The following is a 115,343-nucleotide window of genomic DNA, read 5'->3' on the forward strand; positions in this document are numbered from 1 at the left end:
GACTCGAGCTGGTCGAAGGCCGGGGGCTTGCGGTGGATGGGCCAGCGCTCGGTGATCTCGAGCGTCTCGCCCTCCTTGAGGTTCAGCACCTCACCGGTGACGTTGAAGACCTTGCCCTTGGTCACGTCGCCGACGGGCACCGAGATCGGCAGGCCGGTGTCGCGCACCTGCGCGCCACGGACGAGGCCGTCGGTCGGCTTGAGCGCGATCGCGCGCACCAGGGAGTCACCCAGGTGCTGCTCGACCTCGAGCGTCATGGTGAAGCCGCCGGAGGCCTCGCCCTCGCCCTGCGTCGAGAGGTCGATGTCGACCTCGAGGGCGTTGTAGATCTCGGGGATCCGGTCCGGCGGGAACTCGATGTCCACGACGGGCCCGATGACCCGCGCGACCCGGCCGACGCCGGGCGTGCCGGCGTTCGCGGCCGTCGCGTCGACGGTGGTGGCGGTCATGTCTGCCTCGCTTCGCTCGTCCGGGCCGCTCAGGCGCCCGGCAGGGGTCGGTGTCGTGCTGTCGTTCGTGGGTCAGGAAGAGGCGAGAGCGTCGGCACCCGACACGATCTCGCTGATCTCCTGCGTGATCTCGCCCTGACGCGCCTGGTTGGCCAGTCGCGTGTAGGTGCGGATGAGGTCCTCGGCGTTCTCGGTGGCCGTGTGCATGGCCCGCTGCCGTGCCGCGAGCTCGGAAGCCGCGGCCTGCAGGAGGTGGGCGTAGATGCGCGTGCGCACGTAGCGCGGCAGCAGCGCGTCCAGCACCTCCTCGGGGCTGGGTTCGAACTCGTAGAGCGGCAGGGCGTCGTGCTCCCCCGGGGGCTCGACACCCTCGACGACCTCGAGCGGCACCATGCGGATCACGCGCGGACGCTGCGTCACCATGTTGACGAACTGCGTGGACACGACGTGCACCTCGCTGACGCCGCCCTCGTCGGCCGGCGCCGTGAACGCCGACAGCAGCGCGTCCGCGATCTCGTCCGCGATCTCGGGGGTCGGCGCGTCCGAGAAGCCCGTCCAGCTGCCCGCGAGCTCGCGCTGCCGGAACGTGTAGTACGCGACGGCGCGGCGACCCGAGACGTAGAGGGCGACCTGCTTGCCCTCGCCCTCCAGCCGGTGCACGAGACGCTCGGTCTCGCGGATGACGCTCGCCGAGTAGGCGCCCGCCATGCCGCGGTCGGAGGCGATGAGCAGCACCGCGACGCGCTTGGTGTCGTCACGCTCGACCAGGAACGGGTGGGACGTGGTCGAGTGCGTCGCGACGGCGGACACCGCACGGGTGATCGCCCGCGAGTACGGGGTCGCCATGGCCACGCGGTCGCGGGCCTTGCCGATCCGCGACGCCGCGATGAGCTCCTGGGCGCGGAACATCTTCTTGAGCGACTGGGTGCTCTTGATCCGCGCCTTGTAGACGCGCTGCTGACCCGCCATGCTCAGGCCCGCTTCTGGCGGACGATCTGCTCCTGCTCGACCTCGACGTCGCCGTCCTCCTCCTGGCTGCCCACGAGCGGGCTGCCGTCGAACGTGAGGAAGCCCAGCCGGAACTCGTCGATCGCGTCACCGAGGGCCTTCTCCGTCGCGTCCTCGAGCTTGCCCGAGTCGGCGATGGTCGACAGGACGTCGGTGTTGCGGCGCAGGTGGTCCAGCAGCTCGGACTCGAAGCGACGGACGTCCTGGATCGGGACGTCGTCGAGCTTGCCCTTGGTGCCGGCCCAGATCGACGCGACCTGGTCCTCGACCGGGAACGGCGAGTACTGGCCCTGCTTGAGCAGCTCCATGAGGCGAGCACCACGCGTCAGCTGGGCGCGGGACGCCGCGTCGAGGTCGGAGGCGAACATCGCGAACGCCTCGAGCGAGCGGTACTGCGCCAGGTCCAGCTTCAGGGTGCCGGAGACCTGCTTCATCGCCTTGACCTGCGCGGCACCGCCGACGCGGGACACCGAGATACCGACGTCCACGGCGGGACGCTGGTCGGCGTTGAACAGGTCGGACTGGAGGAAGATCTGCCCGTCCGTGATGGAGATGACGTTGGTCGGGATGTACGCCGAGACGTCGTTGGCCTTCGTCTCGATCATCGGCAGACCGGTCATCGAGCCGGCACCCAGCTCGTCCGAGAGCTTGGCGCAGCGCTCGAGCAGACGGGAGTGCAGGTAGAAGACGTCGCCGGGGTACGCCTCGCGGCCCGGGGGCCGGCGGAGGAGCAGCGACACGGCACGGTAGGCCTCGGCCTGCTTCGACAGGTCGTCGAACACGATGAGGACGTGCTTGCCCTGGTACATCCAGTGCTGGCCGATGGCCGAGCCGGTGTACGGCGCGAGGTACTTGAAGCCGGCGCTGTCGGAGGCCGGGGACGCCACGATGGTGGTGTACTCCAGCGCACCGGCGGCCTCGAGCGCGCCACGCACGGAGGCGATGGTCGAGCCCTTCTGGCCGATGGCGACGTAGATGCAGCGGACCTGCTTGGTCGGGTCGCCCGTCTCCCAGTTGGCCTTCTGGTTGATGATCGTGTCGATCGCGATGGCCGTCTTGCCCGTCTGGCGGTCGCCGATGATGAGCTGACGCTGGCCGCGGCCGATCGGGATCATCGAGTCGATGGCCTTGAGGCCGGTCTGCAGCGGCTCGTGGACCGACTTGCGCGCCATGACGCCGGGCGCCTGCAGCTCGAGCGCACGACGACCGTCCGTCTCGACCTCGCCGAGGCCGTCGATCGGCTGGCCCAGCGGGTCCACGACGCGACCGAGGTAGCCGTCGCCCACGGCGACCGAGAGCACCTCGCCGGTCCGGCGGACCTCCTGGCCCTCCTCGATGCCGGTGAACTCACCCAGCACGACGACGCCGATCTCGCGGACGTCGAGGTTCAGCGCCAGACCGAGCGTGCCGTCCTCGAACTTCAGCAGCTCGTTGGCCATCGCACCGGGCAGGCCCTCGACCTGCGCGATGCCGTCGCCCGCGACCGCGACCCGTCCGACCTCCTCGGTCGCCGGGCCCTTGGGCTCGTAGGACTTCACGAAGCTGTCCAGCGCGGAGCGGATGTCCTCCGGCCGGATAGTCAGCTCAGCCATGGCGTTCTCCTCATCTGACGCACGCGCGTCGCGCGTGCGGTGTGTCGTGGGCCGGTGCTCCGGCGTTGTCAGCCGGCCAGCTGCCGGCGTGCATCGGCGAGTCGGGAGAGGACGGTCGAGTCGATGACGTCGGGGCCGGACTGCACGCGCAGCCCTCCCACCACGTCGGGGTCCACCACGACGTTGACCTGGACGGCCCGCCCGAGGGCACGGCCGAGCAGGTCCGCGAGACGATCCGTCTGCGTCGGGGTGAGCGGCGAGGCCGACACGACGGTGGCGACCTCCAGGCTGCGGAGCTCGGCGATCACGTCACCGACGTGCTGCAGCGTCGTGACGTACCGACGCCCGCGGGGCGCGACCGCTGCGCGCCGTGCCACCGCCTGGGTGATGGGGTCGCCCTGCTGGTCGAGCAGACGGTCGACCAGCTCGCCGCGCGCCTGCGCGGGGTACGCGTCGTCCAGGAGGAACCGACGCACCTCGCGCTGACCGGCCAGGGCGCGGGTGATGGCGAACAGCTCGCTCTCCACCTGCGCCAGCGTGCCGGCGCTCTGCGCCGACGACAGCAGCGCCACGAACGCCAGACGCTCGACGGCGTGCGCGAGGTCGGCGTCGGCCGACCACCGCGAACGCACGAGGGCCTGAGCGATCTCGACGGTGCGCGGGTCCGCACCGTCGAGCAGACGTGCGACCAGCCCGCTCTTGGCCTCGGGCTCGAGCGACGGGTCGGCCAGCGTGCGGCGCAGCGAGCCCGACGAGTCGAGCGCGTCGACGAGCGCGAACAGCTCGTCGCCGATCGTGCGTGCCGTGCCGCCGGCTGCGCGGACGACCGGCGCGAACCGGTTCTCCACCGCCTGCAGCGAGGCGCGACTGGTCCCGCGCATCAGTTCCCCTTGCCTGCGCTCGTGGTGGTGCTGGCCTCGAGGTCGTCGAGGAAGCGGTCGACGACGCGCGAGCGTCGCGCCTCGTCCTCGAGCGACTCGCCCACGATCTTCGAGGCGAGCTCCGTCGCGAGCGTGCCCACGTCGGCGCGCAGGGACACGGCCGCGGCCTGGCGCTCCGCGTCGATCTGGCGCTGGGCCGTCTCGGCGATGCGAGCGGCCTCCTCCTGGGCGCGGGCACGCGACTCGGCGAGGATCGCTCCACCCTCGGCCCGCGCGTCCTCACGGATGCGCGCCGCCTCGGCACGGGCGTCGGCGAGCAGCTGCTGGTACTCCTCCAGCTGCGCGGCCGCCTCGGCCTGGGCCGTCTCCGCCAGCGCGAGACCGCCCTCGATCTTCTCCGTGCGCTCGTCCAGCACCGCCTGGAACTTCGGCAGCACGTACTTGTAGAACGCCACCGCGATGACCACGAGCACGATCGTCGACCAGAGCAGGTCGTAGCTGGCCGGGAGGAGCAGCTGGATGCCCTCGACCTCTTCGCCCGCGGCCGTCACGACGGCCGCGGAGACCGCGGCGCCGCTCACGTGAAGAGGAACCCGGTGATGAGGCCGAGGAGGCCCAGGACCTCGACGAACCCGATACCGATGAACATCGTGGTGCGCAGCTGGCCGGCGACCTCGGGCTGGCGTGCGATGCCCTCGACGGTCTTGCCGATGAGGATGCCCAGACCGATACCCGGGCCGAGCACCGCGAGGCCGTAGCCGACGGTCGCGATGTTCCCGGAGACGGCGTCAGCGGCGGCGAGGATCATGCTGGTGTCTGCCACGGTGGCTCGTTCCTTCCGTTGGGTCCCCTGCCGGTCGGCCGGGGGCTCGTGCTCAGGTGCGGGGCCGAAGTCCCGCGGGGTGTGTGGTCAGTGCTCGTCGGAGATCGACTGGCTGATGTAGACGGCCGCGAGGACGACGAAGATGTAGGCCTGCAGGGCTGCGACGAACACCTCGAACAGGGTGATCGCGAACCCACCGAGGAGGCTCGGCACCGCGAAGACGGTCATGCCCGACATCGAGCGGACGAAGAAGTCCGTCGCGGCGAAGCAGAGCACGAGCATCAGGTGCCCGGCGACCATGTTGGCCATGAGTCGCACGGCGAGCGTCACGGGACGCAGGATGAAGACGGTGAGGAACTCGACCGGCGTCAGCAGCACGTAGAGGAACGGCGGCACTCCCGGCGGGAACAGGCTCGCCTTGAGGAAGCCACCCAGCCCGTGCGCGCGCACCCCGGCGCCGAGGTACATGACGTAGACCCACAGCGCGAGCATCACCGGCAGGCCGATGAGCGAGGACCCGGCGATGTTGAGGCCGGGGATGATGCCCGTGATGTTGAACGCGAGGATCGCGAAGAAGATCGTCGTGAGCAGCGCGACGTACTTGTGCGCCTTCTCCTTGCCGATGATGTCCTCGGCGACGTTGACGCGCACGAAGTCGAGCAGCAGCTCCACGACGTTCTGCCCGCGGCTCGGGACCAGCTTCGCCTTGCGGGCGGCGATCACCATGACCACCACGAGGGCGACGGTCGCGATCACCCGGACGAGCTGCATCCGGTTGAACTCGAGGATCGTGCCCTCGAAGAGGAACGGCGCCGGGAAGAAGTCGGCGATCGTGGGCGTGTGGAAGCCGCTGTCGTCCGCGGCGAGCGGCAGGATCGTCGCGATGCTGGACAGTGCGGTCTCCTGTGGTCGTGATGTCCGGTGCCGCCTCGTCGCGGGCACACCGGCAGCACCTAGCCGTCGTGGATGGGGGAAAGCCTAACCCATGGGTGACCTAGGTCCGGCCCACCAGGGCTTTCGATGTGGTGATGCAGATCACCGTCCGGTGGCACCGGGCTCGACGTACGGCACCCGGCCGTTGTTCACCGCCCGGAAGTCGAGCACGGCCGACCCGACGACCCCCAGCGCGAGCACCGCGGCGAGGACGCCTCGGGAGTAGAAGTCGAGGTCACGCAGCAGCGCGAGCACCACGACCACGACCAGGACCTTGGCGAGCCAGGTGCCCATGACGACCGCCGCCATCGTGTGCGGCGGCGAGTGCAGCGTGCGCAGCATCGCGACCACCGTGGTCCCGGAGAACACCAGCGCGAGGCCCACGCCGATGAGCGCGCCCCACACGCCCGGCACGCCGGCGACGAGGGCCCCGAGACCGATACCCAGCACCGCCAGGGCACCGAGGAGGACGGCGGTGTCGCGCAGTGCACGGCGGAACACCGCCGCGGTCGGGTCGGGCTCGGCGGCGCGGGCAGCAGGATCGGGAGCGGGGTCCGTCGTCATGGGGTGGCCTCCACGGGCTTGGGGGGGCGCCCGCGCAGCGGGCCGAGGGTCAGTGCGGTCGCGACGAGCAGGCCCACGCCGGTGGCGATGAGGACCGTCGTGGTGGACAGGACGGCGAGCGCCGCGACGCCGAACGCCAGGACCGCCGTCCACACGTACATGATGAGCACGGCACGGCGGTGGCTGTGACCGAGCGCCAGCAGCCGGTGGTGCAGGTGCAGCCGGTCCGCGTGGAAGGGGCTCTTGCCCGTCAGCAGCCGTCGCACGATCGCCATGCCCATGTCCAGCAGCGGGAGCACCAGGACGGCGACCGGCAGCAGGATCGGCACGTACGCCGGGAACCGCACGCGCTCGACGACGGCCAGGTAGTCGATCTGCCCCGTCACGACGATCGCCGCGGCCGCCATGACGAACCCGAGGAGCATCGAGCCCGAGTCGCCCATGAAGATGCGCGCCGGATAGAGGTTGTGCGGCAGGAACCCCACGCACGTCCCCACCAGCACGCCGACGACGAGGGTGGCCAGGTTGGAGTAGTCGTTGGCGCTCGTGTCGACCGTGAGCAGGTACGCGTACACGAAGAACGCGGCCCCCCCGATCGCGAGGACACCCGCGGCCAGCCCGTCGAGCCCGTCGACGAAGTTCACGGCGTTCATGGCCACGACGACGGACACCACCGTGACGAAGACGGCCGTGCGCGACGAGCCGCTGAGGACGCCGCCGATGGGCAGCTGGTACAGCAGCACGCCCTGCCACGCGAGGAAGCCCGCCGCGAGCACCTGCCCCATGAGCTTGGTGAGCCAGTCGAGGTCCCAGATGTCGTCGGCGACGCCGAGCGCGCACACCAGGGCGGCGCCCCCGACGATGCCGAAGATCGGCCGCGGGTTGGCGTACACCGGTGCGAGGAACGGCAGCTGGGACGCCATCAGGAGCGCCACGAGCAGACCGGCGAACATCGCCATGCCACCGAGGCGGGGCGTCGGGACCGCGTGGACGTCGCGGTCCCGCACCGCCGTGATGGCACCCCAGCGCAGCGCGCACCACCGCGCCAGCGGCGTCGTCAGGTAGGTGACGACCGCTGCGATGACGGCGACGAGAAGGTAGGTCCTCACGACGCAGGAGCCTCCGGCCGACCCTCGTCGGGGCCGGGCGCGGGCGGTGCCATGACCGGTGCCACGGCCGCGAGCGCCGCGAGGTCGATCGCACCCAGCCGCACGACGCGCAGCGCCGGCCCCGTGGCGTCGACGATGGTCGAGGCGACACCCCCGGGTGCCGCACCGGCGTCGAGGAGCACCGCGACGCGGTCGCCGAGCTGGTCGTACGCCTCGGTCGCCGTCGTCGCGGCGGGCCGGCCGGTGAGGTTGGCGCTCGACACCGCGAGGGGCCCGGTGCGCCGCAGCAGCGCGAGGGCGGCAGGGTGGTCCGGCATGCGCAGCGCGACGGTGCCGTGGGTCTCCCCCAGGTCCCACGCGAGCGACGGCTGCGCCCGCAGGATGACCGTCAGACCACCGGGCCAGAAGGCCTCGGCCAGCGCCCGCACGGTGTCGGGCACGTCCGTGGCGAGCCCGTCGAGCGTGCGGACGTCGGGGATGAGGACGGGCGGCGGCATCTGGCGGCCACGCCCCTTGGCGTCGAGGAGGCGCTGCACGGCACGCGGGTCGAACGCGTCGGCACCGATCCCGTACACGGTGTCCGTGGGCAGCACGACCAGCTCGCCGCGACCGACGGCGTTGACCGCCTCGTCGATCGCGGGGCCCCAGGTCGCGGGGTCGGTCGCGTCCTTGATCCGGATGAGGCTCACGCGGGCGAGTCTCCCACGACCGCCGGTGCGACCCGCCGTGCCACGAGGGTGCGGGGGCGGCCCGTCAGGTCCGGCACGGTACGCACGTCGACGAACGCCCCGGTCGCAGCGGCTGCGGCGCGTGCAGTGGCGCCCTGCACCTCCGCGTGCTCCATCACGAGCAGACCGCCGGGGGCGAGCAGGCGCGCGGCGGCGGCGACGACCGCGCGCGGCACGTCGAGGCCGTCGGCCCCGCCGCCGTACAGCGCGACGTCCGGGTCGTGGTCACGGACCTCGGGGTCGAGGGGCACGGCGTCCGGCGGGATGTAGGGCGGGTTCGACACCACGACGTCGACGGTGCCGTCGAGCTCCGCGAGGAGCGCGGGATCGCGGACGTCGCCCTGCACCACCCGCAGGTCGGGGCCGGCGACGGCCGCCGCGTTGGCGCGGGCCAGCCCGACCGCCGCGTCGGACAGGTCGACGGCCACGACGCGACTCGCGGGCACCTCGGTGTCCACGGAGGCCGCGATCGCCCCCGTGCCGGTGCACAGGTCGACGACCAGCGGCCGCCCACCGGAGGCGGCGAGGGCCGCGGCCTCGTCGATCGCCAGCTGCGCGACCGTCTCGGTCTCGGGACGCGGCACGAACACGCCGGGCTCCACGCGCAGGGTGAGGAACCGGAAGACCGTGTGCCCGACGATGTGCTGCAGCGGCTCGCGCCGCCGGCGCCGCTCGACCAGCCCGGCGTACGTGGCCGCGAAGCCCTCGGGCAGCGGCGGCGGCAGGACCAGCTCGACGCGGGCCAGCCCCAGCGCGTGCGCGGCGAGGGCGATCGCGTCGTGCCGCGGGGACGGCACGCCCGCCTCGGCCAGCACCGTCGCGGCCCCCTCGACGTACGCGCGCAGGCCCGGGCCCGCGTCACGCGCGGTCGCGGCGCCGCTCATGCGGGCCCCCCGCCGGCCGCGGCCAGCCGCGCCGCGTCGTCGGCCTCGACGGCGGACGCGATGACCGGCCCGAGGTCCCCGTCGAGCACCTGGTCGAGGTTGTACGCCTTGTACCCGGTGCGGTGGTCGGCGATCCGGTTCTCCGGGAAGTTGTACGTCCGGATCCGCTCGGAACGGTCCACCGTGCGCACCTGCGAGCGGCGTGCCTCGCTCGCGGCGGCGGCAGCCTCCTCCTGGCGGGCGGCGAGCAGCCGGGCCCGCAGCACGCGCATCGCCTGCTCACGGTTCTGCAGCTGCGACTTCTCGTTCTGCATCGACACCACGATGCCGGTCGGCACGTGCGTGATCCGCACCGCCGAGTCCGTCGTGTTGACGGACTGCCCGCCCGGCCCGGACGAGCGGTACACGTCGATGCGCAGGTCGTTCGGGTCGATGTCGACGTCACCGTCGTCGTCCGCCTCGGGGAACACCATGACGCCGGCCGCCGACGTGTGGATCCGGCCCTGCGACTCGGTGACGGGCACCCGCTGCACGCGGTGCACGCCGCCCTCGTACTTCAGGTGCGCCCAGACGCCGTCCTCCGGCGGGCCGGCGGTGCGGGCCTTGACCGCCACCTGCGCGTCCTTGACGCCGCCGAGGTCGGACGGCGTCGCGTCGAGGACCTGCACGCTCCACCCCTGCCGCTCGGCGTAGCGGGTGTACATGCGCAGCAGGTCGCCCGCGAACAGGGCGGACTCCTCGCCGCCCTCCCCCGCCTTGATCTCGAGGATCACGTCGCGGGCGTCGTCCGGGTCGCGCGGGACCAGCACGCGGTGCAGCCGCGCGGCGGCGGTGGCGGCGGCCTCCTGGAGCGCGGGCACCTCGACGGCGAAGGCCTCGTCCTCGGCAGCCAGCTCGGCGGCCGCCTGCGCGTCCTCCGCGGCCGCGCGCCACTGGCGGTAGGCCTGCACGACGCGCCCGAGCTCCGCGTAGCGCCTCCCCAGCCGACGTGCCCGCGCGGGGTCCGCGTGGACGGCCGGGTCGGAGAGGTCACGCTCGATCTCCGCGTGCTCCACGAGCATCGCCTCGACGGCGTCGAGATGCTCCACGTCCTGTCCTCCCACTGGTCAACGACCCGTGCGACCGACGGCCGCACACAGCGACAGCGCCGGTGCGCGGGCGGACACGACCATGGAGGGCCGTCGTCCGCCGGCTGCACCGGCGCTGTGGAGGAGCTAGTTCGCCGTCTTCTTGCCGTAGCGCGCCTCGAAGCGGGCCACACGGCCGCCGGTGTCGAGGATCTTCTGCTTGCCGGTGTAGAACGGGTGGCAGGCGCTGCAGACGTCGGCGTGGATCTTGCCGTCCGCCACCGTCGAGCGGGTGACGAACGTGCTGCCGCAGGTGCACGTGACCTCGGTGACCACGTACTCCGGGTGGATGCCAGACTTCACGGGAGTTCTCCTTGGGTTTCGTCTCCGGGTCCGGACGCGCGTACCGCGCCGGTGAACCGCAGACCGACAGACCATTGTGCCAGAACCGTGGCGGCCCGAAAAACCTTCCCGCCGCACTCAGCGGCCGTCGGACGCGAGGGCCCGCAGCGCCGCCGCCCGCTCCTCGATCGTGGCGCTCGGTCGCCCCCTGTCGGCGAGCCCCGGGGCCTCCCGCTCCAGACGGTCCAGCTCGTCCTTCACCGCCGGGTCGCGGCCGGCCGCGAGCGCCGTCGGGACCCACGCGAGGACGACCTCGAGCAGCGTCCTGAACCCCGCACCGCCCGCACGCAGCAGCGCGACCGCCTCGTCGTAGACCTCTTCCGCCTCGTGCTGGTCGGGCCCCAGGTGCACGCAGCGCGCAGCGCGTGCGAGCGCGAGGCCCGCGTCGACCAGCAGCCCGTCGTCCCGGGCGAGGTCCGCCGCCGAGTAGTACTCCGCCGCGGCACCGTCGAGGTCCCCCGCAGCCACGGCCGCGTCACCGCGCCGCGACGCGAGCACGTGCTCCGGCTCGCCGGCCTCGTCCCCCGCCGCAGCCGGCCGGGGCTCGGGCGCCGGGCCGGCCCAGGCCGGTTGCGACAGGTCGACCCGCCAGGCGACTGGCCTGATCGCGAGGCACCGGGCCAGGAAGCGCCGCTGGCCGTCGGTCCCGTCACGCGCGTCGAACCGGTCACCGAGCTCACGCGCGGCGGCGACGACCCAGTCGTCGAGCTCCGCGACGTCGCCGACCGGTGCGACGTCGAGCCGCACCGGCGTCGCCGGGTCACGCAGGCGCAGGTTCGCCGTGAGCGCCGCCGCGTACTGCAGATGGCCGAGCCGGACGCTGGGCCTGGTCGACACCAGCTGCTCCTGCGTCCGGACCAGCAGCGCCAGCCCGTCGTCGAGGTGGCCCGCGCGGGTGTAGAAGAGCAGGTGCCGGGGCGATCGCAGCTCGGTGCCGGCCGCCCGTGCAGCGGCGCGCGCACGGTGGTGCGCCCTGGCCGCGTCGTCGTACCTGCCCACGTCGAGGTAGGCCAGCTGCAGCGTCGCCAGGAGGTCGTCCGGCTGCCCGCGGCAGGTGAGCCGGTAGCCGACGACGGGCTCCGCCACAGCGATCGACTCGACCGGGCGGCCCGACTCCCACAGGTGCCGAGCACGCCTCCCCGCCTCGTAGCAACCGCAGTCGGCGAGATCGTCACGAGGGCTCGCCAGCCACCGCTCGTACGACTCCTCGGCGCCCGGACGACCCGCGTGCCAGTCCCACAGGTACTCGATCAGCCGCACCGACGTCGCAGGGCGACCCGACTCGGCGCACCGGCGCTCCATGTCACGCAGCACCTGCTCGATCTGCTCGCGCGGGGAGGACGGCAGGTCGATCAGGTCCGCAGCCATCCACTTGTGCATCCAGAGCAGCTCGCGCACGTCCTCGTCACGCAGGAGGTCCGGGTGGTCGTCCGCCCACCGAACAGCCCTCGTGAACTGCACGAACGCGAGCTCGAACGGATCACGCAGGGCGATCGACTCGACCACGCCGGCGTACGCGGACGCGAGGGCCTCGGCGGGGCCCTCCGCCTCGAGGCGGGCGACGACCTCCTCGAGCGCGGCGGTCTGCGCGACGCCGCGCCGCTGCCGGCGCAGCGCCGTGATCTCGGCCAGGGCCTGAGCCGCCCGTTCCGTCACGGCATGCCGCCCTGCGGCTGGGAGCCCGCTGCGAGACCCGCGCGGAGGAGCACCTCGAGCGTCGCCGTCATGAGCTCCGCGTCCCGCGCACGCAGCGGCTCCCCCGCCTGGAGCGTCGCCTGCACGTAGAGCGCCCGCAGCCCGGCGTCCCGCACCGGTCCCGGTGGCGCGTCCGCGAGCGCCCGCACGACGGCGTTGTCACCGTTGAGGACCAGCATCCGATCCGCTGGGGGCGCCACGTCGTCGAGACTCGCGAGGACCTCGGCCCAGACGTCCCGCCGCTCCTCCACGAGCCGGCGTCGCAGCCGCTCGAACCGCGCGTCGGCGCCGTCGAGGAGCAGCGCCGGCAGGGAGGCGGGCCCGAACGTCCGCAGCAGCGGCGCGCACTCCAGGGGCGCGAGCACGCGTTCGGCGTCCCGCTCGACGCCCGACCACCACACCAGCAGCTCGGGTGGCGGGGGCGACAGCACACCCTGCACGTCGTCCCGACCGAGCACCTGCACGTCCCACCCCGGTCGCGCCGCCAGCCGCGCCATGACGTCCGCGTCGTAGACGTACCCCGCGTTGACGACGGCGAGCCCCTCCGCGCGGGCCACGGCGGCGACCCGCCGGTACTCCTGGAGCGTGGGCGCGTACAGCACGCGGCCGTGCTCGGCACGCACCTCCTCGAGCGTGCGCGTGCCGTCCGTCGTCTCGTACGGCAGCACCTGCGCGACCAGCTCGAGCATCTCCTGGTCGCTGGTGGCCAGGGCGCGCAGCGCGAGGTCGTGGGCGGCGACGAAGTCGTCCGTCAGGGGCGACCACGACCGCAGGGTCTGCAGCGTCCAGTCCCGGACCGCCGCACCGAGCGCCTCGCGGGTGGCCATGAGGACCTCGTCCTCGTAGAGCGCCTCCCGCGAGGCCGTGGGCCGCAGCGCACGGGCGTCGACGACGCACCGCACGAAGACCGCCCAGTCGGGCAGCAACCCGTCGACGCGCGAGCCCAGCAGCATCCGCTTGAGGTAGACGCGGTGCCGGACGGAGGTGCCCTGCGCGACCGGCACCGGCATCACGAAGGCCACGCCCTCGACGCCGGCCAACGGCACCCGCAGGTCGATGTGCGCGAGAGGGCGCAGCCCGAAGACGCGTTCGCAGTAGTCCGCGAGCGCCCGGGTGCGGGACGCCTCGTCGCCGGACGTCCGCCACGGCAGGTGCCGCGCGCTCGTGCGCCGCCACGCCGTCGGGCGGTCGGCGGTCGTGCCGTCGGCCGACCGCGACCCCGGAGGTTCGAGCCGCACCTCCACGGCGACGTCGACGGGCAGCAGACCGCCGTACTCCTCGGCGAGCGCGACCACCGAGCCCTCCGTGAACCAGTGGTCCGCGTCCGCGCGGGGGCGCAGCCGCACGGTGGTCCCCGGTGCGACGTCGTCGTGGCACGGCGCGACGGAGAACCGCCCGTCGTCGGACCCGCGCCAGCGGACCGCCGGGGCCTTCGGGTCGACCGCCGACCGGGAGACGACGTCGATCTCCTCGGCCACCATGAAGGCTGCGAGCAGACCGATGCCGAACTGGCCGAGGAACTCGGGGCGCCCGGAGCCGAGGTGCTCGTCGCGCTTCGACGAGCGCCCGATCGTCGCCAGCAGGTCGCGCGCCTCGTCCACGGTGAGCCCGATGCCGGTGTCGACGACCTCGAGGCCGCCGTCCTCGAGCGGGCGCACACGCACCGTGGCGGGCGCTCCCGGGTCAACGGCACGCCGCGCGGTGATCGCGTCGACGGCGTTCTGCAGCAGCTCGCGCAGGTAGAGGTGCGGGCCCGAGTAGAGGTGCCGGGCCAGCAGGTCGACGACGCCGCGCAGGTCCACCTGGAAGGCGCGGTCGACCTCGGTCGCGCTCATGTCGTCGCCTCCGGAGGGCGGTGATGCCGTGCTGGGCACATGGCCGTGCGTCCCCTTCGCCCGAGATGTCCGGTCGGAGCATAGAGGCTCGGGTCCACGGCGGGCAGGGCCTTCCCCCTCCTGCGGGCGGAGGACGACCGGTCAGGGCAGGACGACCGGCTTGACGGTGCGGCCGTGGAGCATGTCGTCGAACGCCCGGTCGAGGTCCCTCAGCGCGTAGCGACGCACGAGCCGGTCGAGGGGCAGCGTGCCGTCCTCGACGAGGGCGACGATCTGCGGCAGCAGGCGACGGGGGTCGGCGTCACCCATCGTCACCCCCCGGAGCACCCTGCCCCCGAGCATCGGCTGGATGTCGACGGGGATCTCCGTGCCGGGCGGCGGGGCGCCGCACACGACCAGCTCGCCGCGCAGCGCCAGCGCGTCGAGCGCCGTGCGCGCGACGTTCGGGTCACCCGTGGTGTCGAACGCCCCGGTCAGGCCGCGCCCGCCGGTGATCTCGGCGAGCCGCTCACGGAGGTCGTCCGCGCCGCCGTGCAGCGCGTGCGTCGCCCCGAGCTCGAGAGCCAGGTCGAGGCGCTCGGGCACCAGGTCGACCGCGACGAGCACGTCCGGCTCGCGCGCCGCCGCCGCGACGACGGCCGACAGCCCGACCGCACCGGCGCCGAGGACCGCCAGCCGCGCACCCGGCTGCGGGTCCAGCACGTTCCACACCGACCCGAAGCCGGTCATCACGCCGCAGCCGAGCGGTGCCAGCAGCGTCAGGTCCACGCCCGGGCCGACGACCACGACATGACGCGCCGCCACGACGACGTGCCCGGCGAACGACGACTGCCCGAAGAAGTGGGCACCGAGCGGCACCCCGTCGGCGTGCAGCGGGCTCGTCCCGTCGGGGCGTGCGCCGCCCAGCACGTTGCGTGTGAGCCACGTCGCGCAGTAGGCGGGGTGGTCCTCGTGGCACGCGTCGCAGTCGCCGCACGACGAGAAGCTGATGAGAACCTGGTCGCCTGCGCTGACGTCGGTCACGCGGCTGCCCACGCTCTCCACGACGCCCGCCCCCTCGTGCCCGATCACCCCGGGGAGCGGGAACGGGACGCCGCCGCCCCACACCGCGACGTCGGTGTGGCAGACACCGGTCGCGACGACCCGCACGAGGATCTCGTCGTCGCGCGGCGCCGCGAGGTCGACCTCCCGGACCTCGAACGCCCCGCGAGGGCTCGTCAGGACCGCCGCGCGCGTGCGGACGGGTGCAGCGGATGCACGTTCCCCCGCCGCGCCGTGATCAGGTGTCGCCGTCGTCGTCATGGCAGTCCTCTCGCCGTGCCGACGGTCGCCGGCGGGCCGGAGCGGCGACGTCGGGGTCGCGCCGCGGACGGGCGTGGGGGTGCCTGCGATCGTAGGGAGGGCGACGCACGGCCGACAAGGGCACGGACGCCGACGGCCCCCCACCCTGGGCGGGTACGGGGCCGTCGAGGCGTCCGGTCGGCTCAGACGACCTTGCCGACACCCTCCTCGAGGGCGGGGCCGTTGTGGCCCGGCGTGGTCTTCTGCACCTGCAGCAGGAACTCCACGTTCGACTTGGTCTCGCGCAGCTTGCCCAGCAGCAGCTCGATGGCCTGCTGCTGGTCGAGCCCGCCGAGCACGCGCCGCAGCTTGTAGACGATCTTCAGCTCGTCGTTGCTCATGAGCACCTCCTCGCGGCGGGTGCCGGACGCGTTGACGTCCACCGCCGGGAAGATGCGCTTGTCCGCGAGCGAGCGCGACAGGCGCAGCTCCATGTTCCCGGTGCCCTTGAACTCCTCGAAGATGACCTCGTCCATCTTCGAGCCCGTCTCGACCAGGGCCGAGGCGAGGATCGTCAGGGAGCCGCCGTTCTCGATGTTGCGCGCGGCGCCGAAGAAGCGCTTGGGCGGGTAGAGCGCCGAGGCGTCCACACCACCGGACAGGATCCGGCCCGAGGCCGGCGCCGCCAGGTTGTAGGCGCGCGACAGCCGGGTCAGCGAGTCGAGCAGCACGACGACGTCCTGGCCGAGCTCGACCAGACGCTTGGCCCGCTCGATCGCGAGCTCCGCGACGATCGTGTGGTCGGACGCGGGACGGTCGAAGGTCGAGGCGATGACCTCGCCCTTCACGGTCCGCTCCATGTCGGTGACCTCTTCGGGCCGCTCGTCGACGAGCACGACCATGAGGTGGACCTCAGGGTTGTTCGTCGTGATCGCGTTGGCGATCTGCTGCATGATGATCGTCTTGCCCGCCTTGGGCGGCGCGACGATGAGGCCGCGCTGGCCCTTGCCGATGGGCGCGACGATGTCGATCACGCGCGGCGTGAGGCGACCGGGCTCGGTCTCGAGGCGCAGCCGGTCCTGCGGGTACAGCGGCGTCAGCTTGGCGAAGTCGGGACGCTCGCGCGCCTCGTCGGGCTGCAGACCGTTGACCGAGTCGAGCCGGACCAGCGCGTTGAACTTGTTGGGCCGGTTGCCGCTGGGCGGCTGCTCGCCCTCGCGGGGCTGGCGGACGGCGCCCGTGATCGCGTCGCCCCGACGCAGGCCGTTCTTCTTGACCTGGTTGAGCGACACGTAGACGTCGTTCGGCCCCGGCAGGTACCCGGTGGTCCGCACGAACGCGTACGAGTCGAGCACGTCGAGGATGCCGGCGACGGGGAGCAGGATGTCGTCCTCGGTCACCTCGACCTCGTCGAGGCCTGCCAGGTCGCCCTGGCCGGTGCGGGTGCGGCCGCGCTTGCGGTCCCGGTCCCGGTCGCGGAAGCGGTCGCGCGAGCGACGGCGACGACCGCCCCGCTCGTCGTCGTCCAGCCGGTCGTTGGCGCCCTGCGCGGGCTGCGCCGCCGGGCCGCCTGCTGCCTGGCCTGCCGGGCGGTGCTCACCCTGCTGACGCTCGCCGCCGCGCTCCGCCTGCTGGCGGTCGCCCTGCTGCCGGTCGCCCTGCTGGCGCCCACCCTGACGCGCGCTCTGCTGGCGGTCGTCGTCCTGACGCTCGCCGGGCTCGTCGACCGGCTGCGCGACCTCGGGCGCCGCGGGCGCCCCGGCACCACGGCCCGCACGGCGCGAGCGGCGCTCGCCCGTGACCGTGCCGACCGCCTCCGCGGCGCGCGCGGCGCGGTCGTCGCGCTGCTCGGGGGGCGCGAGGCGCGCGTCCAGCGCGGCCTCGAGGCCGGCGAGCGCGTCGCGGCCGCCCGAGCGCTGCCGGCTGCGCGCCGGACGCTCCGTCGGGGAGTCCTCGACCGACGCGGTCGTCGCGGGGTGCTCCTCCACCACGGCCTGCGCACGGCGCGTGGTCGCGCGCGCCTCGAGGGCCTGCGGGCGCTCACCGGAGCGCGCGGCGGAGATCGCCTGCACCAGGTCACCCTTGCGCATCTTGCTCGTGCCCTTCACGCCGAGCTGCGAGGCGAGTGCCTGCAGCTCGGGGAGCCGCATCGCGGAGATGCTGCCCGAGCCCGAGCCGCCCGTGGTGGCCGTGGCGGCGTCGATGGTGTCTGTCACGAAGGATCCTTCCCCCTCGTCGGGGCCCACCCGGTCCACCCGGGCGGGGGCCTGCGGCCGCTCGGCATGACCAGGCGGAGTGGTGCCACGCGCGTCGCGTACGACGACGTCTGCATGCGCTGGCGGGGTGTTCCCCTCGTCGTCGACTCGGCTGACCGTCCGGCAGGATCCAGGAGATGGTCGGGGAGCCGGGGACCGTGGTGGGGTCCACCGGCGGATCAACAGCCGGATCCGCAGGGGGCCGGAGGACGAGGTCCGGGGAACGCGGCCCAGCCTAGCATTGCGACATCCGGCGCCGCGGCGTCCTGCGGGGGTTCACCCGTCGGCCGTCGAGGAAGGGTCAGTCGAGCATCGCGGTGACCGACCCGCCCGCGGTGTCCACCTGCAGCGGCAGCACCCGCCAACCGGCCATGACGCCCCCGAACGCCTCGGCGATCGCCTCGTCCGCGTCGCTGCCACCACCGGGAAGCCGGCGCGCCAGCACGAGCACGGTCGGGCCGGCGCCCGAGACGACGGCTGCGACGCCACGGGCGCGCAGCGCCTCGACGAGCGCGAGCGAGGCCGGCATGACCTCGCGGCGGTACCCCTGGTGCAGCCGGTCACCCGTGGCGGCCAGGAGCAGGTCGGGTCGACGGCCGAGCGCCTCGACCAGCAGGGCGGCCCGCCCTGCCTGCCATGCCGCGTCGACGTGCGGCACCTGCTCGGGCAGCACGCCACGGGCTGCGCGCGTCGAGAGGTGACCCGGCGGGACGATCGCGATCGGCTGGACGTCGCCGTGCACGGCGAGCCTCGCGGCGCGCACCGCGCCGGGGTCCGACACTGCCCCCGGGGCGGTGCTCGGGTCCTCGGTCCACGCGACGGTCAGCCCGCCGAGCAGCGCCGGGGCGGCGTTGTCCGGGTGCCCCTCGAGCTGCGTCGCGAGCGCGAGCGCCACGCCGTCGTCGAGCGCCTCGGGCTCGGCGACCAGGCCACGGGCGGCCAGGATCCCCGCGACGACCGCGGCGGCCGACGACCCCAGACCTCGTCCGTGCGGCACCCGGTTGCGGCACACCAGGTGCAGCCCGGTCTGCGGTGCGCCGACGTGGTCGAGCGCGACGCGCAGCGCACGCACGACGAGGTGCGTCTCGTCGTCGGGGACGGTCCCGGCCCCCTCGCCCTCCACCTCGACGCGCACGTCGGCCGTGCCGAGCGCACGCACCTCGAGCTCGTCGTGCAGGCCCAGGGCCAGGCCGAGCGCGTCGAAGCCGGGGCCGAGGTTGGCGGACGTCGCCGGGACGCGGACCCGGACGTGCGCGGTGCGCAGACGCACGTCTCAGCCCAGGCCGAGCGCGTCGGCGATGGACACCACGTCGGTCGACAGGCGCTGCGGCTGCACCTCGCTGCCGTCCGCCGTGCGCAGCGCCCACTGCGGGTCCTTGAGGCCGTGGCCCGTCACCGTCACGACGATGCGTGCACCCGCAGGGACCAGGCCGCGCTCGGCCCGCGCCAGCAGCCCGGCGACGCCCGCGGCCGACGCGGGCTCGACGAAGACCCCGACCTCGGCGGACAGCACGCGGTGCGCGGCGAGGATCTGCTCGTCGGTCACCGACTCGATGACGCCGCCGGAGACGTCCCGCGCCTCCTCCGCCTGCTGCCAGGACGCGGGGTTGCCGATGCGGATGGCGGTCGCGATGGTCTCCGGGGAGTCCACCGGGTGGCCGAGCACGATGGGCGCGGCACCCGCGGCCTGGAAGCCCCACATCACCGGCGTGTGCGTGGCCAGGGCAGGCATGCCCTCGCCGGCGTCGAGTCCCGCGTACTCGCGGTAGCCCTTCCAGTACGCCGTGATGTTGCCCGCGTTGCCGACGGGCAGGCAGTGGATGTCCGGGGCGTCACCCAGCGCGTCGACGATCTCGAACGCCGCCGTCTTCTGACCCTCGATGCGGTCGGGGTTGACCGAGTTCACCAGCTCGACGGGGTACGCCTCGGCGAGCTTGCGCGCAGCGATCAGGCAGTCGTCGAAGTTGCCGTCGACCTGCAGCAGGCGCGCGCCGTGCGCGATCGCCTGGCTGAGCTTGCCCATCGCGATCTTGCCGTCCGGCACGAGCACCGCGCAGACCATGCCGGCGCGGGTGGCGTAGGCCGCCGCCGAGGCGGACGTGTTGCCCGTCGACGCGCACACCACGACCTTGGCGCCGCGCGCGGCGGCCGCGGAGATGGCCGTCGTCATCCCGCGGTCCTTGAAGGAGCCGGTCGGGTTCATGCCCTCGACCTTGACGTGCACGTCGGCGCCCGTGCGCTGCGACAGCACGGGGGCGTGCACGAGCGGCGTGCCGCCCTCCCCCAGCGTGACGACGCGCTCGGTGACGTGGGCGGGCAGACGGTCGGCGTACTCGGCGATGACGCCGCGCCACTGGTGGGCCATGGGGGTGAGGTTCCTCGCGTGGGTGGGGTGGGGTTCAGAGCACCGGCAGCACGGACACGACGCCGCGCACGACGTCGAGCGCGGCGACCGCGTCCACGGTCGCACGCACGGCACGCTCGGGAGCGGTGTGGGTGGTGATGACGAGGGTGGCCGACACGTCGTCGCCCGTGCCCTGCAGCGTCTGGCGCACGGACTCGATCGACACGTCCTGCGCGGCGAGCTCGGCCGCCACGCGTGCGAGCACGCCGGGACGGTCGTCGACCTCGAGGCGCACCTGGTAGCGCGAGCGCGCCTCGCCGCCGTCGAGGACGGGCAGGTCCGCGTGGGACGACTCGACCGGACCCTTGCCGCCCAGCACGCGGTGACGCGCCACCGAGACCAGGTCGCCGAGGACGGCCGACGCCGTCGGCGCCCCGCCCGCGCCGCGCCCGTAGAACATGAGCTCGCCCGCGGCCTCCGCCTCGACGAACACCGCGTTGAAGGCCCCACGCACCCCCGCGAGCGGGTGGTCGGACGGCACGAGCGTGGGCTGGACGCGCACGAGCACGCCCTCGGTGCCGTCGGCGGCGCGAGCGCGCTCCGCGACCGCGAGCAGCTTGAGCACGTGCCCGGTGCGCTCGGCCCACGTGACGTCGGCGGCGGTCAGCCCCGTGATGCCGACCCGGTCGACGTCGGCCAGCGCGACGCGCGTGTGGAACGCGAGCGACGCGAGGATCGCGGCCTTCGCCGCGGCGTCGTAGCCCTCGACGTCGGCCGTGGGGTCCGCCTCGGCGTAGCCGAGGACCTGGGCCTCCTTGACGGCCTGGTCGAGCCCGAGTCCCTCGGTGGTCATCGAGTCCAGCACGTAGTTGGTGGTGCCGTTGACGATGCCGAGCACGCGCTGCACGGTGTCGCCCGCGAGCGACTCGCGGACCGGCCGCACGATGGGGATCGCACCGGCGACGGCGGCCTCGAAGTAGAGGTCGGTGCCGGCGGCGTCGGCCGCGTCGTACAGCGCGGGGCCGTCCTGGGCCAGCAGCGCCTTGTTCGCCGTGACGACGGACGCGCCGTGCTCGATCGCCCGCAGCACCAGCGTGCGGGCGGGCTCGATGCCTCCCATGAGCTCGACGACCACGTCGGCGCGGGCGACGAGCGACTCGGCGTCCGTGGTGAGCAGGGCGCGGTCCACGACCGGGTCACGCTCGGCGTCCAGCGACCGGACGGCCACGCCGACCAGCTCGAGCCGTGCACCGACGCGCGCGGCGAGCTCGTCGCTCTCCGTCACCAGGCGGCGCACGACCTCCGTCCCGACGACGCCGCAGCCGAGGACGGCGACGCGCAGGGGCGGGTGGGTGCCGGGGGTGAGGGCCACGCAGGTGCCTTCCGAGCGGGGCGGTCGACGGGGCCGCCGGGTGGGTCGTCGGTCCGGGACGCCGCACAGGGCCGCGCCTCGGTCGCCGCCCAGGATAGAGGGGGTGACCGCGCGCCGTGGCGGCCGTCCGGGCTACGGGCGCGGACGTCCTGGACGAGCGGCCTTGTTAGGACAGGCTCACCTGATCTACGGTGGGGTCCTGACAGATCGTCAGCAACACTCGCCGCCGTCGCGCGCAGTACCCCGGGAGCCCCACGTCATGACCGCACCGACCCCCGACCTGGTCCTCGACCCGGCTCCCCCGCTGTCGGCCGCGCTGCGCGACGGCACGCGGGCGGACCACGAGGCGGCCGAGCGCTCCGACTTCGTCGAGCACCTCGTCGGCGGCACGCTGCCGCTCGCGGGCTACGTCGACCTCGCCGCGCAGCAGCACGCGGTGTACACCGCCCTCGAGGCCGCCGGTGACCGCCTCGGCGCGGCAGGCGCCGACGGCGGGCTGGTGTTCCCCGAGCTCGTGCGCGTCCCCGCGATCGAGGCGGACCTCGCCCACCTGCTCGGCGACGACTGGCGCACGCAGGTGCGGGTGCTTCCCGCGACCGCGGAGTACGTCGCACGGCTCGAGGCGGTCGGCGACGACCTGCCCCGCTACGCCGCCCACGCGTACACGCGGTACCTCGGCGACCTGTCGGGCGGGCAGATCCTCAAGCGCATGATCGAGCGCCACCACGGCCTGAGCGGCGCGGGCGTGTCGTTCTACGACTTCCCGCAGATCCACAAGCTCAAGCCGTTCAAGGACGTCTACCGCGAGCGCCTCGACGCACTCGACCTCACACCGGCGCAGCGGGACGAGGTGGTCGAGGAGGCGCGCGTCGCGTTCCGGCTCAACCGGGCGGTGTTCGTCGACCTCGCCGCGGCGCACGTCGCCTGACCCCGACGTCCGCAGGACCCCGGCGCGCTCGGTGCGCCGGGGTCCTCGCGTCCGCGGGGGTCGACGGACGGGGCGGCACCGAGCGGCGCCACCCCCGTCCGTCGTGCTGACGTCAGGCGGTGGTGGTCTCCCGGCGCCGTCGCGCGACACCGACCATGAGAGCCCCGAGCAGCACGAACGCCGCCGACGCACCGACGCCCGACAGCGCGTCGGATCCGGTCGTCGCGAGCCCCGTGCTCGCGTCGCACTCCACCTGCCCGCCGAGCGGCAACGTGAACGACACCGGGTCGAGCGCCTCGCCGGCCGTGTAGAAGCCCGCGAAGCCCGTCGCGCCGGCGGCCGTGAGCGTCGCCGGGACGCCGCTGTACGCCACCCGGCCGTCGCCCACGGTCCGCTGCCCCGCGGACAGCGCGAGCGTCGCGAGGGTCACGCGCGACGTGCCGTCACCGTTGGTGACCGTGGCGGTGAGCACGGCCGACGTGGCACTGGTGACCTGCACCCGCGGGTCGGCGATCGTCAGCGCCAGGGCGCCGTCGTGACCCGAGAACGCGACGCGTCCGGACCACGCGGCAGCGCCCGCCGGGCCGTCGGCGTTGAAGCGGCCGGTGCCGCCGGACCACGTCCACGGCCCGTTGCCGGACACGCCGGAGGGCGTGATGGAGCCGCGCGCCACCGGGCCGGCGACGTACGTGCGGAAGCTGTCCCGCACGCCCCACGTCAGGGTGGCCCCCCTGACCGAGCGCGCGACGCACCGGGGCTGCGCGGCCGTGACCGTGATCGACTGCCGCAGCGTCTGGTCCGCACCGACGAGCACGAGCGTGTGACGCCCGGCGGGGGTCGACGCAGGAACCGTGAGCTGGACGGTCACGACGCCGGAGGCGTCGGCGGTCAGGCCGCGCGCGAGCACGACAGGCGTGGAGTGCAGCTCCAGCCGGATGCCCGTCTCGCCCGGGCGGAAGCCGCCGGCCGTGAGGCTCAGCTGACCGCCCGCGGTGACGGCCCCGGACGTCAGCCCCTCGACGGTCAGCGGCGCGGGCGCAGCCGGAGCCGGAGCCGGCGCCGGCGGCGTGGCGGCCAGCTGCGGCACGCCGTCGAACGACAGCGGCGTGCTCGTGTCCAGCGACCGGTCGCCCGAGCCGTGCGCGGCCATCGTGACGACGTGGAACGGAGTGGTGGCGTGGTCGTACGTGACGCCGTCGCTGACGTAGGTCGGGCGGACGCCGGTGAACCGGACCGTGAAGGTGCCGTCCGCGGCGAGCGGTGCCATGTCGCCGACGGCGGTCGTCACGCGCGGGTTCACCCACGTCGCGGCCTGGAACGTCGAGGCGTCGAGGTACCACGCGTCGCCCAGCCGGGGGCCGACCGCGACGTACAGGCCGTTCGCCGCGACGCCCGCGCCGAAGCCCGTGCCGCGCACCGTCAGGTCGAGCGAGCCGTCGGTCCGCAGGACGCGGTCGACCGTCACCGCCGGGCCCACCGGCTGCTCCGGGGTGGGCGTCGGGGTGGGGGTGGGTGTCGGCGTCGGCGTGGGCGCCGGGGTCGGCTCGGGCGTCGGCTCGGGGGTCGGCTCGACGAACGTCAGCGGCGTGAACGTCTCGTACGCCGCCACCGCAGCACCCGAACCCGCGTACGTGTAGATCCCGTACCGCGCACCGGCCACCGGCGACTTCGCGTCCAGCTCCGCCTTGTCGACCCGCAGCGTCGCGGTGAACGACCCGTCCTCCCGCAGCTCGATCGCACCCGCGGACGGACCACCGATCGTGGCCATCGAGTCCGCCGGGACCGCCCAGCTCGTCGCCGCGGCCTTCCGCGCGCCCGACGACGCACCCACCGACGGCTGCCACACCTCGGGGAACGCACCGAACACCACGTACGCACCGGCCGCACGACCCGCCAGCGGCGGACGCGCACCGGTCGCCAGCGACGGCAGGAAGCCCGTGCCCTCGACCGTCACCGTCGTCACGCCCTCGACCGGCAGCTCCGTGCGCGACACCCGCACCGCAGGCGCCGGGGCCGGGGCCGGTGTGGGTTCGGGGGTCGGCGTCGCCGTGGGCGACGGGGTCGGCGTCGGCTCGGGGGTCGGCTCGACGAACGTCAGCGGCGTGAACGTCTCGTACGCCGCCACCGCAGCACCCGAACCCGCGTACGTGTAGATCCCGTACCGCGCACCGGCCACCGGCGACTTCGCGTCCAGCTCCGCCTTGTCGACCCGCAGCGTCGCGGTGAACGACCCGTCCTCCCGCAGCTCGATCGCACCCGCGGACGGACCACCGATCGTGGCCATCGAGTCCGCCGGGACCGCCCAGCTCGTCGCCGCGGCCTTCCGCGCGCCCGACGACGCACCCACCGACGGCTGCCACACCTCGGGGAACGCACCGAACACCACGTACGCACCGGCCGCACGACCCGCCAGCGGCGGACGCGCACCGGTCGCCAGCGACGGCAGGAAGCCCGTGCCCTCGACCGTCACCGTCGTCACGCCCTCGACCGGCAGCTCCGTGCGCGACACCTGCACCGCAGGCGCCGCCGCGGGCGCCGGCTCGGCCGACGCGGGCGCGGCGGCGGCGAGGCCTCCGGCGCCCAGGACGAGCGCGGTGAGCGCTCCGGTGACCGCGCGAGCGGCGCGGACGGTCCTTCGTGGGTACATCGTGTTCCTCTTCCGGGGACGGACGTGCGAGCGGGTGCCGGCGGCGCGAGGCCCGGCCGGCGTCAGGGAGGTCGCGGGGGTCACGCGGCGGAGCCGCGACGTCGCGCACGCCACCACACGGCACCGGCGGCCGCGGCGAGCACCGCGCCCCCGGCAGCGAGCGCCGGCGGCAGGGCGGAGCCGTCGGCGTCCGCGTCCACCACCGCGGCGGCGACCGTCGGTTCGGCGGTCGGGCTCGCCACGGGCTCGGCCGGCTCGGTCGCGGACGGTTCCGTCGTCGGCGTCGCGGGCGCGTCGTCGGTCGCGAAGGTCACGGGGGTGAACGTCTCGTTGGTGGCGTTCTCGACGCCGTGCGCGCCGATCGTCAGGACGCCGCACGTGACCTGCAGGCAGTCGATCTCGGTCGTGCCGCCCGCGGCGTCCAGTGCGGCGAACCGGGCACCCGGCACGGTGACGGTGGCGCTGAACGACCCGTCCTCGCCGAAGGTGCCGCCGTTCGCCTCGACCGCCGTCTGCGACCCGGGGAACGCGACGAAGACCTGGTAACCCGCGTTGTCGCGCGCCGCGTCGTCCACGGCGTAACGCAGGTCCGTGCCCGTCGCACCGCCCTGGCTGGGCCGCCACGTGCCGCCCGCCGGGTCGTCGACCCACCCGAACAGCACGTACAGGCCGCCGAAGCCGCCGGTCACGACCTGGAAGCCGGATCCCGTGACCTGCAGGGGCGTCGGCTCGCCGGCAGGCAGGCCGTCGACGCGGTCGACGGTCACGGACGCCGTCGAGGACGCGGCCGACGCGGGAGGGACCGTCGCGACGAGAGCGGCGGACGCCAGGACGGCGGCGGCCAGGGCCGGCCGACGCAGGACGGGGGTCATGGGGTCTCCTGGGTGAGGGCGGGGGGCGCGGCGTCGCGGTGCGCGCGCACGGGCAGGACGACGATCTCGGCGGGCGCGCCGGGCACGCCCGACGTCCGGTGCCACACGTCGACCGGGTGCTGGTAGACCGCCGAGAGCAGGTCCGACGTCAGGACGTCGGCCGGTGCGCCGTCCGCCCGGACGCGCCCGTCGGCGAGCACGACGACGCGGTCGGCCCACGCCGCGGCGAGCGTGAGGTCGTGCAGCACGACGACGACGGCGGCACCCTCCTGCGCCGCGTGCCGCACGCGCGCGAGCAGCGCCTCCTGGTGACGGACGTCCAGCGCGGCCGTGGGCTCGTCGAGCAGCAGCACGGGCGCCTGCTGGGCGAGGGTGCGGGCGAACGACGTGCGGGCCTTCTCGCCGCCGGACAGCGTGGGGAACGTGCGGGCCGCCAGGTGGACGACGTCCGCGTCCGACATGGCCGCCGCGACCACGGCGTCGTCGCCGTCCTCCTGCGGCGTGCCGCGCCACGGGTGCCGACCCATGTGCACGACCTCCTCGACCCGGAACGGGAAGGACAGCCGCGTCTCCTGCAGCATGACCGCACGCCGCCGGGCCAGCCGCCGCAGGTCCTGCGCCTGCAGCTCGACACCGTCGAGCAGGACGCGCCCCGCGTCGGGACGCGGGTCGCCGCCGAGCACCGACAGGAGCGTCGACTTGCCGGCCCCGTTCGGCCCGACCAGCGCGACGACCTCACCGGCGGCCACCTCGAGGTCGACGCCGTCGAGCACCGTGTGGGCGCCGTACGCGACGCGGACGCCCTCGGCGCGCAGGACGCTCACGCCCACCCCCCGGCCGAGCGGCGGGTCCGGCGGATCAGCCAGAAGAAGAACGGCCCGCCGACGAGCGCCGTCAGCATCCCGATGGGCAGGTCGGCGTAGGGGACGGCGGTGCGCGCGACGAGGTCCGCGCCGACGAGCAGCACCGCTCCCCCGAGGGCCGAGGCCGGCACGAGCACCGCGTGCGACGGCCCCACCAGCATGCGGACGAGGTGCGGGACGACGAGCCCGACGAACCCGATGACGCCGCAGAACGCCACCGCGGCGGCCGTGAGGACCGCGACCACGACCACGGCCCCGACGCGCAGCCGCTCGACGTCGACGCCGAGGTGCCGCGCCGGCCGCTCGCCGAGCGCGAGCAGGTCGAGGCGGTGGCTCATGAGGACGGCGGCGACCAGCCCGACGAGCACGAGGGGCGCGACGACGGCGACGTACACCCAGCGCGTGCCGTTGAGGCTCCCGAGCTGCCAGAAGACGATCTGCTCGCGCGCCTGCGTGTCGCCCAGGAAGGTCAGGAACGCGACCGCGGCACCGCCGACGGCATTGACGGCGACGCCCGTGAGGACGAGCGTGACGACCTCGGTGCGACCTCCGCCGCGCGCGGTCAGGTACACCAGCAGCGTGGCCGCCAGCCCGCCGACGAACGCGAGCAGCGCGATCGTCCACGGCCCGGCGAACGTCCAGCCGGTGACGATGACGAGGCACGCGCCGACGGCGGCACCGGAGGACACCCCGACGATGCCCGGGTCGGCGAGCGGGTTGCCGAAGACGCCCTGCAGCACGGCACCGCCGGTGGCCAGCGCCGCGCCCACCAGCATCGCCATGACGACGCGCGGGAAGCGGATCGTCCACAGCGCCTGCTCGCCGTGCTGGTGCGCGGGCAGGGGCCCGACGTCCAGGCCGAGGCGGTGCAGCACCGAGCCGAGCACCTCGGCCGGCGGCACGCGCAGCTGGCCCGTCCCCGCGGCGACGACCGCGAGGGCCACGAGCGCCACCGCGAGCCCGACGAACAGCGCGCTGCGGCGCCAGGCCGCCCCCCGCTGCGGCGCGGCGACGACGGCGGGCGCACTCACGGCCGGCCCGGCGCGTACAGCGCGACCGCGAGGGCGTCGAGCACGTCGGCCGTGGTCGGACCGAAGCTGAGGACCTGCGAACCCGCCATGTCGACGATCCGTCGACGCTCGCCCGCGGGCGTGCTGGCGATCGCGGGCAGGCGGTCGAGCAGGCCGTCGACGCCGCCGACGGAGGTCAGGCCGTCCGTCATCATGAGGATGACGTCGGGCGACGCCGCGACCAGCCCCTCGTCGTTGACGGGGCGCATGCCGCGCCAGCCGATCTCGTGCGCGACGTCGACGCCACCGAGTGCCTCGATGAGCGCACCGGAGCCCGAGCCCTCGCCGAACATGTAGTAGATCCCGGCCTGACCGCGCACGTAGAGGAAGACGATGCGCAACCGGTCGGCCGGGTCGGCGGGCGCGACCTGCGCGATCTGCGCGACCTTCGCCTCGACCTCGGCCTGCGTGCGCTGCGCGAGCTGCTCGCCCGCGTCGCTGACGCCGAGGCCGGCGGCGACCTGCCGCACGAGGTCGGGCGCACCGTTCACGTCGCGGTGCGAGTCGACGACAACCACCGGGATCCCGGCCTCGCGCACCTGCAGCACGACGTCCCACGGGCCGAGCGTGGTGTCGGTGACGATCACGGTCGGCGCGAGGTCGAGGATCGCCTCGGCCGACAGGTCGTGCCCACCCGCCGTGACGAGCGGGCGGTCGGCGACCTCCGCGAAGCCGGACGACACGTCGCGACCCACGACCCGGTCGCCGAGCCCGAGCTCGAACACGGTGCGGGCGAGGGTGCCGTAGACGTCGAGCGCGAGGATGCGCGAGACGTCGTCGACGGTGACCTCGGTGCCCTGCGCGTCGGTCACCGTCACGGGCAGCTGCGGGTCGGGGTCGTCGGTGACGGGCCGGACGGAGGCGTCGGCCACGACCGCGGTGGCGGGCCCGGTCGCGGTCCGCGGATCGTCGACCGGCGTGACGTCGGCGAGGCGTCGACCGCCGTCCGCCGCGGCGGCGACGGCGTCGCCGGGGCCGGAGCAGGCCGTCGTCAGCGCGACGAGCATCGCCAGCGTCGCGAGCAGGGTCGCACGCGCGCGCACGCCGTTCACCGCCTTCGTCACGGGGGACGCGGCGCGAGCGCGCCGCCAGGTGAACCTAACCTAGGTAAGGCTCACCTACCAAGGCGTACAGGGAGTGGAGTAGGACACATGTCCTGCTGCGTTCGCGCCCCTGACCTGGCCGAATCCCCGCAGACCGGGCGGCTCAGGAGGCGGAGACGTCCAGCGCCAGGAGGTCCTCCACGGTCTCGCGGCGCACGAGCACGCGCGACTCCCCCGCCGTCACGGCCACGACCGGCGGACGCGTCAGGAGGTTGTAGTTCGACGCCATCGAGCGTCCGTAGGCACCCGTGGCGGCCACCGCGAGGAGGTCGCCGGCGCGCACGTCGCCCGGCAGCTGCACCTCGTGGACCACGATGTCGCCGCTCTCGCAGTGCTTGCCGACGACCCGGGCCAGCACCGGCGCGACGTCCGACACGCGCGACACGATCTCGGCGTGGTACTGCGCGCCGTACAGCGCGGGACGGATGTTGTCGCTCATGCCGCCGTCGACCGACACGTAGGTGCGCACGCGGCCGTCGTCGAGCCGCACCGGCTTCACCGTCCCGACCGTGTACAGCGTCAGGCCCGCGGGCCCCACGATCGCGCGCCCCGGCTCGATCGACAGCCGCGGCAGCGGCGTCCCGAGCTCGCGCGCCGCGTCGGCCACGGCCTGCGCGACCTCTTTCGCGATGCGGTCGGGGTCGAGCGGGACCTCGTGCGGCAGGTACGCGATGCCGTAGCCGCCGCCGAGGTCCACCTCGTCGACCAGCACGCCCGTCCGGTCCCGCAGCGCCGCGCGCAGCGCGAGCACACGGTGCGCCGCGACCGCGAACCCCGACGGGTCGAGGATCTGCGAGCCGATGTGCGAGTGGATGCCCAGCAGGTGCAGCTCGGGGTGGTCCAGGACGCGCAGCAGCGCCGTCAGCGCCGGGCTGTCGCCGCCGTCGGGACCCGCGGCGAGCGACAGGCCGAACTTCTGGTCCTCGTGGGCCGTGGAGATGAACTCGTGCCCGCCGGCGTGCACGCCCGTCGTGACGCGCACCATGACCGGCGCCGGGTCCCCGGCGGGCCCGCGGTGCTCGCGGACGAGCGCGGCGAGACGGTCTACCTCGACGAGCGAGTCGACGATGATGCGCCCCACGCCCGCGTCGAGGGCCGCACGCAGCTCGTCGTCGGACTTGTTGTTGCCGTGCAGGCCGAGGTGCGCACCCGGGACGCCCGCCGCCAGTGCGACGGCCAGCTCGCCGCCGCTCGCCGTGTCGACCCGCAGCCCCTCGTCGTGCACCCACCGCGCGACCGCGCGCGTCAGCAGCGCCTTGCCCGCGTAGTAGACGTCCACACCCGTGCCGACCTGCGCGCACGCGGTCTCGAACGCCGTGCGGTAGGCACGCGCACGGGCGCGCAGGTCCGCCTCGTCCACCACGTACGCGGGCGTGCCGTGCGTGGCCGCGAGGTCCCGGACGTCGACGCCGGCGACCCGCACGGCACCGTCGGCGCCACGCACGACGCCGGACGACCACGGCACGCCGAGGGGCCCGGCGGTCACATCCGCTCCGGCGCGCTCACCCCGAGCAGGCCGAGCGCGTTCGCGAGCACCTGGCGGGTCGCGTCGTTGAGCCACAGGCGCGTGCGGTGCGCGTCGGTGATCTCCTCGTCGCCCCACGGCACGACGCGGCGCTTCTGGTCGTACCACTTGTGGTACGCCCCGGCGACCTCCTCGGCGTAGCGCGCGACGCGGTGCGGTTCGCGCAGGTCCGCGGCCTGCGCCACGACCCGCGGGAAGTCGGCCAGCAGCCCGAGGAGCTTGGCCTCGGACTCGTGGTCGAGCAGGGAGGCGTCGAAGCCGTCCTCCCGGCGCACGCCCGCCTCGGCGGCGTTCCGTGCGACGGCCGCCGTGCGGGCGTGCGCGTACTGCACGTAGAACACGGGGTTCTCGTTGGTGGCCTTGGTCAGCAGGTCGAGGTCGAGGTCGATCTGCTGGTCCGACGACGAACGCGACAGCGCGTAGCGCGCGGCGTCCACGCCGACCGCGTCGACGAGGTCGTCGATCGTCAGGACCGTGCCCGCACGCTTCGACATGCGCACGGGGGCGCCGTCCTTGACGAGGTTGACCATCTGCCCGATCAGCAGCTCGAGGTTGACGTGCGGCGTGTCGCCGAACGCCGCGCACACGGCCATCATGCGGCCGACGTACCCGTGGTGGTCGGAGCCCAGCATGATGAACACGCGGTCGAAGCCGCGCTCGCGCTTGTCGAGGTAGTAGGCGATGTCGCCCGCGATGTACGCGGCCTCGCCGTCGGACTTGATGATGACGCGGTCCTTGTCGTCACCGAAGTCGGTCGTGCGCAGCCACGTCGCACCGTCGGCCTCGAACACGTGCCCGGCGTCGCGCAGGCGCGTGATCGCGCGCTCGACCGCACCCGACTCGTGCAGCGAGTCCTCGTGGAAGTACACGTCGAAGTCGACGCCGAACTCGTGCAGCGACTGCTTGATCTCGGCGAACATCAGGTCGACACCGCGCGCGCGGAACGCCTCGCGCGCCTCGTCGTCCGGGAGCGTGCGCGGGTCGGGCTCGCCGGCCGCGAGCGCGTCCGCGACGACCTGGTCGGCGATCTCGGTGATGTACTGGCCGCCGTAGCCGTCCTCGGGCGCCTCGAGGCCCCGCGCACGGGCCACGAGGGAGCGCGCGAACTTGTCGATCTGCACGCCGTGGTCGTTGAAGTAGTACTCGCGCGCCACGTCGGCGCCCGACGCCTGCAGCACGCGCGCGAGCGCGTCACCGACCGCCGCCCAGCGCACGCCGCCGATGTGGATCGGGCCCGTCGGGTTCGCGGACACGAACTCGAGGTTGACCCGCACGCCCGCGAACGTGTCGTTGCTGCCGTACGCCGCGCCCTGCTCGACGATGCCGCGCGCGAGCTCACCGGCGGCGGCCGCGTCGAGGCGGACGTTGAGGAAGCCGGGCCCGGCGATCTCGACGGCCGCGATGCCGGGCACGTCGCGCAGGCGGCGCGCGAGCTCCTCGGCGAACCCGCGGGGGTTCATCCCCGCCTTCTTGGCGAGCTGCAGCGCGACGTTCGTCGACCAGTCACCGTGCTCGCGCTGGCGGGGTCGCTCGATGTGCACGCGGGCCGGGATCTCGGCCGGGTCGAGGGCGAACGTGCCGTCGTCGACGGCGTGCACGAGAGCGCCGCGCAGGGCGTCGGCGAGCTGGTCGGGAGTCACGGACCAAGGGTAGGCGACCGGCGCGGGGCAACCGCGACACGTTTCGGCCCGCCCACCGCCCCGGCACACTGGTGCGCGTGCTCGCCGACCTGCTGCCGCCCGGTGTCGTGGCCGTCGAGTCCTTCGGGCCCTGTGCGCCGGCGCCGCTGCTCGGCGACGAGGCGGCCGCCGTCGCGCGTGCCGTGCCCGCGCGGCGCGCCGAGTACGCCGCGGTCCGGGCGTGCGCACGCGACGCCCTCGAGCGGCTGGGCGTCGGTCGGCCGGCGGTGCCCAGCGCGCCCGACCGGTCGCCCGTGTGGCCGGGCGGGGTCGTCGGCGCCCTCACGCACTGCGACGGGTACCGCGCGGCCGCCGTGGCCCACGCCGGCACCTGGGCGGGTGTCGGTATCGACGCCGAGCCGCTCGCCCCCCTGCCCGACGGGGTCGCGGACCTCGTGACGTCCGACGACGAGCGCGGGGACCTCGCTGACGTCGATCCCGCGCACTTCCCCGACCGCGTCCTGTTCTCCGCCAAGGAGTCGGTCTACAAGGTCTGGTACCCGGTGGTCCGCACGTGGCTCGGGTTCGAGGACGTGCGCGTGCGCCTCGGGGACGGCACCTTCACCGCGCACCTCGCGGTGACGGGCCTGGGTGTCGACACGCTGCACGGCCGCTGGTCGACGGGTCGCGGCCTGGTCGTCACGGCAGTCACGCTGGCGCACCCACCCGGGCGACACGCCGGAGCGGGAGCGGACGGGGACTGGTCGTTCGGTCGTCGGACGTGTTGACTCGGGCCGGGGCACCGCGGCCGTCCGTCGTCGGCCCGCCCACCCGACGACGACGAGGAGGCCACCGCCCATGGTGCGACGCACCGGTCTGATCGACACCGCCGTCGACGCGCTGCGGTCGCGCATCAGCTCCGGGGAGTGGCCCGTCGGGTCACGCATCCCGCCCGAGCCGTCGCTCGTCGAGCTGCTGGGCGTCGGGCGCAACACCGTGCGCGAGGCCGTGCAGTCGCTCGTCCACGCCGGGCTGCTCGTGCGGCGTCAGGGGTCGGGCACGTACGTCGTGTCGTCCTCCGAGCTCGCCGTCACCATGGGACGGCAGATCGCGGACGCCCGGCAGCGCGACGTCGTCTCGGTGCGACGCGCACTCGAGATGGAGGCGGCGCGGCTCGCGGCTCGCCACCGCACCGCCACCGACGCGTCCGACCTGCTCGCCAAACGCGACGCCCGCGCCCGCGCCTACGACGGGGGCGACCTCGACGAGATGGTCGCGACCGACCTCGAGCTGCACCGGACGATCGTCCGGACGGCCGCGAACCCCGTGCTCCGGTCCCTGTACGACAACCTGCTCGAGGCCATCGGCGACAACATCCGCTTCAACTTCGTCACCGACGCGCACGCGCACGACGCGCACGACTCGCTGGTCGAGGCCATCGTCGCGGGCGACCCGGAGCGCGCCGCGTCCGAGACGAGCGCCTACCTGTCCGGCCTGCTCGAGGACGCGTGAGGCGCGCTTCCGGAAACCCGGCGGAGAGGCCCCGGGAGGGCTGGTAGTCTCGGGAATCGCCGCGCGCCCGTAGCTCAGCGGATAGAGCGTCTGCCTCCGGAGCAGAAGGTCGAAGGTTCGAATCCTTTCGGGCGCACCACGGATGCCTCAGGGCATCGAGAACGCCCGGACCCACGACACGTGGGTCCGGGCGTTTCGTCGTCCCGGGGTCCTCTCGACGCGATGGCCGGGCCAGGCGACCTCGAGGTCCAGCCGCAGCCCACCGGGGAGCACACCCCACCGTGCTGCGAGCCCCGCAGCGACTACCACCCTCGGTTGAGCCGAGCGAGCGGGCGGTGCGTCCCGACGATCACCACAGCAGCTCCCGCCACTCACGTGCCCGTTCCCGCCAGAGCCCAGATCGCCGCGCACGTGCCGATGACCGCCTGCCAGACCAGATCCCACCTGCCCGGCTCGACGATCCGGACCCGAAGGAGGAGGCCCTCGCGATGGCGGAGCAACCACGCGATCCCCATGCGCACGAGGGACGCGAGCATCCCGAGAGCAGCCGTCCATCCGAGCGACAGACCCACGACGTCCACCCACCGGCCGAGCACGGACTGAGTCGCCTCGGCCACGACGAACACCCCCGCGAACCAGAGTGCGGTTGCCAGACCGATGACCATGCGCGCCATCGCAGCCAGCGCCAGCAGCGGAACCAGCGCGTCGCGATAGCTCGCGCCCTGCCGCACCGCTGCAGGATGCGCCCGGGCCTCGACCATCGAGTCGGCGAGCGTCTCGTAGATGAGGAAGAGCGGACGCCAGAGCAGTCGGCGCATGAGCCAGGTCTCACCTACCTCGCTTCGAGGCATCTCAGGTCGAGTCGTCATCTGCGTGACCGGGCAGTCCGGTAAGCCTTGGGTGCGACATCCGCCCCCCCACAGGTAGTTGCCAGCCCGGTCCGCCTTTCGAGACTAGGACTTCACCGACCTGTTGTACTTCCGCAACACGCTGCGCACGGGTTTCTTACGAGACCCGTGGAACCTGATCGACAGGTTCCTGCCGAAGAACTTCGAACCGCCGGTAGCGGACCTGAGTGTTGCGACAGCACCCGAGCCACCACCGCGCCGGCACCATCCATCACGAGATCCGGGGTGTCACCACCCGCGGAGAACCCGTACCGCACGACCGACGTCTCCCCACCGACCACCTGGGTGCGCTGCACGATCCGGTCGGACGCGTCGCGCGCGAACGTCACCTTCACGCCCGAGCCGTCCGTGCTCGACACGTGACGGTCGGCCTGGTCGTAGCCGAACGCCTGCCCCGCCAACGCGGTGGTGTTGCCCCCGGCGTCGTACGAGATCGAGGCACCGCCCACGGTCCGCGACACCGGTGAGGCACCGGCGGGCAGGTCCGTCACCGTCGTCGACGTCAACCGGTCCACGTGGTCGAAGCACGAGGTGGTCGTCGTCACCGCGGCCCCGTCGAGCACGTCCCTCGACGACACCCGGTTTCCGTTCGCGCCCGCTCTCGTGTTCGCGCCGCACCCACCGGTGCCGGCGAACGAGTACGTCAGCTCGTGCCGCGGGATGACCGCGCGCACCAGACGCCCGCCGCCGTCGTACCAGTACGACGACGACCCTGGGCTCGCCCCGTCGCTCACCGTCGCGGTGAGCACCCGGCCCGACTGCGAGCGCACGACCCTGGATCTCCTCGGCCCTGCGAGGACTGCGCATGCGACTGAGTCATCCGCAGCACGTGCAGCACGCCCCTCGGCTACCGGCACGCCCGCGCCCCCGCGTCGGTGCGGCAACGATCGTGTCGCTGCGGCTACCGCAGAGCCTCGCCGGAGGAGGAAGCGGGGCAGTCGGACGGACCGTCGGCCTCGAGGAACTCACGCTCGCCCATGACCGCGCCGTCCACGAGGAACTCCCCTCCGAGCGCCCTCAGCGCAGGGATGTCCTCCTCATCCGCGACCCCTGCGTACAGCTCACCGGCCGTGACGACATCGACGCTGAAGGGTCGCGTCCAGTCCGGCACCGGCCCGCTCGAGCTCTCCCAGTAGGCGGGGTCGAGAACGATCCGAGGCGCACTCGCTCCGGACGTGCCGCCCGTGCTCGGGGTGATGTACCCGCTCGCGGTCCACCACCGGGACTCGTCGAGGGGGGACGCGCCGTCGTCCGGCGCGAAGATCACGGACTCGACCTGGACGTCGGCGCACGCCGGGAGGAGTACGACGACCGTGCCGCTCACCTGGGCGAGGCCGACGGACTGCCTCACCGGTTGGGACGGCAGCCCGCATGAGCAACACAGGAGCACCGCCACCGTCGCGAGTGTCACGCAGCGCCCGCGCGCCATCAGTACCCACCATCCTTCAGCCCAGCCTGGATCTCGAACGGGTTGCTTCTCGGACTGACGCCTCCGCCGAAGCAGGCCCCCGGCATGCTCGCGAGCCGGCGCCTGACGTCCTCGACCGCATCCGCCGGGCGCACGTAGGCGTCGATGCTCACCCACTGCGGCCGCAGTGACGTCACCACGGTGCGCACCAACGCCGAGACCTCGTGGGTACCGATCCGCTCGAGCGACGACACCAGCGGCTGTGTCCGCATGTGCCCTCATCCCCTTACCTCGCCGCGCGGCACGGTTCCGCCGCGTCTGCCCGCCACGATGGCTGCGAGCAACGTACCGGCCAGCCGCCTCCACGCCACGTGCCGTACGGATGCTCCCCGCCTCACCGGCCACACGGGAGACTCCGACCTCGGCTCCGCGTGCTCTTCCCGCAGACGAGGACCTTTCCCCGCTGCGGCGAGCCGGGCCGGGAGCCCGAAGCGACCTACCACAGAGCCGCGAGACACACCCCGAGCAGTACGGCCTCCCCCGGCCAGCCCAGCACTGCCCGCACCAAAGCACCAGGACTGTCGCTGGAACCCAGCAGGGCGAACGCCAGGTCCCGCAGGAAGACGAGAACCACCAGGGCGAGCAGCACGAGGGCAACCCGTGGCCGCGAGAGCTGCACCTCCAACGTTGACATTCCGGAGGTTGACGCCAACATCGACGGATGTCCAAACCGTGCTGACGACCGCACAGGGCGCGCAACCCATCATCGCACCGACGTTCAGCGCCAGCCGCGCGCCGCCGACAATGGTGGCACCACGGTCTCGCCAGAACTTCTTCAGGCTGAAGTGCCATCGAGGTCGAAGGCGTTGATGGGATCCGTCGGGTGGACGTACGCGTCGTCGACCCCTCCCTCGACCGGGTCGATAGACAGGAACCTCCCGAGCGCGGGCAGGTACACCCGCGCACCCATCTCGATCGCCGCTCGACGCGTCGACGCGGTACCTCGATCGACCGCACCAGACGCAGACGCGGAAGCCCCACCGCGCACGGTTCGCCCGGTCAGCGGTCGCCGACGGCTCGGCGGCGACGGGACCATGCACCGGTGACGATCTCGACGATGCGCGAGCTCGCGACCCGCTGGAGCGATCTCCTGCTGGCCGACGTCGGACCCGGCGACAGGCCGACGCGTGCGGTGCGGGACACCGGTTCGGTGCTGCGGCCGCCCGCGACCGAGGACCAGGTCGCGGCCACCGAGCGCAGGATCGGGCGGCGGCTGCCGCCGTCGTACCGCGAGTTCCTGCTGCTCAGCGACGGCGCGTACGCCGACCTGAACGGTGTCCGCCTGGTCTACCCGCACGGTGGGCCCGAGCAGCCACCCGCCGAGTCCGACGTGGTGGGTGTAGTGCTCCTGCCCGTCGCCGACCTGAGGTGGCTGCGGGACGTCGACCCGTTCATGGCGTCGCTGTGCGCGCAGGACGACGACGAGCCGGACCCCGTGGTGGTCGACGGTCAGGACGCGTGGCCGTGGACGCCGTTCGCGTCGGGTCTGGTCATCGCCGTCGACCACCGGCCCGGCACGACGTGCCTCGTGCCGGCCGACGGCGAGCAGGAGTGGCAGGTCTGGCACATCGCCAAGGAGACGTCGCAGGTCTTCGTGTCGTTCCGCTCGTTCCTCGCGCACGAGGTGGAGATCCGCGAGCCGGTCACGACCGTCGCCGAGACGCTCGCGGTGATCGAGCGCGCGAAGCGGGGTGAGCACCGGGCGGTGCGACGGCTCGCGCGTGTCACGGCGCCCGACGCCGTGGACGTCCTGGCCGGGCTGCTCGCCGAGCGGGCCGGGTGGGCCGCCCACGCCGTGCACGCGCTCGGTCGCATCGGGACCGACGAGGCCGTCGACGCGCTGGTCCGGGTACGGCCGCAGGGCGCCCCGCAGGCCCTCATGCGCGCGGGCAGCGACCGCGCACGCGACGTGCTGGCGGACTGGGGCTGCGTCACGCAGCTCGCGGCGCTGGGCGACCCGCGGGGCACGGCACTCGCGGTCGAGCGGCTGCGTCCCGGCGCCGCGACACGCGACGAGGTGGACGCCGCGATCCAGGTGCTCGCGGTCCACGGCGACGCCGGGCACGTCGACGTGCTCCTGCCGCACCTCGACGGCGAGCCGCTGACCGAGTTCCTCGCGGCCTACGCGCTCGCGGCCCTGGGCGCGGAAGCAGGGCGCCACCGCCTCGAGCAGATCGCGGCGGGAGGCGGGCCGATGCACGCGTCCGCCGAGGCGTGGGTGCAGATCCTCGCGCGCCGCGACGCGGCCGCCGAGACGGACCTGGGCTAGGCCACCACCGGTCTCGACGGGGTGCCCCGGGCGGGACCCAGGTCCCGTCGCACCCGTCCACCGAGCGTCGCGGCGAGACGCGGCTCACACCGCGGGGACTTTCATCCCATCTATCTGGGACCCCCCGAACCTACCGTCGGTACCAGCGACGGACCCTCCAAGGTCCGTCCCCCTCTCACCACTCACCGGGAGTCGAAGGTGTCCGAGACCACCAAGAAGAGCACCCGCGCGAAGGCCCCCGCCGCCGCGCCGGCCGAGGCACCCTCGGCCACCGCCGCAGCGCAGCCCGCCGGCTCGGCCCTCGGCGTCACCGAGGTCGACGTGGTCGCACAGGCCATCGACGAGCTCGTCGCGAACGCCACCAAGGCGCTCGCCGAGTTCGAGTCGATGACCCAGGAGGACGTCGACCGCTTCGTCAAGAAGGGCGCCGTCGCCGCGCTCGACCAGCACGGCCAGCTCGCCAAGCTCGCGGTCGAGGAGACCGGACGCGGCGTCTTCGAGGACAAGGCCGTCAAGAACATCTTCGCGTGCGAGCACGTCACCAACTCGATGGCGAACCTCAAGACGGTCGGCGTCATCAACGTCGACGAGCTCAACGGGATCACGGAGATCGCCGAGCCCGTCGGGGTCATCGCCGGCATCACCCCGGTGACCAACCCGACCTCGACCGCGATCTTCAAGTCGCTGATCTCGCTGAAGACCCGCAACCCGATCATCTTCGCGTTCCACCCGAACGCCCAGCGCTCCTCGGTCGCCGCCGCCCGGATCGTGCGCGACGCGGCCGTCGCCGCGGGTGCCCCCGAGCACTGCATCCAGTGGGTCGAGGCCCCGTCGCTCGCCGCGACCGGCGCCCTCATGAACCACCCGGGTGTCGCGACGATCCTCGCCACCGGTGGCAACGCGATGGTGAAGGCCGCGTACTCGTGCGGCAAGCCCGCCCTCGGCGTCGGCGCCGGCAACGTCCCGGCGTACGTCGAGAAGAGCGCCAAGCTGGCCCGGGCCATCAACGACATCGTCCTGAGCAAGGCCTTCGACAACGGCGTGATCTGCGCCTCGGAGCAGGCCGCGATCCTGGACGAGGAGATCTACGACGCCGCGATGGCCGAGTTCTCCCGCCTGCACGCCTACCGCGTCACCCCGGCGGAGAAGGCCAAGCTCGAGCAGTTCATCTTCGGCGTCGAGGCCGGCGGCGAGAACTGCGGCGGCGCCAAGCTCAACCCCGCCGTCGTCGGCAAGTCCCCGGTGTGGATCGCCGAGCAGGCGGGCTTCACCGTCCCGGGCGACACCTCGATCATCCTGGCCGAGGTCGCCGAGGTCGGCCCCGCCGAGCCCCTGACCCGCGAGAAGCTCTGCCCCGTGCTGGCGGTGCTGCGTGCCTCGTCCACCGAGGAGGGCATCGCGCTGGCCGAGAAGATGGTCGAGTTCGACGGCCTGGGCCACTCCGCCGCGATCCACACGCAGGACGACGCCCTCACGGTCGAGTTCGGCAAGCGCGTCAAGGCGATCCGCGTCATCTGCAACGCACCGTCGTCGCTCGGCGGCATCGGTGACATCTACAACGCCTTCATCCCGTCGCTGACCCTCGGCTGCGGCTCCTACGGCCACAACTCGGTGTCGAACAACGTGTCGGCGGTCAACCTGATCAACGTCAAGCGCGTGGGCCGGAGGAACAACAACTTGCAGTGGTTCAAGGTCCCCGCCAAGACGTACTTCGAGCCCAACGCGATCCGCTACCTCGCGGACATGGCGGGCATCGAGCGGGTCACGATCGTCACCGACACGACCATGACGAACCTCGGGTTCGTCGACAAGGTCCTCGACGTCCTGCGCCGACGCTCCAACAACGTCGCCGTGCAGATCATCGACGAGGTCGAGCCCGAGCCGTCCGTGCGCACCGTGCAGAAGGGCGCCGCGAACATGCGGCACTTCCGCCCCGACACGATCATCGCCCTGGGCGGCGGCTCGCCCATGGACGCCGCGAAGGTCATGTGGCTGCTCTACGAGCACCCCGAGATCGTCTTCTCGGACCTCAAGCAGAAGTTCTTCGACGTCCGCAAGCGCGCGTTCAAGTTCCCGGTCCTGGGCGACCTGGCCAAGCTCGTCTGCATCCCGACCACGTCGGGCACCGGCGCGGAGGTCACCCCGTTCGCCGTCATCAGCGACCCCGACTCGGGCAAGAAGTACCCGCTCGCGGACTACGCGCTGACGCCGACCGTCGCGATCATCGACCCGGTGCTGACCCACAAGATGCCGCGGTCGCTGGCGGCCGACTCCGGGTTCGACGCCCTGACGCACGCGACCGAGGCGTTCGTCGCGGTCTACGCGAACGACTTCACCGACGGCATGGCGCTCCAGGCGATCCGCCTCATCTTCGACAACCTCGCGCAGTCGGTGAACGGCGACCCGACCGACCCGCTCACGCAGGACGCGCGGGAGAAGATGCACAACGCGGGCACGATCGCCGGCATGGCGTTCGGCAACGCGTTCCTCGGGATCGTGCACGCCATGGCGCACGTGATCGGCTCGACGTACCACCTGGTGCACGGCCGCACGAACGCCACGCTGCTGCCCCACGTCATCCGCTACAACGGCACCGTCCCGACCAAGCTCACGAGCTGGCCGAAGTACGAGTCCTACGTGGCCCCGGAGCGGTTCCAGCAGATCGCGGCCATGCTCGGTCTGCCGGCGTCGACCCCCGAGGAGGGCGTCGAGTCCTACGCGCTGGCCGTCGAGGCGCTGCGCGCGAAGGTCGGCATCCCGCAGTCCTTCGCGGAGCAGGGCGTCGACGAGCAGGAGTTCATGAGCCGGCTCGACGAGGTCGCGATGGGCGCCTACGAGGACCAGTGCGCACCGGCGAACCCGCGCATGCCGATGATCGGCGACATGAAGGACATCATGACTGCGGCCTACTACGGCACGTCGCTGGAGGACGTCCGGAACCGCCGCGAGCGAGCGGGGGCCTGACCGCCTCCCCGACGGTCCGCCGCCTCGCCCCACGCTGGCGGCACCCCCGCGAACGCTCCGACGCCCCCGCCCCGGCTCTCCCCGGGCGGGGGCGTCGCCGTTCGCGTCCCGCACGACGACGGCTCCCCGACGCGCGCGACCGACCATGCCGGGGCAAACTGGGCGCCCCCGGCCACCCCCCGGCCGGGCACCCGAACCGAAGGAGGGTCCCCGTGGCCGCGCTCGGCTCCCCCACCCGCCGTCCCCTGTCCCGCACCACGCCGTCCGGCACCGTGACGTCGCGTCGCAGGCACCGTGCGGTCCACGCGCTCGCGGCGGGTGCGCTCGCGCTGGGCCTGACCGCGTGCACCGACGGTGACGTGCAGAACGCCGCGGACGGCCTGTCGAGCGCCGCGCAGGGGGCCGCGGACGAGCTCACCGCCGCCGGCGACAAGATCCAGCAGGCGCTCGGCGACGCGCAGACGCACGCGGACGAGGCACGCGCCGGTGTCGACGCGGCGCGCGCCGAGGTTGCCGGGCTGGGTGACCAGGCCCGGGGCGAGGCCGACGCCGCCGTGAGCTCCGCGCAGGCCGCGGTCGAGGAGGCGGAGCAGGCGGTGGCGCAGGCGAAGGCCGACGGGACCGAGGCGTCGGCGCAGGCCCTGGCCGACGCGCGGGCGAACGTCGACGCCGCGCGGGCCGAGCTCGACGCCGTCACGGCCGGCGCCGGGGCGGAGGCCGGGGGCGCGCTGCAGGACCTCGGGGCGAAGCTCGCCACGCTGGGCCAGGACCTGGAGGCCGCGACGCAGTGACGCCGTGGCGTCCGGTCCGCGCGCCACGACGAGCGTCGCGGACCATCTCGTGGGTGAAATACGCGACTCGGGCCGCAGATCGTTGTCCGAGGGCCGGCACGTGCCGATCTTGAAGACATGACAGTCCGCACGCACACCCGCGAGGTGCGCCGCCACCGCGTCGAGTGGTGGGTCGTGGCGGCGTGGACCTCGCTCGTCCTCCTGGTCGTCAGCGGCCTGCTCGCCGCAGCCGGCCTGCTCTGAGGACCCGCCCGGGAGCCGCCGCGCCGCCCGGCCCTATGCTCGCCGCGTGAGCAGCAGGTGGCAGCACGTGGCAGCGGCGGCGGGGCTCCTGGACCCCGACGGGACGCCGCGCGCGACGATCTTCGCGGAGATGTCGGCGCTGGCGGCCCGCACGGGCTCCCTCAACCTGGGACAGGGCTTCCCCGACGTCGACGGGCCCGAGTCGGTCGCGCGCGCGGCCGCCGACGCGATCCTCGCGGGCGCCAACCAGTACCCGCCCGGGCCCGGTACCGCACCCCTGCGGGCCGCGATCGCGGCTCATCAGCGCACGCGGTACGCGATGGACGTCGACCCGGACACCGAGGTGCTCGTGACGACGGGGGCGACCGAGGCGCTCGCCGCGGCAGTGCTCGCGCTCACCGGCCCGGGCGACGAGGTCCTGACGCTCGAGCCGTACTACGACTCGTACGCCGCGGTCGTCGCGATGGCGGGCGCGACGCACACCACCGCTCCCCTGCGCCCGACCGCGGAGGGCTTCCGGCTCGACGTGCCCGCGCTCGAGGCCGCGGTGACGCCGCGCACCCGCCTGCTGCTGCTGAACTCGCCGCACAACCCGACCGGCGCGGTGCTGCGCCGGGACGAGCTCGAGGCGGTCGCGCGCGTGGCCCGCGCGCACGACCTGCTCGTGGTCACCGACGAGGTCTACGAGCACCTGGTGTTCGGCGTCGAGCACGTGCCCGTCGCGACGCTGCCCGGCATGGCGGCGCGCACGCTGACGATCTCGTCGAGCGGCAAGACGTTCTCGTTCACCGGCTGGAAGATCGGGTGGGTCACCGGTCCGGCGGAGCTGGTCGCCGCCGTGCGGACGGTCAAGCAGTTCCTCACCTACGTGTCCGGGGCGCCGTTCCAGCCCGCCGTGGCACACGCGCTGACGGACCCCGGGGTCGCGGCCTGGGTCGACGGCCTGGTGGTGTCGCTCGCCGAGCGGCGCGACCTGCTGTCCGCGGGGCTGCGCGACGCCGGGTTCGACGTCGTCCGGCCCGACGGGACCTACTTCGTCCTGGCCGACGCGGCCCCGCTCGGCGCGGACGACGGAACGCAGTTCTGCCGCGAGCTGCCGACGCGGGCGGGTGTCGTCGGCGTGCCCGTGAGCGCGTTCACCCGCGCGGGCTCCCCCACGCACAGGGCGCTGCGCAGCTGGGTGCGCTTCACGTTCGTCAAGCGGCAGGACGTGCTGGAGGACGCCGTCGCGCGCCTGCGGAGCGCGTTCGGCTGATGGCGGGTCGTCGCCGGGTCAGGCGAGCTGCCACGCACCGCCGCGCCGGAACGCGGGGGTCGCCAGCGCCAGGACCGTCAGCCCCACCGTGGCCGCCGCCAGCATGACGACGGCCATCGCGACCGCTCCCCCGCCCAGCACGCCGGACAGGTTCGCGACGACTCCGCCCGTCCCGGCCTGCAGGGCACCGATGAACGCCGCCGCGGTCCCGGCGATGGCGCCGTGGCGGCCCAGGGCGATCGCGGTCGCGTTCGGTGGTGCGAAGTTGACGAGCGCGAGCACGAGCCACAGCACGACGAGCAGCCCCCACAGGCCGCCGAAGCCGGTCAGCGCGAGGACCAGCAGCACGCCCGTGAGCAGGACCGTCAGGACGACCGCGACGCGCAGGATGCGGATCGGCGCGACGCGCCGCACCAGCGCCGCGTTGACCTGGGCACCGAGGACCAGGCCGACGCCGTTGGCCGCGAACAGCAGCGCGAACTGGTGCTCGCTCAGCCCGTACCCGACGCGCAGCACGAACGGCGAGGCCACGACGTAGGTCATGAGCACCGCCATCGCCAGGCCCGGCAGCACCGCGAGCGCCACGAAGTGCCGGTCCCGCAGCAGGTGGCGGTAGCCCGACAGCGCCGTGCGCACCCCGCCGTCGCGACGGCGCTCCGGCGGCAGCGTCTCGGGCATGCGCAGCAGCACCACGAACCACAGCACGACGCCGAACGCCGCGAGCACGACGAACACCGCGCGCCACCCCCACTGCCCGGCGATGAGCCCGCCGAGCGACGGCGCGAACAGGGGCGCCACCCCGATGACGAGCATGAGCCGCGACATCAGGCGTGACGCGTCCGACCCCGTGAACCGGTCGCGGATCAGCGCCATCGCCACGACCGTGGCGGACGCGTTGAAGAACCCCTGTGCCACCCGGAGCGCGACGAGGGGGACGATCGCCGGCGCGATCGCGCACAGCAGCGACACCACGACGTGCAGCGCGACGCCGACGAGCACCGGCGTGCGACGCCCGAACCGGTCGGAGAGGGGGCCGATCACGAGCTGGCCGACGGCTCCGCCGATCAGCATGCCCGTCATCGTCAGCTGCACGGCCGCGGCCGACGTGCCGAGGTCGCGGGCGACGTCCGGCAGCGACGGCAGGTAGATGTCGGTCGATATCGCCGGCAGCGCGCACATCGTGCCGAGCAGCAGGACGTGGCGTGCGTCGGGACGGTGGACCGGCGCGTCGGTGGCTGACGGCGCGGCGCCGGGCGTCGACGTACCGGAGGGGGCGGGGGTGGCGGGGGCGGCGGACCGCGGGGAGGACTCGTCCATCGCCTCCCATCGTCGCACCGCGACCGACGGCTGACGAATCGATTCGACACCCGCGGGCGCGCGCTGCGCGTGTCGGTGCCCGGTGGCAGGCTGTCCGTCATGTGCGGCAGGTACGCGTCCTTCCGGGAGGACCAGGCGATCGCCGACGAGTTCGCCGTGGCGACCGTCGCCGACGACGTGCGGCTGCTGCCGCCGTCGTGGAACGTCGCACCGACCGACGGCGTGCGCATGGTCGTCGAGCGAGCGGACCGCGCCACGGGCGAGATCACGCGCCAGCTGCGGGTCGCCCGCTGGGGCCTCGTGCCGTCCTGGGCCAAGGACCCGTCGGTCGGCAGCCGCATCATCAACGCACGCGTCGAGACCGTCGCCGACAAGCCGGCGTTCGCCCGGCCGTTCGCGTCGCGCCGCGCACTCCTGCCCGCCGACGGGTACTACGAGTGGCAGGCGGGCCCCGAGCCGCCCGCCGGCTCGCCGCGCAGCCGTCGCACGCCCAAGCAGCCCTTCTGGATCCACCCGTCGGACGGCGACGTCGCCGCCCTCGCCGGGCTGTACGAGTTCTGGCGCGACCCGACGAAGGCCGACGACGACCCGGACCGCTGGCTCGTCTCGGTGGCCGTCGTCACGCGGCCGGCGACCGACGCGCTCGCGCCGATCCACGACCGGCAGCCGCTGATCCTGCCCGCCGATGCGTGGTCCGCGTGGCTCGACCCCGCGCTGGGCGCCGACGACGCCCGCGAGCTCCTCGACGTCCCGCCCCCGCCGCTCACCGCGACGCCGGTCTCGACCCGCGTCAACACGGTCGCGAACAACTCCCCCGACCTCGTCGAACCGACGGGCGACGACCTGCGCACCTGACGGGGCGGGGGGCCGTCAGCCGGGCGCGGACTCCAGGCGGAACGGGACGACCTCGCCCACGCCGGCCAGGTCGCGCACCGGCTGCTCGGTCAGCCGGAAGCGCGGGTCCCCGCCCAGGACCTGCGCGGTCGACGCGTCGACGAGCACCGTGCTCGGGTCGGCGACGTCGGTGAGCCGCGCGGCCAGGTTCACGCTCGGGCCGAAGACGTCACCGAACCGCGACAGCACGCGCCCCCACACCAGCCCGACGCGCACGGGCGTGACGCCCCGCGCGCCCTCCGCGAGACCGCCCGTGCCGCGCGCGGCCTCGACGTCGAGCGACGTCCCGAAGGCGTCCGCGAGCCCGATCGCCACCTGCGCACCGGCGCCCGGGGTGTCGGCGATGAACAGCACGGCGTCGCCGATGGTCTTCACGACCCGCCCGCCGGCACCGGCGACGACGTCCCGGGCGGCCGTCTCGAACCGCTGCACGAACAGCGACAGGTCGGTCGACCCCAGACCGGCGGTGCGCCGCGTGAACGACACCATGTCGGCGAACCCCACGGCGCGCGCGAGCGGCAGCAGGCTCCCGTCCACGGTGACGTCGCGCAGGTGCCCGAACTCCGCCGCGTAACGGTCGGCGACGGCCGCGAGGTGCCGCCGGTAGGAGTGCAGGAGCTGCTGCTCCAGCAGCGGCGCGAGGCCGCCCAACCGGTCGAGCACGAGCAGCCGGGCGGACGTGTCGTCCAGTGCGTACCGCGTCGCCATGTCCTCCACGAGCGCCTCGACCTGCCACAGCGCGAGCCGGTCCGACGTGTGGCCCAGCGCGCGCACCAGCGTGACGACCGTCCGGAGGTCCAGGCCGTGCTCCACCACGAGGGCGCGCGAGCGCGCGAGCGCCTGCGCGTCACGCTCGGTGAACATGACGTCGTCGTCGTCGTGGCTCGGCAGCCCCAGGGTCCGCCAGTACGTCCGGACGATCTCGAGGTCGACGCCGGAGAGCCGGGCCAGGTCACGCGCGCTCAGCGTGCGCGGACCTCCCAGCAGGAGCTCATCGAGCTCGTCGGTCGTGCCCCGCGGCGGCGCTGGCGGCGTGGGCCCGGCCGGCCCGGCCGGCCCGGCCGGCCCCGCCGGGGACGGCGTCAGCGGGTCGGCACCCACCGGCCCGCTGTCCTGCCCCTGACTTCCCGGCACGTCACGCAGCCTAGTTCACGGGCCTGTGGCGTCGGTGACGCGCACGTGCGTGACGTCACCCGCGAGCACGCGGTGCGTCGCGCCGTCCGCGCCGCTCACCACGAGCGCACCGTCCTCGGCGAGCCCGGTGGCCGTGCCCACGATCTCGGCGCCCCCCGGCAGCTCGACGCGCACGTGCTGCCCGACGGTCGAGCACACCGACGCGACCTCGTCGACGAGGCCCGCCGCGACGGCGTCGCCACCGTGGTCCGTCCAACGCCGCGCGACCTGGTCCAGGGCGCTGACGAGCGCGACGAGCACGCTCGCCCGGTCGGCGGACCGGGAGCCGGCCAGCGCGAGGGACGTGGCCCACGGCACCGGCAGCTCGTCGGTGCGCTGGTCGACGTTGACCCCGATGCCCACGGCGACCGCCGGCACGTCCGGCACCGCCTGGGCCAGGACCCCCGCGACCTTGCGCGCCGTGCCCCACCCGGGCACGTGCTCGACCCCGTCCCCGAGGTCGACGAGCACGTCGTTGGGCCACTTGAGGACCGCGGGCACGCCAGCGGTGGCGCGCAGCGCACGCACCGTGCCCAGGCCCGCGAGCAGCGGCAGCCACCCGTACGTCGCCGGACCGGACCGCGGCCACGCGACGAACGTGCACGCCAGGGCGGACCGCGCCGGCATGGTCCACGTGCGACCGGCGCGCCCGTGACCGGCCGTCTGGTGCTCGGCGACCAGGAGGCTGCCGTGCGGCCACGCGTCGGGGTCGGCGCGCAGCCCCGCGACCACGTCGTCGTTGGTCGACCCTGCCTCCGCGACCACGTCGAGCCGCGCGAGCGGCCCCGCGGGCGCGAGCAGCAGCTCACGCAACGTGTCGACGTCGAGGGGCTCGCGCACGGTCATCCGGCCATCATCGCGCAGCGCCCGCCACCGCCGCCGCACGAACGGCCGTCGGCGTTCTTGTCGGGTCTCCACAGCCGCCCCCCGGCAACACGGTCGGCGGGGTGCACGCGGCCGGCTTGCCCGCACAACTAGCCTCGTCGGGTGACCCAGGACGACCCCCTCGCGCGCAGCGTCGCCACGGACCCCGACCCGACGCCCGCGGACGCCGGACCGGCGCAGCCCGTCCGCACGACCGCCGGCCTGCTCGACGACCTGCGCGCACGGCGCGCCGCGGCCGTCGACGCCGCCGAGGAGAACGCGGTCGTCAAGCAGCACGCGCGCGGCAAGAAGACCGCCCGCGAACGCATCGAGGCCCTGCTCGACCCCGGCTCGTTCGTCGAGCTCGACGCCTTCGTGCGGCACCGGTCGACCAACTTCGGGCTCGAGAAGAGGCGCGTGGCGGGCGACGGCGTCGTCGTCGGCCACGGCACGGTCGACGGCCGTCCGGTGTGCGTGTACTCGCAGGACTTCACGGTCTTCGGCGGGTCCCTGGGCGAGGTGCACGGGCAGAAGATCACCAAGGTCATGGACCTCGCGCTGCGCACGGGCGTGCCGCTGGTGGGGATCAGCGACGGTGGCGGCGCACGCATCCAGGAGGGCGTCGCGGGGCTCACGCAGTTCGCCGAGATCTTCCGCCGCAACGTCGCCGCCTCGGGCGTGATCCCGCAGATCAGCCTCATCCTCGGACCGTCGGCGGGCGGTGCGGTGTACTCGCCCGCCCTCACGGACTTCATCGTGATGGCCGACGGCACGTCGAACATGTTCATCACCGGCCCCGACGTGATCCGCGCGGTCACCGGGGAGGACGTGGGCTTCGAGGAGCTGGGCGGGGCGACCACGCACAGCACGCGCTCGGGCGTCGCGCACTACATGGCGTCCGACGAGGACGACGCGATCGACTGGGTCCGCACCCTGCTGGCCTACCTGCCGACCAACAACCTCGCCGACCCGCCGTCGTACGCGCACGAGGCGGACCTGGAGCCGACGGACGACGACCGGGTGCTCGACACGCTCGTGCCGGACTCCGACAACCAGCCGTACGACATGCACACGGTGCTGGAGACGGTCCTGGACGACGGCAGCTTCCTCGAGGTGCAGGCCCTGTACGCGCAGAACGTCGTCGTGGGCTTCGGGCACGTCGAGGGGCACCCGGTCGGCATCGTGGCGAACCAGCCGATGCAGATGGCCGGGACGCTCGACATCAACGCCGCGGAGAAGGCAGCCCGGTTCGTGCGGACGTGCGACGCGTTCGGCATCCCGGTGCTGACGTTCGTCGACGTGCCGGGCTTCCTGCCGGGGACCGACCAGGAGTGGAACGGCATCATCCGGCGCGGCGCCAAGCTCATCTACGCGTACGCCGAGGCGACGGTCCCCCTGGTCACCGTCATCACGCGCAAGGCGTACGGCGGCGCGTACATCGTCATGGGGTCCAAGCAGCTGGGCGCCGACGTCAACCTCGCGTGGCCGACCGCGCAGATCGCCGTCATGGGCGCCGGCGGGGCGGTCAACATCCTGCAGCGCGGCGCGCTGAAGACCGTGGGCGAGGCCGGCGGGGACGTCGACGCCGAACGCCGCCGCCTGACGGCCGAGTACGAGGACGCGATCGTCAACCCGTGGGACGCGGCCGACCGGGGCTACGTCGACGACGTCATCGAACCGTCCGCGACCCGCGCGCAGGTCGTCCGGTCGCTGCGTCTGCTGCGCAGCAAGCGTGCGAGCCTGCCGCCCAAGAAGCACGGGAACATCCCGCTGTGAGGAGCCAGTCATGAGCGACGGCAGGCACGACGAGCACGGCCACCCGGACGAGCACGACCCCGCGTCCCACGGTCGCGAGCCGCTCACCGGCGTGGACGCGCGTGAGCTGCACGGGGCCGTCGACGAGCTGGCTGCGGCGCTGCACGCGTACGTCGAGACGGCCGTGGGAGTGCGCGCGGAGTTCGGTGCCCGGGAGGCCGACGAGGACCCGCGCGTGCTCGCCCTCGAGGGCCGCGTCGGCGCGCTGAACGCACGGCTCTACGACCTGCTCCACGGGCGCCTGGGCCTGCACGCGGACCTCACGGGCATGACCTGGGACGACGGCGACGCCGACGCCGACACGCCCGTCGAGCCGGGCGACCACGACACGTTCCACCTCGGCTTCGTCGTCGAGCTCCCGCCGACGGTCAGCGACCTGACGCTCGACGCGGTGATCGACCTCGTCGACGACGGCGGGGCGCAGATCGCCCACACCCTCACCGAGCGCGGGTACGTCGTCGGCGAGTGGGGCGCCGGCCGCGGCGCACCGGTGCTGCTCGACGACGACGAGGACGACGAGGACGACCTGTGAGCACGTGGCAGCCGGACGCCACGCGCTCCGACGCCGACGTGCACGTGGTCCGCGGCGCGCCCGACGACGACGAGCTCGCCGCTCTCGTCGCGGGCCTCGTCGCGGCGGCCGGCCGCCGCGACCCTCACGACGAGGACACGGACGCACCCGCCCGTGCGGCGCGGGCACGGTGGGTCGCACCGGGACGGCTGCGCGGGGCGCCCGCGCCGTCGCGCGGGCCGGACGCCTGGCGGTGGAGCCTGCGCCTCGACGCATAGGGTGGCGGACGTGACGTCTCCTGCCGCCCCCCGTCCGGTCAGTCCTGTCGACGCCGTCGCCGACGCCTACGTGGTCACGTCGGCGCGGCTGAACCCGGTGGACGCGACCTCCCTGGGGATCCCGGGGCACGAGCGGGAGCTGACGGACTTCTCCCCCGACGCCGCGGCCGAGCGCGCCGCAGCCGCACGCTCGACCCTGCTCGCGCTCGAGGCGCTCGCGTCGGCCGACGCGGTCGACGAGGTGACGGGCGCTGCGATGCGGTACGCCCTCGGCCTCGACGTCGAGCTCCACGACGCGGGCGAGCGGGCGCGCCTGCTCAACAACGTCGCGTCGCCGGCCCAGCAGGTCGTCGAGGTCTTCGACCTCATGGCCACCGACTCCGAGCAGGCGTGGGACGACGTCGCGGCGCGTCTCGCGGCCGTGCCGGCGTCGGTCGCGTCCTACGTCGCGTCGCTGCGCTCGGCCGCAGCGCGCGGTGACGTCGCCGCGGTCCGCCAGGTCGAGGCGGTGATCGTGCAGGCCCAGGAGGTCGCCGACCCGCAGCGGTCCGCGTTCACGCGGCTCGTGCACGGGTCGGACGCCCAGCGGGTCCTGGGGGACGACCACGCCCTGCGGGCCGACCTGGAGCGGGCCGCGGACGCCGCGCGCGGCGCGTACGCCGACCTCGCACGCGTCCTGGCCGACGAGCTGGCACCACTGGCACCCCAGGAGGACGGCGTCGGCCGGGACCGGTACACGCTGTGGTCCCGGCACCACGTGGGCGCCGCGCTCGACCTCGACGAGACGTACGCCTGGGGCCTCGAGGAGCTCGCGCGCGTGCAGGCCGAGCAGGCGGCGCTCGCGGCTCAGATCGCCGGACCGGGCGCGAGCGTCGCGGACGCCGTCGCGCTCCTCGACGCGGACCCCGCACGCCAGCTGCACGACACGGCGGCCCTGCAGGCGTGGATGCAGGCCACCTCCGACGCCGCGATCGAGGCGCTCGACGGCACCCACTTCGACATCCCCGTGCCCGTGCGGACGCTCGAGTGCCGCATCGCGCCGTCGCACACGGGAGTCATCTACTACACCGGTCCGAGCGACGACTTCAGCCGCCCGGGGCGCATGTGGTGGTCCGTGCCGCACGACGTCACGTCGTTCTCCACGTGGCGTGAGCGCACGACCGTCTACCACGAGGGCGTCCCCGGTCACCACCTCCAGATCGCGCAGGCGGTGTTCGAGCGCGCGACCCTCAACTCCTGGCGCCGGCTCGCCGCGTGGACGTCCGGTCACGGCGAGGGCTGGGCGCTGTACGCCGAGCGGCTGATGGCCGAGCTGGGCTTCCTCGACGACCCGGGCGACCGGCTCGGCATGCTCGACGGGCAGCGGCTGCGCGCCGCCCGCGTCGTCTTCGACCTGGGGATGCACCTGGGCCTGCCGGCACCGGCGGAGGTCGGCGATGCGTGGACGCCGGAGTCCGGCTGGGACTTCCTGCGCGCCAACGTGAACATGCCGGAGTCGATGCTGCGGTTCGAGTACACGCGTTACCTCGGTTGGCCGGGCCAGGCACCGTCCTACAAGGTCGGCCAGCGCCTCTGGGAGCAGGCGCGGGACACCGCACGCGAGTCCGCGGCCGCCCGCGGCCAGGTGTTCGACCTGCGCGCGTTCCACGCCCGCGCGCTCGCGCTCGGGTCCGTCCCGCTCGCGGTGCTGCCGGGCGCGCTCGTGGGCTGAGCGCGCGCCCCGCCGGGGACGCGGCGGCTCAGACGAACAGCGTCCAGCCGTACTTGGCGAAGACGACGGCCGCGAACAGCACCAGGACCGCGACGGTGACGAACCAGTCGTTGCCGGACGCGACGAAGCGGCGTCCCCACGGACCCCAGCGTCCGGGCAGGTTGAGGTGCCCGTCACGCACGTTGATCCGCGTGATGCCCGCCCACACCAGGGTGGTGGTCACGGTGATCAGCAGGCACCAGGGGCACAGCGCCTTGATGACGAAGAACGACTGCTGGAACAGCCACCAGGCGAACACCAGTCCCACCGTGTAGATCGCCTGCGCGCTGAGCATGAACCACCGCGGGAACAGCACGCCGCCGAGCATCGCGACGGCCACCGTGATGACGATCGCCTCGGCAGCGATCCCGAGGAACGCGTTGGGGAAGCCGAGCAGCTCCGCCTGCCAGGTCGCGCCGACCTTCCCGCACGAGATGACCGCGTTGAGGTCGCAGCTCAGCGCGGCGGTCGTGTCGGTCGCCTTGGCCACGGCGATCGGGATCGCCTCGTACGACAGGACGAACGACGTGTACAGGCCGATGAGGCCGGACACGATCATCTCGATGGCCGTGCGCCGCCGCCACGGCAGCGACGCGGGTCGGAGCAGGTCCGGGTCGTCGTCGAGGACGTCGGCGGGCTGTTCGTCGAGCACGTCGTCGTGCTCGTCGATGCCGCCGGCGACCCCGCCGCCGCGCACGTCCTGGGTGGTGTCCTTCACCGTGGCCTCCTCGCGCCTGCAGGTCCGACGCGCCATTGTGCCCTGCCGACCTGTGAGACGGGACAGTAGGACGTCCCGCCTCCCCGCCGTCACCCCCGCGTTCCCGTCACCGACCCGTGCTGCGGTTAGGGTCGGCCCGTGACCCGGCTCCTGCTCGCCTCCGCATCCCCCGCCCGCCGCACGACGCTCGCCGCCGCGGGGCTCGCGCCGCTGGTCGTCGTCTCGACCGTCGACGAGGACGCGGTCCTCGCCGCCGCCCGCGAGCGCTTCGGTGACCTGGAGCCCGCCGACGCGGTGCTCGTGCTCGCGCAGGCCAAGGCGGAGGACGTCGCGCGACGTCTCGACGACGTCGACGTCGACGGCTGGGACGACGACGAGGACGTCGTGGTCCTCGGCTGCGACTCGATGCTCGAGCTGGACGGCGAGGTCCTGGGCAAGCCCGCCGACGCCGACGACGCGGTCGCCCGCTGGCGCGCGATGCGCGGGCGGTCCGGTGTCCTGCACACCGGCCACTGGCTGGTCGACGAGCGCGACCCGGCGGACGGGGGCACGGGGGCGACGCTCGGCGCGACGGCGTCGACGGTCGTGCACTTCGCCGACCTCTCCGACGACGAGGTCGCCGCGTACGTGGCGACGCGCGAGCCCCTCGCCGTCGCGGGCGCGTTCACGCTCGACGGCCTGGGCGGCCCCTTCGTCGAGCGCATCGAGGGCGATCACCACAACGTGGTGGGCGTGAGCCTGCCCCTGCTGCGTCACCTGCTCGCGGACATCGACCTGACGGTGCCGGCCCTCTGGCGCGCCTGACCCGCCCTCCCGCCGCGCGCGTGGTGGGTTCCTACAAGACCCGCCCGGGGCCTGTTGAAGGGTTGCCGCAATCTTGCGGCGACGGCCCTGACGCGGCACGGACGTGCGGCGCTCGCGCGCTACGGTGAGCCGTGCCCCTCATGACCAAGGTCCTTGTCGCGAACCGCGGTGAGATCGCCGTCCGCATCGCCCGTGCCTGCCGTGACGCCGGTGTCGCGTCCGTCGCCGTGTACTCGGACACCGACCGGGACGCGCTGCACGTGCACGTCGCGGACGAGGCGTACGCGCTCGACGGCGCCCGCGCGTCGGAGACCTACCTCGACATCGCCAAGCTCCTCGACGTCGCCCGCCGCTCGGGCGCCGACGCGGTGCACCCCGGCTACGGGTTCCTCGCGGAGAACGCGCAGTTCGCGCAGGCGGTGATCGACGCCGGTCTGGTGTGGATCGGCCCGCCGCCGTCGGCGATCGAGTCGCTGGGCGACAAGGTGAGCGCCCGGCACATCGCGCAGCGCGCCGGCGCGCCGCTGGTGGCGGGCACCCCCGAGCCGGTCCAGGACGTGTCCGAGATCCACGCGTTCGCCGCCGAGCACGGCCTGCCGATCGCCATCAAGGCGGCGTTCGGTGGTGGCGGACGCGGCCTGAAGGTCGCCCGCGAGGCCGACGAGATCGACGAGATGTTCGAGTCCGCGGTCCGCGAGGCCGTCGCGGCGTTCGGGCGCGGCGAGTGCTTCGTCGAGCGCTACCTGGACCGGCCGCGCCACGTCGAGACGCAGTGCCTCGCCGACGCGTACGGCACCGTCGTCGTCGTCTCGACACGGGACTGCTCGCTGCAGCGACGCCACCAGAAGCTGGTCGAGGAGGCGCCCGCGCCGTACCTGAGCGACGAGCAGAACCGGGCGCTGGTCACCGCGTCGCAGGCCATCCTGCGCGAGGCCGGGTACGTGGGCGCCGGTACGTGCGAGTTCCTCGTGGGCAACGACGGGACGGTCTCGTTCCTGGAGGTCAACACCCGCCTGCAGGTGGAGCACCCGGTCAGCGAGGAGATCAGCGGCATCGACCTCGTGCGCGAGCAGCTGCGGATCGCCGCAGGCGAGCCTCTCGGGTACACCGAGGTCACCACGCGCGGGCACTCCATCGAGTTCCGCATCAACGGCGAGGACCCCGCCGCAGGCTTCCTGCCGGCGCCGGGACGCATCAGCCGGCTGCGGTTCCCGTCGGGGCCGGGCGTGCGTGTCGACTCGGGCGTCGTCGAGGGCGACACCGTGTCCGGCATGTTCGACTCCATGATCGCCAAGGTGATCGTCACGGGTGCCACGCGCCGGCAGGCCGTCGAGCGCGCGCGCCGCGCGCTCGCCGAGCTCGAGGTCGTCGGCATCCCGACGGTCACGCCGTTCCACCGGGCGGTGCTCGAGGCCGAGGCGTTCGTTCCCGCCGACGACGCGCGGCCGTTCACCGTGCACACCCGGTGGATCGAGACGGAGTTCGCCGAGACGGTCGCAGGCCTCGGAGGCGCGGCCGCACCGGCCCAGGACGAGGAACAGCTGCCCGACGGGCAGCTCGAGCGCGTCGTCGTCGAGGTGGGCGGCAAGCGGCTCGAGGTCGTGCTGCCCGCGGCGCTCGGCCTGGGACGCGGGTCGGGCTCCGGCGCCGGGCGGCTCGGCGGCGGCCGTCAGGGCACCGCGCCGCGCCGCACGACACGCGCCCGGGCCGCACGGACCGGCGGGTCCAACGGCACGGTGCTCTCCTCCCCCATGCAGGGCACGATCGTCAAGGTCGCCGTCGCCGAGGGCGCACAGGTCGCCGAGGGCGACCTCGTGGTGGTGCTCGAGGCCATGAAGATGGAGCAGCCGCTCGTCGCGCACCGCGCGGGCACCGTGCAGTCCCTGACGGCGGCCGTCGGGGCGAACGTCAGCGCGGGCGGCGCGATCTGCGACATCGTCGGCTGACGCGGGCGTGACCAGCCGCGGGCAGGGCCGTCCGGGCGACGGGTGGGTCATGTGCGGATGCGGCGCCCGGCACTGGGGCCTGTACGGGGCGGCGGGGCTGCTGCTCGCGCGGCGAGGGCCGGACGGGCGCGCGACGGACGTGGTGCTGCAGCACCGTGCGCTGTGGAGCGACCAGGGCGGCACCTGGGCGCTGCCGGGGGGTGCGCGCGAGCCGGACGAGACCGCCGTCCAGGCGGCGCTGCGTGAGGCGCACGAGGAGGCCGGCGTCGACGTCTCGACCGTGGCGGTGCGCGGCGAGCACGTCCTGACCCACCCCGACTGGTCGTACACGACCGTGCTCGCGGACGCCCTCGCACCCTTCACACCCGCCGCGACCGACGCCGAGAGCATCGAGGTCGCCTGGGTCGCGCTCGACGACGTCGCCGCCCGCCCCCTGCTCCCCGCGTTCGCGGACGCGTGGCCGCTGCTACGCACACGCCTCGACCCCTGACCGGCACTGGATCGCACTCTCACCCCCGGGGGTGTGGGGCTGTGGGCGTGTGGGGGTGAGAGTGCAATCCAGTCCCACGCCCGGGCAGGTGGGGGTGTAGGGGTAGGGGTGAGAGAGCAATCCAGTCCCACGCCCGGGCAGGTGGGGGTGGGGGGTGGGGGTGAGAGTGCAATCCAGTCCCACGCCCGGGCGTGTGGGGTGACCGGATCGCACTCTCACGCCCGGGGGTGTGGGGGGGGTGGGGGTGGGGTGAGAGGGGAAGCCGGTCGGTCTCGGTGGGTCAGTCCTCGCTGCGCTGGTGGAGCATGCGCGCGACCTCGCCGATCGTGCCGGACATCGACGGGTACACCGTGGACGCCTCGGCGACCTCGTCGGCCGTCAGGCCGTGGGTGACGGCCAGGGTGAGCGGGAAGATCGACTCGCTGGCGCGCGGTCCGACGACCACCGCACCCAGCACGGTGCCCGTGCCGGAGTGCGCGAAGATCTTGATGAACCCGTCCCGCACGCCCAGCATCTTGGCGCGCGGGTTCCGCGACAGCGGCAGCATGCTCGTGCGGTAGTGCGTGCCCATCTGCTGCAGCCGCGTCTCGGACAGCCCGACGGTCGCGATCTCGGGCGCCGTGAAGATGTTCGCGGAGATCCCCCGCAGGGACAGCGGCCGCACGGCGTCGCCCAGGGCGTGGGACATGGCGATGCGTCCCTGCGTCGCGGCGACCGACGCCAGCGGCAGGACCCCGGTGCAGTCCCCCGCGGCGTACACGCCACGCACGTTGGTGCGCGAGACCTTGTCGACCTCGACGTGCCCGGACGCCGCCAGCCGCACGCCCGCGTCCTCCAGGCCCAGGTCACGCGTCGTCGGCACCGACCCCACGGCGAACAGCACGTGCGACCCCTCGACCGTGCTGCCGTCCTCCAGGGTCACGACGACCCCGTCGGCCGTGCGGCGAGCCGACGACGCACGGCAGCGCGACATGACCGTCATGCCGCGCTGCCGGAAGATGCGCTCGATGAGCTCGGCCGCGTCGGCGTCCTCGCCGGGCAGCACCCGGTCGCGGCTCGACACCAGGACGACGTCGGCGCCGAGCGACGTGTACGCGCCGGCGAACTCCGCACCGGTGACGCCCGACCCGACGACGATCAGCCGCTGCGGCAGCTCGGTGAGGTTGTACATCTGCGTCCAGGTGAGGATCCGCTCCCCGTCGGGACGCGCGTCGGGCAGCACGCGCGGCGTCGCACCGGTCGCGAGCAGGACGACGTCGGCGTCCAGCACGTGCTCACGTCCGTCGGCCTCGGTGACGGCCACGTGCTCCGGGTCGACGAGCCGCCCGGTGCCGGTGACGACGTCGACGCCCTCGCGCTCCAGGCGTCCGCGGATGTCCGCCGACTGCGCGGCCGCGAGCGCCTTGACACGCGCGTTCACCGCGGGCACGTCGATGCGGTGACGCAGCACCGCGACGGCCGGGGCCGTCCCCGCAGCGACCTCCTCACCGTCCGCGAGCCCGTCGAGTCGGATCCCGAGCTCCGGAGCGCGGTCGGCGATGGTCATCCACTCGGCGGTCGCGATCAGCGTCTTGGACGGCACGACGTCCGTGAGGACCGCGGAGCCGCCCAGTCCCGAGCGCTCGACCACCGTGACGCGCGCACCGAGGCGGCGAGCGACCAGCGCGGCCTCGTAGCCACCGGGGCCGCCGCCGACGACCACGACCCTGGCGGCGGTGAGGTCGTGGGGCGCGTCACGGACGGTGGAGGCGGCGGCGGTGGCCGCCACGTGGGACTGGTCGGCGGTCGCGGCGGTCTGCTGGCTGCTCACGGGGACATCCTGCCTGGCACCGGCGTGGTTAGCCTGTTCCCATGAGCGACATGTCCCCCGCCCGTGACCTGACCGGCGGCGCCGTCCCCAGCCTCGACCACCCCACGACCGACCCGTTCGACGTCGCCAGGATCGCCGCCGAGGTGATCGCGCGCCGCACCGGTGTCGACAAGCACGACGTCGCGCTCGTGCTCGGGTCCGGGTGGGGCGGGGCCGCGGACCTGCTGGGCGAGACGGTCGCCGAGCTGCCGAGCCACGAGGTGCCGGGCTTCTCGCGCGCGGCCGTCGCCGGTCACGTCGGAACGCTGCGCTCGGTCCGGATCGCGGGGGACGGCGACTGGCCGGAGCGGTACGCGCTGGTCCTCGGCTCGCGCACGCACCTGTACGAGGCGCGCGGCGTGCGGCGGGTCGTCCACGGCGTGCGCACCGCTGCGGCCGCCGGGGCGTCCACGGTGGTGCTGACCAACGGCTGCGGAGGGCTGAACCTCGGCTGGGCGCCGGGCACGCCCGTCCTCATCCGCGACCACATCAACCTCACCGCGACGTCCCCCCTCGAGGGGGCGACGTTCGTCGACCTCACCGACCTCTACTCGCCGCGGCTGCGTGCCGTGGCGCGCGAGGTCGACCCCTCGCTCGACGAGGGCGTGTACGTGCAGTTCCCCGGGCCGCACTACGAGACGCCTGCGGAGGTCGCCATGGCGGGGCGTCTCGGCGGCGACCTGGTCGGCATGTCCACGACGCTCGAGGCGATCGCCGCACGGCACGCAGGGCTGGAGGTGCTGGGCATCTCGCTCGTCACGAACATGGCGGCCGGCATCAGCCCCCAGCCGCTCGACCACGAGGAGGTCCTCGCGGCCGGACGCGCCGCGGGACCGCGTATCAGCGCCCTGCTCGCCGACGTCGTCCGGCAGTTGTGAGGGGCACTCGTGGCCGTGCCACGCGGGTGACCCGCCGCTAGGTTGGGTCCGTGAGCACCAGCGACCACGACGACGTGCTCCGCGGGGACGCCCCGCCGGCACCCCTGACGAGCGAGCAGACGGGCACCGACGGCGACGGGTGGGGGCACCTGGTCGCGCAGGTCGAGGCCTGGGTCGCCGACGACCCCGACCCGGTCACCGCCGACGAGCTGACGACCCTGCTGCGGGTGGCGCGCGAGACTCCCGAGGAGGGCGCGAGCGAGCCTGTCGCCGAGCTGGTCCACCGGGACGCCGCCGCGGCACGCGCCGAGCTGGAGGACCGGTTCTCCGGCCTCCTCCAGTTCGGCACGGCAGGCCTGCGCGGTGCGCTCGGCGGGGGTCCGCACCGCATGAACCGCGCGGTCGTCATCCGCGCCGCGGCGGGGCTCGCGGACTTCCTGCTGGGCGAGCTCGAGGGCGCCACGCCGGCGCCGCGGGTCGTCGTCGGGTACGACGCCCGCCACAACTCGCACCCGTTCGCGCTCGACACCGCCGCAGTCATGACGGCCGTCGGCATCGACGTGCTGCTGCTGCCGCGCCCGCTGCCCACGCCCGTCCTCGCACGCGCCGTGCGGCGCTTCGACGCCGACGCGGGCGTCATGGTCACCGCGTCCCACAACCCGCCGCAGGACAACGGCTACAAGGTCTACCTCGGCGGGCGGGTCGTGACGGACGCCGGGCAGGGAGCGCAGATCGTGCCGCCCGCGGACACGGCGATCGCCGCCGCGATCGCCCGCGTGCCGTCGGTCGCGTCGGTGCCCCGCGCGTCGACCGGCTGGACGGTGCTCGGCGAGGACGTCGTCGACGAGTACGCGCGCACCGCTGCGGCCGTGGCCCCGGGCGGCGACGCCGGCGCCCGCGCCCGGCTCAAGGTGGTCCTCACCCCCCTGCACGGCGTCGGTGGGGCGCTGACGAAGGACGTGCTGGCCCGCGCGGGCTTCGGGGACGTCACGCTCGTCGCCGAGCAGGCCGAGCCCGACCCCGACTTCCCCACGGTCGCGTTCCCGAACCCGGAGGAGCCGGGAGCCACGGACCTCGCGCTCGCGCTCGCGTCGGCGTTGCGCGCGGACCTGGTCGTGGCGGTCGACCCCGACGCGGACCGGTGCGCGGTCGCCGTCCTCGACCCGCGCGCGCACATCCCCGCCCGCGGACCCGAGACGCCGCAGGCGGACGGCTGGCGCATGCTGACCGGCGACGAGGTCGGTGCGCTGCTGGGCGCGGACGCCGCGGAGCGGGTGCGCGAGGCGGCGTTCCCGGCGGGCACCACGCCCACGCTCGCGTGCTCCATCGTGTCGTCGCGCCTGCTCGCCGCCGTCGCCGCCGACGCGGGCCTGCGCTTCGCGTCGACGCTGACGGGCTTCAAGTGGATCTCCCGCGTCGACGGCCTGGTGTTCGGCTACGAGGAGGCCCTCGGCTACTGCGTCGACCCCGCGCACGTGCGCGACAAGGACGGCATGACCGCGGCGGTGCGGGTGTGCGACCTCGCGGCGCGGCTCGCCGCACAGGGCCGCACCCTCGTCGACGCGCTCGACGACCTGGCGAGGGCGCACGGGCTGCACGCGACCGGCCAGGTCAGCGCCCGGTTCGCCGACCTGAGCCGGATCGGCGCCACCATGACGGCGCTGCGCGAGGCGCCGCCGGAGGCCCTCGCCGGGTCACCGGTCGTCGCGGTCGTCGATCTGGCCGCGGGCACGGACGACGACCGCGGAGGGCTGCCGACCACCGACGGGCTCCGGCTCCTGACCGCCGACGGCACGCGCGTCGTCGTCCGGCCGTCGGGGACCGAGCCCAAGGTGAAGGCCTACCTCGAGGTCCTCGTGCCCGTCGCGGCGGACGCGCACCGCGCCGAGGTGGACGCCGCCCACCGGACCGCGCGCCACCGTCTGGACGACCTCGCGCGCGACGTGCGCAGGGCGCTCGGCCTCGACGGGTCCTGAGGCGTCAGCCGCGGCGCTCGCAGCGCACCGGCGGGGCGGCCAGGGCGGCGTCGCTCTCGGCGGTGGCGTTGAACCCGAACGCGACGCTGCCCCCGTTCGCGATCGAGCCGTTCCACGACAGGTTCTCGGCCGTGACGTTGCTGCCGCTGCGAGCGAACTCGGCACCCCACCAGTCGACCATCTCCAGCCCGGGAGGCTGGGTCCACGTCAGCAGCCAGCCGTGCACGTCGGGCGTCGTCGCCGTGACCGTGACCTGGATCTGCATCCCGCCCGGCCAGGAGTTCACGACCTGGTAGGTGGCCGTGCAGGCTCCCGCGGGCACGGCCGCCGGCGGCGGCGCCACGCCCGGTGAGGGCGGCGGCGGGGGCGCGGCGGCCGGGCTCGTCGGTGCGGAGCTCGGACCCACCGGCGTCGTGGACCCCGCGTCGGGGCCCGGCGTCGCGCTCGGCACCGGCTCGGTCGTCGGGGAGGAGACCTCACCGGCGCTGTCGCTCAGCGCCGTCTCCCCCGGCGCGAACGGTGTGACGACGGGGTTGACGTCCGTGTCGACCGCCGTGGGGTCGCACGTGGCACCCGCGCGGTACGACGTGTAGGTGCCGGCGTCGCACGTGAACCCGACGACCGCGTCACCGCCGACGAGCACCGTGCCGGACAACCGCGCCGAGCCGCGCACGAGCGCGACGTCCCGCACGACCACGTCGCCCGTCAGCCGCGCGCCCGGCTCCACCCACGCACGCCCCTCGATGCGGACGCCCGGGCCGACCGTGGCGTCGCCGCGCACGACCGCTCCCGCGGCGACGTGGGCCGCCGGGTCGACCCTCGCGGTGTCGTCCACCCAGCCGCCGCCGTTCGGGTGCCGGTGACCGCCCTCGACGCCGACCTCGCCGCCGGGGTCGACGGACGCGCCCGCCACACGGAACTCGTACGGGTAGCGCGTCACCTGGGCGAAGCGGTCCGACCCCGTCGCGACGATCTCGCCGGGTGTGGCCGTGACGACCAGGAACACCTCCGTCTCGCCGGGACGCAGCGCGAGGCGCAGCTCACCGTCCACCCCCTCGGTCACGGGGCTGTACCGCGGGCCCGTCGGCCCGACGGCGACGAGGCCGAAGCTCCAGCCCGGGTGGGCGCCCGCGAGCTCCTCCGCGTGACCACGGACCCGCACCCGCACGTCGGTGCCCGAGCCGTCCGGCACCAGCCGCACCAGGGTGTAGCCGTAGGCCGCGGGGGCGAGCGCGCCCGTCACGCGGTAGTGCCCGGGGTCGTCCGGCGCGGGCTCGACGGGCGTGGTGCGGTGGGCGACGAGCACGGGGTCGAGCCCTGCGACCAGCTCACCGAGCCCACCGGTGCCCGTGACGTCGCCGACGGCGGCCCGCATCGCGTACTGCGCGACGCGGCGGTTGAGCGCCGAGGCGTTCGACTGCGTCAGACGCGCGTAGGCACCCAGGACGTGCTCGGTGTCGAGGGACCCGGTCCACAGGTCGCGGACGAGCATCGGTGAGGAGCGGTCGGCCAGGTGCTGCAGGAGCAGCCACCCGGCGGCTCCGTGACGCGGGCTGCCCCACGCGAGCTGGGACGACAGCAGGTGGTCCGCGACATCGGCGTGCTCCCCGGGGACGGCGAGCGTCGCGAGGTACGCCGACGCGGCCGGGCGCAGGGTGTCTGCCGCCTCGGCGGTCAGGCCGTGGCCGGGGTGGGTGGCCTCGGTCACCCGCTGGAGCGTCTCGGCCACCCCGCGCGCCAGCTCCCACGGGGTGCCGGCGGGCACGCGGGCACGGGCGACCTGCGCCGGGTCGGGTGGGGCGGTCTCGACCGGGCTGGTCACGGCCGGTGAGGTCACGGGCGCCGGGGACGTGGTCGGCTCGTCACCCGGAGGCGTCGTGCGTCCGTCGGCCGGCGGCGCGCCCGTCGTCACGGACGACGCGATGACCTCGGGCCGGACCTGCAGCAGCGCGACGCCGTCGACGACGCCGCCGCGGGTGAGCGGCGCCGCACCGTCCGTGGCCGACAGCCCGCCGTCCACCGCGGGGACGACTGCGGGGTCGCCCGACGCCCCCGGGCCGCTCGACCACGTGCCGTCGACCACGACGACGACCTTGCGCGTGGCAAGCGGTCCGTCGGACGGCCCGAGGCCGAGCACGTCGGCGTCGAGGGCGTACAGGGCCTGCAGCTGCGCGACGACGACGGCGGGGTCGAACCGCAGACCCTGCGGTGCCGTCGTCGGGTCGGAGCCGGCGCGGTCACCCCACGCGAGAGCGACGTCGTCGCCCTCGACCACGTGCGCGTCGTCCCACGTGCTGCGCCAGCCCCCGGGCACGACGAGGTCCTTGGGTCCCGCCTCGCTGTCCCCGAACGCGGTCGCGAGCGCGGCGCCCAGGAGGAACGCGACGACGAGCGCCACGACGAGCGTGCCGCGCCTGATCCGGCCCATACCGCGTGCGTCTCCTCCCCGCGGGTGCGCACGCCGTCAGGTCGTCGGACCGGTGGCACCAGCTCGTGGTCGTGGTCGTCGGCCACGAGCGAGTCGAACCCGGACGACCGTCCACCATCGTCCGCCCTCGGGCGTCAAGTCAATGCCCGCTTCGTCCGGGTCGGCGCGCATTCACCCGCCGGGACGCCGAATTCTCACGCCGCTCTCATCGCCGCGGGGTGATTCGTGGCACCCGACGTCAGTAGTCGTCGTCCGCCGTGACACCGGCGAGCACCGCTGCGGTCCCCGACAGGCCGAGCCGCGTCGCACCCGCACGGACCATCGCGAGCGCGTCGGCGGCCGTGCGCACGCCGCCCGACGCCTTGACGCCGAGCCGACCGCCCACGGTGCGCGCCATGAGCTCGACCGCGTGGACGCTCGCCCCGCCGGCGGGGTGGAAACCCGTCGACGTCTTGACGAAGTCCGCGCCCGCAGCCTCTGCGGCCTGGCACACGCGCACGATCTCGTCGTCGGTGAGTGCCGCCGACTCGATGATGACCTTCAGCACGGTGGGCGCCGGCGCGGCTGCACGGACGGTCGCGATGTCGTGCTGCACGTCCGCGAACCGGCCCTCCTTCGCGGCGCCCACGTCGATCACCATGTCGACCTCGTCGGCACCGTCACGCACCGCGCGGGCGGCCTCGGCGGCCTTGACGTCGCTGTGGTGCTTGCCCGACGGGAACCCGCAGACCGTCGCGACGAGCAGGTCCGGCGCGCCGTCGAGCCCGACGGGGATCTCCAGCGGCAGGAACGACGGCGAGACGCACACGGAGTACACGCCCAGCCGCACCCCCTCGGCGACGAGCGCCTCGACGTCCGCGCGCGTCGCCTCGGGCTTGAGCAGCGTGTGGTCGACGAGCCGCGCGAGCCCGACCGCGTCGAGCGGGCCGGCCGTGGTGGGTGTGTCGTCGGTGGTCATGCTCGGTGCCTCCCGGGGCGTTCGGTGCCCGGAGCGACCCCCGGGCGGACGATGCGGTCGACGAGCGCGCGGCGCTCGTCGTCGTGCAGGAACGTGTGCCGGGCCGCGGTGAGCGTCACGTCGACGACGTCGTCGAGCGTCCACCCGGCGTCGCGGACGAGCAGGCCGAGCTCGCGCGACAGCGACGTCCCGGACTGCAGCCGGTTGTCCGTGCTGACGGTGACCTCGAAACCCGCCCGGCGCAGCAGCGAGACGGGGTGCTCGGCGACGGACGCCGCACCCCCGGTCTGCACGTTCGACGAGGGGCACACCTCGAGCGGGATCCGGCGGTCCCGGACCCAGTGCGCGAGCACGCCCAGGCGCCACGCGCCGTCCGGCCCCTCGTGCACGTCGTCCGCGAGGCGCACGCCGTGGCCCAGACGCACCGCGCCGGCCACGTGCAGGGCCTCCGCGATCGAGTCCAGGCCGTCGGCCTCCCCCGCGTGGACGGTGGCGGGGAAGCTCGCGTCGCGCAGCAGGCGGAAGGCTGCGGCGTGCAGCGACGGCGGGTAGCCCTCCTCGGGCCCGGCGATGTCGAACCCGACGACACCGGCGTCCCGGTTCGCGAGGGCGAGGGCCGCCACCTCGGCCGACCGGTCCGCCTGGCGCATCGCCGACAGCACCTGGACGACGCGGATCCGGAGCCCGTCGGCCGCGGCGAGCTCCGTGCCCTCGGCGAGGCCGTCGCGCACCGCGTCGACGACCTGCTGCAGCGTCAGGCCGGTGCGCTGGTGCTGCTCGGGCGCGTAGCGCTCCTCGGCGTACACGACGCCGTCCGCGGCGAGGTCGAGCACCGCCTCACGGGCGACGCGCCGCAGCCCGTCCGCGGTCTGCATCACGGCGAGCGTGTGCACGAACGTCTCGAGGTACCGCGGCAGCGACCCCGAGCCGGCGGCGTCGACGAACCACCGGCCCAGCTCCTGCGGGTCGGTCGTCGGCAGGTCGTGGCCGGTCGCGGCAGCCAGCTCGACGACCGTCGCGGGCCGCAGCCCGCCGTCGAGGTGGTCGTGCAGCAGGACCTTCGGCAGCGCACGCAGCGCCTCGTCCAGGTCCTCGGGAGGATCCGCCGGCGTCACGCGTCGGTGTCCCCGTCCTCGAGCGGGACCTCGACGGCCTGCTCGACGACGTCGGCCTCCGTGGCGCGGCCCTCGCGGTCGGCCCGCGGGAAGTGCGGCGTGTACTCCTCGGCCTCGCCGGCGTCCGGGACGTCGGACTCGTCGACGTCCGTCAGGCGCAGCGGCACCTCGACGTCGGTGGGCGCCAGCCCGGCGTCACGCCAGGACTCGTGTCCGGGGACGGTGCTCATGGCTCCTCCTGAGGTGGTCGGTCGTCGGTAGGACGTTCCTCATCGTCGCCCGGGCACGCTGGCCCCGCGACCGCGAGGGTGCGACGTCAGTGGGCGGCGACGCGGTCGAGCACCAGGGCACGCTGCTGCCCCGGCGCGCCGTCGGCGTCGACGACGACACCGCCCGCGAGGGCCTCCCGTGCCCGCGCGAACCGCTCGGGGGTGTCCGTGTGGAGCGTCAGCACCGGCTGTCCCGCACGCACCCGGTCGCCCGGTCGAGCGTGGATCTCCACGCCGGCGCCCGCCTGCACGGGGTCCTCCTTGCGCGCGCGCCCGGCCCCCAGGCGCCAGGCCGCGACCCCGACCGCGTACGCGTCGAGGGTCGTCAGGACCCCGTCGCGCTCGGCCAGGACCTGCTCGTGCTCGCGCGCGACCGGGAGGTCCGCGTCGGGGTCACCGCCCTGCGCGGAGATCATCCGGCGCCACACGTCCATCGCGCGGCCGTCGGCGAGCGCCGCGGCCGGGTCGGCGTCGGGCCGTCCCGCCGCGTCGAGCATCTCGCGCGCCAGCGCGACGGTCAGCTCGACGACGTCCTGCGGCCCACCGCCGGCGAGGACCTCGACCGACTCCCTGACCTCGAGCGCGTTGCCGGCCGTCAGGCCCAGCGGCGTCGACATGTCCGTGAGCAGCGCGACCGTCCGCACCCCCGCGTCGGTCCCGAGCTCGACCATCGTGCGGGCCAGCTCGCCCGCGCGCTCGGCGTCCTTCATGAACGCCCCCGACCCGACCTTGACGTCGAGCACCAGGGAGCCCGTCCCCTCCGCGATCTTCTTGCTCATGATGGAGCTGGCGATCAGCGGGATCGCCTCGACGGTGCCGGTGACGTCACGCAGCGCGTACAGCTTGCGGTCGGCCGGCGCCAGGCCGGAGCCCGCGGCGCAGATGACGGCACCCACGTCCTCGAGCTGGCGCATCATCTCGTCGTTGCTCAGCGCCGCGCGCCAGCCGGGGATCGACTCGAGCTTGTCGAGCGTGCCGCCGGTGTGCCCGAGCCCGCGGCCGGACAGCTGCGGCACCGCGACGCCGAAGACCGCGACCAGCGGCGCGAGCGGCAGCGTGATCTTGTCCCCCACGCCGCCCGTCGAGTGCTTGTCGGCCGTCGGGCGCGACAGTCCCGAGAAGTCCAGGCGCTCGCCGCTGGCGATCATCGCGCCCGTCCAGCGCGCGATCTCGGAGCGGTCCATGCCGTTGAGCAGGATCGCCATCGCGAGCGCCGACATCTGCTCGTCGGCCACCACGCCGCGCGTGTACGCGTCCAGCACCCAGTCGATCTGCGCGTCCGTCAGACGTCGACCGTCGCGCTTCGCGACGATGACGTCGACCGCGTCGAACTGCTCGGTCATGCCTGCTCCTCAGCCTGTGCGACCCCACGCTCCGTGAGGTCGTGCGGCCCGAACGCGTCGGGCAGCACCTGCGTCATGGGACGGATCCCGCTGACGGTCTCGACCAGCAGGTCCGGCCCGCCGTGCTCGTACAACAGCTGGCGGCAGCGCCCGCACGGCATCAGGACGTCGCCGTTCCCGTCGACGCAGGTGAACGCCACGAGCCGACCGCCGCCCGTCACGTGCAGCATGGAGACGAGCGCACACTCCGCGCACAGGCCCACGCCGTAGGACGCGTTCTCGACGTTGCACCCGACGACGACGCGACCGTCGTCGACGAGCGCCGCCGCGCCCACGGGGAACGACGAGTACGGCGCGTACGCGCGTGCCATGACGGCGCGCGCGGCGTCGCGCAGGGCGTCCCAGTCGACCGGGGAGGTGGTGGTCGGGCTGCTCACGCGTGCCTCACTTGACGTAGGGGACGCCCTCGGCCGCGGGCGCGCGCACGCGCCCGGCGAACCCGGCGACCGCGAGGATCGTGACGATGTACGGGGTCATGAGCAGGAGCTGCGGCGGGACCGAGCTGCCGATCGTGCCCAGCACGGTCCGCAGGTTGTCGGCGAAGCCGAACAGCAGCGCGGCCGCGACCGCGCCCTTCGGGCTCCACCGGCCCAGGATCATCGCGGCCAGCGCGATGAAGCCTCGGCCACCGGTCATCTCCTTGCCGAACGCCAGGCCCGACGCCACGGTGAAGAACGCCCCACCGAGACCCGCGACCGCCGACCCGAGGATCGCGTTGCGCACGCGCGTGCGGTTGACGTCGATGCCGACGGTGTCGGCCGCCTTGGGGTGCTCCCCCACCGCGCGCACGCGCAGGCCCCAGCGGCTGCGGAACAGGTACACCTGCAGCGCGGCGACGATGACGTACATGAGGTAGACCAGCAGCGTCTGGCGGAACAGGATCGGGCCGATCACCGGGATCTGCGACAGCACCGGGATCGGGAGCACCGGCAGCGACTGCCGGGCGTTCCACGTCGACGGGTCCTCGGACAGCACGGTCGAGAACAGGAAGCTGGTCAGACCGACGACGAGCACGTTGAGCACGACGCCGACGATGATCTGGTTGACCTGGTAGCGCACCGCGAAGAACACCAGGAGGCTGCCGACGAGCGCCCCGGCGATCGGCGCCGCGACCAGACCCATGTACGCGCTGGCCGTCAGCGAGCCGACGACCGCGGCGAGGAACGCGCCCGCGAGCAGCTGGCCCTCGATCGCGATGTTGACGATGCCGACGCGCTCGCAGACCACGCCGGACAGGGCCCCGAAGATCAGCGGCGTGGCCAGGAACAGCGTGCCGGTCGCGATCGACGTGAGCGGGATGACCGTGGCCCGCCCGGCACCCGCGAACGTGAGGAACGCGAGGAGCAGGGCGACACCGAACACCACGGGCAACCACATGCCGGTGCGGCGGCCCGCGCGGGTCGCCCACACGGAGAATGCGGCCAGACCCACGGCGACGAGCACGAGCACCCACACGGCCGCGGCCGCGGGCACCTCGAACGTCGGGATCGCGAAGAAGTCGGTGCTCGTGGACAGCCGGAAGCGGGTGACGCCCCCCGGCGTGCGCAGCGGCATCCACACGAGCGCGATCAGGGCGACCGCCGCGTAGGCGATGGACGCGCGGTACCGCGGGCGGGCCGCGACGGCGGCGTCCGGCGCGGGAGCCGGCGGGCTGGAGACGGGAGCTGCCAGGCTCATGCGACGGCCTCCGAGGTCGACCGGCGGCTCCCCGGGGCGGGGAGCCGGAACACGGCGCGCACGAGCGGTGGCGCCGCGATGAACAGGACGATGAGGGACTGCAGCACCAGGACGATGTCGATGGGGGTCCCGGTGCGGGTCTGCATGAGGCGTCCGCCGGCGGCGAACGCGCCGAACAGGATGCCTGCCAGGACCGTGCCGAGCGGCTTGGACCGGCCCAGCAGCGCCACGGTGATGGCGTCGAACCCGATGCTGCCCGCGATCGCGGCCGTGAGCGTGCGCTCGGTACCGAGCAGCTGCATGCCGCCCGCGAGCCCTGCGAGGGCACCCGAGACGACCATGACCGACACGGTGACCCACGGCACGGAGATGCCGGCGGTGCGTGCGGCGTGGGCGTTAGAGCCCACGGCCCGGAACCGGAACCCCAGCGTCGAGCGCTCCATGAGCCACCACACACCGACCGCCGCGAGCAGCGCCAGCGGGAACCCGAGGTGCAGCCGGAACGGCGCGCCCAGCAGCTGCGGGAGCATCGCGGTGTCCGCGACCGCGCGCGCGACCTGCGGCGTGGCCGACCGGAACGTCGCCGTCGTCAGCAGGTACAGGACCCCGAAGATGGCGATGTTGTTGAGCATGATCGTGACGATCACCTCGTGCGCGCCCGTGCGTGCCTTCAGCACGCCCGCGATCGCGGCCCACACGGCACCGCCGACGATCCCCCCGACGAGCGCGACCACGAGGTGCGCACCGGCGGGCAGGTCGAGCGTGAACCCGATCCAGGACGCGACGACCGCCCCCAGCGTGATCTGGCCCTGCGCACCGATGTTGAACAGGCCGGCGCGGAAGCCGATGCCCACTCCGAGTCCGGCGAGGATCAGCGGCACGGAGATGGTCAGCGTCTCGGTGATCGGGCGCAGCGCGCGCTGCGGCGTGGCCGCCGTCCAGTCGAACACCGCCCCCTGGAACAGGGCGACGTAGGCGGAGGACACGCTCTGCCACACGGCGACGAAGAAGTCCGACGGCCGCGCGAACAGGTAGCCCGCCGCGCGCTGGACGTCAGGGTCCGCGCCGGCGATGAGCACCCCGCCGAGCACGAGCGCCAGGACGATCGCGCACACGGTCAAGAGCCACGACCCGGACAGCACGTCCCGCAGGAGGTCGGCGCCCGCGGGACGGCGGGCCTCCTCCGGCGCGGGTACGGCCGCGGGGGGCGTCCCGGTCTCACTCATCGGGTCTCCTCCTCGGAGGTGGTGGCGTCGGCGACCGCGGCGTCTGCCGGGGCGTCTGCCGGGGCATCGACCGGACCGCGGGCGACCGAGGCGTCCAGGTCCGCGCTGCCGAGCAGCGTGTGGTGCTGCGACGCCTGCTGGGTCGCCTCCTCGAGCGGGACGCCCGCCATCATCAGGCCGAGCACGTCCCGGTCGGTGTCGCCGGGGACCACCCCGACCACGCGGCCGCGGTACATCACCGCGACGCGGTCGGCGAGCGCCGCCACCTCGTCGAGCTCGGTCGAGACGATCACGACGGCCGTGCCCCGGTCCCGCTCGGCCACGATCCGCTGGTGGACGAACTCGATCGAGCCGACGTCGAGCCCGCGGGTCGGCTGCGAGGCCACCAGCAGGCGCAGGGGGCGCGACATCTCGCGCGCCAGGACGACCTTCTGCTGGTTGCCACCGGACAGCGTGCTGGCCGTCGCGTCGACCGATCCGGTGCGCACGTCGAACTCGGCGACCCGCTGCTCGGCGTTCGAGCGCAGGACCTGCCGGTCGATCGCGCCGGCCCGCGAGTACGGGGCCTGGTCGACGACGTCCAGGACGAGGTTCTCCTGGATCGAGAAGTCGGCGATGACGCCGTCGGTGCTGCGGTCCTCCGGGACGAACCCGAGCCCGGCGCGCAGCCGGTCGCGCACCGACGTGCCGGTGAGGTCCGTGCCGTCGAGGAGCACGGAACCGGCCGTGGGGTGGACGAGTCCCAGCACGGCGTGCGCGAGCTCGGTCTGCCCGTTGCCCTGCACCCCTGCCACCGCGACGATCTCGCCGGCCGCGACCTCGAGGTGGACGCGGTCGACGACGGGAGTCCCGGCGGCGTCCAGGACCGTGAGCCCGTCGACCCGCAGGACGACGTCGCCCGGCGTGGCGGGCGCCTTCTCGACACCGAGCGACACCGCGCGCCCGACCATGAGCGACGCGAGCTCGGACTCGGGGGCCGACGGGTCGGCGCTGCCGACGACGCGGCCGCGGCGGATGACCGTGATGCGGTCGGCGACGGCGCGGACCTCACGGAGCTTGTGGGTGATGAAGAGGATCGAGGTACCGGCCGCCCGCAGCTGCCGCATGATCTCGATCAGCTCGTCGGTCTCCTGCGGCGTGAGCACGGCGGTGGGCTCGTCGAGGATCAGGATGCGGGCGTCGCGCGAGAGCGCCTTGATGATCTCCACCCGCTGCTGGACGCCGACGGGCAGGTCCTCGACCATCGCGTCCGGGTCGACGTGGAAGCCGAAACGCGCCGCCACGTCGCTGACCTGCGCGCGAGCGCGTCCGAGGTCGATCAGGCCGGCACGGGCGGTCGGCTCGTGACCGAGGGCGACGTTCTCCGCCACCGTGAAGACGGGCACCAGCATGAAGTGCTGGTGGACCATGCCGATGCCGGCGGCCATGGCGTCACCCGGTCCTGCGAAGGTCACCGGCTCACCGTCGAGCAGGATCTGTCCCTCGTCCGGCCGGTACAGGCCGTAGAGCACGTTCATCAGCGTGCTCTTGCCGGCGCCGTTCTCCCCCAGCAGCGCGTGGATCTGACCGGGTTCCACCACCAGGTCGATCGAGTCGTTCGCGGTGAACGACCCGAACCTCTTGGTGATGCCCCGCAGCTCGAGCCTCATGCGACCCGCTCCCCGTTCGTCGTTGCCCGCCCGGTGCCGTCGGGCACCGGGCGACTGCGGCCGGTGCCTCCGTCGCGACCGTACACGCGACGTGGACCGGCGACGGCCCGGGCGGGGTCTCCCACCCGGGCCGTCGTCATTCAGATGCCGTCAGTCCTGGTCGCCGTCAGGGGGCGTTCGGGGACTCGACGACGAGCTCGCCCGAGATGATCTGCTCGCGCAGCTCGTCGATGCGGGTCTGCACGTCCGCGGGGACCGCGTCCTCGAAGTCGTGGAACGGTGCGAGGCCGACGCCCTCGTTCTCCAGCGTGCCGACGTACGGCTCGTTGGAGAACTCGCCGTCAGCGGCCTGGCCGATCGAGTCGAACACGGCCTGGCCGATCTCCTTCATGACGGAGGTCAGGATGATCGAGCCGTACTCGGTGGACTCGTAGCCGTCCGAGTCGACCCAGATGAGCTTGGCCGTGCCGCCGGCCGCCTCGACCGCCGCGGCAGCGCCCAGGCCGACCGGACCGGCGACGGGCATGATGACGTCCGCGCCCTGGTCGAGGAAGCCCTGCGTGATGCTCTGGCCGTTGGCCTGGGTCTCGAAGTCGCCGGAGAACTGCCCCTCCTGCGCGGCCTTGTCCCAGCCGAGCAGCTGGACGGACTCGCCCGAGTCCTCGTTCCACTGCGCGATGCCGTCCGCGAAGCCGTCCATGAAGATCTGGACCGACGGGATCGGCAGGCCGCCGAACGTCGCGACGGTGCCGGACTCGGTCGTCGCACCGGCGACGTAGCCCGCGAGGAACGCGGCCTCGGCCGTGTTGAACAGCAGCGGCTTGGCGTTGTCCAGCTCGATGGTGTTGAACTCGTCGTCCGAGAACGCCGAGTCGATAAGGCCGAACTGGATGTCCGGGTTGGCCTCGGCGGCCGCCTGGATCGCCGGCTCGAGCAGGAAGCCGACGCCGATGATGTAGTTGCAGCCGTCCTGCACGAGCGAGTCGATGTTGGGGCCGTAGTCGGCGTCCGCCGTGGACTCCACGGCGTTGGTGTCGACGCCCAGCTCGTCACCGGCGCGCTCGAGACCCTCGAACCCGGACTGGTTGAAGGACTTGTCGTCCCAACCGCCCTGGTCGGACACCATGCACGCCCGGAAGTCGGAGGCCGCGGGGGCGGCGGACCCGGAGGCGTCCGGGGTCTCGTCGGGGGCACTGCCACATGCGGCGAGCGTCAGGGCGACCGCCCCGCCCAGCGCGGCCATTCGGATGGTCTTCTTCACGACAGTCTCCTGCGTCTCGTCGTCGCCCGCTCCGGATGTCCGTACGTACGGCGGCGCGACCTCGCGCCCCGGACGTCGTCGGCACCGTTCGGCCTGAACACCGTCGACCCTAGGCACCCGGCGGTGACGGCGGTGTTACCGATGGGTATCCACGCAGGTTCCGTGATGAATTCGCAACCTGTCGCGGCGCTTCGTCGTGCTGGCTGCGACACGGCACGTGCCCTCAGGAGCGGGACCGTCGGCCGGCCAGGTACGCGGTCCGGGCGAGCAGCAGGGCACCGGCCTCGATCGCGCGCTCGTCGACGCGCAGGTCACCCTGGTGGATGTCGTAGGTGTGACCCCCGGGCGTGCGCGTGCCCAGACGCGCCATGGCACCCGGCACCTTCGTCAGGTACCACGCGAAGTCCTCGCCACCGAGCGACTGCTCGGTGAGCCGCACGGCGTCCGGACCCAGGACGTCGCGCGCGGCGTCCTCCAGGACGCCCGTGCTGTCCGCCCCGTTCTCCACCGGGGGCACGCCCCGCTGGTGCTTCACCTCGACCTCGACACCCAGCGGGTGCACGACGTCGGTGACGGCCTGCTCGACCACGGCCGACGCCCGCTCCCACGCCCGCACGTCCAGGCACCGCAGCGTGCCCATCACGGTGCCCGTCACCGGGATCGCGTTGTGGACGCTGCCGGCGTGCACCGCGCCCCACGTGAGGTTCACGCCGGACCGCGGGTCGAGCCGACGCCCCAGGATCGCGGGCACCTGCGTGATGACCTGGCCGAGCGCGTACACCACATCACCCGTCAGGTGCGGGCGGGAGGTGTGACCGCCGCCGCCCGTGACGCTCACCGTGACCTCGTCCGAGGCGGACGTGATCGGGCCGATGCGCGTGCCGACCAGGCCGACGTCGAGCTTGGGGTCGCAGTGCACGGAGAAGATCTCACCGACGCCGTCCAGCCCGCCCTCGTTGATGACGTCGATGGACCCGCCGGGCTGCACCTCCTCGGCCGGCTGGAAGATCAGCCGCACGCCCACCTCCAGCAGGCCCTCGGCGGCCAGCCGGGCGAGCGCGAGACCAGCGCCGAGCACGGCGGTCGTGTGCACGTCGTGACCGCAGGCGTGCACGACGCCGCGGTGCGTCGACCCCCAGGGGAGCCCGCACGTGTCGGGGAGCGGCAGGCCGTCGAGGTCCGCCCGCAGCGCGATGCGACGCACGCCCGACGAGGCGACCGTCGGGCCGATGTCGCACCACAGGCCGGAGCCGGTCAGCAGGTGCGGCGTCAGGCCCGCCGCGCGCAGTCGCTCGGCGACCACCCGGGTGGTGCGCTCCTCGGTGCGCGCCAGCTCGGGGTGCGCGTGCAGGTCGCGGCGGACGCTCACCAGCTCGGCGCGCAGCTCCTCGAGCGTCGCGGCGAGCGCCCGGGCCACGGGGTTGGCGGGCTCCGGTGCGAGCGTGCGCAGCGGGAGCACGTCGTGCGCGCTCACGGGCACGGACAGCTGGTCGGAGACGGGGGCAGACATCCCCCGAGCGTATCGGCCGTTGCGGACGGACGTCCGAGGACGTCCACGAGGTCACCGGGCACGCGGGCCCGGGCGCCTCACAGGAGGTCGTCGCGCCCGCGCTCGCGCCAGGCGTCGACCGCCTGCTTGACCTGCTGCGCGTGCGCGCGGGTCGTGACGAGCAGCGCGTCGGGCGTGTCGACGACGACCGCGTCGGGGACGCCGACGACGCTGACCGTACGGCCCCCCGTCGTCACGAGGGCGCCGTCGGAGTCGATGCGCAGGACGAGGTCCGTCTCCCCCAGCGTCGCGACGCCGCCCTGCCCGGCGCCGAGCAGCGTGCCGAGGGACGCGAAGTCACCGATGTCGTCCCAGCCGAACGTGCCGGGCACGACCGCGACGCCGCCCGCTGCGGCGACGGGCTCGGCGATCGCGTGGTCGATCGCGATCTTCGTCAGCCCCGGCCACGTGTCCGCCAGGCGCGCGTCCCGGTCCGCCGTGTCCCACGCCGCCGCGATGCGCCGCAGGCCGTCGTGCAGCGCCGGCAGCTGTGCCGCCAGGTGGTCGAGGAGGACGCCCGCACGCACGACGAACATGCCGGCGTTCCAGCTGTACTCGCCCGTGGCGAGGTACTGCGCGGCGGTCGGCGCGTCCGGCTTCTCGGTGAAGCCGACGGCCCGCAGCGCGTGCGGGGCACCGGGCGCGCCGAGCGGCGCGCCACCACGCACGTAGCCGAAGGCCGTCGAGGGCTCCGTCGCGCGGATGCCGATGGTGACGACCGCACCCGTGCGCGCCGCGGCGACCGCCTCGCGGATCGTCGCACCGAACGCGTCGAGGTCCGTGATGACGTGGTCGGCCGCGAACGAGCCGAGGACGACGTCGGGGCCGTGCCGCTCGACGAGCACCGCCGCCGCGAGACCGATCGCGGCCATCGAGTCGCGCGGGCTCGGCTCGGCCAGCACGTTCGCGGCACCGAGCCCGGGCAGCTGCTGCGCGACCGCGTCCGCGTGCCGTGCGCCGGTGACCACGAGCACGTTCCCGGGCCCCGTGAGCGGCAGCAGCCGGTCGACCGTGCCCTGCAGCAGGGTGCGCCCCGTGCCGGTGAGGTCCAGGAGGAACTTGGGGTACCCGGATCGCGACAGCGGCCACAGTCGGGTCCCGGCGCCCCCAGCAGGGACGACGGCATGGAAGTCGGCGATCGGCGCGTCCGGCATGCGCCCACCGTACCGGCCGCCCGAGGACGCCCGGTCCCCTGTCCGCAGCGGCCGACGAGAGGCCCCCGCCCACCACGGACCGAGGTCCCAGGACCCCCCTGCGGCCTGTGGGGTTGGTCACAAACGCGCCTTCCCGGGCCCTTGGTCCCCCTGCGTGCGGCGGCCGGGCGGACCGGGTCATTACAGTGAGGGGGACGTCCAGGACATCGCCGTCCGCACGCGAACTCGCCTCAGGAGGCCCCCACCGTGTCCTCAGCGCCCACCGCGCCATCGCGGCCGGCCGGAACGCTCTACCGCGGGCGCGAAGGCATGTGGTCCTGGGTCGCGCACCGCATCACCGGTTTCGCGATCTTCTTCTTCCTGCTCGTGCACGTCCTGGACACCGCGCTGGTGCGCGTGTCGCCCGAGGCCTACAACGACGTCATCGGGACGTACAAGAACCCGATCATGGGGCTGGGCGAGGCGGGCCTCGTCCTGGCGATCGTGTTCCACGCGTTCAACGGCATCCGGCTGATCCTGGTCGACTTCTGGTCCCAGGGCCCGCGCTACCAGCGGGTGATGCTGTGGATCGTCGTCGGCCTGGTCGTCCTGACGATGGCGGGCTTCCTGCCGCGTCACCTCATGAACGTCTTCGGGGGCCACTGATGAGCACCATCGCCGATCCCAAGGCCCCGCGCGCGTCGCGGCCCGGCCCGTCGCGCCGCACCACCCGCGGCAACTTCGAGCTGTACGGCTGGGTGTTCATGCGCGCGTCGGGCGTCGTCCTGGTCGTGCTGGTCTTCGGCCACCTGTTCGTCAACCTCATGGTCGGCGAGGGCATCAGCGCCATCGACTTCGGCTTCGTCGCCGGCAAGTGGGCCTCGCCGTTCTGGCAGGTGTGGGACCTGCTCATGCTGTGGCTCGCGATGCTGCACGGCACGAACGGCGTCCGCACGATCATCAACGACTACGCGGAGAAGGACGGCACCCGCATGGTGCTGAAGCTCGCCCTGTACGTCGCCACCGTCGTCGTCATCGTGCTGGGCACCCTGGTGATCTTCACGTTCGACCCGTGCCCCCCCAACAGCCCGGCCGATCTGCTGCCGTCGTTCTGCGCGCGCTGATCCCCCGGACGTCCCCAGCAAGGAAGGCCTAGCAGCCGATGCAGACCCACCAGTACGACGTCGTCATCGTCGGCGCGGGCGGCGCCGGGATGCGTGCCGCGCTCGAGTCCTCGACGCGCGTGCGCACCGCTGTCATCTCCAAGCTCTTCCCGACGCGCTCCCACACCGGCGCGGCGCAGGGCGGCATGTGCGCCGCGCTGGCCAACGTCGAGGAGGACAACTGGGAGTGGCACACCTTCGACACCGTCAAGGGCGGTGACTACCTGGTCGACCAGGACGCCGCCGAGGTCATGGCCAAGGAGGCCATCGACGCGGTGCTCGACCTGGAGAAGATGGGCCTGCCGTTCAACCGCACGCCCGAGGGCCGCATCGACCAGCGCCGGTTCGGCGGGCACACGCGCAACCACGGCGAGGCGGCCGTGCGACGGTCCTGCTACGCCGCGGACCGCACCGGCCACATGATCCTGCAGACGCTCTACCAGCAGTGCGTCAAGAACGACGTCGAGTTCTTCAACGAGTTCTACGTCCTCGACCTGCTGGTCGACCACGACCTGGCCACGGGCGACGTGCCCGAGGGCGAGGAGGTCAACGTCTCGGGCGTCGTGGCCTACGAGCTGGCCACGGGCGAGATCCACGTCTTCCAGGCCAAGGCGGTCGTCTTCGCCACCGGTGGCGCGGGCAAGATCTACAAGACCACGTCGAACGCGCACACCCTCACGGGCGACGGCATGGCGCTGGCGTACCGCCGGGGCATCCCGCTGGAGGACATGGAGTTCTTCCAGTTCCACCCGACGGGCCTGGCGGGCCTGGGCATCCTGCTCTCGGAGGCTGCCCGCGGCGAGGGCGGGATCCTGCGCAACGCCGACGGCGAGCGCTTCATGGAGCGCTACGCCCCCACCATCAAGGACCTCGCGCCGCGCGACATCGTGGCCCGCTCGATGGCCAACGAGGTGCGCGAGGGCCGCGGGGCGGGACCCAACAAGGACTACGTCCTGCTCGACCTCACGCACCTCGAGCCCGCGCACATCGACGCCAAGCTGCCCGACATCACGGAGTTCGCGCGGACGTACCTCGGCATCGAGCCGTACACCGAGCCGGTGCCCGTGTACCCGACGGCGCACTACGCGATGGGGGGCATCCCCACGAACATCGAGGGTGAGGTGCTGCGCAACGCGACGGACGTCATCAAGGGCCTGTACGCGGCCGGTGAGGTCGCCTGCGTCTCCGTGCACGGCTCGAACCGCCTGGGCACGAACTCGCTGCTCGACATCAACGTCTTCGGCAAGCGCGCCGGGCGTGCTGCCGCGGCCTACGCCGCGGTGGCGCCGTTCGTCGAGCTGCCCCCCTCGCCCGCGACGAGCGTCGAGGCCGGGCTCGAGGCGATCCGCACGCGTCCGAACGGCGAGCGGGTCGCCGACATCCGCCGTGACCTGCAGGAGACGATGGACGCGAACGCCCAGGTCTTCCGCACGTCCGACTCGCTCACGCAGGCGCTGTCCGACATCAAGGCCCTGCGCAAGCGGTACGAGGCGGTCTCGGTGCAGGACAAGACCCGCACCTTCAACACCGACCTGCTCGAGGCGGTCGAGCTCGGCTTCCTGCTCGACATCGCCGAGACGGTGGTCGTCGGGGCCCTCAACCGCGAGGAGTCCCGCGGCGGGCACTTCCGCGAGGACTTCCCGGACCGCGACGACGCACGGTTCATGCAGCACACGATGGCGTACCGCCGTCCGGTCGCCGAGGGCGCTGCCGGTGCCCTGTCCGGTGACGGCGCCTTCGCCCGGGCCGAGACGTTCGACGGCTACCAGGTGGTCCTCGGAGCCAAGCCCGTCACCGTCACCCGCTACCAGCCGATGGAGCGCAAGTACTGATGACCACCACCGTGGACGCACCCGCAAGCGAGGTCGGCGCCGTGCCGTCCTTCCAGGTCACGCTGAAGATCCGGCGGTTCCTGCCGGCGGACGAGGACATGCCGGCGTTCGGCGAGCCCTTCGTCGCGGAACCGCGCTGGGACGAGTTCACGGTCGAGGTCCACGGCACCGACCGCGTGCTCGACGCGCTGCACAAGATCAAGTGGGAGCACGACGGCTCGCTGACGTTCCGCCGCTCGTGCGCGCACGGCATCTGCGGGTCCGACGCCATGCGCATCAACGGCCGCAACCGGCTCGCGTGCAAGACGCTGCTCAAGGACCTCGACCCGTCCAAGCCGATCACGGTCGAGCCCATCAAGGGCCTGCCCGTGGTCAAGGACCTGGTCGTCGACATGGAGCCGTTCTTCGCCTCCTACCGCGAGATCATGCCGTTCCTCATCACCACGGGCACGGAGCCGTCGAAGGAGCGCCTGCAGTCCCCGCAGCAGCGCGAGCGGTTCGACGACACCACCAAGTGCATCCTGTGCGCCGCGTGCACGTCGTCGTGCCCGGTGTTCTGGACCGACGGCCAGTACTTCGGGCCCGCGGCGATCGTCAACGCGCACCGCTTCATCTTCGACTCCCGCGACGAGGGCGGCACGCAGCGCCTCGAGATCCTCAACGACAAGGAGGGCGTGTGGCGCTGCCGCACGACCTTCAACTGCACCGAGGCCTGCCCACGCGGCATCGAGGTGACGAAGGCGATCCAGGAGGTCAAGCGCGCGATGATCACGCGCGCCTTCTGAGCCGCAATCCCGGTGACGTCCCGCGCGCGGTGCACCATCATGGCGCGGTGCCCGTCGACGACCTGACCTCGCTGCTCGCCGCGCTCCCCCGCTACGTCGAGCCGGAGCCGCCCGCACCCGAGGTGCGGCTGCCGGGCGGCAACGTGGGCGGCGCGGTGCGGGCCGGGGGCACCGTGCGCCGTCCGGCGGGCCCGTGGACGCCGGCCGTGCACGCGCTGCTCGCCCACCTGCGTGCACGCGGCCTCGACGGCGTGCCCGCGCCGCTGGGCATCGACACGCGGGGGCGCGAGGTGCTCGAGCACCTGCCCGGCGAGGTGGTCGACCTCGCCGAGGTCACCGACGCACGGCTGGCGTCCGGTGCGGCGTGGCTCGCCCGGTACCACGCGGCGGTCGCCGACCTGCGACCCGGCCGCGTGCGGTGGCGCTTCGAGGAGCGCGACCTGGCACCCGGGGAGATCGTGTGCCACCACGACGCCACGATGTACAACATGCTGGTCGCCGGGCCGGGCGCGGACCAGATCGTCGGTGTCGTCGACTGGGACGTCGCCGGCCCGGGCGTGCCGCTCGACGACCTCGCGATGCTCGCCTGGAGCGGCGTCCCCTTCTACGACGACCCCGGCCCCGCGCACGGCGCGCACCGCCTGCGCGTGCTCGCCGACGCCTACGGGCGCGAGGCGGCAGCGTCGGGCGCGGCGGCACCGTCCGCGGTGGACGTCGCGCACCACGTCGTGATTCGCATGGCCGCCTCGACGGACCGGATCGCCGCGGGTCAGGAGGCCGGCGACGAGGGCATGCTCAACCTGCTGAAGGTGGGCGAGCCCGACCGCACGCGTGGGCAGCTGCGCGACTACGTCGACCGGCTGCCCGCCCTGCTCGTGGCCCTGACGCGCACGGGCTGACCCTCAGGACACGTCGCCAGGGCCCTCCTGCGCTGGCTCGGGCGCCGGCGGGTCGGCGGTCCAGGCCGCGGCGAGCAGGACGACGCGCGCGATGAGGTTGATCCACAGCAGCAGGACGACGATCACCGCGAAGGACGCGAGCACCGGGTTGCGCTGCACGGACCCGGCGACGACGGACGTCCCCAGCAGCCGGACGACACCCAGCCCTGTCGCGGCGATCACCGCGCCGCCCAGCAGGTCCCTGCGTGGGGGCGCCTGGCCGGCGAGGACCCGCACGATCATCACGAAGACGGCGGCGTCGACGACGAACGCGACGGCGATGCCGACGACCCGGAGGACCACCCCGGACCCGTCCGGCCAGCCCAGGGCCCCCAGGAGCCAGTCGGCCGCGGTCGTCGCCGCGATGCCGAGCACGGCCGACAGGAGCACCGCGAGCGCGATGCCGACGAACCCCCCGAGCTCGCGCAGCTTGCCGGCGACGAGCGTGACCGCGTCGTGCGCACCGAACATGGCGCGCACCGCGGTGCGCAGCGCGGCGGTCGCGGAGATCGCGCTGAAGGCCAGGACACCCACGGCCACGATGCTCGCGATGCTCAGGCCGGGACTCAGGACGAGGTCGTCCGGCTTGAGCACGCCGGTGCCGTCCCCCGTGTCGACCAGCCCGGGCAGCGACGCCCCGACCGTGCGCAGGACCGTCTCGCGCAGCTCGGCGTTGCCGCCGAGCACCGCCATGAACGCGGTGTAGCCGATGGTGAGGCCTGCGAACACCGAGAACAGCGTGGTGTACGCGAGGCCACCGGTGAGCAGGCCGCCGCCCGCCTGCCCGAAGCGCGCGTTGGCCCGCGCCACGCGGGTCCGCTGCCACCAGGCCAGGAGTGCCTGCACGCGCTCGACGAGGCCGGGGACGCCGGGCTTCCACCGGGGTCCGGACTCCGGGTCCGGCGCACGCTCGGTCGCGCGCGCGTGGGCTGCGCCCGCGCCGGCGGGGGGCGCCACGACGGTTCTCTCGTGCCGGGTCGTGCGACGCTCCATGCGAGCGAACCTACGGGTGGTCCTCCCCGACGGCATCCGCGAGGGCCCCGACGGCGCCGAGCACGAACCGCTGCGCGGGACGCCACGCCGTGCCGTCGTGCACGAACCGGTGGACGTGCGTGACGTCGAACCCCGCCTCGTACGTCGCCATGTCGGCCTGCGCGGCGTCGAGCGCCGCGTCGTCGACGTCGTGCGCGACCGTGACGTGCGGGTGGTACGGGAAGTGCGCCTCGACCTGCAGGGGACCCGAGCGCACCGACGCCTCCAGCGCGGCGCACTGCTCCGCACCCTCCTCGAGCGCCACGAACACGACGGGCGAGACGGGGCGGAACGTGTGCGTGCCGCGCAGCCGCACGTGGAAGGGGCGGTGACCGGCGACCGTGCGCGCGATGTGCGCGTCGAGCTCCTCGAGCCTGTCCTGCGCGACCGGCGTCGGACCGATGAGGGTCACGTGCGGCACGATGTTGCGCGCCTCGGGGTCCCCGAGGCGCACCCGTGCGTCGTGCAGCTGGCCGCAGAACGGCTCAGGGACCGCGATCGCGACCCCGACGACGATCTCCCCCGCCCCCGCCCGCGGAAGCCTCACGCCCGGACCCGGCGCGCGGGGAGCAGACCGGACCGGTCGTAGACCCGCTCCAGCGTGGGGGTCGCCAGCTCACGGGCCCGCGCCGCACCGTCGGCGAGGACGTCGTCGAGCGCCGTCGGGTCGGCGAGGTAGTGCCGCACCCGCTCCTGGAACGGGGTGAGGAAGTCGACGACCACGTCCGCGAGGTCCTTCTTGAGGTCCCCGTACCCCTTGCCCTCGTAGTCGGCCTCGAGCGACGGGACGGTCCGCCCCGACAGCGCCGAGAAGATCGTCAGCAGGTTCGACACGCCGGGCTTCGCGGTGGGGTCGAAGCGGATCTCCCGCTCGGCGTCGGTCACGGCCGACCGGATGCGCTTGGCGACGACCTTCGGGTCGTCGAGCAGCTCGATGAGGCCGTTCGGGCTCTCGGCCGACTTGCTCATCTTGGAGGTGGGGTCCTGCAGGTCGTAGATCTTGGCCGTCGCGGAGACGATGTACGGCTCGGGGACGACGACGGTGCCCCGGCCGAAGCGCGCGTTCATGCGCTGCGCGAGGTCGCGCGTCAGCTCCAGGTGCTGGCGCTGGTCCTCCCCGACGGGCACGAGCGCCGTGTCGTACAGCAGGATGTCGGCCGCCATCAGCACGGGGTACGTGAACAGGCCGACGGTCGTGCCCTCGGAGCCCTGCTTCGCCGACTTGTCCTTGAACTGCGTCATGCGGCCGGCCTCACCGAAGCCGGTGTGGCAGGACAGGATCCAGGCCAGCTCGGCGTGCTCCGGCACGTGCGACTGGACGAACAGGATCGACCGCCGGGGGTCGACCCCCGCCGCGAGGTACTGCGCGGCCGTGCGGCGCGTGCGCTCCCGCAGCACCTGGGGGTCGGGTCCGACGGTGAGCGCGTGCAGGTCGACGACGCAGTAGATCGCGTCGTGCGTGTCCTGGAGCGCGACCCACTGGGTCAGCGCACCCAGGTAGTTGCCGAGCTGGAGCGAGTCCGACGTCGGCTGCATGCCCGAGAAGATGCGCCCGCCCGCGGTCGACGGCGTGGCGGGCTGCGTCGTGGACAGCACCTGGGTCATGCGCGGGCCTCCTGAGGTGATCGGCCGTCGGCCGGATGTCATGCGTGAGGGTACGGCGGGACGGGCTGCGCGTCAGGTCGCCTCGTCGTCGAACGGTGCGGGCGCGTCCGGCCCCGCGGGCACCGGTCCGGCGGCGAACGCGACGGCCGGTGCGGCCGCTGCCGCGGACCTGGCACCCGGGGGCGCCGGGCGCGACGAGGTGTGCGGCTTCCCGTCGTCCAGCAGAGCGTCGCGCACGATGCGGCGCGGGTCGTACCGGCGCGGGTCGAGAGCCGCCCAGTCGACGTCGGCGTCACCGAGCTCGGCGTCGACACGTTCCTTGGTGTCACGGGCGAGGTCGCGCAGCCGCCGCACCCATCCCGCGAGCTGCTCGGCGTACGCGGGCAGCCGCTCCGGGCCGACGACGACGGCGGCGACCAGCAGCAGGATGAGCAGCTCGCCGCCGTTGATCCCGAACACCCGCTCAGGTTACCGCGACGGCGGCCGACGACGGTCGGTCAGTCCGGCGCCGCCTGGAGCCGCACGCGGACGTCCCGCTCGTCGTCGCCCGTGCGCACGCGCAGCACCACGGTGTCCCCGACCTCGCGCGCGCGGATGGTGACGATCAGCTCCTCCGACGCCGTCACCGGGCGGCCGTCGATGGCCAGGATGACGTCACCGCGCCGGATCCCCGCCAGGTCGGCCGGGCCGTTGCGGGTGACGGCCGCGGTGCCCGGGCCGTCCTGCACCGCGACCTGCACGCCCTCGCCGGAGTACCCCGGCTCGAGGGCGACGCCGATGACGGGGTACGTCGCCGTACCGGTCTCGATGAGCTGCTCGGCCGTGCGGCGCGCCTGGTTCGACGGGATCGCGAAGCCGAGCCCGATGCTGCCGACGCCCGTGAGCCGCCCGGGCAGCTGGGCGATGGCGGAGTTGATGCCGACGACCTCACCCTGCGCGTTGACCAGGGGTCCACCCGAGTTGCCGGGGTTGATCGCCGCGTCGGTCTGGATCGCGTTGATGAACGCGGCGTCGCCGCCGTCCCCGGCCACGACGGGTCGGTTGAGCGCGCTGACGATGCCGCTCGTGACGGTGCCGACGAGTCCCAGCGGCGCACCGATCGCGACGACCGGGTCGCCGACGACGACCGTGTCCGAGTCACCCAGGGCCGCGGGTGTCAGGCCCGTCGCCTCGACCTTGACCACCGCCAGGTCGTAGTCCCCCGTGGCACCGACGACCGTGCCGGGCAGCTCCGTGCCGTCGGCGAACTGCACGACGATCGACCCGCCGTCGGCCCCCTCGACGACGTGGTTGTTCGTCAGCACGTACCCGTCCTGCCGCAGGACGAAGCCCGAGCCCGAGCCTGCCCCGTCCGCGGTCGTCACCTCGAGCGACACCACGCTCGGCAGGACGCCGGCGGCGATGCCGGCCACGGAGTCGGGCGCCCGGTCCACGTGCGCGGCCGGGGCCGGGGCCACCGGGAGGCCCGCGTCGGAGCGGCGCCCGTCGTCCGGCAGCACCCGGTCCCCGAGCAGTCCTCCGAGGAAGCCTGCGGCGACCGACAGGGCGACGAGCGGCGCGACCCAGGCTGCCGACAGCGTGCGCCGTCGGCGGCGGCGCGTCGGACGGCCGGGAGCGGCCGCCACGGACGTCCCGTCGGCGGCTCCCCCGTCCGGGCCGGCGGACGGTGCGTCCGGTCCGGCGGTCGGGTGCGGACCGCCCGGGCGGGCGAAGGCCGCGGTGGGCGCGTGCGCGGGTGCCGCCCCCCGGGGCGCCTCCGCGGGTCCGACGTCCGGGGCGTCCGCGGTGCGGCGGTACGACGAGGGCGCGGCGAACAGCGGGACCGGCGCGGGCTGCGGGGTGCCCGGGTGCGGTGGCGGTGGCGCGTCGGCGGGTCGTGGCTCGGGCGCGGGGTGCGGCTCCGGACCGGCCACGGCGCCTGACCCGCCGTCGCTCACGGGCGTCCCCACACGGCGGACACGGTCTGCCAGCCGCGACCGATGCGCCCGGTGACGGTGTCGTCGTACCCGTCGGAGGGGAACGCCTCGACCAGCGCGTCGATCGCGCCCTCGTCCTGCGCGGCGACGATCTGCACGACCGTCGAACCCGACTGCCAGGCGACCTGCCACGGCTCGACGGACAGCACGTGCACCTGCCTGCCGCCCACCTCCCGGACGGGCGCGCCGGCGAGCGCCTGGGTGTCCAGGCGCCCCTGCTGCTCGGTCACGACGTAGGAGCCCACGGGCCCCGTGACGTCCACCTCCAGCACCTGCGGGTCGTCCGAGGACCAGCCGATCGAGCGGACGTGCCACCCGGCGGGCAGGTCGGCGGGGAACGTCCACCCCTTCCCGCGCAGCCACGCGACCGTGGCGTCGTCCGCCGGCACGTCGCCCGCGTCGGCGGGCGCCGACGTGTGGGCGAGCAGACCGAGCGCGGCCGCCGGGTGGCTCGAGGGCGTCACCACGGGCCGCTCACCGAGCATGAACAGGCCGGCCGCCATGGCGCCCATACCTGCCACGGACCCGACCACGAGCCGCACGGGCGAGCGGCCGCTGACCACGTCGCCGCGCAGCGCCCGTGTCGCGGCGACCGGCAGTGCCGCGCCGGCACCGACGGCGAAGGGGTCGCGCGTCCCGGGCGCCGGCGGCACGGGCGGGCCGCCCTGCGACGAGAGCGACAGCAGACGCGCCGTGAGGTCCTCGGTGGGGTGGACGGGCTCCGCCCCGGCGAGCGCCCGCCGGGCGGCACGTGCTGCGGCGAGCTCGCGCGCGCACGACGCGCACGTCGCGACGTGCGCGAGTGCGCGCTCGGTCGCGGCCGGGTCGAGCTGTCCGTCGACCAGGGCGCTGATCCGGGAGCCGAGGTGCATCATCCGGCCACCTCGGCGGCGTCGGGCACGCGCGGGTCGGCGGTCGACGTGTCGGCTGCCGAGGTGTCGAGCGGACGCCGGTGCTCGAGCGCGACCCGCAGCCGGGCCCGGGCGCGGTGGATCCGCGAGCGCACGGTGCCGAGCTTGATGCCGAGGGTCACGGCGATCTCCTCGTACGACAGCCCTTCGATGTCACACAGCACGACGGCGGCGCGGTACTCGGGCGGCAGCGCGTCGAGCGCGCGCTGGACGTCGTGGTCGAGGTTCGCGGCCTCGAACGCGCGCTCGGGCGTCGCGAGCAGGTCCGGCGAGGACCACCGGTCCGTGTCGTCACCGATCGGCTCGATCCGCACGCGCTGCTTGCGGCGCGCCATGTCGAGGAAGAGGTTCGTGGTGATCCGGTGCAGCCAGCCCTCGAAGGTGCCGGGGCTGTACGTGTGGAGCGAGCGGAACACGCGGACGAAGGTCTCCTGCGTGAGGTCCTCGGCGTCGTGGCGGTTCCCGGTCAGCCGGTAGGCCAGCCGGTACACCCGGGCGGAGTGCTCCCGGACGATCTCCTCCCACGACGGGGCCTGCCAGTCGGCGGGCTGGTCGCTCATCTGCGGGGCTCTCCTCGATGCTTCTCTCGGGACGTCAGTCTCCCAGGTCGGGCTCCCATGCTCGACCCTTGTTCGTCCTGAGCGGAAACGGCGGCCCGCGCGCGGTGCGGCGACGCGGCGCGCAGAACCCCGGCTCGCACGTCCGTCGGACGCCCGCGGCGCGGGACTACGCTGACGGCCAGGCGCGCCCGCACGGGGCGAGCGACGAGGAGGCCGTCATCTCCACCGACAAGGCGCAGAGCTGGGTCTACTGCGAGGAGTTCCTCGACGAGGACGACGTCGTGCTGCGGGCCCGCGAGCGCGCGTCGCACCTGGGGTGCACGCCCGTGCTCCCCGGCACGGGAGCGGCGTTGCGCGTGCTCGCCGCGGCGGCGCAGGCGCGTGCGGTGGTCGAGGTCGGCACGGGCGCCGGCGTGGGCTCGCTGTACCTGCTGCGGGGCATGCCGGCGGACGGCGTGCTGACGACGATCGACCTGGAGCTCGAGCACCAGCGCGCCGCGAAGGACGCGTTCGCCGAGGAGGGCGTGCGCAGCACCCGGACGCGCGCCATCTCCGGGCGCGCGCTGGACGTCCTGCCGCGCCTCACCGACGGCGGGTACGACATGGTCGTGATCGACGCGGACGTGGAGAACTACCCCGGGTACGTCGAGCAGGCGGTCCGCCTGCTGCGTCCGGGAGGCGTGCTGGCGGTCGACGACGCGCTCTGGCACGACCGGGTCGCGGACCCCGCGCGGCGCGACGAGGCGACGACGACCGTCCGGGACGTCGGGCGGCACGTCCGCGCGGACGACCGGCTGGTGCCGGCGCTCCTGCCGGTGGGCGAGGGCCTGCTCGTCGCCGTGCGTCGCTGAGGGACCGATCGACGTCGGCGGACGTCACCTCACCAGGTCGCGCAGCGCGCCGGAGCAATGCCGCAGCAGCTCGGCGGCGTCGGCGCGGGGGTCGCTGAGCACGAGCTCGCTCCAGCGGCCCCACGACACCTTCCACACGGCGTCCGACCTGCGCACGACGATGCCGCCGACCCCCGGGGGGTCGGCGGCATCGCTGTGCACGTCAGTCCAGCGTCGTCAGGTACTCCAGGAGCAGGCGCGCACCGTAGCCCGTGGCACCCTCGGTGACCTCGTGCTTGTCCGACGTCGAACGCGCGGGGCCCGCGATGTCGAGGTGCGCCCAGGTCCGCTGCCCGACGAACCGGCGCAGGAACAGGGCGGCCGTGATCGAGCCGCCGCCGATGCGGCGGTCCTCGGGGACGTGACGCAGGTCGGCGACCGACGAGCGCACCGCCTCCTCGTAGTCCTCGACGAGCGGCATGGGCCACACCAGCTCGCCCGTGCGATCACCTGCGGCCGACAGCGCCGCGACGAGGGCCTCGTCCGTCCCGTAGAGCGCGGCGTGCTGCCGGCCGAGACCGAGGCTCGCCGCGCCGGTCAGCGTGGCGACGTCCACGAGCACGTCGGGTTCGAGGGTCGCGTCCGCCCAGGCGAGGGCGTCGGCCAGGACGAGCCGGCCCTCGGCGTCGGTGTTCGCGATCTCGACCGTGGTGCCGCCGTGGATCGTGACGACGTCACCCGGCCGGTAGGACGACCCACCGAAGTGGTTCTCCGCCAGCGGCAGGACCGCCGTGACCTTGTGCGGCACGTGCGCCTGGGCGGCACCCAGCACCGTGGCCAGTGCCACCGCGGCGCCGGCCATGTCGGTCTTCATCGGCACCATGGCCTCGCGGGGCTTGATGGACAGCCCGCCCGTGTCGTACGTGATGCCCTTGCCGACGACCACGACGTGGCGGCCGTCGCCCGCCGCCGGGGTGTACGTGAGGCGAACCAGCCGCGGCGTGGAGGCCGAGCCGGCACCGACGGCCAGCAGACCGCCGAACCCGCCAGCGGCGAGCTCCCGCGGACCCAGGACCTCGACGTCGAGCCCGGCCTTGGTCCCGAGCCGTCGGGCCCGGTCCGCCAGCCACGCCGGGTCCTTGACGTTGGACGGGGTGTTGGCCAGGTCCCGGACCAGCCACGTGGCGGCCGCACCTGCACGAGCGGCGGCCACCGCGGCGGAGACCTCCGCGCCGTCGCGGCCGAGCAGCACCAGCTCGGCCGGCGCCTTCCCCTCCGGCTTCGACGTCACGCGCGGCGGCGTGTACGCCGCGAGCAGGTAGCCCTCGGCGACGGCACGGGCCGCCTGTGCCGCGGCCGACTCGTCGTGGTGCGTCTGCGCGCCGACGGTCGCGGCGACGCGGCGCAGCCCACGCGTGGCCCGGGCGAGCGCCGCACCCGCGCGACGCAGCGCGGTCGGGCTCTCGTCACCGACTCCCACGAGCACGATGCGCGGCGGCAGCCCGGCCCACGGGAGCTCGACGGCCGAACCCACCGGGAGTGGCAGGTGGACGGTGAACGCCTCGCCCGCAGCGCCCGTCAGGCCGGCACGCTCCGCCAGCTCGGACAGGTCGATGCCGTAGCGGGCCGCCGCCTGCGGCGTGCCCGACCGCGGCTGCAGCGCGTCGTCCCCGTCGCGGGGCGGCGCGACCTGGACCGCGACCGCGTCGACCGACCCGTCCGTCAGGAGCGGGGAGTCGACGACGCTCGCGCCGTGCAACGAGACCGTGGGGGGCGTACGCGGCGCGGCGGCGGCCGCGCCGGAGGTGCGGGGGCTCATCCGCCGGTCGTCAGCCGACGACGGACGTCAGAGCCTCGCCCAGCTCGGACGCCTCGGTCGCGTTGAGCTCCACCACCAGCCGTCCGCCACCCTCGAGCGGGACGCGCATGACGATGCCGCGTCCCTCCTTCGTCACCTCGAGCGGTCCGTCGCCGGTCCTCGGCTTCATCGCGGCCATCCGGGCCTCTCCTTCGCTCGTACGTTGCCGGCCGACAGCCGTCGGGCGGGCCCGACAACCTCCAGGTCAGCCGGTTGTCCAGCGACCATCCTAGTTCACCGGGCGTGACCCCCGCCCGGCTCCGCGGAGCACGAACGGGTCACGGCGGCCAGTCGCCCTGGGGGTTGAACTGCCACATCTGCCGCACCCAGAGCACCTGCAGCCCCAGCATGAGGACCAGGACGGCCCCGAACCACAGTCGGCGCGCCCACGCGGGCCGCGGCACCACCCCCGCTGTCACGGCACCGAGGGGGAACGCCAGGAGCAGGAACCGCGCGAGGCTGGACCCCGGCTCGATCACGGCGAGGATGTAGACGACGTAGGCGGCCGACCAGGTGTGCAGCTCCGGCCCGAGCCGCCAGGCGGCGGGCACGAGCAGCACGGCGGCGGTCAGCGCGAAGCCCGCGACCATGACGGGCGTCCCCCACTCGCCGAACCAGAACTGCGGCACGTACGTCCACCCCGAGAACGGCACCACCTCCCGCACGCCCCGCCACGCCTCCTGCGTCTGCAGGTAGCCGTCGGGGACGCCGGTCACCCAGCCGCAGATCGCCGGCCACGCGACGCCCGAGATCCCCGCCGCGACGGCCAGGCCGACGAGCCCCGCGGCGTCACGCCGGCCGAAGGTGTCCTCACCACGCCGCGAGCGCCACCACCGCACCCCCGCGTGCACGACGACGACCGCCGCCATCGGCAGCGCGACCGCGCGCGTGAACCCGAGCGCGACGACGACGAGGGCCGCCCACCCGTAGCGGCGTCGCACGAGCAGCAGCAGGGAGGCCGCGACCAGCAGGAGCGCGGCGGACTCGGTGTACGCGACCTGCAGGACCGCGGCCGTGGGGAACGCGCAGACCAGGGCGACCGTCGCCAGCGGCAGGCCGGGCCGGGCGGCGACCGCCCGGGGCGCGCCGTGGCGCACGGCCTCGTGCACGACGAGCACCGCGGCGGCGCTCAGCAGCAGCGCCACGGTCGGCGCGAGGACCACCCACGTCCCGCCCGTGAGCGTCATGAGCGCCCGCACGAGCATCGGGAACAGGGGGAAGAACGCCCACGGGTTCTGCTGGACCAGCCCCTGCTCGTCGCGCGGCAGCTCGGCCGGGTACCCGCTCTCCGCGACCTGCCGGTACCAGCCGGCGTCGTAGAACAGCCCGACGAACTCCTGGTAGGACGGGTTCGCGCCGGTCCAGACGTTCGCCTCCTGCACCGTCGCCGTCCAGACGAAGGCGCCGGCGACGAACAGCCGCGAGGCGGCCCACACGAGCAGGACGTGCACCCACCACGGCCAGCCGCGGACCCGGTCCCACCACCCGGCACGCGGCTCCGTCGTGGGCGCCGGCTCCGACGGCTCCGTCGGTCCGGCGGTGGCGGCGTCGACCGCCACGTCGGCGTCGGACCGGGGGGCGTCGGCGCTCACAGCATGCCCCGCACGGCACGCACCGGTGCCCGCTCCGCGCGGAGCGCCGCCACCATGTCGAGCGTGCGTCGCGTCGCTGCGACGTCGTGCACGCGGAAGACGCGGGCACCCAGCCAGGCCGCGACGGCCGTGGCCGCCAACGTGCCCTCCAGCCGCTCCTCCGGTGGCAGGTCCAGGGTCTCCCCGACGAGGTCCTTGCGCGAGATCGCCATGAGCACAGGGTGCCCGATCTGCACGATCTTCGGGGTGTTTCTCAGCAGGTGCAGCGAGTGCCACGTGGTCTTGCCGAAGTCCAGGGTCGCGTCGACGAGCACCGACGCCGGGTCGACGCCCAGCGCGACCGCCCGCGCGGCCGCGGCGGTCAGGGTCGCGACGACGTCGATCAGCACGCCGTCGAGCGGGTCGACGCCCTCGGGCGCCGGGTAGGCGACGCGGAACGGGTCGCTGCGCGGGGCGGCACCCCCCGTGTGGGAGCACACGACGCCCAGCCCGCGCTCCGCCGCCACCTCGACGAGCGCGGGGTCGTGCCCGGCCCACGTGTCGTTGAGCAGGTCGGCACCGGCGTCCGCGACGGCCCGGGCGACGCCCGCCCGCCAGGTGTCGACGCTGACCAGCAGGTCCGGGTGCCGTGCCCGGACGCGCCGGACGACGGGCAGGACGCGGGCGATCTCCTCGGCCTCCTCGACGACGGGTCCGCGACCGGCGCGCACACCGCCGACGTCCAGCACGTCGGCACCCTCCTCGACGGCCCGGTCGACCGCCGCGTCGACCGTGGACTCGTCGTACCTCGCCGCCGCGTAGAACGAGTCGGGCGTGCGGTTGACGACCGCCATGACGACCGGGTGGTCGTCGCCGAACGTGCGTCCGCGCAGGCGCAGCGGTGCGGCACCGGCGGGGACGCCGGGCAGCGGTCCGCTCGTCACCACCCGCCGTCCGTGAGCGCGCCGTCCTCACCCGAGGCACCCGCGTCACGGGTCCGGCGGCCGTTGCGTGCCCGCGCCTCACCGGCGGCGGCGGCAGCCCGCTGGTCCCGCGCCGCGGCACGCACCGCCGCCTCCTCCTCGGCCCGCAGCTCGGCACCGCGTCGCACGACGATCTCGACGGCCTCCTGCGCGTCCGCCGCGACCTGCAGCAGGTCGATGTCGGCAGCGGCGATCATGCCCTGCGGGTGCACCGTGTCGCGCAGCCACGCGAGCAGCCCGGACCAGTAGTCGGCGCCGAGCAGCACGATCGGGAACCCGGTGACCTTGTGCGTCTGCACCAGGGTCAGCGCCTCGAAGAGCTCGTCGAAGGTGCCGAACCCACCGGGCAGGACGACGAAACCCTCGGAGTACTTGACGAACATGGTCTTGCGGGCGAAGAAGTAGCGGAAGTTGACGCCCAGGTCGACCCACTCGTTCATGCCCTGCTCGAACGGCAGCTCGATGCCCAGACCGACCGACAGCCCGTCCGCCTCGGTGGCGCCCTTGTTGGCCGCCTCCATGATGCCGGGGCCACCGCCGGTGATCACGGCGTACCCGGCCTCCACGAGCCCGCGCGCGACCTCCTGCCCCAGCTCGTAGTACGGGTCGTCGGGCTTGATGCGCGCCGAGCCGAAGACACTGACCGCGGGCCCGACCTCGGACAGCGCACCGAACCCCTCGACGAACTCGCTCTGGATCCGCATGACCCGCCAGGGGTCGGAGTGCAGCCAGCCGGCGCCCTCGGCGCGCGCCAGCAGGCGCTGGTCGGAGGTCGTGGCGGGGATCTGGTCGCGGCGCAGCAGCACGGGACCGCGGCGGTACTCCGGCGCCGGTGCCGACGTGTCGTCAGGAGTCATCCCCCGAGCCTATGCGCGCGCCGCGAGCCGCCGCGTCGCGCGGACGGCGGACGTCAGGCGATGCCCAGCGGCAGGTCCTCGGGCTGCGCGCCCGTCAGCCACGCCCGCAGCGCGCGGTGGCACAGCTCGATCTGCGCGACGGGCACCCGCTCGTCGTCCTTGTGCGCCAGCAGCGGGTCGCCGGGGCCGAAGTTGACCGCGGGCACGCCCAGGGCGCTGAACCGGGCGACGTCCGTCCAGCCGTACTTCGGCGCGGGGCGACCGCCCGTGACCGCGAGCACGGCGGCGGCGAACTCCTGCGCGGCGGGTGCGTCCAGACCGGGGCGGGCACCGGGCGCGGAGTCGGTGACCACCACGTCGTACCCGTCGAACACGTCGCGCACGTGCGCCACGGCCTCGGCGACGTCCCGCGACGGCGCGAACCGGTAGTTGACCGTGACGACGCACGAGTCGGGGATGACGTTGGTCGCGACCCCACCCGAGACGAGCACGGCGTTGAGCCCCTCGCGGTACGCCAGGCCCTCGACCTCGACCGTGGCCGGCTCGTAGGCCTCGAGCCGACGCAGCACCTCACCGGCGGCGTGCACCGCGTTGACGCCCACCCACGCGCGCGCCGAGTGCGCCGCGACGCCCGTGAGCCGCACCTCGGCGCGGAGCGTGCCGTTGCAGCCGCCCTCGAGCCCACCGTCGCTCGGCTCGCCGAGCACCGCGAAGTCGGCCTCGAGCCAGTCCGGGTGGTGCGCCGCGACGCGGCCCAGCCCGCTGAGGTCGGCGGCGACCTCCTCGTGGTCGTAGAAGACCCACGTCACGTCGTGCACGGGCTCGGTGAGCGCGGCCGCGAGGTGCAGCGCGACCGCGACACCGCCCTTCATGTCGACGGTGCCGCGCCCCCACAGCACGTCGTCCTCGAGCCGGGTCGGCAGGTTGCCGGCGACCGGCACGGTGTCGAGGTGCCCCGCGACGACGACGCGCCGTGCGCGCCCCAGGTGCGTCCGCGCGACGACCGCGTCACCGTCGCGGAGGACCTCGAGGTGCGGGTGCTCGCGCAGCGCCGCCTCGACCGCGTCCGCCAGCCGCGTCTCGTCGCCGCTGACGGACGGGACGTCGCACAGCTGACGCGTCAGCGTCACCACGTCGGCGGACAGGTCGATCAGGTCGTCGGCAGCCACGACCCGACCCTACGCGCGGCGACGGCTTACCGGTCGGCGGCGTCCGCGACGTAGGCTTGCACGCCATGACCGACCGCACGGCCTGGGGCCTCGGCCTGGCCACCGTCACCGACGCGGGGACCACCCTCGACGTCTGGTACCCCGCGCCCGTCCTCGGGGCCCCGCCCACCACGCTCGACGTCGACGACGACGACTCCGTCCGGCTGCACGCGCCCGTCGACCTCGCCGCGTGCGAGCGCGCGGACCCCGCGCGCGGCGTCCGCGTGACGCTCGTCGCGACCGTCGTGGACCTCGACACCCCGCCCGCCGGCACCGCCGACGCCTACCTGCGCCTGCACCTGCTGTCGCACCGGCTCGTCCGGCCCCACGGGCAGAACCTCGACGGCCTCTTCGCGGTCCTCCCGAACGTCGTGTGGACCGACCGCGGACCGTGCGCCGTCGAGGACTTCGAGGCCACCCGCCTGCGGCTGCGCGCGGCCACGGGGACCCCGGTGACGGTGTACGGGGTCGACAAGTTCCCGCGCATGGTCGACTACGTGCTGCCGTCGGGCGTGCGGGTCGCCGACGCCGACCGCGTGCGCCTCGGCGCCCACCTGGCACCGGGCACGACCGTGATGCACGAGGGCTTCGTCAACTTCAACGCGGGCACGCTCGGGACGTCGATGGTCGAGGGCCGCATCTCGGCCGGGGTCGTCGTGGGCGACGGCTCCGACGTGGGCGGGGGCGCCTCGATCATGGGCACGCTGTCCGGCGGTGGCCGCGAGGTCGTGGCTGTCGGGCAGCGCTCGCTGCTGGGTGCGAACTCGGGGCTGGGCATCCCCCTGGGCGACGACTGCGTGGTCGAGGCGGGCCTGTACGTCACCGCGGGCACCAAGGTGCGGCTCGTCGGCTTCGACGTCGAGGGGGCGGTGGACGACGACGGGGCACGCGTCGTCAAGGCCCGCGTGCTCGCCGGTGCGGACGGTGTGCTGTTCCGGCGCAACTCGCGCACGGGAGAGGTCGAGGCGGTCGCACGCTCGGGCGCCGGTGTGCAGCTGAACTCCGCGCTGCACACCAACTGACGCCGTGGCTCGAGGGCGACGACGCGCCGGGTGCCTGCCGGCCCTGGTGACCGCGGGCCTCGCCGTCGTGCTGCTCGCCGTCGCAGTCGGCGCGGTCGTCGCCGTGCTGCGCAGCGCGCGGCCGGACACGCCCGCGGCCGAGCGCTGCGTCGCCCACCTGGACGGCACGGACTGGAGCCTGAGCCCCGACCAGGCGCAGAACGCCGCGCTGGCGGCTGCGGTCGCCACCCGCCGCGGCATGCCGGCCCGGGCGGTGACGATCGGCATCGCGACAGCGCTGCAGGAGTCGCGGCTCGTCAACATCGACTACGGCGACCGCGACTCGGTGGGCCTGTACCAGCAGCGCCCCTCGCAGGGCTGGGGCACGGTCGAGCAGATCATGGACCCGGTCTACTCCACCAACAAGTTCTTCGACGGGCTCGAGAAGGTCCCGGGCTACCAGGACATGGCCGTCACCGAGGCCGCGCAGGCCGTCCAGCGCAGCGGGTTCCCCGACGCGTACGCCCAGCACGAGGTGCGGGCGCGCGCATGGGCGTCGGCGCTCACCGGGCACTCACCGGCGGCGCTGAGCTGCACCCTGCGGCCGGTCGAGCAGCCGGGCGGGACCGGGCCCGTCCTCGCGCGCGTCACGCGTGACCTGGGCGACCTGCCGGTGACGGTGACCCTCCCCGACGACGCGGGGACGCCCGCCACGGTCGACGTCGTCGCGACGCCGCTGCCCATCGACGATCCCGCCCGCGCCGGGTGGTCCGTCGCGCAGTGGTCCGTCGCGGTCGCGTGGGAGCTGGGCGTGGACGCCGTGACCGTCGGCGACACGACGTGGTCGCGCACCGAGCCCACGTGGCAGGTCACCGGCCAGGCGCCACTGCCCCCCGGGCAGGTCCGCCTGACGGTCTCCGGCTGAGCGTCAGCGGCGCTCGGCCGAGACGTACGGCCGCTCCGTCGCGCCGGTGTACACCTGACGCGGACGGCCGATCTTCGTCTGCGGGTCGTTCATCATCTCGCGCCACTGCGCGATCCACCCGGGCATGCGGCCGAGGGCGAACAGCGGCGTGAACATCCGGTCCGAGAACCCCATCGCCTTGTAGATCAGGCCCGTGTAGAAGTCGACGTTCGGGTACAGCTTGCGGGAGACGAAGTAGTCGTCCGACAGCGCGATCTCCTCGAGGCCCATCGCGATGTCGAGCAGCTCGTCGGACCCGCCGAGCGCCGCGAGCACCTCGTGCGTGCTCTGCTTGACGATCGCGGCGCGCGGGTCGTAGTTCTTGTAGACCCGGTGGCCGAAGCCCATGAGGCGGACGCCGTCCTCCTTGTTCTTCACGCGGCGCATGAAGTCGGTGGCGTCCCCGCCGTTGGCCTTGATCTGGTCCAGCATCTTCAGCACGGCCTCGTTGGCGCCGCCGTGCAGCGGCCCGGACAGCGCGTTGATGCCCGCCGCGACCGACGCGTAGATGTTCGCGTGGCTCGAGCCGACGACCCGCACGGTCGACGTCGAGCAGTTCTGCTCGTGGTCCGCGTGCAGGATGAGCAGCTTGTCGAGCGCGTTGACGACGACCGGGTCCGGGTCCCACTGCTGGTAGGGCACCGCGAAGGTCATCCGCAGGAAGTCCTCGACGTAGCCGCGCGAGTAGTCCGGGTACAGCAGCGGCTCGCCCTTGGAGGCGCGGTGGACGTACGAGGTGATCGTGCGCGTCTTCGCGAGGATCAACACGGTCGCGAGCTCGACCGTCTCGTCGTCGAACGGGTCGAGGGACTCGGGGTAGAACGTCGACAGCGCGTTGAGCGCCGACGCCATGACCGCCATCGGGTGCGCGTTGCGCGGGAACGTCCCCATGAACGTGCGGAAGTCCTCGTGCACCAGCGTGTGGCGGTTGACCCGCTCCTCGAACGCCGCCAGCGCCTGGGGCGACGGCAGCTCGCCGTTGATGAGCAGGTAGGCGACCTCGAGGAACGTCGAGTGCTCCGCCAGCTGCTCGATCGGGTAGCCGCGGTACCGCAGGATCCCCGCGTCGCCGTCGATGTAGGTGATCTGCGACTCGCACGACGCGGTGTTCATGAACCCCGGGTCGACCGTCACCATGCCGGTGTCCCGCAGGAGGGACGACACGACGATGCCGTCGTTCCCGTCGGTGGCGGGCACCACGGGCAGGTCGCGCGCCTGCCCGTCGACCACGAGCTGGACGGGGGCCTGCACCGGTGCGGTGACGACGTCCGACATGGGTGTTCCTTCCTGCGCCGACGAGCGGGTCCAGCCGGCCCGGGCGGGTTGCCGTGCGGGCCGATGGGGTGGCCGACGCGCGGTGATGACCCTCGTCGGCCCACGTGACGGTACCTGCGACGACGGCGTCTTGACCAACGTACGACAGGCCCTTGGTGTAGATGTGAGGTTCCTCACAGGGGTAACCGCCAATGTACGTCGTCGGCCGCCGACGGGCCACGCCGTCCACGGACCGGCCCGCTCAGGCCCCGGACAACCGCGCCGCCGCCTCCGCGACCTGCTCGTCCGTCGCGGTCAGCGCGACCCGGACGTGCCCGGCCGCGGTCGCGCCGTAGAACGACCCGGGGGCCACGAGCAGACCGAGACCGGCCAGGTCGCGCAGGGTCGTCCACGCGTCCTGGGGCGGGCCGTCGGGGCGCGCCCAGAGGTACAGACCGGCGTGGGAGCGGTCGACCACGTACCCCGCCGACTCGAGACCCGCGCGCAGCGCGACCCGCCGGCGCCGGTAGCGCTCACGCTGCTCGGCCACGTGCGCGTCGTCCCGCAGCGCGACCGTCATCGCCGCCTGCACCGGCGCGGGCACGATCATGCCGGCGTGCTTGCGCGTCTCCAGCAGGCCGGCGACCAGCCCCGCGTCACCGGCGACGAACGCGGCGCGATATCCCGCCAGGTTCGACTGCTTGGACAGGGAGTACACGGCGAGCAGGTCCGTGCGGTCGCCTCCCGTCACGCGGGGGTCCAGCACGCTCGGGACGCCGTCCGACGCCCAGGGCTCGTCCCACGCCAGCTCCGCGTAGCACTCGTCCGACGCGACGACCACCCGGCTCCCCGTCCGCGCCGACGCCGCGCGCGCGGCCGCGACGACGTCCCGCAGCTGGTCGACGCCCAGCACCGACCCGTCGGGGTTGCCGGGCGAGTTCAGCCACACCAGGCGCACGTCGTCACGCTGCGCGAGCAGCTGCGCAGGGGAGTCGGTCGGGACCGGGGTCGCCCCTGCCAGCCGTGCGCCCACGTCGTAGGTCGGGTAGGCGATCGCCGGGTGCAGCACCGCGTCGCCCGCGCCGAGACCCAGGAGCGACGGCAGGAAGGCGACGAGCTCCTTGGAGCCCAGCGTCGGCAGCACGGCGTCCGGGTCGAGGTCCGGCACGCCCCGACGCCGCGCGAACCACGCCGCCACCGCCTCGCGCAGCGCGGCCGTCCCGTGGGTCGTCGGGTACCCCGGTGCGTCCGACGCGGCGGCGAGCGCGTCACGCACGACCTGCGGGGTCGGGTCGACGGGTGTGCCCACCGACAGGTCGACCAGACCGCCAGGGTGCTCGCGTGCGAGCCGGGCGACGGGTCCGAGCGAGTCCCAGGGGAAGTCCGGCAGGCTCCCGGTCAGCAGGCCCACGTGTCCCCCGCACCGACGAGCACCGCGGTCACTCGCCGTGCACGCGCAGCGGCAGCGTGGCGATGATCGGGTGGTCGTGCGCGATCTCGCCCATCTTCGCGGCACCACCGGGCGAGCCGACCTCGTCGAAGAAGTGCACGTTCGCCTCGTAGTACTGGGACCACTGCTCGGGGACGTCGTCCTCGTAGTAGATGGCCTCCACGGGGCACACGGGCTCGCAGGCGCCGCAGTCGACGCACTCGTCCGGGTGGATGTACAAGGAGCGCTTGCCCTCGTAGATGCAGTCGACCGGACACTCCTCGATGCACGCCTTGTCCTTGACGTCCACGCAGGGCTCGGCGATCACATACGTCACGGGTGTCCTCCACGGGTGCAGCGGTCGCCCTAGTATCCCCCACGTGCACCCAGCCCCGCCTCGCAGTCCACTCACCGACACGGGAGCGTCGCGGTGAGCCCGGACACATGGCGGACCTGGCCGACGGGTACGCGGGTCGTGGTGCGCCGCCGGCGCGACGACCTGCCGCCCGGTGCGGTGACGGGCGCCCTGCACGGCGGGGAGCCCCCGTTCACCGACGTGCTCGGTGAGGTCGTGGCGGTGGACGACGACGGGCTGACCGTGCGGACCCGGCGCGGCGACGTGCGCGTGCCGGCGCAGGACGTCGTGCGCGCCAAGGTCGTGCCGCCGCCCCCGGCGAGGCGTCACCGCCGGGGCGACGGCACGGCCTGACGTCAAGGCGTCGGCGTCGCCCCCGGGACCGGCGCGGCGCCGCAGATGACCTTGTTCTGCGGCTTGTACCGCCAGGTGTGCGACTCGCTGTCGACCTCCTGGCCGTTCAGGAGCACCCGCCGCGTGTTCGTCACCGTGAAGCCGGGGTTGCCCGCGCTCTGCGGCTCGCACGTCGGTGACTGCGAGTAGACCGTCGTCGGGCTGACCACGCCGGAGCGCCCGCTCTTCGTGGTCTCGACCGTGAAGTGCTTGGTGCTCCAGATCCGCACGTGTGCCCGACCGTCCGCGACGAAGCCCTGCACGAGAGCGCCGTAGGGCGTGTTGTTCTTCCACTTCAGGTCGAGGACACCCGTGAAGATCGTGGCCTCGCGACCCTCGGGGTAGCGCTGGAACCACTCGCTGTGCGGCGTGTGCTCGACGTCCTCGAAGCCGGCGAAGTACGCGGCGTTGTACGTCGTGGTGGACACCTGCGACAGGCCGCCGCCCCACGCGTCCTTGTGCTCGCCGTTGACGATGGCACCCGCCTGCACGTACCCGTGGGCCGCGTCGACCGGGCCCAGCGCCTCCGTGAGGCTGAACGTCTCACCGGGGCGCACGAGCGTGCCGGTGATGTTCTTCAGGCCGTTCGCGATGTTCCCCGTACGGCGAGGCTCGCTGGTCAGGGGCGTCGAGAACTCCGAGACGACCTCCTTGACGCCGAGCGCCTCGAGCGCCTCCTGCGTCTGCGCGGGGTCGGACTGGACGAGGTCGACGGGTGCGACGCGCCCGGTGCCCGTCGTGGCCGCCTGCACGACGGACGTCGCGAGAGCCGTCGGGTCGAGCGTCGTCCCGGGCGTACCCGGGATGATGACCGGTGCGCCGTCCTGGAACTCGAACCGCGCGTCGGCCGCGGTCGTCAGCAGGTCGGGCAGCTGCGCCAGGACCGCCTCGGACAGTGCCGCGCCGTCGAGCTGCAGCTCCAGGATCCCGTCCTGCGGGACGACCGCCGCGTGCGCGGTGAGCGTCGCGACGTCCAGCACGGCCTGCCGGTCGGCGATCTGCACCGTCACGGGCGCGGCCGTCAGCGGCTGGGCCAGCTGCGCCAGGGCGCGGTCCGTCTCCGCCTGCGACACCGCCGGCGCCACGACGCTCGTCGGGAGCACGACGGGACGCGCGGCCGTGAGCCAGCCCTCCTCGAGCTCGGTCGCCGCTCCCCCGGCGTCCAGCTCCCAGCCGTCGACGGCCTCGGTCGCGTGAGCGGCGCCGTCGGCGAACACGACCGTCCCGTCGACGGGCGCCAGCATCAGGGAGCCGGACAGCTGCGTGAGCTCCGCGTCGAGCGCGTCCTCGTCGACCACGGTCACCGGCGGCTGCTCACCGACGCCCACCAGGTGGTGCCACAGCCGGACGGGCTGCGTGAGGTCGACGCCCGTCAGTCGCGCCACCGTGGCACCCGCGTCGAGCTCCAGGCCCGCGGCGACCGGGTCCAGCTCGGCCTGCACCTCCTGCGCGACCACCGGCACGGGGGACGTCACCCGGTCCGCGAGCTCGTCGGTGAGGTGCTGCTCGGCCTCGGCCGAGGACATCGATCCGATCTCGACCCCGGCCACGGTCGCGCCGCGAGGCACCCGGTCGGCCAGCGCGTACGACGACCCGACGTACAGCGCAGCGACGAGCGCCAGGGCACCGCCCGCGACAGCGAGCGGCCGGGACCAGCGGCGGTCCGCACGCTCGGGCTCGAACCCGTCCAGCAGAGGCGGCTCGGGTGCGTCCGGCGGTGCTGCGGCGGACGGCGCCGGCACCACCGCGGTCTCATCGACGCGTGAGACGACCGCGGTCTCGTCGACGCGTGAGACGACAGCGGTCTCGTCGACGCGTGAGACGACAGCGGTCTCCTCGACGCGTGACGCGGCCGGCGGCCGCGGCTCGGTCGGGGCCGAGGCAGCGGCGACGGCCGAAGCGTCGCGGTCCTCGGCGGCCGGCGTCTCGGTGCCGGCGGCGGGCGTCGCGCGGTCCCCAGCGGGACCAGCAGGCTCCTCGCCGGACGCGGCGGGCCCTGCCTCGGACGCCGCAGCACCGGGAGTCCGGCCGGACCGGTCGTCCTGCCCGTCGTCGCGGCGCGGCAGCGGGCTCTGGGGCAGCGCGTGCGCCGGGACACCGACGGAGGCCGCGTTCAGCGCGGTGAACGCGAGGGTGGACAGGCCACCGAGGCTGAGCGGCGGCAGAGCGGCCGGCGCGGCCTCGTCGCTGCCGGGTGCGTGGTCGACCGACGCGGCTGCGTCCACGCCGTCGGACGCAGGGCCGGTGGCCGGGCCGGCGGATGCCGCGCCGGGCGAGGCACCGTCGTCGGTCGTGCCGACGGCGTCGGGCTGTGTCGGAGCCGTCACGGCGACGTCGTCCCACGAGGGCCACGCGGCGAGCGGCTCGTCCGTCACCGGCGCGAGCGGGCGGGACGCCGCGGGGGGCGTGGCGGGCTCGGCTGCCGTGGCGGGCGTGGCGGGCTCGGCGGGCGCGGCTGCCGCAGCGGGCTCGGATGCCGCGGCGGGCTCGGCTGCCGCGGCGGGCGTGGCGGGCTCGGCTGCTGCGGCGGGCTCGGATGCCGCCGGGGCGGCGGTCGGCTCGTGCACCGCGTCGGCGGGCTCGGGCTCGACCGGGTCAGGGTCCTCGGCCTCGTCGGTGGGCACCGGCTCGACCGCGGCGGGCTCCTCCGCATCGGGCGCAGGCGCCTCGGACACGGAGGGCGAGGACGCAGGCTCCTCGGACACGGAGGGCGAGGACACGGCCACCTCGGGCGCACGGCCGTCCGGCGCACCCTGCTCCTCTACCGGTTCGTCCGGCAGGGTCGCCGTGCCCGAGCCGTCGCTCGCCGTGCTCGAGCCGTCGGTCGCCGTGCTCGAGCCGTCAATCGCCGGGGGGACGGCGTGCGAGAGGTCGTCGCGGGCGTCGTGCTGCTGGGGCACGCCGTCGGGGACGACCCCGGCCGCCGTCTCGTCGGGCACGTCGGCGGCGTCGCGGTCGGCGGCGCCACCGGTCGGCGTGTCGCGGTCGGTCCCGTGCGTCATCGATCCCCCGTGATGGTCCTGCGAGCGCATGACGCGCGCGCGTCGTGCGCCCCGCATTCTACGGTGACGGCCTGTCGGTGACGGTCAGTTCGCGGACCGCGACCCGATCCTCACCCGCTCGAGCCGCGCCGGGCTGCCGGCGCAGGACGCAGCCCGCTACCGCACGCCCCGCACGCGTCCGCGCAGGTGCACGAGGGCACCGCCGTCGGCAGCGCCCTCGGACGCCACCAGCACCCGCCCGACCACCACGTCGTGGTCCCCCGCCGCGTGCACGGCCTCGGTGCGGCAGTCGAACCACGCTGCGGCGCCGTCGAGCCACGGGGCACCCGACACGGGCCCGGCGTGGTGCCCGACGCGGTCGAGCTGGCCCACCGCGGGTCGTCCGGGCGACGCGAGCCACTCCGCGACCCCGCCCTGGGCGTCGGAGAGCACCGACACGGCCCACGTGTCGACGTCGTCGAGCACGTCCCTCAGGCGCGCGTCGACGTGCACGCAGAAGAGGAGCAGCGGCGGCTCGAGCGAGACGGAGACGGCCGAGCTGACCGTCGCCGCGTGGGCGACACCTCGGCGCACGGCCGTCACCACGACGACGCCGCCCGCGAGCCGGGTGGCCACCGCCCGGAACGCGTCGGGCGTCACCTCCTCGGGGCTCACGGCGTCGGAGGACTCTCGTCCTCGACCCACCGCCGGGGCACGAACGCGACCACCGACACCGCCGCGAGCGCGCCGAGCACCCAGGCCCAGCCCCACGCGTCGTCCGCCGGGACGAGCACGTCGCCCCCCGGCCCACCGCTGGCGAGGACCTGGACGGCCACGAACGTCCCGCCCACGCTCGCGACGTAGCCGAACCACCCAGCCCACGCCCGTGCCGTCAGCACGATCACGAGGACCAGCGCGAGGCACACCAGCAGGCCCCAGGGCCGGACCGCGCGGTGCATCACGGTGCCGAGCGTGCCGGCGACGAGCCCCAGACCGAGAGCGGCGAGGGCGCGCCAGAGGGTCGCTGCGGAGGGTGGCTGCACGGCGCTCACGCTACCGGTCGAACACCGGCGGGCCACGTGACGCCCCCGTCCTCGGCGCTCGGGGTGCCCGCGGCGCGCCGGTAGCCCTCGACGGGCAGGAGCGGCGCGAGCACCGCGTTGCTGAGCGCGTAGCACCCGAGCAGCGCGTCCTCGCCGTCGACGGGCGCCACGGCCTGGACCTGCGTCGCGTGCGCCCGCAGGGCGGCCAGCACCCGGTCACGGACGGGCGCGACGTCGACCAGCAGGTCCACCTCGTCGTCGGGCACCGCCACGCTCGGGGGCTCGGCGGTCGGGTCCGGCAGGGCCAGCCCCCGGGCCGCCCGCCCCAGCGCCGCACGCACCGCACTCACCGCGAGCGCGCGCTGCGCCCGACGCAGCGCCTGGACCCCGGCGACCGACCACAGCACGACCGGCACGGCGTACGCGGGCGCGTGCGCGTCGTCCTGGCGCGCGGCGAGCTCGAGCGCCAGCATCGTGACCTCGTGCGTGCGCACGTGGTCGGGGTGCCCGTAGCCGCCGCCCGGCTCGTAGGTGACCACCACGTGCGGGCGGCGCAGCCGCAGCAGCCCTGCCAACGCGTCGGCGGCCTCCTCGAGGGGCGCGAAGGCGAAGGCGTCCGGCGGCGCGTCGGCGGCGGCTCCGGCGTGGCCCGGTGCGAGCCACGCCATGCCGGAGTCCTCGTACCGCACGTCCGCCGTGACGGCCTCGTCGAGGAAGCCGCTGTCGTGCACCCCGAGGGCGCGCAGCGCGCTGCCGAGCTCGTCCTCGCGGTGCTCCGCCAGCGCAGGGCCGTCGCCCTCGAGGTGGGCCCACCGGCGGCCGATGACCTCACCGCGCTCACCGCGGGTCGCGGTCACGACCGTGACGGGCCGCCCGGACGCCGCCCACGTCGCGAGGAGCGCGCCGGTCGCGAGCGTCTCGTCGTCCGGGTGCGCGTGGACCGCCAGCAGACCCTCGGTCATCCCTCGTCCTCCGGTGGGTGCGTCGGTCGCGCCGTGCGCACGTGGCCGTCACGCCACGTGCGCACCCGGCGGTCAGGCGCGCTTGTTGCGCGCAGTCTGACGTGCCCGCTCGGTCTGGTCGAGCACGACCTTGCGGATCCGCACGACCTCCGGCGTGACCTCGACGCACTCGTCCTCGCGCGCGAACTCGAGCGACTCCTCGAGCGTCAGCTTGCGCGGCGGCACCACGTTCTCGAAGGACTCCGACGTCGAGGAGCGGATGTTGTTGAGCTTCTTCTCCTTGGTGATGTTGACGTCCATGTCCTCGTTGCGCGCGTTCTCGCCGACGACCATGCCCTCGTACACCTCCGAGGTGGCCTCGACGAAGAACGTGCCGCGGTCCTGCAGGTTGAGCATGGCGAACGGGGTCGCGACGCCTGCGCGGTCCGCGACGAGCGAGCCGTTGACGCGCGTCTCGATCGGGCCCGCCCACGGCTCGAAGCCCTCGGCGATGGACGACGCGATGCCGGTGCCGCGCGTGTCCGTCAGGAACCGCGTGCGGAACCCGATGAGCCCGCGCGCCGGGACGATGAACTCCATGCGCACCCAGCCGGTGCCGTGGTTGCTCATCGTCTGCATGCGGCCCTTGCGCTGCGCGAGCAGCTGCGTGACCGAGCCCAGGTACTCCTCGGGCACGTCGATCGTCATACGCTCGGTCGGCTCGTGGACCTTGCCGTCGATCATCTTGGTGACGACCTGCGGCTTGCCGACCGTGAGCTCGAAGCCCTCGCGGCGCATCTGCTCGACGAGGATCGCCAGGGCCAGCTCACCGCGGCCCTGCACCTCCCACGCGTCGGGACGCTCGGTGGGCAGCACGCGCAGCGACACGTTGCCGATGAGCTCGCGGTCCAGGCGGTCCTTGACCTGGCGGGCCGTGACCTTGTGGCCCTTGCCGCCCTTGCCGGCGAGGGGCGAGGTGTTGATGCCGATGGTCATCGAGATCGCCGGGTCGTCGACCGTGATGAGCGGCAGCGGCCGGGGGTCGTCGGGGTCCGTCAGCGTCTCGCCGATCGTGATGTCCTCGATGCCGGCGACCGCGACGATGTCGCCGGGCCGCGCCTCGTCGGTCGGCACGCGGTCGAGGGCCTTGGTCTCGAGCAGCTCGGTGATGCGGACGTTCTGCATCGTCCCGTCGTGGCGCGCCCACGCGACGGTCTGCCCCTTGCGCAGCGTGCCGTTGTACATGCGCAGCAGCGCGAGACGGCCGAGGAACGGGGAGGCGTCGAGGTTGGTCACGTGCGCCTGCAGCGGCGCGGTGGGGTCGTACGACGGCGCCGGGATCTTCTCGAGGATCGTCGCGAACAGCGGCTCGAGGTCGGGGCTGTCCGGCTCGCCGCCGTCGGCGGGACGCGTCAGCGACGCCTTGCGGAGCTTGGCGGCCGCGTAGACGACGGGCACGTCGAGGATCGCGTCGAGGTCCAGGTCCGGGACGTCCTCGTGCAGGTCCGACGCCAGGCCCAGGAGCAGGTCCGTCGCCTCGGCCACGACCTCCTCGATGCGGGCGTCGGGCCGGTCCACCTTGTTGACCACGAGGATCACGGGCAGCTTCGCCTCGAGCGCCTTGCGCAGCACGAACCGGGTCTGGGGCAGCGGCCCCTCGGACGCGTCGACGAGCAGCACGACGCCGTCGACCATCGACAGGCCGCGCTCCACCTCGCCGCCGAAGTCGGCGTGGCCGGGGGTGTCGATGACGTTGATCGTGATGCCGCCGGGCTCGCCGACCTTCGCGGCCGCGGGGCCCGAGTACCGGATCGCGGTGTTCTTCGCGAGGATCGTGATGCCCTTCTCACGCTCCAGGTCACCCGAGTCCATCGCCCGTTCGTCCACGTGGTCGTGCGCGCCGAACGCGCCCGACTGCCAGAGCATCGCGTCGACGAGGGTCGTCTTGCCGTGGTCGACGTGCGCGACGATGGCGACGTTGCGCAGGTCGGAACGCACGGCGGCGCCGGTGGCCTGGTCGGTTGCGGGCATGCGGGTACTCATCTCAGCAGGTGGGGGGCGCACCGGGCGCGGCGCAGCGTCCCATGCTACCGCCGTGTCCAGCCCCACCACCATGTGAGGTCCGCCGCAGCCGGCGTGAGCACCGGCACGGAGGCCACCACGGGCAGCCCGTCGTCGCTCTCGGCGTCCCGCGCAGCAGCCACCGTCAGGACCGGCGTGCGGACGACCGGCAGGACCGCGCCCCAGGCCAGCAGGGCGTCCGACGCGGTCGCCAGGCCCTCCGCCGCAGCCTTCGGGTCCGGCCCGGCGACGAGCCCGTCGAGGACCGCGTCCAGCGCCGGGTCGGCGTGCCCCGTGACGTTCGTCGCACCGCCGCTGCGCCAGCGCGCCACGAACGCCGCGACCGGCAGGTCCTCCTGGGCCACGGGCACGAGCGCCGCGTCCCAGTCCTCGGGGCGCGTGCGCAGGGTCTGCGCACGATCGGGCGCGTCGACCGGCATCACCTCGAGCCCCGCGTCCGCTGCGGCCGCGGCCACCTGCTCCAGCGCGGCTGCCCGCACCGGGTCGGCGGTGCTCGTCAGGACCCGCACGGTCAGCGGCCCGTCGTCCGCGGCCACCGGACCCGGCTGGAGCTCCGCCCGCGCTGCGGCCGCCGCTGCCGGCCCCACCTGGGCGGCGACCAGGTCCGACACCTGCGCCCGCGCCCACAGCGGGCGCACGGCGTCCGCGACCACCTCCTCGCGTGGCACGCCGGCGAGGAACGCCGTGCGCAGCGCGGCGGCCGCTGCCGCGGGGTCCGGTGCGGAGGCGTACGACGCCGGGTCGAAGACGCCACCGCCCGCCTCCTGGAGGACGAGCTGGAGCACCGCGTCACCGCCGGTCGCCAGCGTGACGTCCTCGAGCTTCTCGGCGGCCGCCAGCACGTCCGCGGTGCTCAGCGGCGCAGCCACGTCGAGCTCGTCGGCGGCGAGCGCGTCGATCTGGGCGAGCGGGTCGAGGTCGGAGCGCACCCGGACGCGGTCGTACGCGGCCGCGGACCCACCCTCGTAGTGCGCGTTGCGGACGACCTCGACACCTGCGGCGTCCACGCGCGCCAGGACGTAGGGGCCCGTCGTCGTGGTCAGGGTCGGGTCCGCCGCCGCGTCGCCCGCGCGCCCGGCCGCGCGCCACACCTGCGAGATCCGGGTGAGCGCGGCACGGTCCTGCTGCTGCACCGCGGTGACGACGGCCTGCGCCCACGCCTCGGCCTGCGCCGCGGTGTCCTCGTCGGTCGCGGCGCCCTCCGCGTCGTCAGCGGTGGGCCCGCTCGTCGCGGGACCGGTCGTCGCGGGCCCGGTCGTCGCGGGCCCGGTCGTCGCGGTTCCGCTGGTCGTGAGCTCCGTCGTCACGGGACCGGTCGTCGTGTCGTCATCGGGCTGCGACGTGGCCGCCGGCGTCGGCAGGGCGGGCGCGTCGGGATCGAGCGCCAGCCTGCCCACGACGTGCGCCGGCAGGTTGACGTCGAGCGCGACCTGCCAGTCCGCGACGGGCGTGTCGTAGACCAGCGTCACGGTCGTGCCGTCGACCGTCGGGACCTGCGACGCCCGTGCCAGCGCGGCCGACGCGGCCCCGAACACCACGACGTCCTCGGGCGTCGTGGCCACCACGCCGTCGGCGTCGAGCTCGGGCACGACCTCGTCGAGCTGACCGCTGCGCGCCGCCCACTCCAGCAGCAGGTCGGCGGGGGTCACGGGCGCCCCGTCCGACCACCGGGCCGTCGGGGCGATCGTGTACCGCACGGTCAGGGGGTCGTCCGCGACCTTCTCCACCGTGCCGAACGACTCGTCGACGGTGACCGTGCCGTCCGGCGCGAGCGAGGTGAAGCCGGACTGCACCAGGCCGCGCACCAGCACGCTGCCCGGCGCTCGGCCGGCTGCCGTGCCGCCGTTGAGCGAGGCGAACGGCAGGTCGACCGAGACCACGACGGTCCCCGCCCGCGACGGGTCCACGGGGTCGGACGTGCAGGCCGCGAGCGTGCCGAGTGCGAGCGGGACGGCGAGCACCCCCGCCGCGACGCGCACCACCCCGCGCCGACCCCCTCCACGACGACCCGGACGTCCCGCCAGGTGCGGCTGCGCCCCACCCCGGTCTGCCGACCCCGTGCCCGTCCCCTGCGCGTTCGTCCCCGTCACCGGTCCGCCTCCCGCATCGCGTCCACGGCGCGCACGGCCGCCGTTCTCGTCGGGACCTTGCCACGCCCACCCGTGCATCGGCGCGCGGACGCGCGGACTTAACCCCACGAGAGCGGCGAACAGGCACGATCGCACCCGCACCACCGCGTCCCGGCACACACCGGTCACCACCGGTGCGCACCGTACGGATCCGTCGTGGCACGACGACGCCCGGCCACCGGGGTCGGTGGCCGGGCGTCGTCGGCGGACGTCCGTACGTCAGACGCCGGTGCCGGGCGTCCGCTCGTTGTCGATCTCGCCGATCGCCACGCTGTCGTGCCGCGCGGCCTCCGCGGCCTGCCGCGCCTCGTCAGCCTCGAGCTCTGCGGCCTGCGCCTCGAGGAGCGCGTCCCGCGCGACACGGCGGTCGCGCTGCGCCTCGGGGTCCGGCACCGGGACGGCGGCGATCAGCCGCTGCGTGTACGGGTCCTGCGGGTCGTGGACGACCTGCGCGGCCTCGCCCACCTCGACCAGCCGACCGTTGCGCATGACCGCGATGCGGTCGGACAGGATCTCGACGACGGCCAGGTCGTGGCTGATGAACAGGCACGCGAAGCCGTGCTCCCGCTGCAGCTCCTGGAACAGGTCGAGGACCGCGGCCTGGACCGACACGTCCAGCGCGGACGTCGGCTCGTCGGCGACGAGCAGGCGCGGCTCGAGCGCGAGCGACCGCGCGATGCCGACACGCTGACGCTGACCGCCCGACAGCTCGTGCGGGTACCGGTTGCGCATCGCGCGGGGCAGACGCACCTGGTCGAGCAGGCGCTCGATCTCGCGCTGCGCGGCCTGGCCCTTGACGCCGCGGTGCAGCAGCAGCGGCTCGGCGATGGACTCCCCGATCGGCAGTCGCGGGTTGAGCGACGAGCCGGGGTCCTGGAAGACGATGCCGACCTTCGTGCGCAGCGGCTTGAGGTCCTTCATCGTCGCGCCGACCATGTCCTGGCCGACGATCTTCAGCGACCCGCTCGTGACGGGCAGCAGCCCGACGACGGCACGGCCGATCGTCGTCTTGCCCGAGCCGGACTCCCCGACCAGGCCCACGACCTCACCCTGGCGGATCTGCAGCGAGACGCCGTCGACGGCACGGAACGTGGGGGTGCGGCGCCGGCCGGGGTACTCGATGACGATGTCCTGCGCGTCGAGCGCGAGGGGCTCGTCGCCGTCGGCCGGCGCGACCGGGGCGTCGACCGGTGCCGTGGTCGTCGCGGGACGCGCCGCGTACGCGGCCGCGCCCTTGCCGAGGTGCGGGACGGCCTCGAGCAGCTTGACCGTGTACGGGTGCTGGGGGTTGCGGAAGACGTCGAGGGCCGGCCCCTGGTCGACGATCCGACCGTCCTTCATGACGATGATCTTGTCGGCCATGTCGGCCACGACGCCCATGTCGTGCGTGATGAGCACGATGCCCGCGTCGATCCGCTCGCGCAGGTCACGCATGAGCTTGAGGATCTCGGCCTGGACCGTGACGTCGAGGGCCGTGGTCGGCTCGTCGGCGATCAGCAGCTTGGGGTCGCACGCCAGGGCCTGCGCGATCATCGCGCGCTGCCGCTGCCCGCCGGACAGCTGGTGCGGGTAGGAGTCGACCCGCTTCTCGGGGTTCGGCAGGTCGACCAGCCGCAGCAGCTCGACGGCACGCTCACGCGCCTCGGCCGGGCCGATCTCGAAGTGCGCGCGCAGCGTCTCGACGATCTGGAAGCCGATCGTGAAGACCGGGTTCAGCGCAGTCATCGGCTCCTGGAAGATGACCGCGATCTCCTTGCCGCGGATGCGGCGCAGCCGGCTCGTGGGCATCCCCACGAGCTCGCGGTCGTCCAGCTTCGCGGACCCGCGGGCGCGCCCGTTCGGGGGCAGCAGACCGAGCAGCGCCATGGAGGACTGCGTCTTGCCCGAGCCGGACTCGCCGACGATCGCGAGCACCTCACCGGGGTGCACGTCGTAGCTGACGTCGGCCGCAGCCGGGTACCACGTGCCGTCGACGTAGAAGTCGACGCCGAGGTCCCGTACGGACAGCACGGGCTCGTCGGTACGGGTGGGCACGGGGGGCGTGTCGAGGGCCACCGGTTCAGCGTCCTTCCTGCACACGCGCCGTGGGCCCGATGGGGGCGGCGGCGTGCCGGTCTGCGAGCATGGTCACGTGGGTGCCACGCAGGAGTTCACGTCGGGTTACGGTCGCGTCCTGACGGCCGCAGCAGCGGCGATCGGTCTGGTCGCGGTCGTGTCGGTCATGGTGCAGGACGGTGCCGCCGAGGCGCTGCGCGCCCTGCCGCTCGCGGCCCTGCTCGTCGTCGTGGTGGGCGCCCTGTTCTGGCGCCCGGGCGTCGAGGTGTCCGACGGCGAGGTCGTCGTGCGCAACGTGCTGAGCACCGTGCACGTCCCGTGGCCCACGTACCGCGAGGTCGAGTACGGCTGGACGCTCGTCGTGCGGACGACCGACGGCGACGTGACCGTGTTCGCCGCACCGCGTGCCAGCGCGACGGCCCGCAGGCTGCGCCGCGGTGACGGGAGCCGTCCGGCCCCCGTCGTGCCGCCGCCCGGCCGCCCCGTGCGCTCGCTGCAGTCGACCGCCGAGAGCGTGGGAGCCGCGATCGAGGCCCGGCACGACGCGCTCGTCGCAGCGGGCCACCTCGACGGCGCCGAGCGCGTACGCGTCGAGCAGCGGCTGACGACCAGGCGCCGCCTGCACGTCGCGACGATCGGCGTGGTGGTCGTGCTCACGGCGCTCAGCGCGGCCGTGCTCGTCACGACGTAGGGCACGCAGCACGCCGGTCACGACCCCGCACCGGGGTTGTGCGTGTCCGACGGCCGCACGGTCGTGGTGACGGCGCGCGCCGCCGAGCCGTCGGCCTCCATCGCCTTGGCCATCTTGCGCTCCGAGGGGATGCGCTTCTGGCGCGGGTCGAACGCGTCGCGCAGGCCGTCGCCGATGAAGTTGATGCTCAGCGCGATCAGCACGATGAACAGGCCCGGCCACCAGAACAGCCAGGGCCGCGTGGCGAACGCCTGCTGGTACTGGTTGATGAGCTGGCCGAGGGAGATCTCGGGCGACTGCACGCCGAAGCCGAGGAACGACAGTGCCGTCTCGAGCAGGATCGCCGAGCTCATGAGCAGCGTGACCGACACGATGACCGTGCCGATGGCGTTCGGCAGGATGTGCTTGAAGATGATCCGCATGTTGCTCGCGCCGGCGACCCGGGCCGCGTCGACGAACTCGCGCTCGCGCAGCGACAGGAACTCGCCGCGCACGAGGCGGGCGAGGGTCGTCCACAGGATCAGGCCCATCGCGATGGCGAAGACCAGGCCGCTGACCCCGCCGGCGATCTTGCCGACGACCGCGCCGATGACGATCGTCGGGACCGTGATCACCAGGTCCGTCAGTCGCATGAGCACGGTGTCCGAGCGGCCGCGCAGGAAGCCGGACGCAGCACCCACCGTGATGCCGATGACGGCGGAGACGGTGCCGATCACGACCATCACCATGAGCGACGTCTGCACGCCCGCCATCACGCGCGCGAAGATGTCGCGCCCGATCTCGTCCTGACCGAACGGGTGCTCGCCGATCGCGAAGCCGGACCCGCCGAGCCACGTCGGCAGGGACATCGACGGGCGACCCGCGTTGACGACGGACGGCGTCTCGTAAGGGGTCCACTGCCACCAGCCGGGGAGCGGTCCGACGCCCACGGACGTCAGCGCCAGCAGGGTCGTGAGGCCGAGCATGATCAGGCCCAGGATCGCGCCCTTGTGCCGGAAGAACCGGCGCCGGACGATCTGGCCCTGGGAGAGGCCCTCGACCTCCTTGAGCTCGATCTCGTTCTCGACGTGCTCGTCGAGCGGCGAGCCGGAGGGGGGTGTCATCGGGGTGCTCATGCGTCCAACCGGATCCGGGGGTCGATCGTCGCGTACACGATGTCCGCGATGATGTTGGCGAGGATGGCGAGGGTCGCGGTCACGAGCAGGTAGGCCATGACCGGCTCGATCTCGGCCTGCTCGAGGGACCTGACGAACAGCTGGCCCATGCCGGGCCGCGCGAAGACCGCCTCGGTGATGATCGCGCCGCCGATCAGGGTGATGACGTCGATCGGGACCACGGTCGCGAGCGGGATCAGCGCGTTGCGGAAGCCGTGGCGCACGATGACCAGCCGCTCCGGCAGGCCCTTGGCGCGCGCCGTACGGATGTAGTCCTGGTTCATCACCTCGAGCATGCTCGAGCGCGAGTACCGGGTGTACGACGCGAACGCGATGAGGACGAGCGTCGCGGTCGGCAGCGCGAGGTGCGTGAACGAGTCGAGCACCTGCACCCAGTAGTTGCCGCCGAGGTTGGGGGTCCGGTCACCGAAGGTCGGGATGGGACGGCCGCTCAGCGCCTTGAAGTACGGGCCCCACACCTGCATGACCTGGTCGACGAAGACCAGGGCGCCCATCACCACGGCCACCGCGGCACCGACGTGCGCCGACAGGCGCCAGTCCGCGCCGCCGTACAACCGTCCGACGACGTAGCCGCTGGCCGCCGCGACCACACCGAGGCCGAGGATCACCCAGTGCGACTCCGTGATCGAGTCGAACACGATCTGCATCGGGAAGTAGAGGACGACGCCCAGCACGACCACCGTCAGCGCCGTCCACAGGGCACGGCGGTTGTGCAGACCGGCGAAGACCCCGACGACCGCGAAGGCCGTGCCGGCGCCGAGCACGAGCAGCAGGACCGGCCCGATGTGCGGCCGCTCCCACCAGCCGGAGAGCTGGACGTAGGCCAGGAGCGTGACGTTCGCGGCGGCGGCGATGGCGAAGACCTGCAGCCGCCGGACGGCGCTGCCGCCGATCGCGAGCGACCACAGCAGGCCGACGAGCAGCGACGCCCCGATGATCACGGGCCACGCCACCACCGGGTCACGCAGGAAGTCGTTGAAGCCGATGGCGGCCCACTGCTTGAGCAGGACGGCGACCCAGAACGACGGCAGCGAGAACAGCAGGAACGACAGGAAGATGATGATGTAGTCGAACGCGCTGTACTGGCGCAGCGCCGAGACGATGCCCACGGTGACGCCGAGGATCACGGCGAGGAGCGTCGCGGTGGACACGAGCTCGAGAGTGGAGCCGATCGCGTGCGTCAGCAGGCTGTTCACGTCGCGGCCGGACCGCCAGGCGACGCCCAGGTCGCCCTGGAGCAGGTTGCCGAACCACTGGAAGAACCGGACGACCACGTTGACGTCGAGGTCCAGGTCGGCGATGCGCTGGTCGATGAGCTGCTGCTTGTTGGGCGCAGTGCTCTCGATGAGGTCCTGCAGGGGGTCGATCGCGCGATCGACGAGCAGGTACATGAGGAAGAGCGCCACGAAGAGCGTGGCGATCCCGGCCGCGATGCGGCGGAAGAGGAAGTTCAGCACGGAGGGCTACCTCGGGTGGGACGGGAAGCCGGTCGTCCGGGATCGTATCCCGCGGACGCCCGGTGGGTGTGGGACGCGGTCTGGGACGCACCTTGGTGCGGACGCACGGCGAGGGCGCCGGGGGTCGCAACCCTCGGCGCCCTCGTCGTGCGGTGAACCGCTCGGGCCCCGGCGCGGGTGCGCCGGGGCCCGACGGGTCACTCGGTAGCGCCCTCGGTGGCCGCCTCGCCGGCGGACCACTCCCAGAAGCCGTAGAAGATCGTCGGGGCGATCGTCAGCTTCGACACGTTGCCGATCTTGGCCGGGTTCCAGGCGGTGACGCCCGGGTGCTGGAAGATCGTCACGCCGAAGGCGTCGTCGACGAGGTGCTTCTCGACCTCACCGAGGATCCGCTCCTGCTCGGCAGGGTCGGTCTCGACCTGGAGCTCGTCGAAGAGCGCGTCCACCTCGGGGTTGGAGTACCCGAAGTAGTTGTTCGTCGCCGCCGTGCGGTAGTTCGCGTCCGACTCGGTGACGGCGGTCGCGGTCGACTGCCAGCCGAACAGGGCCGCGTCGTAGAAGGACGTGGCGTTCGACAGGTCGGTGCCCCAGTCCGTCTGGACCGTGTAGGCCACGACGTCGAAGCCGGCCTCGGCGGCCGAGCCCTTGATGAGCTCGAACTGGTTCACGCGGCGCGTGTTGTTCGGGTCGAAGAGCATGCGGACCTGCACGCTCGGCACGCCGGCCTCGGCGAGCAGCGCCTTGGCGCCGTCGATGTCGACCTCGCCGTACGCCTCGCCCTGGCCGTTGGCCTCGACGATGCCGTCGTACATCGGCGACCCGGGGACCTGGGTGAAGGAGTTGCGCACCTCGGCGTCCGGGTTCAGCGGGACGATGAGGTCCTGGACGATCTTCTCGCGCGGGATCGTCTTGAGGAACGCCTGGCGGACCTTCTTGGCCTTCTCCGCGTCGCCACCGTAGGTCGCGGCGTCGAACGGACCGCCGTTGCCCTGCTGGAGGTCGACGTGCTCGTACGTGCCCTCGATGCTGGTCTCGACCTCGAGCGAGTCGATCGCCTCGAGCGCCGTGAGGACGTCCGCGGTCGACTGCGGGCTGATGAGGTCGACCTCACCGTTCTGCAGCGCCTGGACCTGGCCCATCGGGTCGCCGTTGTAGCGGACCGTGACCTTCTCGAAGACGGCGGTCTTGTCACCCTCGTAGTCGGGGTTGGCCGTCAGCGTGAGGTACTGCTCCTCGACGAACTCCGTGATCGTGTACGGGCCCGACGTGACGAGCAGCTGCGGGTCGTCCGGCAGGGACGCGAAGTTCCAGTCGTCGCTCCAGACCGCAGCGATCTTCGACAGGTCCTCGACGTTCTCGTCCTGGATCGCGGCGACGAGCGCGTCGGTCGCCTCCTGCGCGTCCTCGATGCCGAGGGCACGCTGCGCGACGATGTGCGCGGGGAGGTTGTTGTCGATCGCCGTCTCCCAGTCCGCGAACGGCTTGGAGTAGACGAGCGTGATCGAGTCGCCGTCGATCTCCGGCGTCTCCTCGATCAGCGCGACGGAGGGGCTGGCGGCGTCGAAGTAGACACCGGCGTCCAGCGCCTCCTGGTTGGTGACGTTGCCCTCGTCGTCGTACTCGGGCTCGACGTTGTTGAACTTGCCGCTCTGCGCGGCCCACTCCAGCAGGAGGTCCGCAGGACCGGCCGAGACGCCGTCCGACCACTTCGCGGTGTCCGCGTAGGTGTAGGTGATCGTCAGCGGGTCGTCGGAGACCTTCTCGTAGGTGCCCCAGGACTCGTCCTGGACCAGCTCGAGCTCGTGGTTGTAGTCGTTGAACCGCGAGTTGGCCATGTACGTGATGACGTTGTTGGCCGTCGCGTTGCCCGTGATGCTCTCGCCGTTGAAGGACGAGAAGGGCTGGTTCCAGGCGATGTTGATCGCGGTGTCGGTGTTGATACCCGCGTTGTCGTCGTCGCCGGCACCCTCGTCGGCTGCGCCCGTGCAGGCCGCGAGCGCGAGCACGCTGACCGAAGCGACCGACGCGAGGACAGCCTTGCGTGTGATCCTCAATGTTCCTCCTGAGACGTGGTGGACGTGGCCGCGCGACCCC

At 73.9% G+C, this 115,343-nt stretch carries 101 protein-coding genes, 1 tRNA gene and 2 pseudogenes; 29 read left to right on the forward strand and 75 right to left on the reverse strand.

Annotated elements, in window-relative coordinates; genetic code table 11:
- The 20 genes and pseudogenes from IR158_RS13705 to IR158_RS13800 all read right to left on the reverse strand — a co-directional run.
- A pseudogene (locus IR158_RS13705) lies at positions 1-449 on the reverse strand (F0F1 ATP synthase subunit beta); the annotation flags it as partial.
- 72 nt (positions 450-521) lie between these two features.
- Positions 522-1,418: a F0F1 ATP synthase subunit gamma gene (locus IR158_RS13710; protein WP_291813946.1), complete on the reverse strand. Its 897-nt coding sequence runs from the start codon at positions 1,416-1,418 to the stop codon at positions 522-524.
- Positions 1,419-1,420: 2 nt separating this feature from the next.
- The gene (gene atpA, locus IR158_RS13715) at positions 1,421-3,049 is read right to left on the reverse strand and encodes a F0F1 ATP synthase subunit alpha (RefSeq protein WP_291813947.1); all 1,629 of its coding nucleotides are present in this window, start codon (positions 3,047-3,049) and stop codon (positions 1,421-1,423) included.
- A 68-nt stretch (positions 3,050-3,117) separates the two neighbouring features.
- Entirely contained in the window at positions 3,118-3,930 is an 813-nt protein-coding gene (locus tag IR158_RS13720) for a F0F1 ATP synthase subunit delta (RefSeq protein WP_291813949.1), read from the reverse strand.
- On the reverse strand, positions 3,930-4,511 hold the full coding sequence (locus IR158_RS13725) for a F0F1 ATP synthase subunit B (RefSeq protein WP_291813951.1): 582 nt from the start codon (positions 4,509-4,511) through the stop codon (positions 3,930-3,932). Before IR158_RS13725 ends, IR158_RS13720 begins: the two co-directional genes overlap by 1 nt.
- Positions 4,508-4,738 carry an ATP synthase F0 subunit C gene (gene atpE / locus IR158_RS13730; protein ID WP_089803054.1) on the reverse strand — a complete coding sequence of 77 codons (231 nt, stop codon included), beginning with the start codon at positions 4,736-4,738 and terminating at the stop codon, positions 4,508-4,510. Before atpE ends, IR158_RS13725 begins: the two co-directional genes overlap by 4 nt.
- Positions 4,739-4,840: 102 nt before the next feature.
- Entirely contained in the window at positions 4,841-5,695 is an 855-nt protein-coding gene (gene atpB / locus IR158_RS13735; protein WP_366928446.1) for a F0F1 ATP synthase subunit A, read from the reverse strand.
- 93 nt (positions 5,696-5,788) lie between these two features.
- A complete protein-coding gene (locus IR158_RS13740) occupies positions 5,789-6,250 on the reverse strand; it encodes a hypothetical protein (RefSeq protein WP_291813953.1) in 462 nt (153 codons plus the stop codon).
- Positions 6,247-7,359, reverse strand: coding sequence for an MraY family glycosyltransferase (locus IR158_RS13745; protein WP_291813955.1), 1,113 nt, complete (start codon positions 7,357-7,359; stop codon positions 6,247-6,249). The genes IR158_RS13740 and IR158_RS13745 overlap by 4 nt, the downstream gene beginning before the upstream one ends.
- Positions 7,356-8,048 carry an L-threonylcarbamoyladenylate synthase gene (locus IR158_RS13750; protein ID WP_291813957.1) on the reverse strand — a complete coding sequence of 231 codons (693 nt, stop codon included), beginning with the start codon at positions 8,046-8,048 and terminating at the stop codon, positions 7,356-7,358. The genes IR158_RS13745 and IR158_RS13750 overlap by 4 nt, the downstream gene beginning before the upstream one ends.
- Positions 8,045-8,971, reverse strand: coding sequence for a peptide chain release factor N(5)-glutamine methyltransferase (gene prmC, locus IR158_RS13755; RefSeq protein WP_291813959.1), 927 nt, complete (start codon positions 8,969-8,971; stop codon positions 8,045-8,047). The genes IR158_RS13750 and prmC overlap by 4 nt, the downstream gene beginning before the upstream one ends.
- Positions 8,968-10,059: a peptide chain release factor 1 gene (gene prfA, locus IR158_RS13760; RefSeq protein ID WP_291813961.1), complete on the reverse strand. Its 1,092-nt coding sequence runs from the start codon at positions 10,057-10,059 to the stop codon at positions 8,968-8,970. Before prfA ends, prmC begins: the two co-directional genes overlap by 4 nt.
- A gap of 126 nt (positions 10,060-10,185) precedes the next feature.
- The gene (rpmE, locus tag IR158_RS13765) at positions 10,186-10,401 is read right to left on the reverse strand and encodes a 50S ribosomal protein L31 (protein ID WP_291813963.1); all 216 of its coding nucleotides are present in this window, start codon (positions 10,399-10,401) and stop codon (positions 10,186-10,188) included.
- 117 nt (positions 10,402-10,518) lie between these two features.
- Positions 10,519-12,096 carry a hypothetical protein gene (locus tag IR158_RS13770; RefSeq protein WP_291813965.1) on the reverse strand — a complete coding sequence of 526 codons (1,578 nt, stop codon included), beginning with the start codon at positions 12,094-12,096 and terminating at the stop codon, positions 10,519-10,521.
- Entirely contained in the window at positions 12,093-13,970 is a 1,878-nt protein-coding gene (locus tag IR158_RS13775; protein ID WP_291813967.1) for an HSP90 family protein, read from the reverse strand. Before IR158_RS13775 ends, IR158_RS13770 begins: the two co-directional genes overlap by 4 nt.
- 141 nt (positions 13,971-14,111) lie before the next feature.
- Positions 14,112-15,272, reverse strand: coding sequence for an NAD(P)-dependent alcohol dehydrogenase (locus tag IR158_RS13780; protein WP_291813969.1), 1,161 nt, complete (start codon positions 15,270-15,272; stop codon positions 14,112-14,114).
- Between the two features lie 182 nt (positions 15,273-15,454).
- Complete coding sequence (gene rho, locus IR158_RS13785) at positions 15,455-17,467, reverse strand: transcription termination factor Rho (RefSeq protein WP_291813971.1); 2,013 nt, start codon at positions 17,465-17,467, stop codon at positions 15,455-15,457.
- 340 nt (positions 17,468-17,807) lie between these two features.
- The gene (thrB, locus tag IR158_RS13790) at positions 17,808-18,776 is read right to left on the reverse strand and encodes a homoserine kinase (protein WP_291813973.1); all 969 of its coding nucleotides are present in this window, start codon (positions 18,774-18,776) and stop codon (positions 17,808-17,810) included.
- 3 nt (positions 18,777-18,779) lie between these two features.
- Positions 18,780-19,871, reverse strand: coding sequence for a threonine synthase (gene thrC / locus IR158_RS13795; protein WP_291813975.1), 1,092 nt, complete (start codon positions 19,869-19,871; stop codon positions 18,780-18,782).
- 34 nt (positions 19,872-19,905) lie between these two features.
- Positions 19,906-21,222, reverse strand: coding sequence for a homoserine dehydrogenase (locus tag IR158_RS13800; RefSeq protein ID WP_291813977.1), 1,317 nt, complete (start codon positions 21,220-21,222; stop codon positions 19,906-19,908).
- A gap of 259 nt (positions 21,223-21,481) precedes the next feature.
- Between IR158_RS13800 and IR158_RS13805 the strand changes: the two genes are divergently transcribed.
- On the forward strand, positions 21,482-22,150 hold the full coding sequence (locus IR158_RS13805; protein WP_291813979.1) for a heme oxygenase (biliverdin-producing): 669 nt from the start codon (positions 21,482-21,484) through the stop codon (positions 22,148-22,150).
- Positions 22,151-22,262: 112 nt separating this feature from the next.
- Here the strand turns inward: IR158_RS13805 and IR158_RS13810 are convergent, their stop codons facing one another.
- The 7 genes from IR158_RS13810 to argS form a co-directional block, all read right to left on the reverse strand.
- Positions 22,263-24,797, reverse strand: coding sequence for an HtaA domain-containing protein (locus IR158_RS13810; protein WP_291813981.1), 2,535 nt, complete (start codon positions 24,795-24,797; stop codon positions 22,263-22,265).
- Positions 24,798-24,877: 80 nt separating this feature from the next.
- Complete coding sequence (locus IR158_RS13815; protein ID WP_291813983.1) at positions 24,878-25,669, reverse strand: hypothetical protein; 792 nt, start codon at positions 25,667-25,669, stop codon at positions 24,878-24,880.
- Positions 25,666-26,493 (reverse strand): heme ABC transporter ATP-binding protein, encoded by an 828-nt coding sequence (locus tag IR158_RS13820; RefSeq protein ID WP_291813985.1) that lies wholly within the window; start codon positions 26,491-26,493, stop codon positions 25,666-25,668. Before IR158_RS13820 ends, IR158_RS13815 begins: the two co-directional genes overlap by 4 nt.
- On the reverse strand, positions 26,490-27,563 hold the full coding sequence (locus IR158_RS13825) for an iron ABC transporter permease (protein WP_291813987.1): 1,074 nt from the start codon (positions 27,561-27,563) through the stop codon (positions 26,490-26,492). The genes IR158_RS13820 and IR158_RS13825 overlap by 4 nt, the downstream gene beginning before the upstream one ends.
- Complete coding sequence (locus IR158_RS13830) at positions 27,560-28,666, reverse strand: ABC transporter substrate-binding protein (protein WP_291813989.1); 1,107 nt, start codon at positions 28,664-28,666, stop codon at positions 27,560-27,562. The genes IR158_RS13825 and IR158_RS13830 overlap by 4 nt, the downstream gene beginning before the upstream one ends.
- Before the next feature lie 142 nt (positions 28,667-28,808).
- Positions 28,809-30,191, reverse strand: coding sequence for a diaminopimelate decarboxylase (lysA, locus tag IR158_RS13835; RefSeq protein WP_291813991.1), 1,383 nt, complete (start codon positions 30,189-30,191; stop codon positions 28,809-28,811).
- Positions 30,188-31,870: an arginine--tRNA ligase gene (gene argS, locus IR158_RS13840; RefSeq protein ID WP_291813993.1), complete on the reverse strand. Its 1,683-nt coding sequence runs from the start codon at positions 31,868-31,870 to the stop codon at positions 30,188-30,190. The genes lysA and argS overlap by 4 nt, the downstream gene beginning before the upstream one ends.
- Before the next feature lie 77 nt (positions 31,871-31,947).
- On the opposite strand from argS, the gene IR158_RS13845 reads away from it, so the two are divergent.
- From IR158_RS13845 to IR158_RS13855, 3 genes are all read left to right on the forward strand, one after another.
- Positions 31,948-32,637 (forward strand): 4'-phosphopantetheinyl transferase, encoded by a 690-nt coding sequence (locus IR158_RS13845; protein ID WP_291813994.1) that lies wholly within the window; start codon positions 31,948-31,950, stop codon positions 32,635-32,637.
- 70 nt (positions 32,638-32,707) lie between these two features.
- On the forward strand, positions 32,708-33,361 hold the full coding sequence (locus tag IR158_RS13850) for an FCD domain-containing protein (protein WP_291813996.1): 654 nt from the start codon (positions 32,708-32,710) through the stop codon (positions 33,359-33,361).
- 63 nt (positions 33,362-33,424) lie between these two features.
- A tRNA-Arg gene (locus tag IR158_RS13855) sits at positions 33,425-33,500 on the forward strand.
- A gap of 232 nt (positions 33,501-33,732) precedes the next feature.
- On the opposite strand, the gene IR158_RS13860 is transcribed toward IR158_RS13855, so the two are convergent.
- From IR158_RS13860 to IR158_RS13875, 4 genes are all read right to left on the reverse strand, one after another.
- The gene (locus IR158_RS13860) at positions 33,733-34,179 is read right to left on the reverse strand and encodes a hypothetical protein (protein WP_291813998.1); all 447 of its coding nucleotides are present in this window, start codon (positions 34,177-34,179) and stop codon (positions 33,733-33,735) included.
- 143 nt (positions 34,180-34,322) lie between these two features.
- Positions 34,323-35,039 (reverse strand): hypothetical protein, encoded by a 717-nt coding sequence (locus tag IR158_RS13865; RefSeq protein ID WP_291814000.1) that lies wholly within the window; start codon positions 35,037-35,039, stop codon positions 34,323-34,325.
- Between the two features lie 131 nt (positions 35,040-35,170).
- Positions 35,171-35,620 (reverse strand): hypothetical protein, encoded by a 450-nt coding sequence (locus IR158_RS13870; RefSeq protein WP_291814001.1) that lies wholly within the window; start codon positions 35,618-35,620, stop codon positions 35,171-35,173.
- 77 nt (positions 35,621-35,697) lie between these two features.
- Positions 35,698-35,931, reverse strand: coding sequence for a hypothetical protein (locus IR158_RS13875; RefSeq protein WP_291814003.1), 234 nt, complete (start codon positions 35,929-35,931; stop codon positions 35,698-35,700).
- Between the two features lie 848 nt (positions 35,932-36,779).
- On the opposite strand from IR158_RS13875, the gene IR158_RS13880 reads away from it, so the two are divergent.
- The 5 genes from IR158_RS13880 to IR158_RS13900 all read left to right on the forward strand — a co-directional run bounded on the left by IR158_RS13880 (position 36,780) and on the right by IR158_RS13900 (position 43,259).
- Positions 36,780-38,006, forward strand: coding sequence for an SMI1/KNR4 family protein (locus IR158_RS13880; RefSeq protein ID WP_291814005.1), 1,227 nt, complete (start codon positions 36,780-36,782; stop codon positions 38,004-38,006).
- A gap of 198 nt (positions 38,007-38,204) precedes the next feature.
- On the forward strand, positions 38,205-40,970 hold the full coding sequence (gene adhE, locus IR158_RS13885; RefSeq protein WP_291814007.1) for a bifunctional acetaldehyde-CoA/alcohol dehydrogenase: 2,766 nt from the start codon (positions 38,205-38,207) through the stop codon (positions 40,968-40,970).
- 212 nt (positions 40,971-41,182) lie between these two features.
- Positions 41,183-41,761 (forward strand): hypothetical protein, encoded by a 579-nt coding sequence (locus IR158_RS13890; protein ID WP_291814009.1) that lies wholly within the window; start codon positions 41,183-41,185, stop codon positions 41,759-41,761.
- Between the two features lie 117 nt (positions 41,762-41,878).
- The gene (locus IR158_RS13895; protein WP_227580628.1) at positions 41,879-42,004 is read left to right on the forward strand and encodes a molybdopterin oxidoreductase; all 126 of its coding nucleotides are present in this window, start codon (positions 41,879-41,881) and stop codon (positions 42,002-42,004) included.
- A 46-nt stretch (positions 42,005-42,050) separates the two neighbouring features.
- Positions 42,051-43,259 (forward strand): pyridoxal phosphate-dependent aminotransferase, encoded by a 1,209-nt coding sequence (locus IR158_RS13900; RefSeq protein ID WP_291814013.1) that lies wholly within the window; start codon positions 42,051-42,053, stop codon positions 43,257-43,259.
- Between the two features lie 18 nt (positions 43,260-43,277).
- Here IR158_RS13900 and IR158_RS13905 read toward each other — a convergent pair whose 3' ends face one another.
- Positions 43,278-44,576, reverse strand: a complete 1,299-nt coding sequence (locus IR158_RS13905; protein WP_291814015.1) for a multidrug effflux MFS transporter — start codon at positions 44,574-44,576, stop codon at positions 43,278-43,280.
- A gap of 99 nt (positions 44,577-44,675) precedes the next feature.
- On the opposite strand from IR158_RS13905, the gene IR158_RS13910 reads away from it, so the two are divergent.
- Positions 44,676-45,431 (forward strand): SOS response-associated peptidase, encoded by a 756-nt coding sequence (locus tag IR158_RS13910; protein ID WP_291814017.1) that lies wholly within the window; start codon positions 44,676-44,678, stop codon positions 45,429-45,431.
- Between the two features lie 15 nt (positions 45,432-45,446).
- On the opposite strand, the gene IR158_RS13915 is transcribed toward IR158_RS13910, so the two are convergent.
- Together IR158_RS13915 and IR158_RS13920 are read right to left on the reverse strand one after the other, a co-directional pair.
- Entirely contained in the window at positions 45,447-46,604 is a 1,158-nt protein-coding gene (locus tag IR158_RS13915; RefSeq protein ID WP_291814019.1) for an adenylate/guanylate cyclase domain-containing protein, read from the reverse strand.
- Positions 46,605-46,619: 15 nt separating this feature from the next.
- Positions 46,620-47,489: a biotin--[acetyl-CoA-carboxylase] ligase gene (locus IR158_RS13920; RefSeq protein ID WP_291814021.1), complete on the reverse strand. Its 870-nt coding sequence runs from the start codon at positions 47,487-47,489 to the stop codon at positions 46,620-46,622.
- A gap of 240 nt (positions 47,490-47,729) precedes the next feature.
- Here IR158_RS13920 and IR158_RS13925 point away from each other — a divergent pair, with 240 nt between their 5' ends.
- Genes IR158_RS13925 through IR158_RS13940 form a run of 4 tightly spaced genes read left to right on the forward strand, consistent with a single transcriptional unit; the run spans position 47,730 to position 51,822 of the window.
- Complete coding sequence (locus IR158_RS13925; protein ID WP_291814528.1) at positions 47,730-49,283, forward strand: acyl-CoA carboxylase subunit beta; 1,554 nt, start codon at positions 47,730-47,732, stop codon at positions 49,281-49,283.
- Positions 49,284-49,293: 10 nt separating this feature from the next.
- Entirely contained in the window at positions 49,294-49,854 is a 561-nt protein-coding gene (locus tag IR158_RS13930; RefSeq protein ID WP_291814023.1) for a hypothetical protein, read from the forward strand.
- Positions 49,851-50,111, forward strand: coding sequence for an acyl-CoA carboxylase epsilon subunit (locus IR158_RS13935; protein WP_291814025.1), 261 nt, complete (start codon positions 49,851-49,853; stop codon positions 50,109-50,111). The genes IR158_RS13930 and IR158_RS13935 overlap by 4 nt, the downstream gene beginning before the upstream one ends.
- Before the next feature lie 10 nt (positions 50,112-50,121).
- Positions 50,122-51,822 carry a DUF885 domain-containing protein gene (locus tag IR158_RS13940; RefSeq protein ID WP_291814027.1) on the forward strand — a complete coding sequence of 567 codons (1,701 nt, stop codon included), beginning with the start codon at positions 50,122-50,124 and terminating at the stop codon, positions 51,820-51,822.
- Positions 51,823-51,850: 28 nt separating this feature from the next.
- Here IR158_RS13940 and IR158_RS13945 read toward each other — a convergent pair whose 3' ends face one another.
- Positions 51,851-52,615: a vitamin K epoxide reductase family protein gene (locus IR158_RS13945; RefSeq protein ID WP_366928448.1), complete on the reverse strand. Its 765-nt coding sequence runs from the start codon at positions 52,613-52,615 to the stop codon at positions 51,851-51,853.
- A 102-nt stretch (positions 52,616-52,717) separates the two neighbouring features.
- On the opposite strand from IR158_RS13945, the gene IR158_RS13950 reads away from it, so the two are divergent.
- The 3 genes from IR158_RS13950 to IR158_RS13960 all read left to right on the forward strand — a co-directional run bounded on the left by IR158_RS13950 (position 52,718) and on the right by IR158_RS13960 (position 55,819).
- A complete protein-coding gene (locus tag IR158_RS13950; protein ID WP_291814030.1) occupies positions 52,718-53,383 on the forward strand; it encodes a nucleoside triphosphate pyrophosphatase in 666 nt (221 codons plus the stop codon).
- 140 nt (positions 53,384-53,523) lie between these two features.
- The gene (locus tag IR158_RS13955; RefSeq protein WP_291814032.1) at positions 53,524-55,329 is read left to right on the forward strand and encodes a biotin carboxylase N-terminal domain-containing protein; all 1,806 of its coding nucleotides are present in this window, start codon (positions 53,524-53,526) and stop codon (positions 55,327-55,329) included.
- Positions 55,330-55,378: 49 nt separating this feature from the next.
- Positions 55,379-55,819 (forward strand): NUDIX hydrolase, encoded by a 441-nt coding sequence (locus tag IR158_RS13960; RefSeq protein ID WP_291814530.1) that lies wholly within the window; start codon positions 55,379-55,381, stop codon positions 55,817-55,819.
- A 280-nt stretch (positions 55,820-56,099) separates the two neighbouring features.
- Here IR158_RS13960 and IR158_RS13965 read toward each other — a convergent pair whose 3' ends face one another.
- Positions 56,100-57,629, reverse strand: a complete 1,530-nt coding sequence (locus IR158_RS13965; protein WP_291814034.1) for an NAD(P)H-quinone dehydrogenase — start codon at positions 57,627-57,629, stop codon at positions 56,100-56,102.
- Positions 57,630-57,679: 50 nt separating this feature from the next.
- Here IR158_RS13965 and IR158_RS13970 point away from each other — a divergent pair, with 50 nt between their 5' ends.
- Positions 57,680-58,546, forward strand: coding sequence for a purine-nucleoside phosphorylase (locus tag IR158_RS13970; protein ID WP_291814532.1), 867 nt, complete (start codon positions 57,680-57,682; stop codon positions 58,544-58,546).
- A 149-nt stretch (positions 58,547-58,695) separates the two neighbouring features.
- The gene (locus IR158_RS13975; RefSeq protein WP_291814535.1) at positions 58,696-60,522 is read left to right on the forward strand and encodes a phospho-sugar mutase; all 1,827 of its coding nucleotides are present in this window, start codon (positions 58,696-58,698) and stop codon (positions 60,520-60,522) included.
- A gap of 4 nt (positions 60,523-60,526) precedes the next feature.
- On the opposite strand, the gene IR158_RS13980 is transcribed toward IR158_RS13975, so the two are convergent.
- The 12 genes from IR158_RS13980 to IR158_RS14035 all read right to left on the reverse strand — a co-directional run bounded on the left by IR158_RS13980 (position 60,527) and on the right by IR158_RS14035 (position 75,211).
- Positions 60,527-62,950, reverse strand: a complete 2,424-nt coding sequence (locus IR158_RS13980; RefSeq protein WP_291814036.1) for a DUF6055 domain-containing protein — start codon at positions 62,948-62,950, stop codon at positions 60,527-60,529.
- A 238-nt stretch (positions 62,951-63,188) separates the two neighbouring features.
- The gene (gene deoC / locus IR158_RS13985) at positions 63,189-63,908 is read right to left on the reverse strand and encodes a deoxyribose-phosphate aldolase (protein ID WP_291814037.1); all 720 of its coding nucleotides are present in this window, start codon (positions 63,906-63,908) and stop codon (positions 63,189-63,191) included.
- Positions 63,905-65,023, reverse strand: a complete 1,119-nt coding sequence (locus IR158_RS13990) for an adenosine deaminase (RefSeq protein WP_291814038.1) — start codon at positions 65,021-65,023, stop codon at positions 63,905-63,907. The genes deoC and IR158_RS13990 overlap by 4 nt, the downstream gene beginning before the upstream one ends.
- Positions 65,020-65,253 carry a hypothetical protein gene (locus IR158_RS13995; RefSeq protein WP_291814039.1) on the reverse strand — a complete coding sequence of 78 codons (234 nt, stop codon included), beginning with the start codon at positions 65,251-65,253 and terminating at the stop codon, positions 65,020-65,022. The genes IR158_RS13990 and IR158_RS13995 overlap by 4 nt, the downstream gene beginning before the upstream one ends.
- An 86-nt stretch (positions 65,254-65,339) precedes the next feature.
- Entirely contained in the window at positions 65,340-66,635 is a 1,296-nt protein-coding gene (locus IR158_RS14000) for a thymidine phosphorylase (RefSeq protein WP_291814040.1), read from the reverse strand.
- Entirely contained in the window at positions 66,632-67,072 is a 441-nt protein-coding gene (locus IR158_RS14005) for a cytidine deaminase (RefSeq protein ID WP_291814041.1), read from the reverse strand. The genes IR158_RS14000 and IR158_RS14005 overlap by 4 nt, the downstream gene beginning before the upstream one ends.
- 7 nt (positions 67,073-67,079) lie before the next feature.
- Positions 67,080-68,366, reverse strand: a complete 1,287-nt coding sequence (locus tag IR158_RS14010) for an ABC transporter permease (protein ID WP_291814536.1) — start codon at positions 68,364-68,366, stop codon at positions 67,080-67,082.
- A gap of 2 nt (positions 68,367-68,368) precedes the next feature.
- Positions 68,369-69,598 carry an ABC transporter permease gene (locus IR158_RS14015; RefSeq protein WP_291814042.1) on the reverse strand — a complete coding sequence of 410 codons (1,230 nt, stop codon included), beginning with the start codon at positions 69,596-69,598 and terminating at the stop codon, positions 68,369-68,371.
- Positions 69,595-71,247 (reverse strand): ABC transporter ATP-binding protein, encoded by a 1,653-nt coding sequence (locus IR158_RS14020; RefSeq protein ID WP_291814043.1) that lies wholly within the window; start codon positions 71,245-71,247, stop codon positions 69,595-69,597. Before IR158_RS14020 ends, IR158_RS14015 begins: the two co-directional genes overlap by 4 nt.
- A 166-nt stretch (positions 71,248-71,413) precedes the next feature.
- Complete coding sequence (locus IR158_RS14025) at positions 71,414-72,508, reverse strand: BMP family ABC transporter substrate-binding protein (RefSeq protein ID WP_291814044.1); 1,095 nt, start codon at positions 72,506-72,508, stop codon at positions 71,414-71,416.
- A 223-nt stretch (positions 72,509-72,731) separates the two neighbouring features.
- Positions 72,732-74,018: an amidohydrolase gene (locus IR158_RS14030; RefSeq protein ID WP_291814045.1), complete on the reverse strand. Its 1,287-nt coding sequence runs from the start codon at positions 74,016-74,018 to the stop codon at positions 72,732-72,734.
- A 77-nt stretch (positions 74,019-74,095) separates the two neighbouring features.
- On the reverse strand, positions 74,096-75,211 hold the full coding sequence (locus IR158_RS14035) for a mannose-1-phosphate guanylyltransferase (RefSeq protein WP_291814046.1): 1,116 nt from the start codon (positions 75,209-75,211) through the stop codon (positions 74,096-74,098).
- Positions 75,212-75,457: 246 nt separating this feature from the next.
- Between IR158_RS14035 and sdhC the strand changes: the two genes are divergently transcribed.
- Genes sdhC through IR158_RS14060 form a run of 5 tightly spaced genes read left to right on the forward strand, consistent with a single transcriptional unit; the run spans position 75,458 to position 79,869 of the window.
- Complete coding sequence (gene sdhC / locus IR158_RS14040) at positions 75,458-75,856, forward strand: succinate dehydrogenase, cytochrome b556 subunit (RefSeq protein WP_291814047.1); 399 nt, start codon at positions 75,458-75,460, stop codon at positions 75,854-75,856.
- Positions 75,856-76,314 (forward strand): succinate dehydrogenase hydrophobic membrane anchor subunit, encoded by a 459-nt coding sequence (locus IR158_RS14045; protein ID WP_291814048.1) that lies wholly within the window; start codon positions 75,856-75,858, stop codon positions 76,312-76,314. Before sdhC ends, IR158_RS14045 begins: the two co-directional genes overlap by 1 nt.
- Positions 76,315-76,352: 38 nt before the next feature.
- Positions 76,353-78,185, forward strand: a complete 1,833-nt coding sequence (sdhA, locus tag IR158_RS14050) for a succinate dehydrogenase flavoprotein subunit (protein WP_291814049.1) — start codon at positions 76,353-76,355, stop codon at positions 78,183-78,185.
- The gene (locus IR158_RS14055; protein ID WP_291814050.1) at positions 78,185-78,970 is read left to right on the forward strand and encodes a succinate dehydrogenase iron-sulfur subunit; all 786 of its coding nucleotides are present in this window, start codon (positions 78,185-78,187) and stop codon (positions 78,968-78,970) included. The genes sdhA and IR158_RS14055 overlap by 1 nt, the downstream gene beginning before the upstream one ends.
- 47 nt (positions 78,971-79,017) lie before the next feature.
- Positions 79,018-79,869 carry a phosphotransferase gene (locus tag IR158_RS14060; RefSeq protein WP_291814051.1) on the forward strand — a complete coding sequence of 284 codons (852 nt, stop codon included), beginning with the start codon at positions 79,018-79,020 and terminating at the stop codon, positions 79,867-79,869.
- 3 nt (positions 79,870-79,872) lie between these two features.
- Here IR158_RS14060 and IR158_RS14065 read toward each other — a convergent pair whose 3' ends face one another.
- The 7 genes and pseudogenes from IR158_RS14065 to sigE all read right to left on the reverse strand — a co-directional run.
- The gene (locus IR158_RS14065) at positions 79,873-80,901 is read right to left on the reverse strand and encodes a YihY/virulence factor BrkB family protein (RefSeq protein ID WP_291814052.1); all 1,029 of its coding nucleotides are present in this window, start codon (positions 80,899-80,901) and stop codon (positions 79,873-79,875) included.
- A gap of 10 nt (positions 80,902-80,911) precedes the next feature.
- A complete protein-coding gene (locus IR158_RS14070; protein WP_291814053.1) occupies positions 80,912-81,487 on the reverse strand; it encodes a 2'-5' RNA ligase family protein in 576 nt (191 codons plus the stop codon).
- On the reverse strand, positions 81,484-82,545 hold the full coding sequence (gene trpS, locus IR158_RS14075) for a tryptophan--tRNA ligase (protein WP_291814054.1): 1,062 nt from the start codon (positions 82,543-82,545) through the stop codon (positions 81,484-81,486). Before trpS ends, IR158_RS14070 begins: the two co-directional genes overlap by 4 nt.
- A 72-nt stretch (positions 82,546-82,617) precedes the next feature.
- Entirely contained in the window at positions 82,618-83,004 is a 387-nt protein-coding gene (locus IR158_RS14080) for a Sec-independent protein translocase TatB (RefSeq protein WP_291814055.1), read from the reverse strand.
- A gap of 38 nt (positions 83,005-83,042) precedes the next feature.
- On the reverse strand, positions 83,043-84,362 hold the full coding sequence (locus IR158_RS14085) for a trypsin-like peptidase domain-containing protein (protein WP_291814537.1): 1,320 nt from the start codon (positions 84,360-84,362) through the stop codon (positions 83,043-83,045).
- Between the two features lie 116 nt (positions 84,363-84,478).
- Positions 84,479-85,396, reverse strand: coding sequence for a zf-HC2 domain-containing protein (locus tag IR158_RS14090; protein ID WP_291814056.1), 918 nt, complete (start codon positions 85,394-85,396; stop codon positions 84,479-84,481).
- Positions 85,393-85,995 (reverse strand): annotated as a pseudogene (gene sigE / locus IR158_RS14095) (RNA polymerase sigma factor SigE); the annotation flags it as partial. The gene IR158_RS14090 and the pseudogene sigE, both read right to left, overlap by 4 nt.
- Positions 85,996-86,210: 215 nt before the next feature.
- Here sigE and IR158_RS14100 point away from each other — a divergent pair.
- Positions 86,211-86,843, forward strand: coding sequence for an O-methyltransferase (locus tag IR158_RS14100; protein ID WP_291814538.1), 633 nt, complete (start codon positions 86,211-86,213; stop codon positions 86,841-86,843).
- A 24-nt stretch (positions 86,844-86,867) separates the two neighbouring features.
- Here IR158_RS14100 and IR158_RS14105 read toward each other — a convergent pair whose 3' ends face one another.
- The 7 genes from IR158_RS14105 to dapE all read right to left on the reverse strand — a co-directional run bounded on the left by IR158_RS14105 (position 86,868) and on the right by dapE (position 93,260).
- Positions 86,868-87,044: a hypothetical protein gene (locus IR158_RS14105; protein ID WP_291814057.1), complete on the reverse strand. Its 177-nt coding sequence runs from the start codon at positions 87,042-87,044 to the stop codon at positions 86,868-86,870.
- Between the two features lies 1 nt (position 87,045).
- Positions 87,046-88,641, reverse strand: coding sequence for a M17 family metallopeptidase (locus tag IR158_RS14110; protein WP_291814058.1), 1,596 nt, complete (start codon positions 88,639-88,641; stop codon positions 87,046-87,048).
- Positions 88,642-88,651: 10 nt separating this feature from the next.
- A complete protein-coding gene (locus IR158_RS14115) occupies positions 88,652-88,819 on the reverse strand; it encodes a DUF3117 domain-containing protein (RefSeq protein WP_214345793.1) in 168 nt (55 codons plus the stop codon).
- Positions 88,820-88,958: 139 nt separating this feature from the next.
- The gene (locus IR158_RS14120; protein ID WP_291814059.1) at positions 88,959-90,272 is read right to left on the reverse strand and encodes a hypothetical protein; all 1,314 of its coding nucleotides are present in this window, start codon (positions 90,270-90,272) and stop codon (positions 88,959-88,961) included.
- Entirely contained in the window at positions 90,269-91,195 is a 927-nt protein-coding gene (gene folP / locus IR158_RS14125) for a dihydropteroate synthase (protein ID WP_291814060.1), read from the reverse strand. Before folP ends, IR158_RS14120 begins: the two co-directional genes overlap by 4 nt.
- Positions 91,192-92,091, reverse strand: coding sequence for a TIGR00730 family Rossman fold protein (locus IR158_RS14130; RefSeq protein ID WP_291814061.1), 900 nt, complete (start codon positions 92,089-92,091; stop codon positions 91,192-91,194). The genes folP and IR158_RS14130 overlap by 4 nt, the downstream gene beginning before the upstream one ends.
- Positions 92,092-92,144: 53 nt before the next feature.
- On the reverse strand, positions 92,145-93,260 hold the full coding sequence (gene dapE / locus IR158_RS14135) for a succinyl-diaminopimelate desuccinylase (RefSeq protein ID WP_291814062.1): 1,116 nt from the start codon (positions 93,258-93,260) through the stop codon (positions 92,145-92,147).
- 65 nt (positions 93,261-93,325) lie between these two features.
- Between dapE and dapD the strand changes: the two genes are divergently transcribed.
- Both dapD and IR158_RS14145 read left to right on the forward strand, forming a co-directional pair.
- Entirely contained in the window at positions 93,326-94,321 is a 996-nt protein-coding gene (dapD, locus tag IR158_RS14140) for a 2,3,4,5-tetrahydropyridine-2,6-dicarboxylate N-succinyltransferase (protein ID WP_291814063.1), read from the forward strand.
- 43 nt (positions 94,322-94,364) lie between these two features.
- Positions 94,365-95,225, forward strand: a complete 861-nt coding sequence (locus IR158_RS14145; RefSeq protein ID WP_291814539.1) for a hypothetical protein — start codon at positions 94,365-94,367, stop codon at positions 95,223-95,225.
- A 3-nt stretch (positions 95,226-95,228) separates the two neighbouring features.
- Here the strand turns inward: IR158_RS14145 and IR158_RS14150 are convergent, their stop codons facing one another.
- From IR158_RS14150 to fdxA, 3 genes are all read right to left on the reverse strand, one after another.
- A complete protein-coding gene (locus IR158_RS14150; RefSeq protein WP_291814064.1) occupies positions 95,229-96,539 on the reverse strand; it encodes a citrate synthase in 1,311 nt (436 codons plus the stop codon).
- 241 nt (positions 96,540-96,780) lie between these two features.
- Entirely contained in the window at positions 96,781-97,929 is a 1,149-nt protein-coding gene (gene dapC / locus IR158_RS14155) for a succinyldiaminopimelate transaminase (protein ID WP_291814065.1), read from the reverse strand.
- Between the two features lie 28 nt (positions 97,930-97,957).
- Positions 97,958-98,284 (reverse strand): ferredoxin, encoded by a 327-nt coding sequence (gene fdxA, locus IR158_RS14160; protein ID WP_291814066.1) that lies wholly within the window; start codon positions 98,282-98,284, stop codon positions 97,958-97,960.
- A 93-nt stretch (positions 98,285-98,377) separates the two neighbouring features.
- Here fdxA and IR158_RS14165 point away from each other — a divergent pair, with 93 nt between their 5' ends.
- Positions 98,378-98,656, forward strand: a complete 279-nt coding sequence (locus IR158_RS14165) for a hypothetical protein (protein WP_291814067.1) — start codon at positions 98,378-98,380, stop codon at positions 98,654-98,656.
- A gap of 2 nt (positions 98,657-98,658) precedes the next feature.
- On the opposite strand, the gene IR158_RS14170 is transcribed toward IR158_RS14165, so the two are convergent.
- From IR158_RS14170 to IR158_RS14200, 7 genes are all read right to left on the reverse strand, one after another.
- Positions 98,659-101,697: a VanW family protein gene (locus IR158_RS14170; RefSeq protein WP_291814068.1), complete on the reverse strand. Its 3,039-nt coding sequence runs from the start codon at positions 101,695-101,697 to the stop codon at positions 98,659-98,661.
- Positions 101,698-101,853: 156 nt separating this feature from the next.
- Positions 101,854-102,351: a flavin reductase family protein gene (locus IR158_RS14175; protein WP_291814069.1), complete on the reverse strand. Its 498-nt coding sequence runs from the start codon at positions 102,349-102,351 to the stop codon at positions 101,854-101,856.
- Positions 102,348-102,719 carry a hypothetical protein gene (locus tag IR158_RS14180; RefSeq protein ID WP_291814070.1) on the reverse strand — a complete coding sequence of 124 codons (372 nt, stop codon included), beginning with the start codon at positions 102,717-102,719 and terminating at the stop codon, positions 102,348-102,350. Before IR158_RS14180 ends, IR158_RS14175 begins: the two co-directional genes overlap by 4 nt.
- 5 nt (positions 102,720-102,724) lie before the next feature.
- Positions 102,725-103,681, reverse strand: coding sequence for a PIG-L family deacetylase (locus IR158_RS14185; protein WP_291814071.1), 957 nt, complete (start codon positions 103,679-103,681; stop codon positions 102,725-102,727).
- A gap of 72 nt (positions 103,682-103,753) precedes the next feature.
- Positions 103,754-105,691: a translational GTPase TypA gene (gene typA, locus IR158_RS14190; RefSeq protein WP_291814072.1), complete on the reverse strand. Its 1,938-nt coding sequence runs from the start codon at positions 105,689-105,691 to the stop codon at positions 103,754-103,756.
- A 56-nt stretch (positions 105,692-105,747) separates the two neighbouring features.
- Positions 105,748-107,724 (reverse strand): ABC transporter substrate-binding protein, encoded by a 1,977-nt coding sequence (locus IR158_RS14195; RefSeq protein WP_291814073.1) that lies wholly within the window; start codon positions 107,722-107,724, stop codon positions 105,748-105,750.
- 366 nt (positions 107,725-108,090) lie between these two features.
- Positions 108,091-109,926: an ABC transporter ATP-binding protein gene (locus IR158_RS14200; RefSeq protein ID WP_291814074.1), complete on the reverse strand. Its 1,836-nt coding sequence runs from the start codon at positions 109,924-109,926 to the stop codon at positions 108,091-108,093.
- Between the two features lie 76 nt (positions 109,927-110,002).
- On the opposite strand from IR158_RS14200, the gene IR158_RS14205 reads away from it, so the two are divergent.
- Positions 110,003-110,617 (forward strand): hypothetical protein, encoded by a 615-nt coding sequence (locus IR158_RS14205; protein ID WP_291814075.1) that lies wholly within the window; start codon positions 110,003-110,005, stop codon positions 110,615-110,617.
- A gap of 17 nt (positions 110,618-110,634) precedes the next feature.
- Here IR158_RS14205 and IR158_RS14210 read toward each other — a convergent pair whose 3' ends face one another.
- From IR158_RS14210 to IR158_RS14220, 3 genes are all read right to left on the reverse strand, one after another.
- On the reverse strand, positions 110,635-111,732 hold the full coding sequence (locus IR158_RS14210) for an ABC transporter permease (RefSeq protein ID WP_291814076.1): 1,098 nt from the start codon (positions 111,730-111,732) through the stop codon (positions 110,635-110,637).
- On the reverse strand, positions 111,729-113,249 hold the full coding sequence (locus IR158_RS14215; protein ID WP_291814077.1) for an ABC transporter permease: 1,521 nt from the start codon (positions 113,247-113,249) through the stop codon (positions 111,729-111,731). Before IR158_RS14215 ends, IR158_RS14210 begins: the two co-directional genes overlap by 4 nt.
- Before the next feature lie 197 nt (positions 113,250-113,446).
- On the reverse strand, positions 113,447-115,303 hold the full coding sequence (locus IR158_RS14220) for an ABC transporter family substrate-binding protein (protein ID WP_291814078.1): 1,857 nt from the start codon (positions 115,301-115,303) through the stop codon (positions 113,447-113,449).
- Between the last annotated feature and the right edge of the window lie 40 nt (positions 115,304-115,343).

The sequence above is a fragment of the Cellulomonas sp. genome (assembly GCF_015234515.1).
Lineage (GTDB): Bacteria > Actinomycetota > Actinomycetes > Actinomycetales > Cellulomonadaceae > Cellulomonas.

Bases quoted from the DNA above. Each gene is read 5' to 3' on its own strand.
- IR158_RS13710 (WP_291813946.1), bottom strand. From the start codon at position 1,418: ATGGCGGGTCAGCAGCGCGTCTACAAGGCGCGGATCAAGAGCACCCAG.
- atpA (WP_291813947.1), bottom strand. From the start codon at position 3,049: ATGGCTGAGCTGACTATCCGGCCGGAGGACATCCGCTCCGCGCTGGAC.
- IR158_RS13720 (WP_291813949.1), bottom strand. From the start codon at position 3,930: ATGCGCGGGACCAGTCGCGCCTCGCTGCAGGCGGTGGAGAACCGGTTC.
- atpE (WP_089803054.1), bottom strand. From the start codon at position 4,738: ATGATCCTCGCCGCCGCTGACGCCGTCTCCGGGAACATCGCGACCGTC.
- IR158_RS13740 (WP_291813953.1), bottom strand. From the start codon at position 6,250: ATGACGACGGACCCCGCTCCCGATCCTGCTGCCCGCGCCGCCGAGCCC.
- prmC (WP_291813959.1), bottom strand. From the start codon at position 8,971: ATGAGCGGCGCCGCGACCGCGCGTGACGCGGGCCCGGGCCTGCGCGCG.
- IR158_RS13775 (WP_291813967.1), bottom strand. From the start codon at position 13,970: ATGAGCGCGACCGAGGTCGACCGCGCCTTCCAGGTGGACCTGCGCGGC.
- IR158_RS13780 (WP_291813969.1), bottom strand. From the start codon at position 15,272: ATGACGACGACGGCGACACCTGATCACGGCGCGGCGGGGGAACGTGCA.
- thrC (WP_291813975.1), bottom strand. From the start codon at position 19,871: ATGGCCCACCAGTGGCGCGGCGTCATCGCCGAGTACGCCGACCGTCTG.
- IR158_RS13805 (WP_291813979.1), top strand. From the start codon at position 21,482: ATGACCGCACCGACCCCCGACCTGGTCCTCGACCCGGCTCCCCCGCTG.
- IR158_RS13810 (WP_291813981.1), bottom strand. From the start codon at position 24,797: ATGTACCCACGAAGGACCGTCCGCGCCGCTCGCGCGGTCACCGGAGCG.
- IR158_RS13815 (WP_291813983.1), bottom strand. From the start codon at position 25,669: ATGACCCCCGTCCTGCGTCGGCCGGCCCTGGCCGCCGCCGTCCTGGCG.
- IR158_RS13850 (WP_291813996.1), top strand. From the start codon at position 32,708: ATGGTGCGACGCACCGGTCTGATCGACACCGCCGTCGACGCGCTGCGG.
- IR158_RS13860 (WP_291813998.1), bottom strand. From the start codon at position 34,179: ATGCGCCGACTGCTCTGGCGTCCGCTCTTCCTCATCTACGAGACGCTC.
- IR158_RS13895 (WP_227580628.1), top strand. From the start codon at position 41,879: ATGACAGTCCGCACGCACACCCGCGAGGTGCGCCGCCACCGCGTCGAG.
- IR158_RS13905 (WP_291814015.1), bottom strand. From the start codon at position 44,576: ATGGACGAGTCCTCCCCGCGGTCCGCCGCCCCCGCCACCCCCGCCCCC.
- IR158_RS13910 (WP_291814017.1), top strand. From the start codon at position 44,676: ATGTGCGGCAGGTACGCGTCCTTCCGGGAGGACCAGGCGATCGCCGAC.
- IR158_RS13920 (WP_291814021.1), bottom strand. From the start codon at position 47,489: ATGACCGTGCGCGAGCCCCTCGACGTCGACACGTTGCGTGAGCTGCTG.
- IR158_RS13930 (WP_291814023.1), top strand. From the start codon at position 49,294: ATGAGCGACGGCAGGCACGACGAGCACGGCCACCCGGACGAGCACGAC.
- IR158_RS13945 (WP_366928448.1), bottom strand. From the start codon at position 52,615: ATGGCGCGTCGGACCTGCAGGCGCGAGGAGGCCACGGTGAAGGACACC.
- IR158_RS13955 (WP_291814032.1), top strand. From the start codon at position 53,524: ATGACCAAGGTCCTTGTCGCGAACCGCGGTGAGATCGCCGTCCGCATC.
- IR158_RS13960 (WP_291814530.1), top strand. From the start codon at position 55,379: ATGTGCGGATGCGGCGCCCGGCACTGGGGCCTGTACGGGGCGGCGGGG.
- IR158_RS13970 (WP_291814532.1), top strand. From the start codon at position 57,680: ATGTCCCCCGCCCGTGACCTGACCGGCGGCGCCGTCCCCAGCCTCGAC.
- IR158_RS13980 (WP_291814036.1), bottom strand. From the start codon at position 62,950: ATGGGCCGGATCAGGCGCGGCACGCTCGTCGTGGCGCTCGTCGTCGCG.
- deoC (WP_291814037.1), bottom strand. From the start codon at position 63,908: ATGACCACCGACGACACACCCACCACGGCCGGCCCGCTCGACGCGGTC.
- IR158_RS13995 (WP_291814039.1), bottom strand. From the start codon at position 65,253: ATGAGCACCGTCCCCGGACACGAGTCCTGGCGTGACGCCGGGCTGGCG.
- IR158_RS14000 (WP_291814040.1), bottom strand. From the start codon at position 66,635: ATGACCGAGCAGTTCGACGCGGTCGACGTCATCGTCGCGAAGCGCGAC.
- IR158_RS14015 (WP_291814042.1), bottom strand. From the start codon at position 69,598: ATGAGTGAGACCGGGACGCCCCCCGCGGCCGTACCCGCGCCGGAGGAG.
- IR158_RS14020 (WP_291814043.1), bottom strand. From the start codon at position 71,247: ATGAGGCTCGAGCTGCGGGGCATCACCAAGAGGTTCGGGTCGTTCACC.
- IR158_RS14030 (WP_291814045.1), bottom strand. From the start codon at position 74,018: ATGTCTGCCCCCGTCTCCGACCAGCTGTCCGTGCCCGTGAGCGCGCAC.
- IR158_RS14035 (WP_291814046.1), bottom strand. From the start codon at position 75,211: ATGCCGGACGCGCCGATCGCCGACTTCCATGCCGTCGTCCCTGCTGGG.
- IR158_RS14045 (WP_291814048.1), top strand. From the start codon at position 75,856: ATGAGCACCATCGCCGATCCCAAGGCCCCGCGCGCGTCGCGGCCCGGC.
- sdhA (WP_291814049.1), top strand. From the start codon at position 76,353: ATGCAGACCCACCAGTACGACGTCGTCATCGTCGGCGCGGGCGGCGCC.
- IR158_RS14055 (WP_291814050.1), top strand. From the start codon at position 78,185: ATGACCACCACCGTGGACGCACCCGCAAGCGAGGTCGGCGCCGTGCCG.
- IR158_RS14065 (WP_291814052.1), bottom strand. From the start codon at position 80,901: ATGGAGCGTCGCACGACCCGGCACGAGAGAACCGTCGTGGCGCCCCCC.
- trpS (WP_291814054.1), bottom strand. From the start codon at position 82,545: ATGACCCAGGTGCTGTCCACGACGCAGCCCGCCACGCCGTCGACCGCG.
- IR158_RS14090 (WP_291814056.1), bottom strand. From the start codon at position 85,396: ATGATGCACCTCGGCTCCCGGATCAGCGCCCTGGTCGACGGACAGCTC.
- IR158_RS14110 (WP_291814058.1), bottom strand. From the start codon at position 88,641: ATGAGCCCCCGCACCTCCGGCGCGGCCGCCGCCGCGCCGCGTACGCCC.
- IR158_RS14115 (WP_214345793.1), bottom strand. From the start codon at position 88,819: ATGGCCGCGATGAAGCCGAGGACCGGCGACGGACCGCTCGAGGTGACG.
- IR158_RS14130 (WP_291814061.1), bottom strand. From the start codon at position 92,091: ATGACTCCTGACGACACGTCGGCACCGGCGCCGGAGTACCGCCGCGGT.
- dapD (WP_291814063.1), top strand. From the start codon at position 93,326: ATGACCGACCGCACGGCCTGGGGCCTCGGCCTGGCCACCGTCACCGAC.
- IR158_RS14150 (WP_291814064.1), bottom strand. From the start codon at position 96,539: ATGTCGGACGTCGTCACCGCACCGGTGCAGGCCCCCGTCCAGCTCGTG.
- IR158_RS14170 (WP_291814068.1), bottom strand. From the start codon at position 101,697: ATGACGCACGGGACCGACCGCGACACGCCGACCGGTGGCGCCGCCGAC.
- IR158_RS14185 (WP_291814071.1), bottom strand. From the start codon at position 103,681: ATGACCGAGGGTCTGCTGGCGGTCCACGCGCACCCGGACGACGAGACG.
- typA (WP_291814072.1), bottom strand. From the start codon at position 105,691: ATGCCCGCAACCGACCAGGCCACCGGCGCCGCCGTGCGTTCCGACCTG.
- IR158_RS14210 (WP_291814076.1), bottom strand. From the start codon at position 111,732: ATGAGCACCCCGATGACACCCCCCTCCGGCTCGCCGCTCGACGAGCAC.